The sequence below is a fragment of the Rheinheimera sp. SA_1 genome (assembly GCF_001669775.1).
GTDB lineage: Bacteria > Pseudomonadota > Gammaproteobacteria > Enterobacterales > Alteromonadaceae > Pararheinheimera.
Genome location: NZ_LXWK01000016.1, coordinates 230,686 through 346,028, shown reverse-complemented (window position 1 = coordinate 346,028; position 115,343 = coordinate 230,686). Strand labels below are relative to the sequence as shown.

The following is a 115,343-nucleotide window of genomic DNA, read 5'->3' as shown; positions in this document are numbered from 1 at the left end:
TTACTTCGGTGTTGCCGATGACAAACGAAGTAAGTAATCCACTGTTGTTTTGAAAGTTCGGGTTAAACGTAGCGACCACCGTATTGGCACTTTGCCATGTCACAAACCTACTGAGATCCATCATGCTACCGTTGCTAAAAATACCTGATGCAGAGAATTGTTGTGAATTGCCCGCAGCAAGACCTGGCAGTAACGGTGTCACGGAAATGTTGGTTAAGGTGGCATCTACTACACTTACCTGGGCGCTTGCAGAGGTCATCGCATTCAAAGTCGCAGTGATCAGTGCAGTACCAACCATGACTGGCGTGGCAAGACCGCTGTTTGAAACACCACTTGGATTCATTGTAACGACTGTTGTGTCGCTTGAACTCCAACTCACTGTCGTAGTGACATCCACCGTTGTTTGGTTGCTGTAATTCGCGGTGGCTTTTAGTTGCTGAGTAAAACCATTAATCAATTGAGGAGTTGTTGGGGAAATGGTAACTGTGGTGATGATGGCATCAGTCACTGTAAGAGGTGCGCTGTTGCTGATGGTACCCATGGTGCTATCAATCGTTGCGCTGATCATCACATTACCCGGGATCAAAGTCGTGGCTAAACCACTGTCAATAGCCATATTAGGATTGACATAAGCAATGCTGATATCACTCGAAGACCAGGTGACGATAGAGGTGATATTTTCTGATGTCCCGTTATTGTAAATGCCGGTTGCGATAAACTGCTGACTATTCCCGGCAGCAATAGTCGCAGTGATCGGGGTAATACTTAAAGCCGTAAGCTCAGCACTATTTACCAACACATTGCTGGTGGCTGTCATCCCGCCAAAACTGGCGGTGATGGCTGCTGTTCCGGGAGCAATCGCGGTCGCCAGACCGCTATTCGCTGCTCCATTCGTGTTAAATGTCAGCAATGATGTATCGACAGAGGCCCATACGGCCTGTGAGGTTAAATCAACGCTGTTACCACCACTGAAAGTACCGGTCACCACCATTTGCTGGTTCAGACCGACAATGACGCTGGGGTTGGCTGGCGTAATGACCAGGCTGGTTAAACTGGCAGCGGTCACCGTAAAGGTGGTATTGGCGCTGATACCGGCCAGATTGGCTGTCACGGTCGTGGTTCCGGCAGCTAAAGCTCTGGCCAGGCCACTGTTCGGTAACCGATCGGGATTAAAGCTGGCAATGGTAAGATCAGAAGATGTCCATATAACCGCGCTGGTCAGATTTTGACTGCTGCCGTTGGAATACACGCCGGTTGCACCGAACTGTACATCGACACCCGCATTGGCGGTACTAGCTAGGGGGGTCAGTGTGATGGAAACCAGGGCCGCATCAGTGACTGTCAGCGTGGTTTGCCCGGTTTTACCGGCAACGGCTGCTGAAATAACAGATGTACCATTGGTGAGTGCGCTAACCATGCCTGTCGCATTGACAGTGGCTACCATAGTGGTTGCGGAATTCCAGGTCACCCGGTTACTGATATTAACTGAAGTACCATCCGCATACACACCAAGAGCTTCAAACTGACGGCTCAGGCCAGCAGGAATGTTCGGATTAGCCGGGTTTACCACAATCTGGGTCAGGCCGGTCAGACTATCCGGCGTCAGAATGGGGTCTTTATCATCGCTGTTACAACCTGCCAGCAGCAGGGTCATCACAACGCCGAGGCACCAACTTAGCTTGTTGGCATAAGTTTTTGGTCGCAGATGGTTCATGTTTTATATCCTTAGATGATTTGCCGCGCTGGCAAACCTTAATGTTCAGGTGGGTTATCCCACAACAACAACGGCCTGTCGGTGTGACAGCGTACCGATAGCGTTTAAATAGTACTGACTCGTAGCAATCGAAGTGTTATGTCCGGCAGCGCACCGAGATAAATACAAGTTGGGTGCAGATTGATGATCTCTGCCGATTAGGGATCGGTGTTATTGCAGCAGGGTCTTCATTTGCATATTCCACACTTGTTTCAACAATTGTTCGCTGCGGGCACACAAAGGTTCGCTCGTTGGTTTTCCTTAAAAACCGCTGCGGGTTCGATATGGCTGGATCGCAGTCCGGTGCGCGCTGAGTTATTTAGCGTAGAGCGGTTGGAGACCCATGCGCAGACCCTTGCACATAGCCAGCCTGTTACCCGAAACCCTATTCGTGTGCCCTTGCTGGCGCAACGGCTGACTGACAATGCTGCAGTTTTGCTGCAGGCGTTTCGAACCAGCACTGCCGAAGTAGAAGCGGGTCGGGCTGTGGTACCTGCAGCAGAATGGTTATTGGATAATTATCATGTGGTCGAGCAGCATATCCGGGAAATCCGTGACCATCTGCCTGCGCATTTTTACCGGCAGTTGCCGAAGCTGGCCACCGGGCCTTTTGCCGGTTATCCGCGGGTATTTGGTGTGGCCTGGGCTTATGTGGCTCATACCGACAGTCATTTTGACCCGGTGATACTGCAGCGATTTTTAAAGGCTTATCAGCAGGAGCAACCGCTGACCATTGGTGAGTTGTGGGCGTTGTCGCTGACGTTGCGGATTGTATTGGTTGAGAATTTGCGGCGCCTTGCCGATCAAATCAGTGTTGGGTTGGCTGAGCGCCGCAGCGCAGACAAGCTCGCACTTCTGTTACAGCAGAATGTAACGCCGTTGGCGCAGCATCAGGCACTGGCAACCATCAAACTGCCGTTGTCGGATGTTTTCGCCGCCCAAATGGCCAAGCGGTTACGTGATGCAGATCCCGGACAAAGTCTGGCGTTGGATTGGCTCAGCGCTCAGCTTGGAGCTCAAGGGAGTGATGTGGATCAGGTGGTGCAACATTCGCAACAACGCCTTGGCGCATCAAATCTGTCGGTACGAAACGTGATGACCAGTATGCAGCGTATTTCTGCCATTGACTGGGCGTTGTTATTTGAGCAGGTCAGTCTGGTCGAGCTACGGCTTTGTCAGCAAAAAACCTACCCGCTGATGGATTTCGCCAGCCGCAATATGTATCGCAGCGCGATTGAAGTACTGGCGCGCGGTAGTGATTTTTCGGAACAGCAGATAGCCCAAATGGCCTGTGAGGCGGCGACTGCCGCTGAAACTGCCGGCTCGGACATGGCTAATACCCCCATGCAAGATGTTGGCTATTATTTGTTGGGCGCTGGGCGGAGTCAGTTTGAGCAGCAACTGAAGTTTCAGCCGAACTGGCGGTTGCGACTGAATAACCTGGTTCGCCGTGCTGGTGTGACAGGTTATCTGGCGGCTATTGCCGCTGTGACGCTGATATTACTGCTGGCAGCTGGCACTTTGTTGTTTCAGGTGCAACTGCAATTTCTGGCGCAGGGTTCAGCGGAGCTGCTCGATCCAGCTGCAGCCCTAAAAGCAGTACCACCAGATCTGGTTTGGTGGGTGATGTTAGCGTTGCTGGCGGTAATTCCGTTCAGTGAATTGGCCACCGCTTTATGTCAGCGGTTATTTAGCTATGCGGTCGGGCCAGTGATTTTACCAGGGTTGGCTTTTGCAGACGGTGTACCAGCTGAATATCGTACTTTGGTGGTGGTGCCGATGCTACTCACTCACGAAGCCGATATTCTGGCGCAGGCCGAACGATTGGAAGTTCATCATTTATCGGGTTGCAGTGGCGATCTGACCTTCGCCTTGCTGACTGACTATTTGGATGCCAATGAGCAGCATGGCGCTGCTGATTTGCCATTACTGGATCTGGCGATTGGTGCGATCGCGCACTTAAATCAACGGTATCCGGCTGGACCTGCCGGTCCAAGGTTTTTATTGCTGCACCGGCAACGGCTGTATAATCCGGGTGAAAAAAAGTGGATGGGCTGGGAGCGCAAACGCGGCAAACTGACCGAGCTCAATGCGTTATTACGTGGAGCCTCCGATACCAGCTTTATTGGTCAGCCGCAGTTGCCAGTCGTCGCAACCAGCCACATGGCAGAAGCTGCGTCGACTTCGCTAAGCAAGGTTCTAAGCTGCTGGGTACCAAAAGCGGTACGTTATGTGATTACGCTTGATGCCGATACTCAGCTGCCCAGAAACGCGGCCTTCCGGCTGATTGGCAAAATGGCGCATCCGCTGAACCGGCCGCAATTTGACCCGGTATCACAACGGATCAGCAGTGGTTACGGTATTTTGCAACCTCGCGTCACACCAGCACTCGCGCTCGATCACGTTGCTTCACGCTATCAACGGTTGTACACAGGCCCAGCGGGTATCGACCCTTATGCGGCGGCCGCTTCTGATTTATATCAGGATTTATTCGGTGAAGGCTCTTTTACCGGCAAAGGTATTTATGACGTTGATGCTTTTTCAGCGGCATTATCGGATCGGATCGGCGAAAACGCCATGCTCAGCCATGATTTGTTTGAAGGGGTGTTTGCCCGTTCGGGCCTCGCTTCAGATGTCGATGTGGTTGAAGATTTTCCGGCCCGTTATGAAGTAGCGGCCAAGCGTCAGCATCGCTGGGTACGCGGCGACTGGCAATTATTGCCCTGGTTATTACGGTCCTTGTTGCTGCCTTCTTTGGAATTACCGCAAAAATTACCGGCGCTCGGTCGCTGGAAAATGCTGGATAATTTACGCCGTTCGTTAGTGTCACCAACTTTACTGGCGGCGTTGTTTTTGCTCTGGTGTGCGCCGTTCTCATTAGCACTGAGTGGCACACTGTTGTTGCTGCTAACCTTATTCATCCCAAATTTGTTGCCACTTTGGGGCAGTCTCTGGCCGCAACACAGCGGCATTCAGTGGCGGTCGCATCTGCAGCAATTTACTCAGGATCTGCACCTGGCGCTGTGTCGTTTTGGGATGAGTTCGTGCTTGCTGGTCGATGAAAGCTGGCGGATGGTGTCGGCGATTAGCCTTACATTATGGCGACTAGCGATCAGCCGTAGCCATTTATTGCAATGGACTACCAGTGCGCAAACCGATCGCGCGGCCCGGTTGACGATGTTGGGTTACTACCAAAGCATGTGGTTCAGTGCCTGTTTGTCGCTGTTGGCTGCATTGGCGCTATGCTCACAGCAGAGCCTGCTGTGGCTGCTGCTATTACCGCTGGTGTTGAGCTGGCTGGCAGCGCCAATGTTAGTGTGGTGGCTGAGTCAACCACAACCGCAGTTTGTTCACGCGCCTCTGAGCTTACAGCAACAACAACAGTTCCGGCTGATCGCACGTCGTACCTGGCGCTATTTTGAAACCTTTGTCACGGCGCATGACCATTTTTTACCACCGGATAATTTTCAGCAACAACCTAAAGCGCAACTGGCACACCGCACATCGCCGACCAATATTGGTTTGTATTTACTGGCCATTTTGAGTGCCCGCGACTTTGGTTGGATCAGTGTTGCGCAGGCGTTGGAACGGTTGCAGCAGACTTTTGCGACCCTGACGTTACTTACGCGTTACCGCGGTCATTTTCTAAACTGGTACGACAGCAGCGATTTACGGGTCTTGCCACCGGCTTATGTGTCGGCAGTCGATAGTGGCAATCTGGCCGGGCATTTAATCACCCTCGCCAATGGCTGTGAGCTGTGGGCGCAGGCGCGCACTTATTGTCAGAACGACCTCGAGAGGCAATTGCAGATCCAAAGCTGGTGTGATCAGCTGTTATTGGCGCAGCAGGCACTGGTAAAACTCAATAACAATCAGGCTTATTGTTGTCGAAATGGTGCCGGCGAACGGGTGTTGCCGTTATTGCAGCAGTTGCAAACCGGTTTAAGTCAGTTGTTGTCACAACTGCAGGCTATTGATCAGTCTGCTGTGCTTAGCAACGAAATACTGGCATCGGTGCAACAGGCGGTCACAATCGCACTGGACGGGGCGAACAGGCTGCACAATTTAGTGTCGTTTGAATCACCGCTGGCCGCGAATGACGACATGACGCCATTAACAACGGATGTGCCGGGAAACATGTCGGGGAGCGGTCCCGAAACTGCAGCTGAAACACATTCCCAAACACCACATAATGATCCTGAATTAGCTCATCAAAGCGCAACTTTGTGGTTTTACCTGACGGCACTTCACGACAGCCTGTTACAAACTTCACTGGATCAAGACCAACTACCGGCAGCGCGGCAGGAGCAAAACCAGCAGTTGTTTGCGCTAGCCAAGCAGGCGCGGCAACTGGCGCTGGAGATGGATTTTGCGTTTTTGCTGGCACCGGACCGCGATTTACTGTCGATTGGCTATGCGCTTGAGACTAATCAACTGGATGAAAGTTGTTACGATTTATTGGCTTCAGAAGCAAGGCTAGCCAGTTTGTTTGCCATTGCCAAAGGTGATGCCAGCAGTAAACACTGGTTCCGTTTAGGCCGCTCGGCCACGCCTTTGTATCGCGCTTCGGCGTTGTTGTCCTGGTCAGGTTCGATGTTTGAATACCTGATGCCATCGTTGGTGATGCGCGCACCGGCCGGAAGTTTACTGGAGCAAACCAACAGGTTAGTGGTAGCGCGACAAATTGAGTACGCCAGCACTTTGCAGATACCCTGGGGCATTTCTGAATCGTCGTACAATGCACGTGATTTAGAGCTGACCTATCAATATTCAAATTTTGGTGTACCGGGTCTTGGTCTGAAACGGGGGCTGGCTGAAAATCTGGTGATTGCACCTTACGCCACAGCATTGGGTGCTATGGTGCAGCCGGTGGCGGCGATTGAAAATTTCGACAAGCTGGCCGAACTGGGTGCCTGCGGTCGTTATGGTTTTGTCGAAGCCATCGACTTTACCAAAAGCCGTTTACGCCAGGGCCAGCGTTTCGCGCTGGTGTACAGTTTTATGGCGCACCATCAGGGCATGACTCTGGTCGCCATCGCCAATCTGTTGCAGCAAGGGCAGATGCGCCGGCGTTTCCACCGGGAGCCAATGATCCAGGCTTGCGAGCTGTTATTGCAGGAACGGTTGCCGCGACATATTGCTGTGAACCATCCCAGAGCGGAAGAAGCCAAAGTTTCCGGCGTGCGCGATGGCATTGAAGTGCTAACCGAACGGCGGTTAACGGCGCAAGAGCATGGCGCGCCGGTTTGTCATTTGTTATCCAATGGTCATTATGCGCTGATGTTAACCGCCGCCGGTACTGGTTATAGCAGGTGGCGGCATATCGCCATTACCCGCTGGCAGGAAGACAGCACTATGGATGCGCAAGGTAGCTTTATTTTGCTGCGCGACGTCAAAAGTGGCAGCCTATATTCGCCCAGTTTGCAGCCACTGCCAGAGCAAGTCTTTGAGATGGCCACGCCGCATGATCATCAACAAAAGCATCAACTGACCTTCGGTGAGGATCGCGCTGAGTTTTTTGTACAATCGCCCGACTTGATGCTCAATCTGGATGTGTTGGTGTGCGCCGAAGATGACGGTGAAGTGCGCCGGCTCACCCTGGTAAATCGGGGCAACCAAAGTCGCCAGTTCGATGTGATGTCTTATGCCGAACTGGTGTTAACCACGGTTGCCAATGATCTAGCCCATCCGGCTTTTGCCAAAATGTTTGTGCAAACTGAGTTTGATGCGGCCACAGGTGCGTTACTGGCCACCCGCCGCTTACGTTCGGACCGCGAAACCACCATTTGGGTGGCACATTTTGTGGTGGTCGAAGCCAGTACAATTTTACCGCTGCAATATCAAACCAGTAGAGCGATGTTTTTTGGTGAGGCGGCAAACCTTGCTGAAGCACAGGCGCTTAGGAGCGGCAAGGCCTGGTCAGATGCCACAGGGACAGTGTTGGATCCGGTATTTGCCATCAAACAACGGATTGAACTGGCACCCGGTAAAACCGCCAGACTGGCATTCTGGACGCTGGTTGCCGAGAGCAGAGCAGAATTGTTGCTGCTGGTTGATCGCCATAACGAACGTAGTGCGTTTGAGCGGGCGGCAATGCTGGCCTGGACTCAAGCTCAAGTGCAGCTGCGATATCTGGCGGTGAATGTGGCTGAAGCCGCCGATTTTCAGCGGCTGGCGGCACCGGTGCTGTATGCCGATGGCCGGTTCCGGGCGCCTATGGCAGCAATTATGCGCGGCGCTGGTGCGCAGTCAGGGCTCTGGCAACACAGTATTTCCGGTGATTTGCCGATCGTCCTTTGTCATATTGATGATATCGAAGATTTGGCCTGCCTGAAGCAGTTATTGCAGGCGCATGAATATTGGGGACTGAAACGGCTGGCCGTCGATTTTGTGATTATCAATGAGCATGCCGCTTCTTATGTGCAGGATTTACAAGGTGCGATTGAAAACCTGGTGCGCAATAGTCAGTCACGCCGCGCGGCACTGGTGGCACAGCGCAATGGCAAAGCAGCGTTTAATCCGGTTGCGGGCGGACAGATATACCCATTAAGAGCCGATTTAATGTCCGTCGACAGCCGGGCACTGATCCAGTCAGTCGCGCGGGTGGTGCTGTATGCCCGTCGCGGGTTGATTGGTCGCCAGCTTGGACGCTTACCGCAAGTGCCGATGCAGCAACAGTTGCCACAACTTCGGCCATTAGCAATGAAGCGAGCCGCTGCGACACCGGTATTGCTGCCGGTCATTTTGGCCAGACCGCAACAGCTGGAATTTGACAATGGCCTGGCCGGGTTTGGCCTGGACGGCCGTGAATATCAAATTCAGCAAACGGGCAGTAACCGCACCCCAATGCCGTGGCTGAATGTGATTGCCAATCAAAAGTTTGGCTTTCAGGTGTCGGCCGATGGCAGTGGCTATAGCTGGGCTATCAATAGCCGGGAATTTCAGCTGACTCCCTGGTCGAATGACCCGATCAGCGATCCAATTGGCGAAGTGTTGTATGTGCGGGACGAGCAAAGCCTACACTGGAGCTGCGCGACCGCTAAACCAAAGCGCGATGGCGGCAGTTATCATTGCAGTCATGGTGTGGGTTACAGCAGGTTTGAGCATCAGCAGCAAGAGCTGGCGCTGACGCTGACCCAATTTGTGGTGATGGACGAAGCACTGAAAATCTCCCGCCTGACGATTAAAAACTTAGCCAACCGCGAGCGCAATTTATCGATCACCGGCTATGTCGATTGGGTGCTTGGGCGCAATCGTTCATTAACAGCGGCGACGCTGATCACCGAGTTTGATAGCAACGCTGGATTTGTATTGGTGCGAAACCCCTGGTCCGGCGCCTTTGGTGAGAATTTTGCTTTTGTAGCGTTTTCAGTGCCGGCGAGCAGCTGGACTTGCGATCGCACGGAATTTATCGGTCGTCATGGCTCACTGGCCGCACCGCAGGCTTTACGTCGTCGAAACAAATTGTCGGCAAGCTGTGGCGCTGGGTTAGACCCCTGTGCGGCGTTGCAGCTTTTACAAACACTGGCGGCCGGTGGCGAAACTGACGTTATTTTTATGTTGGGGCAAGCCAGCTCGGTCGCAGAAGCGCAAGCGCTGGTGCAGCGTTTTTCCAAAGCGGGCGCAGCAGAACAAGCACTGGCGGCAGTTGCCGCACATTGGCAACCGTTATTGGGCGCAGTACAGGTGAAAACGCCGGATCGGGCGCTCGATATTATGCTTAACGGCTGGTTGTTATATCAGACGCTGGCATGTCGGATCTATGCCCGCTCGGCGTTTTACCAGTCCAGCGGCGCTTATGGCTTTCGTGATCAACTGCAGGACGGCATGGCGCTGAGCCTTTGTGCACCCGCTATCACCAGACAACATTTATTACGGGCCGCAGGCCGGCAATTTACCGCGGGAGATGTGCAACACTGGTGGTTACCACATACCGGCGAAGGGGTACGCAGCCGCATTTCCGATGACAGGATTTGGCTGGTTTTTGCTTGCACGACTTACGTGAACAGCAGTGGTGATAGTTCGGTATGGCAGGAACGCGTCGGTTTCTTGGTTGGGCCACCGTTAAATCATGATCAACACGATGCGTTTTTCCAGCCGATGCATAGTGATGAAACGGCAACTTTGTTTGAACATTGTGGTCGTGCTTTGGATCAAAGTCTGAGTTTATTGGGTGAACACGGTCTGCCGCTGATGGGCGGTGGCGACTGGAACGACGGTATGGATCAGGTTGGCATTGAAGGGCGTGGCGAAAGCGTCTGGCTCGGCTGGTTTGTGGTGAAAACCTTAAAACTGTTTTTGCCGCTGGCGCTCAAAATATTGGCAGATGATACTTTTGCCGTGAATGGCTACCGCGATAAATTAGCAGTACGCATCGACCGCTGGCAAAGTGCGCTTACGGCAATGATCGAAGCGCTGGAGCAGCATAGCTGGGATGGCGAGTGGTACCGGCGTGCCACCTATGACAATGGCAGCTGGTTGGGTTCAACCCAAAGTGACGAGTGTCAGCTGGATAGCATTGCGCAGTCTTTTGCGCAGTTATCGGGGGCGGCGGATCCAACCCGGGCGGCACAAGCGATGGATTCAGTACTGCAAAAATTATGGTTAAAGCCACAGCAGATGTTGCTGTTGTTTAAACCACCTTTTGATCAAACGTCAAATAACCCTGGTTACATCAAAGGTTATCCGCCTGGTTTACGTGAAAACGGCGGCCAGTATAGCCATGCTGCGATGTGGGTAGTGTTAGCTCTGACCTCGATGCGTCGCGGCTTTGAGGCGCATCAGTTATTGGCGCAACTCAATCCGATTGCCCATGCGCTGGATAAAACTGCCTTGCAAACTTATCAGGTGGAGCCTTATGTGGTGGCGGCGGACGTTTATTCGGTGGCGCCACATCAGGGGCGCGGCGGCTGGACCTGGTATACCGGTGCCGCGGGCTGGATGTATCGTTCGGCAATTGAAGGTTTATTGGGTATTCGACGGCAGGGTGATAGTTTGTGGGTCAAACCTTGTTTGCCGCCACAGTGGCCGGGCTATAGCGCTGAGATTGTGATTGAGCAAAGTCGTTATCAGCTAAATTTAGTGCAGTTAACTGCTGCAGAACAAGTGGCAAGTTTGCAGTTGGATGGGCTTGATGTCAGCACCCAACCGCAATATTTTCAAGGTATGGATACCTTGGTATTGCCGCTGGATGGCAAATCGCATCAGCTGCGTTGGGAATTCCGCTCTGAGATTGTCAGTGCCGCGGATGGCGCCACCACAACTACACCTTAGCTTTTGGCCGGCGAGTAGCGCCGGCTTTTTTGCGCTTAAAACGATGGGCGGGTGCTGCTTGCTGGGCTAAACCACTGGGCAGACTTTGCTGCGCATTGACAATCAGCTGCTGTAAGTTTGCCGTCAGCGGCTGCATAAACTGCTGATAACTTTGCTGGCGTTGGCTGATTTGATTCAGCATCGCTTCCCACTGCGCCGTCATATCGGGTTTAGTGGCGATATCTGGCAGGGCGGCGATTAAACTATGGCCAGTGGCGGTGGCCAGAATATGTTTGCCATCGCGGCGCAAAAAGCCGCGTTTAAACAGCAGTTCAATAATTCCGGCGCGGGTCGCTTCAGTACCAAGGCCATCGGTGTCGCGCAGGATTTTTTTGATTTCTGGATCGTCAACATAACGACTAATGCCAGTCATCGCCGCCAATAAAGTAGCGTCGGTAAAATGCTCCGGCGGTTGGGTGTGTTTTTCCAGCACTTCACCGCGCTGACAATACAGCTGTTGGCCCAGCGTTAGTGGCGGTAACAATGCCGCTGTATCTTCGTCGTCGCGATCATTATCGCTTTTAGCACTGGAATGGGCATTGGAGTTGGCATGGCTTTTCTGCCGTGCACCTAGCCATTGTTTCCAGCCTTTGGCTTGCTCGGTTCTGGCGATGGTGCGAAACAAACCGCCGCTGATCCGCACTTCCAACAGCGTTTCGGCGTAGCAATATGGCGGGTAAAACTGCAACAGATATTGCCTGGCAATCAACTGGTAAATCTGTTGCTCACCAAGGCTTAATCGATTCGCTGCCTGCGCTTTTTCGGTCGGTATAATCGCATGGTGCGCCTGCACCTGGCTATCGTCCCAGGCTTTGCTTTTCCGGCTAAAATCGGCGCCAGCCACCATAGCTGCAAGTTCTTCATTGTGCACAGCGACCGCTTTGCTGACTGTCGGTACAGCCTGCAATTGCTCTTTTGGTAAATGACGGCTGTCGGAGCGTGGATAGGTGATCAGCTGATGCCGTTCATACAGTTGCTGCGCGATATCAAGCACCTGCTGTGCCGATAAACCAAAACGTTTAGCGGCATCAATCTGCAAACTTGATAGGTTGTAGGGCAAAGGTGCAAATTGTTGTTTGTTTTTTTGCTCCAGTTTCACCACTTCAGCACTTTGGCCGGTGATGCTGTGCGCCACTTTATGCGCCAGCGCCTGATTCAGCACCCGGCCTTCTTCATCCTGATAAGGCTCGCAGGCGGGACTTGGTTGCCATTTGGCGCTAAAACTGCTGGCTGGATCAGCGTTTTCAGTCAGCAGTAAATGCGCGAGCACCTGATAAAACGGCTTGCTGACAAAGTTCTGAATGGTTAAATCCCTTCGGGCAACTAAGCCTAACAGCGGTGTTTGCACCCGACCAACCGATAACACACCCTGATAACCGGCTTTCTGGCCTTGCAGGGTATAAGCGCGGGTCATATTCAGCCCATAGAGCCAATCGGCGCGGCTGCGGGCCAATGCCGAAGTAGACAAGGGTACAAAGTCTTGATTTGATTTAAGTTGCTGTAAAGCGCGTCTGACAGCTGAAGGGTTTAAATCGCTGATCAATAAGCGTTGTGTCGCCGCGAGTTTGGCACCTTTCACGCCACACCAATGGATCACTTCGTCCACCAGTAATTGGCCTTCACGATCAGGGTCGCCAGCATGCACCAACTGATCGGCTTGTTGAATGAGTTTTTTCAAAATGCCCAGCTGCGCCTTGCTGCTGGCGCGCGCCTGTAGTTTCCAGGTCGCTGGAATGATGGGTAAATGTTGCAACTGCCAGCGTTTAAAGACCGGATCGTAACTTTCTGGCTCAGCCTGTTCCAGCAAATGGCCAATACACCAGCTGACCACATCGCCATTGGCCAGATAAATACAACCATCGGCTTTACGCTGCGGCTGTGGCAGCACTGCAGCAATGGCGCGGCCTAAACGGGGTTTTTCGGCGATATAGAGGATCATCGGTTATCGATCATGGTTTATAAGACTTAGTTTATGAGTACTGGATAAATAGACAGTTAATTTAAATGCAGTGGCGGAGAAAAGTAAAGCTTTTTGGTGGGAGATCGGGATTATCAATACAGATTGGATGTGGGATGGTGGCAGATGGCGCTGCGCTCATCTGCCCTACAAAAGCCGTTTTGTATCAAAAGTCATCATTATTTAACGAGCACTCACGCCGCTTTTGGCTGCTCCGGCACAGGCTGCAAGCTGAGGCTGGCGATTTGCGCCGCTTGTTCGGTCCATTGGAAAAGCGCCAAAGTGCCATCCATTTGTTCGGTGAGGGCGGTGCAGTTGTCTATCCAGTCGCCGTCATTACAGTAGATGATACCGTCTTGCAACCGGATCTCCGGGTGGTGGATATGGCCACAGACCACGCCATCAAAACCGGCACGTTTTGCCTTAGCGACCACTGCATCGCGGTAACGGCCGATGGCTTGTTGGGCGCCTGGTACTTTGCTTTTGATGTAACCGGCCAGGCTAAAATAATGGCCACCGGTGATACGGCGTGCGCGGTTGTACCAGCGGTTAAGAAAGAGTAAAAAATCGTACAGGGTATCACCAAGCCAGGCGTGCAAAGCGCCAAAATTAACGTCTTTATCAAATTCATCACCATGCACCAGCAGTAATCTTTTTCCGAGCAAGGTGGTGTGGGTGGCCCGTAGTTGCACCTGAATATGCCCGAAATTTTTGCCGGCATAATGGCGAAAGGCTTCGTCATGGTTGCCCGGCACATAAATCACTTCAACGCCTTGTTCGGCTTTTTCCAGTAATAATTTCAGCAACTGATTGGCAGGTTCACCCCAATGCACCTGTTTTTTCATCGCCCAGAAATCGACGATATCGCCCAGCAGATAAATTTTAGGGCTCGGACATTGCTGCAAAAAGCTCAGCAGATAACCGGCCTGACAATCTTTGGATCCCAGATGCACATCTGAAATAAACACCGCGCGAAAGTTTTGCATAGCAGAGCATCCTGACTTGGGTGAGTTAGCCAAGTGTTGTGGTTTTGCGTGACCAACGGATGACTGACATTTGAAGTTTTGATGACGTGGTGCTCCCGTTTGCGGCAAGAAAATCAGTTTCACGCCTTTGTCATATTGGTGCCTTATGGTTTTAGCAGTAACGGCTGGCACGTATACCAACATGACGGGGGACTTATGAACTTCCAACACCTGGCAAGACTGGACTTAGCATTTTCGCTATTGTGTTTACAGCATAAATTTAATCAGCCGGTGGCGAAAATCAGCCGCTGTATTTCGCGCACCGGCGATGGACATTTGTATGCATTATTACTGGCATTAGGTTGGTGGTTTGGTCAGACGGCTAATCCTGACGCAACCGATGCGCAGTTCAGCAAAAGCGGCTTGCTGGCTTTTGCGATTGAATTGCCGCTGTATTGGCTGGCGAAAAACTGCTTTAAAAGACGCCGTCCGCATGAGCTGAGCCAGTTGATAAGACTCACGTTCACCCCTTCAGATAAATACAGTTTACCGTCCGGCCATACCACGGCCGCATTTTTGATGGCGACATTAATCGGCCAGTTTTACCCACCGTTTTATCTGCTGGCGCTGTGCTGGGCCTGCCTGATTGGGCTGTCGAGAATTTTATTGGGTGTGCATTTTATCACTGATGTGCTGCTGGGTGCCGTGCTGGGGATTGCCTGTGCCAAAGTGGCGATGTCGTTGATTTAAAGATAATTGGCAGGACAGGAGTCGTAATTTGAAAATTTTGTACGGGGTGCAAGGCACTGGTAATGGCCATATTGCCCGTTCCAGAGCCATGGCACTGGCGTTTTCGAAAGTGGGGGCCAAGGTCGATTTTTTGTTCTCAGGCCGTGAGCCAACAGGTTACTTTTCAATGGAGGCTTTTGGTGATTATCAAACACGGCGTGGCCTGACGTTTATCAGCCATCACGGCAAAATTGATCCCTTACAAACCGCAATACAAGCGCGGCCACTACAGTTTTTGCGGGAAATCCGCGAGCTCGATTTAACCGGTTACGATTTAGTGATCAATGATTTTGAACCGGTATCAGCCTGGGCGGCGCGCCGGCAGCAAGTGCCGTGTATCGGTATCAGTCATCAGAATAGTTTTCGCTATCCAATACCTGCAGCAGAGCGTGGTATGTTGGATCGTTTGCTGGTGCGATATTTCGCACCTTGTGATCAGCATATTGGTTTGCACTGGCACCACTTTGACCAGCCGTTATTACCGCCGGTGGTGCACTTGCAACAAGAACACCTGCAACAAGAACACCTGCAACAAGAGCTGTTGCAACCTAAAGAGACTATCCAGCCGCAAGTGCTAGTGTATCTGCCATTTGAAGATTTGCCGGAAATCATCACACTGCTGCAAGCACTACAACCACAGTCCTTTGTTTGTTACCATCCACAGCAGCAGGTACAGAAAATTCAGGAAAATATCCTGCTAAAACCGTTGTCACATCAATGTTTTATGCAGGATTTGCATCAATGTACTGCGGTTATCAGTAACGCCGGTTTTGAGTTACCTTCTGAAGCCTTAACCTTGGGTAAGAAGTTGCTGGTGAAGCCCTTAGCCGGGCAATTTGAGCAACTCAGTAATGCCAATACGCTGGTGAGACTGGGCTTAGCCAACAGGTTGAACAAGCTGGAACTTGCAGAAATTCGTCCTTGGCTCGCCGCAGCGCCGGCGAAACCAGTGATATTCCCATGCGTTGCGACAGCATTGGTGGATTGGGTGATGGCGGGGAAATGGCAACAGCAGGACAGTCTGGCAGATTTGTCCAAGACTTTATGGTCGCAAGTGGCCTATCCTCCTTACGCGACTATTCGCTGAAAAAACGGCTAAAAAAAAAGCTGAAGCAGCGGGAAACCTGCTTCAGCTTTAAGCAGCACAGCTTAATTATTGAAAGCTATAGCGCATCCCTATGGTATATCTTGGGCCATATTGGCGGGCAAATAAGAACTGCTCCTCGTAGCGACCATAACCTTGTTCGGTTTCGTTGTTCAGGTTGACCCCTTCAATGAACACGGTCAGTTGTTCATTCCAGGCATAGTTGACACTGACATCCCACTGACCATAGGTTCTGGCGAACTGTGGTGGGGCATCCGATGATCCTTGTGACTGACCCACACCCAGCAAGTATGAATCACGCCAGGCGTAAGCGATTTTCGCCGACCAGCCATCACGCTCATAAAATGCCTGGAAGTTGGCAGAATCACTTAAGCCGGTTAACGGTGCTTGTTGCAACAAACTTTCGGTATCAAATTCAACGTCACCTTGCACCATCGTAGCGTTGACACCTAAACCAAAACCACTATCGCCAAACAAATGCTGCACGGCAAATTCAAAACCATCCACAGTTTTGCTGTCGGTGTTTTGCGGTTGACTGATATTCCACACCATCAATGGATCTTGGGCAGTTGGCTCAATTTTGCCGCTAGCGTTGCCGTTACCATTGGCCAGCATTTGCGCAAAAATCGCGGTGCTGGTGGCTTGTTCACCTCGGGCGGTAATATCGGCCACTGCTTTGAGGTAACGTGGACCATTCAGAATATCGTGCAAGCCCTCAATGGTCGTTTCAGTGATAGTGGTCTGAATAAAATTATCCACATCTTTTCTGAAATAACCCAAGGCGGCGTAACTACCTTCGGCATAATAATATTCGAAGGTCAAATCGAGGTTGGTAGATTCAAACGGCAGCAGATTGGTATTGCCCTGACTGCCGGTGCGCGAACCCGGTTTTGGACTACCGCTTAAACCACGGCCACCCGCTAACAAACCCAGCGGCGCGCGGGTAATGGTTTTACCCCAGGAGAATCGGCTGACCAGATCATCCGTCAGTTCAACTTTGAAGTCGAGCATTGGCAACAACAGATCGTTTTTGCCGGTTTGTTCAAGGAAAGTATCAGCACCTGGCAGGTATTGAGTGATCCACTCGGACGGGCTATCCCAATTGACCTGGGTCTCAACTTTTTGCCGCACCCGGCTTGACACTTCAGTTTCTTCATAGCGTACGCCGACATTCAGTTGCGCCGGAAAACGTCCAACCTGAAATTCCCACTGTGATTGCGCGTAGACGCTGTTGGTTTGTTCGCGCACCGAGCCGCTGCTGTCAATGCCGTCAATATAAGCATCCGGCAGATAAACATCGGCGCCCATTACACTAGCGGTTAAGTAGGCCATCTGCCGCGCGACCGCTTCGTCAAAGTCGTAGGTGTAGTAATAATGCGGACGTAACGCGCTGCCGCCACCGTTAAACTCGGTCAGGAAGTCTGACGTGCTGTGGCGGGTGAACATGCTGTCCGGAAAAATAAAGGTAAAGCTTGGATTAAAGCCAGGGCCGCCACGCAAGCCGCTCCAGCCGGAATAACCGCCCATGGTTTGATCGGTCATCGCCAGACCAAATTTAATATTGACCAGTGGAATTTTAAACGCTGAATTGTTCCAGCTGCCGTCCAGTTGCAACTGTTCAATTTCCGACTCACCCGGTGAGTGGGTAAACTGGCTGAAGTTAGAATCAATTTCGGCCGGAGTGAGTTCATCGGTGCCATTCTCCCAAAGCACCATCGCATGTGGAATGTCGCCGGTGCGGTAGTCGTAAATTTTGCTCAGCAGTTTGTCAGATCCTAAAATCACCTGACCTGAGTTACGGCTGCCTTTGTCGGCGCCATTGTCGATGTCGTTGGTCGAATTGTGATAATCCAGCCCAAAACTCCAGTCGTCATTCAGTTGCCAATCCAGATTCAAGCCAATGGACTCAGCATCAACCTGCGTAGTCCCCTTATTGGCGGTGAACGAACCGTCGTTACCGCTGATATCGGCGTACAGCGCGGTACCACGTTCATCCAGTTCATAAGCATTGATATTGCCGCCAAATTCGTTCCAGATCCCCCAGCCGATACTTTCACTGCCGGTAATGGCGCGCGAAGCAGTGTAATCAGCGGTGATGGTCAGGCTGTCAATCGGCCGGTATTGCAGCGTCAACTGACCGTTGCTGCGTTCACGCTCCAGGTTTTCGATGCTGTAGTTCATATCTTTTGGGAAATAATAATTGCCGACTTTTTTGCCCAGTGCATCTGTTGGGCGCGCATCGACCACTTTATCGGCGGCTAACACGGGCAGGGCGACATTGGCTTGCCAACCCTGAATATTGGCCGACTGTTTCTGGAAATCGCGTTCCTGATGTGACACCGAAAAAGCCACCCCCAGTTTGTCGTCGGCAAAAGTATTGCTGTAGACCGCCGCCAGTTCCGGTGTTATGTCATCACCGGTTTCGTTGGAGGTATCGACGATGCCTTTGGCGCTGACTGAATAACGTTCACCCGGTTGATTGAGTGGTTTGGTGGTGACGATATTCACCGTTGCACCGAGACCACCACTTGGGTTTTCAGCGCGGGCAGTTTTAAATACTTCTAACGCACTGACGCCTTCAGAGGATAAGTTTTCCAGGTTGTAAGAGCGGCTAAAACCAGTGCCCGGCATTTGCCGGCCATTCAGCGTCACCAGGTTAAAATCCGGGCCAAAACCGCGGACGGTAATTTGGCTGCCTTCGCCGTTCGAACGGCTGACCGACACACCGGTGATCCGCTGTAGTGATTCAGCAAGGTTAGTGTCCGGGAATTTTCCCATTTCTTCTGCAGAAATGGCATCGACCACGCCATTGGCTTCACGTTTTAAATCCATCGAACGGATTAAACTGCCGCGAATACCCTTAATTTCAATGACTTCAATTTTTTCTGCGCCAGCTGCTGTTGCAGTTTGCCCGGCTGCATTCTGGTCAGCAACCGTTTGGTTTTCAATGGCTTGTTCAGCCGCATTCGGGGTCACTGCGGTTGGCGCAGCAAAAGCAGCCGGGATCATCCCCGCGGCTAAAGTCATCGAGATACGAACCGCCAGGCGGTTTTTCGAGCTGGTTATTTTTTTCATGTCGAACCTGTCTGTGCAATTTTGTTATCGTTATCTGGGAATCCTGTTGGCCGATTTTGATCGACGCCGGATCCCCGTTGCGAATAGTCGAACTGAGTGGCGGCGCCACCGGCCTATGGGTTGGCAATCACCACGTTATCCAGTCGGTACACCGCGCCATTGCCAGAACCCCAGGCCGGAAAAACCATCAACACATCAATAGCGCTGATATCGAGGCCGGCATCAAACAGGGTTTTTAACGGGAAGGTGTAGGTTTGCCATTGGCCGGTGACAGGCGCTTTGCCTTCAATACTGGCCGACAGGTCAAGTTCTACTGCTGAGCTGGCGTTATCAGACTCAATTTTGAATTTCCAGGCAGCACCAGCGGTTGAGGGCGCTGAAATCACTTTCATTTCAAAACGTACCACACCATTTTGCAGCAGCGCACTGGCGTCAAACGACACATCTGCAGCGGCCTGAATACCCATCACCGTTGGCGCAGCGCCAATGATGTATTGGGCTGTGGCGCCATGCGCTGCGTCATCTTGTTCGACCGTTGGTGTACTGCCACCACAACAATCCCAGATTGACCATTTGTCGGCGGCTTTATCGGCAAACAACAGCAGGCCATCGACTACCGGAATATCGCTTGAAGGGTGGTAGATGCGAGCATTATCAACCCGATACACTGCGCCATTGCCGCTGCCCCAGGCCGGGAAAATCATCACCACGTCGATGGCGCTGACATCAAGACCGGCTGCAGCTAAATCGGCCAGTTTATAGGTGTAGGTTTGCCATTTGCCGGTTTCCGGTGCCTTGGCTTCTAAGCTCGCGGTGAAATCAAGTTCAACTGCGCTGGAACCACCATCGGCTTCAACTTTAAACTTCCAGGCGGCGTTTGGTGTACTAGGAGCGCTGACCATTTTCATTTGGAATTGCACCACACCACCGTCCAGAATGGCAGTCGCGTCAAAAGGTTTATCGCTGCCACCATTGGCGGCGCGGGTGATAAAGCCCATGACAGTTGGGGTGGCGCCGATGCTGAATTCTGCAACTGCACCATGTTCGGCGTCATCGACTTGTTCGGTTGGGGTGGAACCGCCACAACAATCCCACATAGGCCAGTCGAGGTTTTTGCCGTCTTTGAATAACACCAGCTGTGGTTTGGCAACTGGCGCCTGACCAATTTTCAGGTTATCAATGCGATACACTGCACCTTCACCGCTGCCCCAGGCCGGGAAAATCATCACCACATCAATAGCGGCTAAATCTAAACCAGCGGCTGCCAGGGTGCTTAATGGAAAGGAATAACTCTGCCATTTGCCGACTGCCGGAGCCGGGCCACCAACGGTTAAATCAAGCTCGGCGGCGGTAGAGCCTTCAGAGCTTTCCACTTTAAATTTCCAGACTGCCGCCGGGTTATTGGGCGCAGAAATCAGCTGCATATCAAAAGTAACATTGCCAGTGGCGGCCATGGGCGAACCGTCAAACGGCGTTGCCACCCCAGCAGGATCTTTGATAAAGGCGGTACGGGTGACAAAACCATTGACTGTTGGTGCGGCGCCGACCAGAAATTCGTAGACGTTACCGCGATCCGCATCGGCGACTAACGCCGGGTTGGAACCGCCACAACAATCCCAGGCTGGCCAGTTTGGGTTTGGCGTGCCGTCAAAGATGGTCAGGTTTTGTGGAATACCAGTGGATGGCGGGGCTGGAATTGGCGCTTTGCCTTCGACCAGACCATCGGTGAGTTTATCGTAACCAGGACGGACGGTTTCACAACCTTTACCAGTGGTTGGGTTGACTTTACATTCATACACCCGAACATAATCAACAATTAAACTTTGACCTTTTGCAAAAGCGGCAGCGTCGATACCACCGTTATTGACGTTCTCCGGCCAGTTACCGCCGACGGCCAGGTTTAAAATCATAAAGAACTTTTGGTCAAAGGGGGCTTTGTCCCAGTGCAGCTCTTTCTCGCCGGTACCCTGGTTAAAATATTCGGTGTACCAGCCACGATGTTTCAGACCGACCGCCTGATCTTTGGCGTTATAACGCACTTCAGATTGACGTTGTGTGGCAAACAAATAACCATCGACATACCAGCGAATTTCGCCTTCCTGCCACTCTATGGCATAAGTGTGGAAATCATCGGCCGGGTTTTTACCTTCTGGTAAAGCATACCCTTTGCCGCTACTGAGATTGTTCGGCCACTCACGACCATAGTGCAGGGTACCGTGGACATTGGCTTCGGCTACACCAGCTGCATTGGTGACCTTTAAATTAACCGCTTCCATAATGTCAATTTCGCCGGATTTGGGCCAGCTACCATAAAACGAATCGGTGGGCATCATCCAGAACGCCGGCCAGCTGCCTTGACCTGAAGGTAATTTAGCCTTCATTTCAAAACGACCGTATTTAAAATCAGCTTTTTTCTGGGTGGTTAAGCGGGCTGAGGTATAAGGTTTGTCAGCACCGGTTGCGGCCGGTAGTGCCACGATATTCAGCATGCCGCTGCTGATAAAGGCGTTTTTCTTATCGTTGGTGTAACACTGCTTTTCGTTATTACCGCCGCCGGTACAGTTGATTTCAAAGTTCCATTTGCGGCTGTCGATTTCAGCGCTGTCGAATTCATCGTTCCAGACCATCACCCAGTCGGATACCGGCTTGCTGACATCCACTTTGGTAAAATCGGAATTGGTTTCAGATCCACCGCCGCAGCCTTGTAAGCCTGCAGTGGCGATGCCTGCAAAAAGCATGGCGTGTCGCATCGTTGTTTTCATTGTTGCTACCCTGTCGTTGAGTTTTTTTATAATAAGTTGCGCTTGCTCATGTAAGCGGTTTCAGAAAGCGCTTTCATAAAGTATTGCGTGATCGACAAAAGGTCAATTAGTAAGCGGTATTTTTTTCGCAGTTAACCAATTTAGCAGGGCATGTTTATTTCGAGCTGATGGTCTTTTTTGAGCTTTAGTGCAATTAACTGGCGGCTTTTTTTCAAAGTAAATGTCAGCTATGAATTGATATTCAATGCCTTTTAAGGACTATTGGTGTGGTAAAAGTCTCGCTGCTATTCCACAACGTTGCACCAATCACTCTTCATAACATTCAGCATCGTCGTTATTGTTATCGTTACAGCCGCAATATTCCACTTGACTGTGTATATCTGTATATATACTGTGTATATCGGATATGCACAGACATCATCATTTTAGGATATGTTATGAGTTTTGGCTTGTTTCTGTCGGCGACGGACAAGAAACCGATGTATTTACAAATTGTCGAGCAAATCAGCAGCAAGGTATTGCTGGGTGATTGGCCGGCGGATATGGCGTTGCCGTCCATTCGGGAGTTGGCAGCATCGACTCAGGTCAGTGTGATTACCGTCAAACGCGCTTATGCCGAGCTGGAACTGGCGGGGGTGATTGTGACTCAGGCCGGCCGCGGATCTTTTGTGTCGGCACACCCGGATTTGCAGCAGCAACTAAAGGAACAAGAATTTAAACAGCAGTTGGGGCTCACCATGGATTTGGCCAGGCAACTACAACTGACCGATGCGCAAATTCTGGACTTAGTACAACAGCAACTGAATCAACAGCGCTAATCGCGTCGCGAAAGAAGGATGAACCTAATGCAACAATTTGCTTTTGAAATGCGTGATATCAGTATCCGCTATCCGCATTTCTCGATGGAAAACCTCAACTTAGCACTACCAAAGGGGCAAGTGATGGGGTTGGTTGGGGTCAATGGCGCTGGTAAATCCACCACCATCCGGATGTTGATGGGGTTGGTGAAAGCGGATGCCGGCGAGGTGAAAGTTTTGGGTTACGATCTGCCAGCACAGCAGGTGCATGCGAAATACGACATCGGCTTTGCTTCGGATGATATGCGGTTGTACAAAAGTCAGACTTTACAATGGCATATGGACTTTATTCACAGTGTCTTTCCGCAATTTGATCAAGCCTACGCCAAGGAGTTACTGAAACGTTTTGAGCTGATTGGCGATCAGAAAATCAAAGGCTTGTCGCATGGCCAGCGGGTCAAAGCCTGTTTGCTGCTGGTACTTGCCAGGCGTCCCAAACTATTGGTACTAGACGAACCCACTACCGGGCTGGATCCGGTGGCGCGGGATGAAGTGATCAGTGAATTGGCTGACATCTTGCGCGACGATGAACGTAGTGTGTTGTTCTCGTCGCACAATACCCACGATATCGAAAAATTGTCCGATCAGATTGCCTTTTTAGACCGGGGTAAGTTGTTGGCGCTGGAAGATAAAGAAAGTTATTTGGAAAGGTGGGGACGCTTCAGATGCAAGCTCCAGCCGCATGCTAAAGAGACGTTCGCGGGCGCGGTCAGCATCAAACGTAACGGCCAATTGGCGGAAGTGATTACCGATCAATGTACTGCCGAGTACGGAGCAGAGTTGCAACAAGCCGGTTTTATGGTTTTGGAGCAGCACCGGATGTCGCTGGAAGAAATTTTCGTCGCCAATGTCAAACGCAGCAGATAGGAGTGGAGCTTATGGGAACTATTCAGAACAACACACTGACCAGCGCGCCCGCTAAGCAGCGAAATGGCGCCTTGAGTAATACCCACATGATTAAATTGCTGATCATTAAAGACTGGCAACTGATGAAAAAGTCGCTGGCAGCTTATATGGCGGGCGGCGTGCTGGTGATTGGCATGATGGGGATGGCGACACCGCTGATGTTTAATATTGGCGCTGTACTAATGATTACCTTGATGATTGTGATCGGCGCGCGCTCCGCGGTCGAACTGGTGGTCAACGAGAAAAAAGATCAAACCTTAGCTTTTATGATGAGCTTGCCGATTACCGCCCAAGATTATGCGCTGGCGAAGTTATGCTCCAATCTGGCGTTGTATCTGGTGCCCTGGTTGTTACTGGTCGGCGGCATGTTGCTGGTGATTGTCAGTACGCCGATTTACCACGGCGTGATCCCGATTGTGGTATTGGTCAGTGTGTTTATTCTGCTGTCCTATTGCAGTTACCTCGCGACCGCGCTGCTGACTTATTCCGAAGGGTACACCGTGACGGTGATGATTATCACCAATTTACTGCTGAACGGATTTATTCTGTGGATCTTAAGAATGCCGGCGATTTACCAGACATTGGAAGCGCCAACAGCCAGTTGGAACAGCACATCTATCAGCATGTTATTGACTGGAATTGCCATGATCATCAGCATTTTATTGCTGACAGCCTATCTTCAGAAACGAAAAACCAGTTTTTTATAACCCGCTGATTTTTGCCTTTCATTTGAGGAGTCGCGACTATGCAGCATGGTCTTGTGCCAGCACGTCTGTTTTATCTGGATAACCTGCGTGCGCTAGCCATGCTGGCCGGGCTGTTTTTTCATGCCGCACTGGCGTACAGCCCGATGTTACATTCATTTTGGCCCAGTGCCGATCCGAAAAATCACCCGCTATTTGACATCTTTGCCTGGGCCAGTCACCTGTTTCGGATGCCGGTATTTTTTCTGTTAGCCGGTGTTTTTTGTGCGTTGATGCTGCAAAAGTCGGGCGGTTGGGCTTTTGCTAAAAACCGGCTGCTGCGCATTGTTTTACCACTGCTGATATTTTTGCCGCTGCTATGGCTGGTCATGGCCTGGGTGATCCAATTTGCCCTTGCACATGTCACGCAAAAACCACCCTTTTTAACCTTTGTGCAGACGATGATGGCGCTGCCAGAACCACCCAAGCTGCCGCTGAGTACCATGCATCTGTGGTTTTTATATCATTTGCTGTTTTTATACCTGCTCACCTGGTGTGGCCGGGTGTTACTCAGCGATAGCTTGATCAATACATTGTGCTCAATCAAGCCTAACCTACTGTTACTGGTGATGATTGTTGCAGCTGTGCCAGCACTTTATGCGGTATCAGTACCTTTCCCGGCGCCAGAATGGATTTTCCCGGCGCTGTGGGCGCTGTGGTTTTACGGACTATTTTTTGCTTTAGGTTATGGCTTTTATCGCGACCCACAATGGCTTGAACAATTTGACCCAGATCGCCATGTTTACTTGCTTGTTGGTGGAGTAAGTTACGCTTTTTATTACTATTTATTGCCACAAAACTTAATACCACCGGCTTTAAATGCCGACACTCAACCGCAAGGTCTGCTGAAACTGAGCATCACGGCGTTTGAAGCTATCAGCGCGGTGTTATGGACCTTAACGGCGGTGCTGTACGCCAGACGCAGTTTAAATATCAGCAGCTCGTTGTTGCGCTATCTGTCGAAGGTCAGTTATTGGGTCTATATCGTACATTTGCCGCTGCTGTTTTTTATCCAGTTTGCGCTGACCGACCTGGCCTGGCCTATCGGCATTAAATTTTTGCTGTCGAGCCTGGGCACGCTGGCCATTAGCCTGCTGAGTTTTCATTTGTTGGTGTCATGGAGCTGGCTAGCCAGAATGCTGACTAGCGATAGAAAAACGTAAGCGTCAATAAATTTGGTAGAATGCGGCGTACTGCCTTCGGCGAGTACGCCCTACGCAAAACTTACTTAACTTGTTGTTTTAAATAAGAACCGTAGGGCGCTACTCGCCGCGTCAGCGGTAGTACGCCGGGCTAACGCGGTACATATTTTACCTTTATGTGCACACTGCGTTACATATAATCAACAGCTAACCCTAAATTCTGATATTACTTACCGACTTTTATATGGCAAACTCGGATTGATGATTATTTGAAATTATTTTCCGAACTCTGTTACAAATACCCACTGTTATTACCAATATACCCAAAATCATTGAAGATTCGGGTAGACGAGGGAGAGCGATCCCAGGAGCATAGTTGTCCTATGTGACTGGGGCGATCGAGCGAAGACAACAACCCCGAATCTTCAAGGATGAAGGGTATAAATTCAGGGACAAGACGGATGATTGAAGCGCGCCAGCTGAGGAAGGTGTTTGGACAGGGCGAAAATGAAGTCATTGCCTTGCACGATATCAATCTGACCATTGCTGAAAATGAATTTGTTGCCATCATGGGCACGTCAGGCTCGGGTAAATCGACCTTGATGAACTTACTCGGTTGCCTCGACCGTCCGAGTGAAGGCAGTTATCAACTCAATGGCAAGCTGATCAGTGAGATGAATGACGAAGAGTTATCCGCCATCCGTAATCAGCATATCGGTTTTATTTTCCAGTCTTTTCATTTACTTCCAAGATTAACTGCCGCCGAAAATGTCGCATTGCCGCTGCGTTATACCGAAATTCCGACTGAACTAGGGTTGGCGCGCGCCAGAGCGCTGCTGGAGCAAGTAGGGCTTGGTCATCGGATGCAGCACAAACCGCATGAAATGTCGGGAGGTCAGCGTCAACGCGTGGCTATTGCCCGGGCCTTGGTCAACAAACCGAAAGTAATTTTTGCGGACGAGCCTACCGGTAATCTTGACAGCAAAACCTCTGACGAAATTATGCAGATCCTGACGGACTTGCATCAGCAGGGGAATACCATAGTGATGGTCACGCATGAAGATGAAATTGCAGCTTATGCCAAACGGGTGATCCGGATGCGCGATGGCAAAATTATTGAGGACAAATCATGCTGATCGCACTGACTTACCTGATGTTGCTAAGCCCGGTGATTGCAAGCCCGGTGGCTGCAAGTTCGATGACTACAAATGCGATATCTGCAAGCGAGCTGCCACTGATGCTGACAGGCACTTTGCAATCTGAACACCGTCAGTCGATTGTGGCGCCACTCAGTGATAGCTGGCAAATCCAGGTGCAATGGTTAAAACCGGAACAGGAAATTGTGCAGGAAGGTGATTTAGTTGCAGTGTTTAATGCCGGCAATAGCAAAGCAAATATCGAACAGCTTAAAAATCAATTGATCTCAGTAAACGAGCAATATAAACAGATGGACTCTGAGAATGCGTTATTGGTAATGGAGGCCGAGTTTGAGTTAAAACGGAATCAGTTACTGCTGGAAAAAGCCGGTATTGATGCCGCCGTGCCGCTTGAAAACCTCAGTCGCTATGATTATGAAAAGTATCAACTGGAATTAAGTCGTGCCAGAACGCTGGCAGAGAAAGCCGCAGAAACACTCGCCATTGCCCGTATCACGCAATCGACGGTTCTAAAAAAACAACAATTGCAGCAACAGGCAACAACGGCGGAACTGGCCGAAGCCGAGTTACAACTGGGCAAAATGAGTATTTATGCCAAGCGTACCGGCTCAATCAATTACAGTTTACATCCCTGGTTTCGAACCAAACTTTTTGCCGGTGTGACTGCGCAGCCTGGCTGGTTGATCGCAGAAGTGGTTGAACAGCAAGGTTTATTTATTGAGTCTTGGGTCCACGAAATGGATATCAGCCGGTTAAAAGCTGCCAAAACTCTGACGGCACGCTTTGATGTTGCGCCAAATCAGCCCTTTACTGTGCAACTGACGGAACTGGCGCCGCAGGGTGAAAAACGGCAGAGTTGGGGCACCGGCATGTATTTTAAAGCCAGATTTAAGACGCAGCAGTTACCAGTGAACGATGCATTGCTTGGCATGGGTCTGCTGATAGAGGCGGCATTATGAGTGAATTATGTTTGCGCCATCTGGTCGTTGCCGTTGTGGCCGCTTGTTTGCTAAACGGCTGTGAACAACCGCAGGCCCAGGCGAAAGTCGTTATCCAGACACAACCTGTCAAAGCCACCGGCGAGCTGGTCGCTGCGACGTCGTTTAAAGCATCACCGCCCAGTGTCAGTCAGTTGTGGCAATACAATATTAAAGAGTTGGCGCCAGAAAGCAGTTTGCTTAAAGCCGGTGATGTGGTGGTTGGTTTTGACAGCCAAACCATCGCTGAGCAATTGGAAACCAAAACGGTGGAACTGCAAAGTGCCCGTCAGGAACTGACCAACCGGCAGCAACAGGATGAGCAGCGGTTTGAAGAGTTGAAACTGGAACTGGCGGAACGGAAAATGGAGTTTGAACGGGATCAACGCAAAGCCGAAATTACCGATCATTCCCGCTCGGCCAATGATCGGCGTAAAGCCCGCATCGACTTTACCATCGCTAGTAATCAATATGATTTGGCCAAAAGCCGGTTGGATTTTCATCAGCAGCAACGTCAAGCACAGGCCGAAATGCTGCAATCTAAAATCGCCAGGCTTCACAGTGAAGTCGAGCAGTTCAGCGACGAAATCAGCCGGATGCGGGTCACAGCGCCGTTTGCCGGGATGGTGATTTATGTCACCGATTATCAGGGCGAGAAATCTTCGGTCGGTGATACGGTGCAGTTCGGTCAGCCGATTGCCGAGATATCGCAGATGGATACACTGTATGTCAAAGCGGAAATTGATGAAATTGATGTCAAACGGCTGCAACTGGGGCAAAAAGTGCAAATCCAGATTGATGCGCTGCCGGAGCGCAGTTTTAGTGGCACCCTGACCAGCCTGGGCGTCGCGGTGCGCGATAAATCGGTGGAAAACTTAAGCCGGGTGGTTGATGCGCAGGTGAAATTTGATGCACTTGATACCGGATTATTGCGACCTGGCATGAGCGCCAGATTGAATATTCAGCCACTTGCGGCAGCGGCTCAGCCTGCGACAACTCAACTGCAGGACTCAGCCCCATGAAACATTTGAAAAAACCAGCTCTGGTGATGCTGAGCTTGCTGCTTGCCAGCTGCGACGAAAGCACAACTTCAGTGCCGACCTTTGAATTAAACCAGCAACGGTTACAGCATCAGGTCAGTGCTGAAGGTGAATTATTCGCGGTGAATGCAGTAAGTATCCATGCGCCAGCCAGTCGAGGCCCACGATTTATTTTTGAAATTTCACCGGAATTCAGTGAAGTAACGCCGGGTCAACGGGTGGTCACTTTCGACGCCACCCAACTGCGGCGGGAAAAACGAGAAGCCAGTACCGCTTTGGCCGGGGTTGCTGCAGACAAATCGAAAAAACAGACTGACCAACAAGGCGATTTACTGAAACTTGGCCTGGATCAGCAACTGGTGAAACGCGAATTTACCTTTGCCGACACCTTTAACATTGATGATGTGCAAATCCGCTCCAGGCTTGAAATTCTCGACTCAATGCAAAACAAAGAATTTCTGGCGGATAAACAACATTATCTGGGCTGGCAGCAACAAAGTTTTGAGCAAAAAAGTCAGGGCGAACTGGAGTTATTGCAGTTACAGCAGGATCAGCAACAGAGTTTACTTAGTCAGGCAGAAAGTGGCTTAAATGCGCTTGAAATCAAAGCTCCGCATAAAGGTATTTTACTTTTTGAAACCAACTGGCGTGGTGAAAAACCGGAAGTGGGCCGAATGGTGTTCCCTGGCGACAAAATTGGCAGTATTCCGGATTTGAGTTTGCAACACATTAAGTTGCAAGTGATTGAACAAGAAGCCAAAGGTCTGGCGGCCGGGCAGCAAGTACGGTTTGTGATGGCTGCTGATCCGGGTGAGCAATTGACCGGCAAGGTGCTAAAAGTCAGTCAGGTTGGACGTTCACGTGAACGCCGTGATCCACGTAAATATATTGATGTGGTGGTTGAACCTGCAGCACAACATCCGGCTTTTATGCCTGGTAAAAAAATCCGCGCCACCATCGAAGTCAACAGCCGTGAAAACGTATTACAAGTTCCATTGCAGGCCATTTTTACTGCTGAGCAGCAATCTTATGTCTGGAAACAGCACGGCAACAGCTTTGAAAAACAGCCGGTAAGCCTCGGTGAAAAAAGCCTGACCCACGCTGAAGTACTGACCGGGCTTGCGGCTGAAGATCGCATCGCCCTTATTGATATAGGAAGCTGAGCATGAAGTATCAGGCACTACTTAAAGATACTGCCGCTGAACTGGCGCAGCACAAATTACGAACTTTTCTGACTTTACTCGGGATGATTTTTGGCGTTGGCGCGGTGATCGCGATGCTGAATATCGGCGAGGGTGCCGAACGGGAAGCGTTAAAAACTATTGAAACCATGGGTTTACGAAACTTAATTGTGGAAGGTAAAACCTTTGATGAAAAAACATTATTAGAGCAGCGCAAACATTCGCTTGGTCTGACGCAAAGCGATATGCAAACCGCAGTGAGTACCTTGCCCGGTATTACCGGTTTTAGTGCCGAACGTTCGTTGGATACTTATGCCTTGTTAAGCCATCACGCCAAAAGTGATGCCAAAGCGATTGGCGTCAGTGCCAGTTATATGGAGTTAAGTAATTTAGCCTTTGCAGCGGGGCGGAATTTTACCGAACAAGAAGATTTGTATGCGGCGCAAGTGGCGGTATTGGGTTCACAACTGGCGCAGACCTTATTTCCGGAAGGGAATGCGCTGGGACAACCGGTGAAGGTAAATCATGTCTGGTTAAAAGTGATCGGCGTTTTGGCATCGCGTGACCAGGATCAGCAGGAATTTCAGGGCATTAAACTAGGTGGTGAACAAAATCAGCTGTTTTTACCGCTAAACACCGCGACCAGCCGGTTCCGCTCACTGCCGCTTGGCGCTGAACTCAGCGGTTTCAGATTGCAACTGGAAGACAGCGAACAAACTGCGATGACCGCCCGGGCGCTGGATTTTTTACTCAAACAGCGGCATAAAGACATCGACGACTATCAGCTGGTGGTGCCTGCGGCCTTGCTGGCGCAACAAAAACAAACCCAACAGATTTTTAATATCGTGATGTCCTGTGTCGCTGGGATTTCGTTACTGGTCGGCGGTATCGGCATTATGAATATCATGCTTGCCACAGTGCTGGAACGAACCAAAGAAATTGGTTTATTACGCGCCGTTGGTGCCACCAAACGCGATATCCGGCTGCAATTTGTGGCTGAGAGTTTTGCCATCGCTATCGCCGGTGGCATCCTGGGGATTTTGTTTGGGATTATTCTGTCGGAACTGATCGCCTTTTATTCCGAATGGGCGGTGTCCTGGTCAATTCCGGCAATAGTGCTGTCGTTTAGTATCTGCGCGCTGATTGGCATTGCTTTTGGTGTTTATCCTGCGATCAAGGCTTCCGAGTTGGATCCAATTACTGCGTTGCAGACCGATTAGGCGAAAGTTTATTGCACAGCTAAAACGTGGATTGTTTGGCAAAGTTGTTCATAAAAATCCTATTGTGCTTATAAATAACAGGTCTGAAACATGCCGACTTTGAACGTGTCGTTACCCGATCTAATGAAAACCTGGGTGGAGCAACAAACAACAACAGGACGAATCAGCAATGCCAGCGTCTATGTGCGGGATCTAATCAGACGCGATCAGGCACAGTCTGCCAAAATAGCCCAGCTGCAACATTTGGTGACTGAAGGCATTTCCAGCGGCCCTGGAACTCGTACGATGCAACAGATTGAACAGGTGGCGTTAGCAAAGTTGGCTCGTTAGGACATGGCGTACTGGCTCAGCCAACAAGCGGAACAAGACCTGTTCAACCCCCAATCATCGCAAAATGCCGGGTAGCGCCGGTTTGTTGGCCAGCTGTAGTTCGCGGCATTGCACTCATTCACGCAGAGCGGTAAAAAACAGAATTTTAATCATTGTTACGACCTCCGCGGATGCCGTCGCGTTGCCAGAGACTGAATTTGCCAACGGTTTTCTGCTGCAATTGAATTTGGTTAATCGTCAGCGCCGGGTCCAATGCTTTGCACACCTGAACGGGCTTTGAGAAAGAACACCGGCATGGGCCTGTTGCCGATCCGGTTTTTAAAAAGGGTGAATGATCAGTGCAGAGTTAATTGAGTTCAGAGCGCATTTTCAGCAGCTTCTTTAGCTTCCCGCACGATCGCGACACCGTTGCTGAACTTCGCCAGTGCATTGGTTTTATCCAGATCATCAAACGCCGTGACATAGGCGGCAAACAAGCCGTCAAACAACTTGCCAACATTGTTTTGATACGCCTTGTTAATTGCATCCTGAGTTAAATCGTCCATCGGTAGCTCCTGCTGTTAAGTGTTAAGTGAAACTAACAGTAGTTAACCAGTTGCCGCCGCTGAATTCAAGCCCGTTCAGGTGCTCTCAGATTTGATCTGCCCTTTGTTGCGGTTCTGCATAATCGTCTGTGGCACAGAGCCGCAACCGCTGTGCAACGGGGTGCGGTTGCGCACAGACAACGGCGTCATGTTTAGCCTAGATTCAGACTCCGCTTCATTTTTTGGATGCCCGACATGAACACATTCAGCAAAAGTGCTGCACATAGCATAGTGATCTCGTCACCAATTTCTGCAAATACCAGGTCACCTAAGACCACAGCAGCGCCGATTTTTACGGCGTTATGTTGTGTCATATTGCTGGCTGGGTGTAGCAATTCTGGTGGCAGAAATGTGCAGCAATCCGTACAGCAACAAGAACAAACCGGCACCGTCAGCAGTATTCAAATCATCGATACCGAATCCCGAGGCATCAGTGGTGGTGCCATTTTAGGCGCGGTATTGGGTGGTGTGGTCGGTAATCAGATTGGCAGCGGCTCAGGCCGTAAAATTGCCACTGGCGCCGGTGTCATTGGTGGCGCGATGGCCGGGAATGAAATGAGTAAACGGGCTAATGGCGACAATCAGTTGTATCGCGTAACCGTGCGTCAAGCTAACGGCCGTACGCAACAGTTTGATTATCAACAAATTGGTGACTTACAAATAGGTGACAGAGTGAGAATAGAAGGATCGCAAATTTATCAAATGTAAGGGCCATAGCCAGCAGTCGTGATACTTCGCACTGGTATGGCTGTTAACGCACAGACAGGAACGTACAGCAAGATTAGACTGAGGATCAACACCACAGCATGACAGGAATACATGATGATCCATACCTTCGAACAACTGCAAGATTGCGTCATTGAGGCGCAGGACGGTAGCATCGGACAGGTAACCGATTTGCTGTTTGACGACAAATCCTGGGTGGTGCGTTACCTGGTGGTGGAGACCGGCACTTGGTTACAAAGCCGTAAAGTGCTGATTTCACCCATTTCAGTCATTGCCTGTCACTGGAACGCCGCCAGTATTGAAGTGGCGCTGACCCGGCAACAAGTGCAGGATAGCCCGGATATTGATGTGCACCAATCGGTCTCCCGCCAGCAAGAACTTAGCTATTTGAGCCATTTTGGTTACCCAATGTATTGGGGAGGCGAAGGGATCTGGGGCGCTGGTATATACCCGGGTGGGCTAATGGCCGGTTTTGATTTGGTGCCGGAAATTTCCAACCCGGCTGCAATCAACAAAGTCGCTGCGCAAGTCGAGCATCTGCATGAGGAAGACGATCCTCATTTACGCAGTGTGCACTCGGTGGTTGGTTACCAGATTAAAGCCAAAGATGGTGATATCGGGCACGTGGCGGGTATGTTGTTTGATGACAAACAGTGGACTATTCGTTATCTGGCATTGGATACCAGCAACTGGTGGGTGGGGCACGCTTTGTTAATTCCGCCACAATGGGCGATTGATATTGATTGGGCGAGTGCCAAAGTGACGGTGCCACTGATGCGTCAGACGATCCAGGATGCTCCTCATTACAACGCTGATCTGCAAGTGAACCGAGAGCTGGAACATGACATCTACCGTCATTACGGTCAGCCGGCCTACTGGAGTGGTCCGGCGTCTTCCAGACCAGCGTCAAACCGACCCAACTAGTCTCAGATGAAATAAGCAACTGAACCACCAAAGCCAAGGGGGATCATTAAAACTCACCTTGGCTGGAGTTCATCGCATTGCCAGTATTAACTGTTGCTAACGCTCGATGTCTGCCTATGATTGTTATCGAAACAATTACTTAACTCATTAGTTAGCGCATCAGTTCGTCGATACGTTAACCAAGCTGGCAGGTATCGATCCGATGACTCATAAAACCGCAAAAGATTTTGATCCACAAACGCTGCAACTGTTTGACCAATATGTGCATGGTGACATCAGTCGCCGTGAGTTCTTAATCCGTGCCGCCAAATACACTGTCGCCGGTGTGACCGCGCTCAGCGTGTTGCAGGCGCTAACGCCACAGTTTGCACAAGCGCAGCAAATTAAAGCCGATGATGGCCGGTTAAAGGCCGAATATATCGAAATTCCATCCCCAACCGGCAACGGTAAAATTCGTGGTTATCTGGTGCAACCGGTCAACGCCGGTACTGATGCGACAGCTAAATTGCCGACCGTGCTGGTGGTGCATGAAAACCGCGGTTTAAACCCACATATTGAAGATATAACCCGGCGGGTCGCACTGGATAACTTTATTGCTTTTGCGCCGGACGCACTGTTTACGCTGGGTGGATATCCGGGGGATGAAGACAAGGCCCGTGAGTTATTCCGTGGCTTGGATCCGCAGAAAACCGAAAACGATTTTGTTGAAGCCGCTGCCTTTTTGAAAACGCTGAACAAAGGTAATGGCAAAGTAGGGGTAGTGGGTTTTTGCTACGGCGGCGGCATTGCCAATGCACTCGCGACCCGCGTGTCAGACTTAGGCGCTGCAGTACCGTTTTATGGCCGGCAGGGCGATGTCGCGAAAGTGGCTGCGATTCAGGCTCCGCTGCTTATTCATTATGCCAGCAATGACGAACGGGTGAATGCCGGTGCCAAAGCTTATGATGATGCGTTAAAAGCCGCCGGAAAAAATGCGACGTCTTTTGTCTATGCTGATACCGAACATGGTTTTAACAACGACACCACACCACGTTATGACAAAGCTGCGGCAGAACTGGCGTGGCAGCGGACAATTGCCTTTTTTAACCAGCATTTGCGCAGTTAACCCGCAGATTGCAAACGTAGATCTGAAGAATAAACAACCAGTACAAATACCCACAGCAAAGCTAAATAGAATTGGCTTTGCTGTGGTTGTAAAAATGACTAATGAATTTTCGCTCGAAACGAGGGCCGCCGTTGTAGCCAGTTAAACAGCGGCGTAGCCATCATGGTGGTGATCACCGTCATCAGCACTAACACCGAAAATAAATCTGCGGTAATGACGCCATTTTGCAGCGCGATATTCAGTAAAATAAGCTCCATCATGCCACGGGCGTTCATCAGAATACCCACCGCCAGCGACATCGGATGGTTTTCACCGCAGAGCCTTGCTGCCAGATAACAGGCCACCGCTTTGGCAAAAATTGAAGCTGCAATCACCGCCAATGCTACCTGCCACAAAGTGCCCTGGCTTAACACGGACAAATCGGTTTTCAGCCCGGACACTGCGAAAAACAGCGGCACCAGACCAATTAACACTACCGGTTGTAAACGTTTGACTAAATGCCCGGCAAGTTTACCGCGGGGCATCGCCACTCCCAGCAAAAAGCCGCCAAACACCGCATGTAAACCAATCCACTCGGTAGTACTGACACTCGCCACCCACAACAGCAGGATCACCAACAACAATCTTGGGGTTAACCGGCCCTCAGCCTGGTACCATTGTTCCAGTTTTTGCGCATGCTGCCGCACCAGGGTCAGCATCAAGGCGCTGAAAATTACAGCGCCAATTACTGCTTTGTAGAATAAGCTGTCGTCGCCGCCAAAGCTGGCCAGCAGCAAAGCCATCAGACACCAGGCAGCCACATCGTCAATAGCGCCAGCTGCCAGCACTAAGGTGCCAAGTTTGGTATTGGCCAGTCCTTGTTCCTGGATCACCCGCGCCAGCATTGGAAAGGCTGTGATAGAGATAGATGCGCCAAGGAACAAAGTTGCCTGTGCCCAGCTGATATTGCTGGCAAACAATCCACCATAACTCAACAACCAGCTTGCCATCAGACACGCCATAATAAAGGGCACGATGATGCCAGATGCTGAAATGGCCAATGCACTGTGGGCACGGCTTTTGAACATCTGGTTATCGAATTCGAGGCCAACCAAAAACATGTACAGGCCAATGCCGATTTGGGCGCCAAGTGACAAAAACGGCCGGTATTCGGCGGAAAATAGCTGTTGTTGGATGTCCGGCGCGAAAGCGCCAAATAAGGTTGGGCCAAGTAAAATACCAGCGATCATTTCGCCGACGACACGCGGTTGACCAATTTGTACGGCCAGCCAGCCGACTACCCGAGCAGCCAGTAAAATCACTAAAATTTGAATAAAAAAGGCACTGACGCCTACCGGCATTGCTTCCACAACCATCTCCAGCATGAATAAAAACGAGCGCATTGTAGAGTGATGATTGTGACAATCACAAGTTTAAAACCAGCAAACTGGGTTGCTGGTGGTTGCATTGCAGGAATTATTAGCGCTGATAAATCTGGTCGAAAGAACCACCTTCGGCAAAGTGTTCGGCCATAGCTTTGTCCCAGCCGCCAAAATCCTGGATGGTGACGAGGTTCAGCGTTGGGAATTTGGTAGCGTATTTGGCAGCGACGGCTTGATCACGCGGGCGATAATAATGTTTGGCAGCGATTTCCTGACCTTCAACGCTGTACAAGTATTCCAAATAGGCGGTAGCGGCAGCCAATTGGTCTTTGCGGCTGGCGTTTTTATCCACCACTGCCACTGAAGGTTCGGCCAGTACCGAGAGACTTGGCACCACAATTTCTACCCGGTCAGCGCCAAGTTCATTCACCGCTAAAAAGGCTTCGTTTTCCCAGCTTAGCAGCACATCACCAATTTCACGCTGCACAAAGGTACTGGTCGAGCCGCGCGCGCCAGAATCCAGTACCGGCACGTTGCGGAATAACTTGCCAACAAAGTCTTTGGCCGCCGCATCAGTGCCGTATTGTTTTTTGGCATAAGCCCAGGCCGCTAAGTAGTTCCAGCGAGCGCCGCCAGAGGTTTTTGGGTTTGGGGTGATTACTTCAATATCGTTTTTGACCAGGTCGTCCCAGTCTTTGATATTTTTCGGATTGCCTTTGCGTACCAGAAACACAATGGTGGAGGTGTAAGGTGCGCTGTTTTCCGGTAAACGGCTTTGCCAGTTTTCCGGTAATAATTTGCCAATTCGGGCCAGCGGGTCAATATCACCGGCCAGCGCCAGCGTGACGACATCGGCGCGCAGGCCATCAATTACCGAACGCGACTGACTGCCAGAACCACCATGCGACTGGTCAATTTTCACTATATCGCCGGTTTTGTTCTGGTAGTACTTGGTAAAGGCGGCGTTGTAGTCACGGTAGAGCTCACGGGTTGGATCGTACGATACGTTTAGAAGCGTGATGTCTTTGGCAAAACTGCTGGCACTAAACAACAGCGCTGATGCTGAAATGAATGCCGCCGCTTTGAGTAATATGCGGGTGACACCACTGATTTTATTTAACTTTAAGCTCATCTGATTCTTCCTGTTATCTGTGGCAGCTGCAGCGGATTGCGGCCGTTGTGCCGCAATGCTTGTAATATGGCCGTCTAAACATCTGATTAAGATAATAACCAAGCGAACAAGAACTAGAAAGAATTGAAATATACTTGAATATATCAAAAGGAAATAAGAGGAGCAGATTAAGGACAGGCAGCAAGATGCATGTTGCTTGCTGCCAAAGGTGCTGAAGGTGGCTGCCGATTATTTTAAATGTGTATTCACCTGCACCGTTGTTGCGGTCATCAGTTTATGGATAGGGCACTTATCGGCGATGGCTAATAATTGCTGTTGTTCACTTTCTGATAAATCGCCGACCAGCTTCATACTTACATTTAACTGATAAAGCCCCTTTGCTTCCTGACTGTTATCGCGGTTAATTTCGACATCGACCCAATCCAGCTTTAGTTGCTTACGTTTGGCGTACATCAAAAGCGTAATGGCTTTGCAGGCCGCTAATGCAGCGTCAAAAATATCATGTGGATCCGGCGCCGAATCGTCACCGCCGAGGGCTGCAGCAACGTCCGCGAATAAGGTATGCTGCGTACTGTCTTGCTGCACGCGGATGGTTTGGCGAAAGGCGCCGCTTTCACTTTTTTGCAGATATATCGTCATGGGACACCTGTTTGCTGCATGCTTGAGTTGGTTAAATGCCTACCGGAACATTTCAATCGGTTTAAATTTTTGGCAGTGGAATAAATTCCAGTTCATCACCCACCACTTTTGGAAACTTGCCGTCCTGCCAATCTTGTTTCGCCTGCGCTATTCGGTCCTTACGACTGGAGACAAAATTCCAGTCAATAAACCGCTGGCCAATGGCGGATCCGCCAATCAGCGCAATACGGCAATGGCTTACTGCTTGAATAGTGACACCTTTGGCTGCGGCAAAAATGACCATATTAAATTCTTCAATCAGCTGATCTTTAATTTGCAGCGTACCTTTGGCCAGATATAAGGCTCGTTCTTCGGTATCAGGTAGCTGCAGTGTCTGGCCGGGTTGTAATTCGGCTTCCAGATACAAAGTTTCGCTGTAGGTTTTCACCGGCGAAGTCATGCCATAGGCACTGCCAATCAGCACCCGCACCGGCACTTCGTTCACTGTGGTCGCCGGAATCATCGCTGAAGGGTAATGATAAAAAGCCGGTGCGATTTCTTCAAATTCAACCGGTAGCGCCAGCCACAATTGCAAACCATGTAAACGATGCGGCTGTTGTTTTAGTTCTGGCCGTTCGCGCTCGGAGTGCACGATGCCGCTGCCAGCGACCATCAGATTAATGTCTCCTGGTGTAATGGTTTGCAGGCTACCCAATGAATCGCGGTGCAGAATTTCGCCTTCAAATAAATAAGTCACGGTTGCCAGATTAATATGCGGATGCGGCCGCACATTGATGCCGGAGCCAGCAGCAAATTCAGCCGGGCCCATATGATCAAAGAAAATCCAGGGACCCACCGTTTTGCATTGCCGGTTGGGCAGGGTACGGCGTACTGAAAACTCACCTAAATCGGTGGCGCGTGGTGTGATGATGAGCTTAATCGCGTCGCAGCCGTTGGAAAATTCGCATTCATGTTCCAAATCGTCGTTTTGTTGATCAGGGTTAGACAGGTCGGTGCTGGTCATTGGTTTTCCTTTCGCAAGAGAGAAGCAAGATCGAAGCTAGCAAGATGTAAGCGCTTTGCGTATTGATGCAGCATCGCTGTAAAGAGGGGGTATTTCAAGCAATTTTAACCGGAAATTAATCGCAATATAAATGCGAATCATTGCTAATGGCGTTTCTTTGTTGGGTTCCCTTCGGTATGATATGCGCAAATATGAGGAGACACTGATATGCCAAACCAAAACCACTTTATCAAATTGCCGTTAGTGATTGCGACCCAGCTGGCATTGTTCAGTTTAAGTGTGAGTGCGCAGGACAATGCCGCTGCGGAAAAAGACCTGGAACGAATTGAAGTTGTAGGGAAATACACCGTCAACGAAAATATCGATACCGCCACCGGTCTTGGTTTAAGTTTGCTGGAAACGCCACAGTCGGTCAGTATTATTACGGCCCAGCGTATTACCGATCAGGCTTTTAGTTCGATTAACGAAGTGGTTGGTCAGACCGTTGGTTTGTCGGCCAAACAAGTAGACTCTACCCGCAATACCTTTAGCGCCCGTGGCTTTGATATTGATAAATATCAGATTGATGGCGTGCCAATGGCCTGGTCTTTGGCAGGTGATTCCGGTGAAACTATTACTGATGTTTCTATTTACGAGCGGATTGAAGTAGTGCGGGGTGCGACTGGTCTGTTAACGGGGGCCGGTGATCCGTCAGCATCGATTAATCTGGTGCGCAAACATGCAAATGCGACCGACCTCACCGGTTATATCAATGCCGGTATCGGCAGCTGGAACAATAAATTTGTCACGGCCGATGTATCTTCAGCAATCACCGCTGACGACAAAGTGCGGGCAAGGTTAGTCGCAAAAAAAGAAGCCGGTGATAGTTTTATGAGCATCACTTCGGAAGATAAAACCGTGCTTTACGGCGTGATTGATGCCGATCTCACCGACAGTACGCTGCTGAGTTTTGGTAGCAGCTATCAGGATAACCAGCCGGAAGGTTCAACCTGGGGCGGTTTAGCAGCCTGGTTTACCGATGGTACTCAAACCAATTGGGATCCATCAGTCACTTCTTCCGCCGACTGGACCTACTGGCAATCGACCAATGCCAATACCTTTGCTAACCTGGAACATACTTTCAGCAACGGCTGGGCTGGAAAAATCAGCTTTAACCACAACAAGAATACCGCCGACACTAAATTACTTTATGTCTACGGCATGTTGGATAAACAAACCGGCATTGGTTTAGAACCATGGCCCTATAAAAGCAGCGGCTTTAGTAAACAAAGTAGCCTTGATCTGCAGTTAAAAGGTGATTTTGAGCTGATTGGCCGTAGCCATGAGTTTGTGGTCGGCGCGCTCAAAAGCAAACAGGAAGCACAAACCGACACATATAAACAGACTTCTGCTTATATCGGGATCGGTAATTTTTACCAGTGGGATGGCAGTTATCCCGAGCATACTTTTGCTACAACCGGCGATCGGCAGGAGGATGTTGAAACCGAACAGGATGGTTTTTACGCTGCAACCCGGCTGACGCTAACCGACGATTTAAAGCTGATTGCCGGTGGCCGCTTGTCGAGTTGGCAGCGCGAAGGCTTCAGCTGGGGTGTTGATGCAAACTTCGGTGATGATACCGTATTTGTGCCTTACGCTGGTTTGATGTATCAGGTTGCCGCAGACCATAATTTGTATATCAGCCAAACTGAAATTTTTAAACCGCAAAACGCCCGTGATGTGACAGGTAAATATATCGATCCGGTCACCGGCACTAACCGTGAACTGGGGTTAAAAAGTGCGTTGTTGAATGGTGCACTGCAGACATCATTTGCGGTGTTTCAGGTACAACAAGACAATCTGGCACAAAATACCAATATGCCATTCCCGGACAGACCGATTGAGATGATTTACGCCGCTGCTGATGGTGTCGAAAGTACCGGTTTTGAACTGGAAGTGATTGGCCAGATCTCTGAAATCTGGAAACTTTCGGCCGGTTATTCGCAGTTTAAAGCCGAAGATGCTGCCGGTACTGAAGTGAATACTGATCATCCACGTAAAAAGCTGAATCTGTTTACGACACTGGACATCGCACAGTGGGTGCCAGGTCTGGAAATTGGTGGTGGTGTGAGCTGGGAAGGATCCCAATACAGCGGCGTCGGTGCGAAAAAATTAACCCAGGATGCTTTTAGTCTGGTGAATTTAATGGCGCGTTACAGCGTATCTGAACAATTCTCGGTGCAGCTGAATATCGACAACCTGTTTGATGAAACCTACTTCAGCCAGATTGGTTTCTTTGAGCAATACGGTTATGGCAGCCCACGGAATGTCAGTTTAGGTATGACTTATAACTTTTGATGATTGGGGCAAGGATGCGCTTTAGTTGTCGCGGCATGTGGCGTATTGCCGCCGCCTCGGCGAGTAGCGCCCGATGGAGAATTACGTTTAACGTGATGATTTAAGACAAAGTAGGGCGTCACTCACCGCGTCAGCGGTAGTGCGCCGAATTTGTGGCTATTCGTAGGTTTGGGTTTATCCTGATGAGCGGCGGACTAGCCTTCGGCCGAGTCCGCCCTACACTTTATAATTAAATCAGAGCCTTGTCGCAAAGCATCATCGAACATGTGCCATGCCCTAATTACTTCAACAACGTCTCAGGCAATTCCCAACTCGCCGTCAATTGCTGACCTTGCCAGGTTTCTATGGTCACCCACATTTTATCGGTTGCTGCAAAGGTATGCGGGGCAATAGCATGCACATGTTGGCCATGACGATTGCCATGCAGAATGCCATCTTCAGCTTGTTGTAAAATACCCAGTGGCACTGGCTGCGGGCCGATATTGACATAACCCTGACGAATGTCGCTGATTTTCCCTTTGTTAAACATCAACATAAAATCTTTTACATAAGCCTCGTGATGGACATAAGGTTGTTCTAAATCAAGCGGCATTGGGGTGATTTCAAAGTCACCCACTTGTTGCGCTGGCCAGGCGGGCGGAAACACCGGAGTCATCGACTGGTATAAAAACCAGAAGGGTAATACCAATACGGCGCCGCTGAGTTGATACCGATATTTGCGCCAAAATGAAAGTTTGCTGGTCATAAAATTCCTAAATTCGAAAAACGCCTAAAGCCTGCTAAAACCACTCAACAATGAGTGAGTCTTTTGATGATCAATTATGCAAAAGCTGCTTCGGCATCATCACGCATTGATTTTTTCAACCGCGTTGCCCACATCATAAAGCCGGTGATCGACATGCCGGTTAAAATCACACCAAAGAAAAACCACAAAAACTTGGTCCACAAACCGCCCAAAGTACCGTAGTGCAGCGGGTCAGCGATATGCATCACGGTTTGCACCGCAGTCATAGTTTCAGGTGATTTTTCGCTGACAATAGCGCCGGTCCATGGGTTGATATTCAATGCATAAGCGTATTGGTCGTAAAAGATATGGTCGCCACCGCCGGAAATCTGATACATACCACGCTGATGTTCAGGCAACATAATGTAGGAGGGCTGCAACTGTGGAAACCGTTGTTTGGCAATTTGTAATGCCGCTTCGAGCGATAGTTTTGACTGACTGTTGGTCGTTGCTGTTGTCGGCAGGTCCGAAACCGCAACCACCGGTGCATGCGGTTCTATGTCAATTTCAGCGTGCCACATAATCGCCTGCGCTAGATACCAGAAGCCCGTAGCGGACATCAGCATTAAAAACCAAATCGACCACACGCCGGCTAAGCGGTGTAAATCGGCCAGAACTGTAGCTTTGTTGGCAGTTAACCGCACTTTAGGCTGCGTGAAAGAGCGCCAGAATTTTTTGTAGATAACCAGCCCGGTAATCAGCGCACCCAACATCACAAATGCCATCGCACTCACCAGGTAATATCCGATGCTATAAACCTGTTGCCACGGAAACAATAACCAGCCATGCAAACTGCGCATAAAGCCAATAAAGGTTAAACCTTCATTAATTTCCTGAATTTCACCGCTGTACTGGTTCACATAAGCGATGGCGTAGGGCTTGTCGTGATCAGTAAAAGTGATGGCATGCACCAGATAAGGCTCAAACGTCATCACATTGCCAACATCGGCGGTGGGGAATTTCTGCTGCACTGTCGCGACGAGCTGGCTGATTGGCAACGCGGGTTTATCCTGTGGATTGCTGGCCCGCGCAGCAGGGTTCGTCAACCAGGTGAGCTCATGACTCAACACCGCAATAGTACCGGTCAAACAGACAAAACAAAAAATCAGCCACACCGGCAACGAACACCAGCCATGCAGCTTAAACCACGATTTATTACTCAACATTGCCATCGACATCATTAAAAACGGAACAAAGTGCTCGCAGTTTAATGGTAAGAGGAATCATTATCAATAACTTTGGGCCGCTGCTGCGAAACGATCACAAGGTAACAAGTTCAGCGACACACTTTGTAAACGCGGCAGCAACGGATCTACAAGTTCCGGTACCTGACACACCAGCTGCGATACCAGCAACTGCACTTTACGTTGTAAAATTTTGTCTCTCGCTACCATCGGCTGAACCGCTGCCCAAGCGTGGGTGGTCCAAAGCACAGCCCAAAGTTCAGCTTTATCTTCTTCCAGGCCAGACATCGCATAATGATTAATAAAGCCCGGGGCCGGATGAGAGAATTTGGCGACTTTCGGATCACGGACGGTGGCGCCGCCGTTGCCATATTGAAAACCAATCGGGTTCAGTTGCTGCCAGAGTGGATCCCGATAATAAGCACTTCCATAAAATTGCTGCTCCAGCATATGGTAAAACTCATGATGCACCACATGTCGCTGATGCGGCATATACGGCATACCTCTGGTGTCCGATGTGTCGTAATACAGCACTTCATGCACATAGTCCGGCACTGCCAATCTCGGTTGTTCGGCAACCGTGAGTTGCTGTAATAGCACGATATGTTTCAGATTAACTTTTTGAATCAGCGCCGGGGGCAACTTGTGAAATTCTTCATGAAAAAGCCGAAGATAAAGTTGTAACTGCGGCGAATCATGTTGATGCAGGCTAAAGCGCAAATCCCACGGCGAAACGCTGATGTTGTCGAGATTAAACTGTACCGCCAGCTGATATTTTGCCGCCAGTTGCTGAATTTTTTGATCGTCTTTTGGCACCGGTGGTAGTGGAGCACTGGCACAACCTGCCAGGATCCACAGGCTCAGTGCGGTGATAAAACTACGATAGACACTTATGTAAGACATCGGATTTTACTCGCTGGCGGGTATTTTAAATAAATGCTGAGAACTGCGGCTGACCGGTAGCGGTTTGCTGATATGTTTCATCATGGCAGACAGCTGATCCGGGTCGTCGGCTTTGACATGATCTAGAAAATTAATATTAATTACGATGCTGCGATGAATACGCCAGAACATTTCTGGATCAAGCTGTTGCAACAAGTTTTTTAGTGCCATGCGCACAACAAATTGCCGGGCTGTGGTGACCACTTCGACATAACGGCCACTGGCTTGAAAATAAATAACTTCATCAACACTCTGTAACCAGATACGGTTGCCAATTTGTAGTTTCAGTCGTTTCAGATAAAAGTTCGCCGGTAGTTGTGGCTGACTGAATAACTGCTCAATTCCAATTGGCGGCCTATGCAGTTTCTCCTGTAACTTACTGATACATTGCAATAATCTGCTGTCTGAATAAGGTTTAAGTAAATAATCAATGGCGCCGGCATCAAAGGCTTTGACGGCATACTGATCATAAGCGGTGACAAAGACAAAATGGCACGGCTGGCCGGTGCAAAAAGCTACGTCAATGCCGGTGAGTTTACCCATCTGAATGTCGAGAAAAGCCACCTGCGGCTTCAGTTCATCAAGCGCAGCTAACGCTTCTTCGCCGCTGCGGCATAACCGGATAATCTGTGCATCCGGCCAGAATTTCTGCAGTTTGTGCGCCAGACTGTGCAGCAGAATTTCTTCGTCTTCGGCAATAATAATGTTAACCATGAAAAGGGATCTCCAGCCTGGCAAGGGTCTGAACTTCTGGCTCAGTGTGAATGCTAATACTGGCGGCATGACCATAAGCAGTTTGTAAGCGGGCACTTAAGTTATTCAGGCCAGTACCGCGGCAAGTTTGAGCTTGTTGCGCTGCAGTATCGCACACCACGATCAGCAGATTTTTCGTGTTGTGACTGACGCTAATGGTAATGTGACCAACCCCCTGAATTTTTTCGATGCCATGTTTAATCGCATTTTCCACCAATGTCAGCACCGACATCGGCAGCACGTTGTGATGCAGACAGCCATCGTCTACATCAATCTGATAGGTTAAGCGCTGGCCAAATCTGATTTGTTGAATATTCAGGTAACGCTGAATGATATTCAGCTCATCCTGCAAACTGATGTAACGCTGACGAAATTGCGGAATACTGGACCGCAAATATTGCGTCAATTCTTCCAGCAATAATTTGGCTTTTTCGGTATCGATATCAATCAGACTGTGCAAATTCGCCAGCGTGTTGAAGAAAAAATGCGGCTCCAGCTGCGCCTGTAATAAATGCAGCTCCATTTCTGCGCGGTTTCGCTGATCTTCACTATCGCTGACTTGTTGTTTTAATTGCTGAAATTCCGGTCTAGTCAGCCGGTTTTTCAGGTACAGCAATACGAACATTGCCCAAAATGACGATAACAACAGCCGCAATAAATAGGTCACCGCTTCCCAGAATCTGGGCAAACGGGTTTTTTCCCATTCAATCACACCAAAACTGAGCAATAGAGTCAGGGTAAATGTGACCAGCGTGATCATGCAAATCTGGCTGATCGTGATTTTTTCGGCCGGTGGTGGTGCAATGACCACATAAGAAAACAGCAGACTAAAACCAAGCAAGTTGTATATTTTGGCGTATTCCAACGTGCTTCGTAGCATAAATGCGAAATCGGCGTCACTTAAATACATATGATGCAGAGCGCTTAATACCGCACAGCTGCAATTAAGAAGCAGCACGACCGCATAATCTGACAGCGTCAGAGTTTTGAGCCGCAGATTGCCACGGGCCAGATAGTTCACAAAAATACTCAACAGTTGATACCGCCTTGTTGTTCAGCACGGGTCGACGATATGACGACCCGCGTTAAATTATTGCTGATCGTCAGCATCGCCAACTTTCAGCATGGCTTTCCTTTAAATCTGACAATTTTCAGAACGGCCAATTTTTAAAAATCATAGTTAAGGCCCACCGTGTAATAACGACCAATCGTGCTATACAAACCTGCGGTATAACCCATTTCCCAGCTAGCACCACCGGTACTGGCGCCCGGTACTTGTGGTGTTTGCCGATCGGTTAAATTCGACAGATATACATTCAAGTTAAGATGTGGTGTCAGCTGATAATTCAGACCTACATCCAGATACCACAATCTACCGGTTGAAGTAACCGAATAATCGGCGGATTTACGCGCCAAATCCGGTCGTTGGGAGCCAATATATCGCGCCGAAACACTGCTGCTGAATTTGTTGTATGCCAGGCTCAGGCTATTGCTGCCACGCCATTTGGGAAACGCCATTTGCCCGGCGGTTAGCAGGGGTTTGGACGCCGGATCGGATTGTAATGTCCGTTCAATCAACCGGCTCCAGTCCGAGCGAAACGCCATCGATAGCCGATTTCCCGGCATTACCCAATGATAATCCAGCGCATAGTCAATGCCACGGGTTTTATGTTTGGCCAGATTCAGATATGACAGATTCAGCTGCATGCCATCGGGTTTTTCTTCAATTAAGCTACAGAACACGTTGTCAAGGGTCGGGCTGTCCATACAATTCGGATACACCTGATCCCATTGCAGGGTGCCGATTTTATCATTCAGATCAACGTCCCAATAATCAACGGTGATATTCAGATCGTCGATAAATTCCGGCGAAAACACCAGCCCGCCAGTAAAGGTATAAGCCCGCTCTGCTTTGAGTTCTTTGTTGCCACTTTGTACGATCTGCGCGTTGTGGTAATAGTTCGCCGGATTGGTTTTACCAATAGCGTTACAGTTAGCTTCGCGATACTCCGAGCCGCGGTTGCGGTAGGCGGAATAACAAACTTCATAGATGTAATTAAAAGACTCGCTGGCCGACTGATAAACTTCGGTGATATTCGGCGCCCGCACGGCTTTGGCGTTCGAAGCCCGCAGTTTCAGCGATTTAATTGGCGTCCAGTCAATGCCGACCGTCCAGCTATGGTTAGTGCCCGCCAGATTGTATTTCGCGGCGCGCCAGGCGCTATTCAGGCTCAGTTGTTCGGCCAAAAAGACATCGGCCAGCAGCGGTACCCGCAGCTCTACAAAGGCTTCGCTGACATGATAATCGCCAATCAGCGGTGTCGCGCGATAATTGTTGGCGCCAAGACCGGCGAGCTCAACTTCTGATGGCAGTTCTTCGCTTTTTTCGCGCCGATGCTCCAGGCCCGTGGCGATACTGAGTGCACCTGCCGGCAGTTCAAATAAATCGCCATCCAACCCGGCCGCCAGCACCGATTGGGTCAGCCGGGCGTGGCTGGTATGTGGCCCGAGTTTTAGATAGTTGATAGCTTCTGCGGTCAGTGGCTGAAAGACGTTGATGGGTACACAAGTCTGGTCGCAGTCGCGGCTTTCATAACTAACCGGATCGGTGTAACTGCCCCAGACCGCTTTGGTCCAGTTTTCTTGTGAGTAATCATTCAGCGTGGTGGTTTTGACTTTAGTAGATCCGTGCTGGGCACTGGTTTGCCAACGAAAATCATTGGCAAAATCGCCTTCTAAACCAAGTACCGCCTGATATAAATCATATTGGTAATCAACGCCCATCCGGCCCATTTCCGGGAAATAACCGCCGAATAACAAGCCCTGACCGGTGCGTGATACTTCGGCTTGTTGCTCGGGTGTGTAAAAGGCGTAGTCACCAGGTAGCCGCGTCACACCATATTCCACCAGCGGCGACGTGCGACTTTCAGAATCAGTGCGGACATATTTCAGCTCAGCATCCAGCCGTATATTGTTGTTGAGCTCTCGGTCCAGATTTAAATTCAGATTTAATTTATCGGAAGGTACCGCCAGTCGCGCCCATTCGTAACGTGAATAATACTGGCCATAAGTGTCGGTCACCGACAACGCTGCCAGCTGCGACGTGCTGGAGCCGTTGATCCGGGCATCAGCTGGCACCATGGCAAACAGACTGTTATCCGGGCGTACCGCATAAGGCCGGCCGTTTATCAGGAAATTACGCTGACTGGTCGAATACAGCGGTGTTTGTCGGCCGGTGATATAACGTGGCTCGGCGCTGGAACCTGCTACATACAGTGGGTTTTCGATATAAGTCAGATCATTGGCGATGTAACTGCGCTCCCGGCCTTCAATCACGTCGGAGCTTTGAGCACTGACGTGATAACTAATACCGCCATTGCCATCGGCAAAAGGTTCGCCATGGGTAAGGGTGCCGTACCAGCGCTGGCCATCACCCACAGTGGCACCGCTCTTGGACAGGCTCATACTGGTGCCGCTGAAATTCTTTTTCAGGATCACGTTAATGACCCCGGCCACCGCATCAGCGCCATACACCGATGAGGCTCCTCCGGTCAGTACATCCACCCGCTCAATCAACGCCACCGGAATCGACGACATATCCACTACGCTGGTGCCGGGAATGGACGGCACATGGCGGCGACCATTGACCAGCACTAGCGTGCGATTGGCGCCAAGACCACGTAAATCCTGAGTCGAAGTGCCGGCATAACCGCGGGCGTTGCTGGTTTCACTGCTGCTGGCTGGCACCATGCTCGGTAGTTGGTTTAATAATTGGTTGATATCCACTGCGCCGGTTTTGGCAATGTCGGCCGCCGTAATGCTGACCACCGGCGTATGGGTTTCCAAATCAGTGCGGCGAATGCGGCTGCCGGTCACCGTAATTACTTCGGTTTTTTCTTCGGCCTGCGATTTGTTGCTGGCCTGTTCCTGGGCTACCAGCGGCGCTGCCAGCAACAGCGTGATAAGACTGCTGAGATGACATAAACGATGAGGGTAAAGACGTTCTGGAAGTAGTGAAACCTGCTGCATAACTGTGATCCTGTTTTTATAGTTATATGCACTGACGCAAGACAGTGGGCTGGTTGATTTTCAACCGCCGGATTGAGCCTGCAAAAAAGTACTTAAGAATAACAGAGGCATGGACATGAACAGCGGCAGTCAGGGTGTTAAGCTGCGGTTTGTTGGTATAAACGGTTTGTTAATGCTAAACAGGATAATGGCTACTCAATATGAAGGTTAATTCAGGATCTGATTTACTGACGTCGTCTACCCGACATTTAACCTTCATCAATGCCAAATTTAGCTGCATGTTGGTAAAGAACTGATATTTATTGGGATCGGCGATATCTCTATTCTGGATGCTAGCTGCAGTGTTGCAGTGCCATTTCGTACCATTTGATAAACAATAAATAAAACAATGATAAATATCAGCTGCGATTGCAGACGGCAATCTTCCTTCATTAGCATTGTTTTGCCCCAAATTGAGGTTGAGCAAAAAGGAAAGGAAGTAATGAATATTCAACAACGGATTTTACCGGTATTGGCTTTATTTGGCACAGGCTTATGCGGTTCAGTGGCAGCAGACCCGGTAAGTCATCTGGACTTCTACGTTTATACACATGTACAGCAACAGGGTCAGATGACCTTTGCGCCGGATGAATGGGCAGGCACCCGAGGCCAGCAGTTACGGCTTGAATCGTTGGCAGTAACACCTTTGCACCCAAATCTTGGTAATTGGCCATCATGCCTGCAATTGAGTTACATGGCGCATTTGCAAGGTACCGGCGACACCGGTTGGACCAATGCTCCAAACAAAGTAGGTACTGAAGGGCAAAGTCGTCGGATAGAAGGTGTCGCTTTTCGCTTAGCTGGTAGTTGCGCTCAGGACTACACTGTCGAATATCGTTGTCATTTACAAAACATCGGCGACAGCGCCTTGTTGCGTGATGGTCAGTTCTGTGGCTCACGTGGCCAGTCGCGGCAACTTGAGGCAATTAAACTGACAGTTCGCCATAAGTAATTGTCGAAAAGCCGTTACAAAGTTCGGCAAGGGTTTGGATCGGTGAGGTCCAAACCCTGTTTTCATATTCCAACAGCACCTGTGCCGGTAGATATATACATCGGTGTTTAAGACGAAAATTCTGACTAAGTCCGCCACATCTGCAGATATGTATGCTCCGGATCATAAATTTGCAGCTGTTTTTCCAGATTAAAGCGCCGGTTTGAGCGTGGGTCAGTGCCAAATCCAGCCAGATACAACCAGTTGCCCTGATTGCTATACACGTCATAGTCAATGAGCTGTGCTTCAAACCAGGCGGCACCGGCACGCCAGTCACACTGCAGGTCGTTCACCAGATAACTTGCGACAATTTGCCGCATCCGGTTAGACAGATAGCCGGTCGCGGCAAGTTCGCGCATGCCAGCATCAATCAAAGGCTGTCCGGTCTTTCCCTGACACCAGCGCTGGAAAAGCACTGGATGATGTGGGCGTTTTTGCGGGTGTTGTTGCTGTGATTTTAGACCATTCGCCAGGTACAGTTGCCGCCCAAAGCGTAAATGCAGAAAACGGAAATAGTCGCGCCATAGCAGTTCAAACCAAATCCAATAGGTACTGTCATTTTGGCCATGTTCGGCTTCGTGAGCAGCTAACTGCGCAAAGATTTGCAGCGCAGAGACCGCGCCACTGGCCAACCACGGCGAAAACTTGGTTGAATAATCAAAGCCAATCAAGCCATTACGGGTTTCTTTATAGTTACGGGCCAAACCTGACTGAAAATAACGCTGCAGATGTTGTTGTGCAGCAGCTTCTCCGGCCCGCGCGAACAATAGTTGATAGGGAAACGAACTGCGCACATCTGTTTCTGCGACACCTGCCCAGCGAAAGAGGTCAATACTTTCTATTGCAGCGGCTTGTTCCGGCATCGCCGGCAATTGTGAAATCATTGGTAATGGTGGTCTCGGGCGGCAATCGGCTTTTTCAACCAGATTGCGAAAAACAGTAAAAACCAGAGGTAGTTCAGCAATCTGAAAAGGCAACTGTGTTGATTCCAGCAAGCTTGATTGCCAGGTCGTTAACACTTCAAAGCTGTTCGCCATCAAACCTTGTTGTCGCAGAGCCGAAATTTCAGCAATTTCTTCAGGCGCTGCAATTTCTTCGCAGTAAAGTGTGGTCGCATTAAGCTTACGCATCAATGCTGCCAGTTGCGTGGCAGGATCGCCAGCTACCACCAGCAGCCGGTTGCCTAGCAGTTCACACTGCGCCGCCAGTTCGCGGACTGTATCAGCCAGATACATTTTCCGATGTTGGCCAACACGCGCAAATCCCCAGCGGGTCTGTTGGTCTTTTGGCAGACAAACCACAAACGCCAAGTTACTGCCTTGCTGCAAGCATTGCTGACAGGCGAAGCTGAGGCCCGGGTTGTCGGATAACCTTAAGTCTTGGCGAAACCAGTACACCGCAGTGGTTTGCTGGCTTGACGGAGTCTGTGGTACGTTCTGCTGTTGTGGTATCTGCTGCATGGCCGGGTCCAAAAACGCCCGGCAATCAGCCGGGCTGTCTTTCTACGGCGTTTGGATCAGATGTAGTTCAGTCTGGCGGCCATTAAAATACTGAAATTTGTCTCCATCAAAATATCCATCTTCTTCCAGCATCACCCGAATACTGTTGCCCCATTGCGGGATTTCGACAGCTACGTTCAGCTCAATCGAATAAGCGGTATTGGCTGTTATTGGATAGTCGCCACTACCAGCAACACCTTGTTGTGCATCCCACATGCCAATAGTAGGGCCGGCGCCGTGGCCATGATGGCCGAGTGGATGGCTGTAAATCGTCGCCTGCAGCTGCTGTGTTTTAGCTTGCTGCAGGCTTATTTTCAGTAGTTCATTGCCAGTGCGACCGGTTTTAAAGTTGGAAGTTAAGATATCCTGTAGCTGATTGCCTTTTGCCAACGCACGGAGCAAATAATCCGGAGCTTTTGTTTCGCCGGGGCGCAGCACATAAGCATGTTGCTGCTGATCGGAGTTTAGTCTTAGGTAAGTCAGACCAAAATCGACATGTAGTAAGTCGCCGGGCAGAATGACATTGTCAGATTTTGCAGCGCTGAACGCTTTAATCTGATCAAATTTACCGGAACTGGCACGCTGCAACGACACGGTCGGGTGAAACCAAACCGGCAAGCCAAGTTCGGTACTTTGCTGGCGTAACCACCACACCACATCCTCGGTGGTGGTTTTACCCGGTGTCACGACTTCATTAGAAAAAGCCCGTTTGATTAACTGATGGCCGATGTTGGTCAGGTTAGGATACTGCTGCAATTCGAGTTTGGAGCGGGTTTCCAGCCAGCCAACCGCCAGTTTTTCTGCGCTGACTATTTTAGCGCTTAAATCTGCGCCAAGATGTTGTTTTAACGTGCTAAGTTCTGTGGCCACCATACCGTCGGCATGACCAAAAAATTCCGATTGATTAATGCCAATTCTTTGCGGATTTTTACTTTGGATAAGCGTACGTAAAGCCTGCCATTGATCAGGTTGTTGCTCAACATCCCAGGCTTTTTTAAACAGTTCACCTACGTCGTACCGTGCGACCGCGTGCAGTTGCAACGGCTTACCATGACCCGGGTTAAAAATCACCAGCATAGTGCGGCGCCTGGCGGATAACCAGGTGGCGGGTAACATGGTTGTTAACACCGGATCTTCGTTATATTCGCGGGATACCAGCAGCCATAAGTCGATATTCTCGCGTTGCATCAAGGGTTGTAGCAGCTGACTAAAACGCTGGCTGAGAATTTGATCCTGTAACTGCGCCTGATTCCGTTCGCTGAGAACAGCAGTGGCGCCAACGGCCAATGCCGGCAAACATAACAAGGTGGCTAATAAAACAGCTTTCATCCGGTGATCTCTTCAGAGGGTGTAATGGGTTCCGGAAACACCAGTCGCCAATCATTTTTCATATCAATCATTGGCCAGCCATATTCAGTGACCGCATCCAGCACTTTACTGCCGGGGCTGTATTGATACTCGCGCTCTGCATCGGTGTGATGCACCATCATGCACAACGCGCCCGGTGTACTGCTGGCCCAGCGTAACATTTTGATATCACCGCTGCTGTTACCAAAAGCGGCAATTGGATGACGGTCGATGCGGCTTTCAATGGCCAGCACTTTGCCGGCGCCATTATCAAAAAACCACGGAATAGGGCGCAGTTCCACCTGTAGCTGGCCACCATGATCGGTCAACCGGGTTAATAACTGGCTACCAATGGCTTGCTCTGGCGGGATGTGATAACAAGGCTCGCACATAGCGCGCACGAAATAATTACTGCCACCCGATACGATGTAATTTTTAAAGCCATGCTCGGCAAACAGCTTCAGAACTTCGAGCATTGGCTGATACACCAATTCGGTATATGGACGCTGGAAACGAGGATGTTGTGCCTGCGCCAGCCACGATTGTGCCCAAAGTTTATATTCATCGGTACTGATGCCATCAATAAATTCGCGGATCAACCAGCGACCATCTGACAGCATTTCTTTAATTTTTACCGCTAAAAAATGTCGGGCTTTACTAAGTACTCCGCCCAGTGCCGCCCCAAACAAACCGCCAAAAAAACTGTTGCCGTCGGTCACGGCTTGCTGTGGATTGTGCTTTAGCAGATCAGTGATAAACACAATTTCAGTCACTTTGGGTTTTTCCAGCCACAAAGTCCCGTCGTTATCAAATACCGCAATACGGGCGGCATGTGGCACAAAATAAGGCGAAGTATGATCGGTCGTGCGATGAATAAAGTCGAGGATGGCCTTTTTATTGGCTCCCTCGTGCCAGGATGGTAAAGGATCAATACTATGCATCTGTGCCTTCCTTTGCTTTGACGATGGTAGAAAGTATTCGCCAGCGGCCTGTTCAATTCAACCAGGCGCCGCTTGGTTTAAACTCTAACAAACCCTTAATATTTCTGCCGTTTTAAACCGGTTTCAGCCATGATTTTGGCTGAAATTTCCTCAATCGACAAGGTGGTCGAATTTAGGAACGGGATCCGCTCTTTTTTGTACAGATTTTCCACTTCATCCAGTTCCAGTTTGCATTGGCGCAATGAAGCATAACGGCTATTTGGACGGCGTTGTTCTCGGATCTGCGACAAACGTTGCGGCGTAATGGTCAGGCCAAATAATTTAGTTTTATTGGCTTTGAGCACTTCCGGCAGCTTCAGGCTGTCCATATCTTCTTCGACAAAAGGGTAATTCGCAGCTTTAATACCATACTGCAGCGCTAAATAAAGGCTGGTTGGCGTTTTACCGGAGCGACTGACGCCAACCAGAATAATATCGGCTTTGGCGTAGTCTTTTAAGTTAGAACCATCGTCATTGGCCAAAGCGTAGTTCACCGCATCTATCCGAAAATCATAGGTTTTTTCGTGAATGCTATGGGTGCGGTGGGTTTTTGGCATCGCCTGAATACCGAGTTCTTTTTGCATCGGTTCGACAAAAGCGTTTAAAAAGTCGTAACAGACACCATCTGAGCTATTGATGATGGCTCTAAGACCTTCATCCACAAAGGTTAAAAATACCAAAGGCCGCACTCCGGTAGTTTTATAACGATCGTTTATCCGTTGTTTGGTATGTAAGGCTTTATCAGAAGTTTCAACAAACGGGATGGTGACATGGTCAAATTCTGCTTCAAATAGAGAGAGTAAGGCGTGTCCGAACACTTCTGACGTAATGCCGGTGCCATCAGAGATATAAAAGGCTGTGCGCATCATTGATCCTTAGTTGTCGTTATAAAATTACATTATAAATTAAGGTTTTATTTAAGCCGTCTGGCAGTGTAAAATCTTTGTGCTTATGTCGCACGCTTCGTAAGCTTACCTAACCTGCAACAAAAATTGGAGACATACTGTGCAAGAATTCGTTGTTTGGTATCAGGACTTGGGCATGCACGATGTTCCTCGGGTCGGCGGCAAGAATGCCTCATTGGGTGAGATGATCAGTAATCTGGCAAATGCCGGAGTACAAGTACCAGGCGGATTCGCCACCACAGCCGAAGCTTTTAATCAGTTTCTGGAGCAGAGTGGCGTCAACGAGCGGATTTATCAACTGCTCGACAAAACTGATGTAGACAATGTAACCGAACTTGCCAAAGCCGGCGCACAAATCCGGCAATGGGTGATTGAAACGCCATTCCAACCTGAATTTGAACAAGCCATTCGTACTGCCTATGCCGAGCTTTGCGCCGGCTTTGAAAACGACGCGTCTTTCGCAGTCCGTTCCTCTGCCACCGCTGAAGATATGCCAGACGCTTCTTTTGCCGGTCAACAGGAAACCTTCTTAAACGTCCGTGGTTATGATGCGGTGATTGAAGCCATCAAACACGTATTTGCCTCGTTATTTAATGACCGCGCCATTTCTTACCGGGTCCACCAGGGTTATGACCATCGTGGTGTGGCATTATCAGCCGGTATCCAGCGCATGGTGCGCTCTGATTGCGCCTCTTCTGGCGTGATGTTCTCTATCGACACTGAATCAGGTTTTGAAGACGTGGTGTTTGTCACATCATCATACGGTTTAGGTGAAATGGTGGTGCAGGGCGCAGTCAACCCTGACGAATTTTATGTGCACAAACCAACAGTCACTGCCGGTCGTCCGGCCGTGGTGCGGCGCACCTTAGGCTCAAAATTAGTACAGATGGTGTATTCGACCGAACAAGGTCACGGCAAACAAGTCAAAATTGAAGATATTCCCCAGGCAAAAAGCCGTCAGTTCTCGTTAACGGATGCCGAAGTGGAAGAACTGGCGCGTCAAGCCATCACCATCGAAAAACACTATGGCCGCGCCATGGATATCGAATGGGCGAAAGATGGTATCGACGGCAAGCTGTATATCGTCCAAGCCCGTCCGGAAACTGTGCGCTCACGCGAAGACAGTAATCTGATGGAACGCTACCAGCTTGAAGGTACAGCGCCAATCGTGGTTGAAGGTCGCGCCATTGGTCATAAAATTGGTTCAGGCACCGCCAAAGTGCTGTCAAGCATCGCTGATATGGACCAGATTTTACCAGGTGATGTGCTCATTACCGACATGACCGATCCGGACTGGGAACCGATCATGAAACGCGCGTCAGCCATTGTCACTAACCGTGGTGGCCGTACTTGTCACGCGGCTATTATTGCACGTGAACTGGGTATTCCGGCGGTGGTTGGTTGTGGTAACGCCACAAGTACCGTGAAAACCGGTCAACAAGTGACAGTTTCTTGCGCAGAAGGCGACACTGGTTTTGTTTATGATGGTATTTTGCCATTTAACGTGGCGACTTCCCGTGTTGACCAAATGCCACCGCTGAAAATGAAAATCATGATGAACGTCGGTAATCCGGAGCGGGCGTTTAGCTTCGCCAAGTTGCCACATGCCGGTATTGGTCTGGCGCGTCTGGAATTTATCATCAACCGCGGTATTGGCGTGCACCCGAAAGCTTTGCTGAATTACGACGTGCAACCTTCGGATATTAAAGCCGTGATCGATGAGATGATGGCCGGTTATGCTTCGCCGCGGGAATATTATGTCGGCAAACTGACCGAAGGTATTTCAACCTTAGCGGCAGCGTTTTCGCCAGAGCGGGTGATTGTGCGGATGTCCGATTTTAAATCGAACGAATACGCTAACTTAATTGGTGGTCAGCAATACGAGCCACACGAAGAAAACCCGATGATCGGTTTCCGGGGTGCGTCGCGTTATATTTCCGAAGATTTCCGCGATTGTTTCGCCATGGAATGTGAAGCGTTAAAACGGGTGCGTAACGACATGGGCTTTACTAATGTCGAAATTATGATCCCGTTTGTGCGGACCTTAGAAGAAGCAGCATCGGTTATTGAGTTGCTGGCAGAACAAGGTTTAAAACGCGGCGAAAATGGCCTGAAAGTCATTATGATGTGCGAACTGCCAAGTAACTGTTTATTGGCCGAAGAATTCCTCGAATATTTCGATGGTTTCTCGATTGGTTCCAACGACTTAACGCAGCTAACGCTGGGCTTGGATCGTGACTCTGGCTTAATCGCGCATTTATTTGATGAGCGTAATCCGGCAATCAAAAAGCTGTTGTCGATGGCGATTTCCACCGCCAAAGCCAAAGGCAAATATGTCGGGATCTGTGGCCAGGGCCCTTCAGATCACGAAGATTTTGCCGCTTGGTTGATGGAGCAAGGCATTGATTCAGTGTCATTAAACCCGGATACCGTGCTGGAAACCTGGTTATATCTGGCGAAAAAATACGGCGGCTGATAAGTCACCATCAATAACGCCTGATCGTAAAAAGCCAACTCCAAAAGGGTTGGCTTTTTGGTATCTGAAAGGCACACTCAACTGTTAACGGTTTTGGTTACGGCCATTTAAAATATCCAACAACTTTCCCTACAAGGCCTTTATCGTGATTATCGGATTATTCGGGGGCAGCGGTCAGTTAGGCCGGGCGTTACAGCGTGATCTGGCGCCACTTGGCGAAGTTTTAGCACCAACGAGGCTGCAACTTGATCTATCCGATGTGGCAGCAGTGCAGCAATGGTTACAGCAAAATCGTTGTGATTTGTTGGTCAACGCAGCAGCCATGACCCAGGTTGATGTCGCTGAAACTTCAGTTGAACTTGCCATGCAGCTAAATCAGTATTTTGTGCAACAACTGGCTGAATATGCAGCGGCACATAACATTTGGCTGGTGCATTTCTCCACCGATTATGTGTTTGATGGTTCAGGTGAAATACCTTGGTGTGAAACCGATGAATGCCGGCCTTTGCAAATTTATGGCCGCAGTAAAAGAGCGGGCGAGCTGGCAATTCAGGCATCAGGTTGTCAGCATTTATTGATCCGCACCAGTTGGTTATACGACAGCCAGGGGCAGAATTTCCTACTGACGATGCTGCGGTTAGCGAGGCAATCAACCGCGCCGTTAAAAATCGTCTCGGACCAGATTGGCGCGCCGACCTATGCGCCGCAATTATCGGCGGTGGTGCAACAAATGTTGCAGCAGTTGCTGCAAATGCCTCCGCACCAAGCCACAACGCTCAGTGGCATTTATCACCTGTGCGCCACCGGCTACTGCAGTTGGCTGGAATTCGCCACCGCAATATTTGCCCAAGCCAAGGCCAAAGGTTTGTTGCATGAATGCCAGGTGATTGCTGCAATTAGCAGTAGTGAACTAGCGCGGCCTGCAGCAAGACCAAAAAATTCAAGGCTCAATACTGACAAAGTACAGACAACTTTTAACCTGCAGCTGACCGGCTGGCAACAACAGCTGGCACAATGCCTGGATCTGCTAAAAAATTCAGCTAAAACTGGTAAATAATCAATCTCTTAAGTAAGCTGAGTGCATCTGTCTGTCGCACCTGCCGGTCACAAAAAATGGAGAACCTGATGGAGATTGTCAACACTGCACCTGATCAGGCGGCAATTGCTGCGAAAGTCGCACGGGCTCAAGCTGCACTATTAAGTTTTCTGGCGGCGGATGCGCTGGGTGTGCAGGTGGAATTTTTACCGCTGGCGGAGCTTTCACATCGAGACCCACAGGCACTGTTAACGATGCAGGACAGCGGCCCCTGGCATTCGCTAGCAGGTCAGCCGACCGAAGATGGCGAGCTGGTCATATTACAGAGCAGGATGCTGCTGTTTTATGGTTGTTACCGCGAAGATACGGCCTGGCAGGCTTATCAATACTGGTTACAAACCGATCCTTTCGCCATTGCGCCTGCGCTGCATCGAGCCTTGACCCATCAACCCAGTGAACACGATTGCAGCTTGGCGGCCCTTTCCCGCTTACTGCCGATTTCCATTCTTGGTGTGCATTTCTCCTTACCGCAAATTGCCGCCTGGGCGATGCAGGATACAGCGTTAACGCAGCCTGCGCTGCTATGTCAGCAAGCCAGTGGCTTGTATGCGATGTTGCTGGCAAAGGCGATTGATGAAGGCTCGACAGCCGACGAGTTGTATCAGGATTTGCAGCAATGGGCGCGAGACCTCAAAGTTGATTCAGTGTTAAAACAACTGATTGACCAGGCGTTATTTATGCCGCCCGCCAACTACCATGACCCGGCGCAACCGGTGTTATGTGCTTTTCACAATGCCATCTGGCAAATGCTGTACGCAAAATCGGTCAGCGACGCCATCACTGAAAGTATCAAACAAGGTGGCGACACCGGCAGTTACGCTGCCATTGCCGCTGCAGTCGTAGGCGCTGTTCACGGCCTATCATCGGTACGTTCCGACTGGCTTGATGCAATGCAAAACTGTAAACCGCAAGAAGGCGTGACCGGCGTCGACCAACCAAGACCAGAGGCAGTGTGGCCAACTGATGCCGCAGACCTCGCGAAAAAGTTAGTGGAAATGACCCCGGCGGAATTGGTTTAGTTAGGAATGCTGTGGTGATTTAGTTTTGAGTATGTGGTTGATTTGGCGCTGCTTGTCCACGAGCTAGCTGCCTTGCTTAATTTATCGTGTTTTGTGATCTTAATTATTCAAGATATTTCTTGTTGTTTCAGTTGTTTAATCCCGAATCTGCTGTTGAATTCGCTCGTATAACGCCACTTTACAATTTCCGAAAATATCCCATTTTTTGCCGGCTAAAGGATTGCTCCCCCTACAAATAGGGTACAAATTTCGAGTGCAATAATTCCAAATCAGACCAATTAACGCTGATCGTCAATACAGTGGTTTTACCGAGTTTTTTCACCACCGTCTCGCGGACATACCGTAGTTGTTGAGCAAGTATCGGTTCCTGGATTTACCCTGAAATAGTTGATTTAATGTGGGTTAAAGGTTAACTTCTTATGAGTGAAATTCATGAAAAAAGGCAACAGAAGTTGCGTCTTGCGGGTTCTGTCCATTTTATTAAGTTGTTAGGCAATTTCAACGATTCTAGTTAGGTTGAAAAATGAAATTTTATTTTGATACAAACTGTATACGGAAAATCACTCGATTAAATGAATGCTCAGACTGTACTGTCCTCGCTTCACAATTGTCAGTTTTTGAAACAATATCAGGGATCAATTCAGAATTAGAATATTTAAAACGGAAGAATGTATTGTCGAAAATTCAGGAATCTGGAATTAAGATAATATGGGAGTCCCCAAAAACGATTATGACCAGAGTGTTTGGGTTCGACTTAGAAGATACGGATGTCGAAGCTACAAGAAAAATGATGGATGAGATTGTTTTGTCAAAAAATTATCAAGATTTAAAAGATGTTAGATTTAATCTAGGTGGTGAGGACTATACTTTAGAAACATTCATTGAATATGATTATAATTTTAGTCTAAGCACTAAGTCTGTAATAAATTCTGCAATCTCCGTGATGACAAAGGAACAGAGAAAAGAGGAACGTGATTTAGATTTGACGCCTTGTCTTGTTCAGCTTCGAACTGAAATTATGCTTAGGGATTTTATTCTAAATCAACTGGGTGCAGGATCAACCATTGATGATCCAAGGTATTCTAGGGCTTTAGCAAAATATTCAAATGACGATCAAATAAATATCTACCTGAAAGCAATAGTTTTAGGTATCTCAAAGGCTTTGTCTGAAAGCCAACTAGCGGGGGCCAACGATGGATTTGATTATGGGCATTTAATTTATGCTTCACGCGCAGATTACTTTGTTTCAGATGATAAGTTTTATAAAAGAATTAAACCTGGTTTTTTTGATATTTCATTTATAACAGGCGAAGAGTATATCAATATGTGCGGTAGAGGTATTGCCTAACAAGGCCAAGCACGGGGGACAGTTTTTCCGCTGCGGCTTCGCCTTCGCTACAAAGCTGCCCGTGTTGGCGGCGTTATCTTTCTGGTCAGAGCGTGAAAATTTAGTGAGGAATCCTTGAAGGAAATTAGGTTCAGTGAGCTTTACATGCAGGCTACGAAAGACGGGGAGACATATAACTTAGAGTTTCTTGTTGCTAGTGGGCATATGGAGTACGAAGTTTCAGTTGAATTGGAAATGCGTGATTTTCTGGTTCTCGAAAATGATAGCGAAAGAGCGGCATTTTTACAGGCGACACTACATTATCCATTTCAAGCCGGTAGGTCAGCGCTCACCAAAGAGAAACTACGTGAATATTTGGATGTAATTCTTCATGCTAGCCAATCTGAGGTTGAAAGGTTTCTAACAGATATGGATCACGGAATCGCTAATGGTGCGATTTCAAATATGGTTAGGATCACAAAGCAACGAGACCAATATCTAATGCGACAAGGGAAGTGGTTCATTTAAATTTGAAGATAACAAGCGGCAGCAGTCGGACTCGGCAAAAGCTGTCAACAATTTTGCTGGAGCAAAATTAGCGCCAGTTTTACATCGCCCCTGCTTGAAGCGCTAGCGCTAAAACGCGTTTCGCGTCCTAGTTACGAGTAACGTCATAAAATTAAGGAAAAATAATGAAAAAAATAATTTATGGATTACTGCTGCTCATACTTGGAAGCCACTGGAGTAGCTGGGCTGCTGCGCGCCTCCCTGTATTACAAGAACTGGTGATTGATAGTGCTGTGCTTGGCGAAAAGCGTGACCTGGTGATCTACCTACCATGGGGTTATCAAAATAGTCAGCATCGTTATCCGGTGTTATACCTGACCGATGGTGACATTCAGGGTCCACATACGGCCGGTACGGTAGATTATTTATCAAAATTTGAGCAGATGCCGCCAATGATTGTGGTCGGTATTGTTAACCCACCAGAAACACGTGTCAGAGACCTGACTTTAACTCCATCAGACAAGCAAAACCCCAATCAATTGGAAAATGCAGACAGATTTTTAGCCTTTGTCGAAAACGAAGTGATTCCTTTTGTGAAACAACAGTACCGCACTCTGGACTATCAAGTACTCTCCGGTACGTCGCATGGTGGTCAGTTTGCAATCAATGCGTTGGTGAAACGACCAGGCTTGTTTCATGGCGTTATCGCCATCAGCCCGTCTTTATATTGGAATAAAGACCAGCTGCTTGGGTTATCTGAACCAGCTTTAAAAAACCATCGCTTGCAAGGGCGCTTGTATGTATCTATAGCCAATGAAGAACCGACCATGACAGAGCCGTATCAACGATTTGTTGATTTGTTTGCACGTTATCCATCTGACGAGTTGGTTGTGGCGTCCAAGATATTTAGCAACGAAACTCACAATTCGACCGTGTTGCAAGGGCAGTATGCCGGATTAAAGTACTTGTTTTCCGAATGGCCTATTCCAGAAGGTGAGCCTAAAGCTTTGGCTGATTTGCAGGCAAAGTTTGCCAGTCGCTCGAAACTTCTCAAAACAGACCTCATGATCCCGGAAGATAAAGCCAACGGTTACGCTGGGTGGTTGCAATATTTAAATCGGCAAGATGATGCATTGGCATTGCTGAAGTGGAATCGTGAAAATTATCCTCAATCGTTGAATGCTCACACAGCCTTAATTAAGGCTTACTTACATTTCAAAATGGCAGAAGACGCCAAAGCAGCACTTAAAGATGCATTGAAGACGATAAATGCGCTTAGCACTGAACAAAAAGCACAGCTTGAGGCTTTGTTTACTTAGTATGTATTCGTGTTCAGATGCGTTAACAAACGCCATTAAAAACGCGCCCTTTGGGCGCTCGACTCGCAACAAATTGCTTGCGTTTGTGGCGGGAGTTAGGTCGAATCATTACATACCGGCTTCAGTAGGTATTTTTCGAGCCACGAACAAATTTTCCAATAAGGCACTTGTATGCACAGCAACCCAAATTCGACTTGGCGAATCTTTTTGCGCTTGTATTTACCTTTTGCTATTGCGATAACCCTCCTCACCCTAGCAATTACGACAACTGAAATCGCTGCAACTGGTAGAATTGGATTATTTCTACAGAACTCAAAGATTGGAGCTTTCGGACTTGATCTTCCAATTGGAAGGCTTTTTACTGAAATTCAACTTTTTAGGGCTACCGCTATTGTAGGCGCTATAATCGCGATTATCTTTGCTTTAAGCCTAAACATTGCTTCACTTTTCCCTTCTGAACTAACCTTTGATGTTTACTACGACATTCAAGGAATTAAGAGAAAAATTAGTGAACTAGGACTCACACGTGACGAAAGCATTAAGATACTTCCTGATTGGGAGGATCATCTTCTGGTTTATGAGGAAATGATCCTTACCAGTCTTAGGGCGCTATGGCATAAAGACACTGAACGACTTGCGTTAGTCCCAACCCTCGCACAATTTAGAGGAAGTATGAGCGGTATAGGCAAAAGCACCGTGCAGCTTCGAAGAATTGGCCTTCTACATTATCGATTTATATCCAGCGGCGGAAGGGTTGAATTCTCTGTAAATCAACAAAAGAAGGCTCGGCTCGCGTTTACAATGGAATTCCACTTAAGAGAATCCCCTCACAATCATGTCCGCATTCCATTTACCGAACTGATACCCTTTCCAAGAGTTAAGATTTATCCGGAGTACAGACAGGCGTTCAGTATAGATAGCTTCAATCAATCAAATGTATATGATCACGCACTCATTGTGCACTCGGTATTGAAGGTGCTTCCGGTGCCTGCATACTCTGATAGCATCTATTTATATGAGATACCAGGCAAAGGTTACATTCCAATCGGATACTGCGTGTATCACGGAAAGTTCGGATTTTAGTCGGCGTATTGCAAATGCGGCCTAACCATTCGCTCAAGTTAACATTTTGCGGCATGCTCAAACGTTAGCTTGAAAAGCAAAGTCGGTTTAATAGCGATTTTTAGTAACGTGCGGTAGGTTTGCACGTTCGTTTCGGCAGCGCCGGTGTTCATCGTGCAACATGCTCGAAAGGTAGTTAAAAGGAATTAAATCCGTTGGCCTCTTGCGCCAACGACCCGGAGGCGGCAGCGTGGTTTTGCTGTCGTTAGTTTTTAAATTGCCTGGCTGGCGCTGTTTGTTGTGCATGCGCGGGTCGTCGAGACTGTAGAAAAACCTCTTTTCACCCGATATGGTTTGTGATCAAATAGTGTTGTCTGATTTTCGCCAGACTATTTAGCAAGCCATGAGCTAAATACCCAATAAAGTCAGCAAATGGATGATTTTTATTGCCTTTAACATACTAGAGCGGTTGATTTTATGTAGGTTAAAGGTTAATTTCCGATGCGTTAAATTCAGCAAAGAATGTAGCAGGAACCGATATTTGCGGGTTCTGTTCAATCGAGGCAACGGCTTAATCGCAGCATCACATTCATCTCACACAGGTATATAAAATGGATTTTAATTCTAGTCATTTCAATTCTGATCAGATCATGACCTTTGGTCTTACCTGGGCTGTTCTGCCAATGATTGGTATGTTTTTGGTACATATTGGTTTTGGCGTGGCAGTATTGCACGACGCGAACCGACTGCAAAAAGAGCATGGTTCCTTGGCATTTGTCAGCGCTTGGCTGTGGTCGTTAGCCGTTTTATTGGGTGGCGTATTTGTCGCATTAGCTTATTGGGTCATTCATCACTCAGCACTCGCTAAACGTTAGATTTTATATAACAAAGCAAGGAGCAAAGGTTAATCAATGAATCAGATTTTTATCATACTGGCGCTGCTACTGTTCACATTCGCGGTGCATGCCCATCCAGTTACGCCAGAGCAGGAAAGTATCGCCCGAATTGAATATCCCACCGATACGCTTTATAAAATTTGGCTGACGCAATTAACAGATCATCAGGCGGCACTAAATTTTTACAATAAGCTGGTTGAAAAACATCTGGTTGAACTGAAGAAAAATGATGAAAAAATGGTCACTGTAACTTACTTTGCTCAAGGCAGTGCCGATACGGATTATATGTTGCAGTCCGGTGGTCCCGATTTTTATGGATTAAGATTCAAGCGATTAGGTAATAGCCATATCTATTTTTGTGTTCAGGATATCCCAAGTGATGCATGGTTCAGTTATGGCGTGAATGAATTTACACGTAAAAAAGCGACAGCTTTAGCCGGTATTGAACAAACAGCAATGACACATCTCTATGATGGCGCGGTGATTGGCCCAACGGCGCCATTATCTTCATTTATCCAGGCAACACAGTCCACGCCCAAAGGAGCATTGCGCGACTTTCAAATTAACAGCAAGTTTATGGCAGAGCAGCGCAATATTCAGGTTTATGTACCAGCTTCGTATGATCCAAAAGTTGCGCATAATCTGGTACTGCAATTTGACGGGCAAAATTTCACGGCCAGTCCAGAGCACGATTCAGTTTGGCAAGGATGGACGCCAATGCCCACAATTCTGGATAACCTAATACATCAAAAGAAAATAGCGCCAACCATCGCTATTTTTATCCACAATCAGGGCAATCGTTCAGCTGATCTGATTAGTGACAAAATGGCCGACTTTGTTGCCCTGGAGTTAGTTGCATGGGCCAGAAAAAACTACCATATAGCGCCAGAGCCAAAAAATGTGCTGGTCTCAGGGCCGAGTCGGGGTGGCTTCGCCGCAGCAAATACTGCGCTACGTCATTCAAATATCATTGGTGGCGTGTTATCCCAGTCGGGCTCTTTTTACTACACCCTGCAAGAACAAGAAAACTGGCCTGTTTATCCTGAATTTGAAGGCAAGCTTATTCTGGACTACAAGCGTTCAGCCAAACGGGATGTACATTTCTACCTTGATGTTGGCTTGTATGATCTCGGTTTGGGGGCTGTTGGTACCAATCGCCAGCTGCGGGATGTTTTGGAGCTTAAAGGTTATCGAGTTGATTATTATCAATATAAAGGTGGTCATTCACATCTTGGCTGGCGGCATACTTTAGCTAACGGTTTAATTTCACTATTAGGTAAACAAGAAACTTACAATTCATTGCAGCGGTCTGGCCGCTGAATTTGGAATTGGAAGGATTTATAATTTCAATTTTGCTTTAATCGCCAAGTGTAGTTCGCCGCTGTGGCGAGAATTTCTGGTTAGGTTAAGCAATGGACATAAGTTTGGTTACAAAAAATGATGCGGGCCGTTTGGCTGACTATTACAGTGCCAATGCGCAACATTTTTATCGGTGGGAACCTGTCCGTGAACCTGGATATTACAGCGAATCGTCAATTCAGGTTAGGTTGTTTGAATACGAAGAACAACATCGAACTGGTAGTGCCGCCCATTTCATCGGGCTTGAGCATGGTCGCGTGATTGCACATTGTTCACTGACCAACATTGTCTACGGCGCTTTCAGAGCATGTTTTATCGGTTATGGCGTATCAAAAGCATTTGAAGGCACAGGGAGCATGAGCACTTTATGCCTGGCGGCCACAAAATATGCTTTTGACGAGCTCGAATTAAACAGAGTCATGGCGAATTATATGCCTTGTAATGTACGGTCCGGCAATTTGCTTAAGAAGCTTGGCTTTGCCAACGAGGGACTGGCAAAGAAGTATCTGAAAATTAATGGGCGCTGGGAAGATCATGTACTCATGTCTTTGGTCAATCCTGCAAACTTGTAACCAGGCGTTGTGGTCGGATAAATTTACCACTGCGCTGCAAACTTACCTTAAAAATTGGCATTAAAAATTGGCATAAGGTTTCCTAAAATGACTGAAAACAGCCCATTTCTCAACGCTCTGGCAGCCTATGCAGAGGCCGTTCGAAGTAAGGATGTTGATGCTTTTACCGCACTTTATGATCAAGACATTCATGTGTTTGACATGTGGGGACGCTGGTCGCTGCAGGGTCTGATGGCATGGCGGGAAATGGCAATGGGTTGGTTTTCTTCATTAGGGGATGAGCGGGTTGTTGTTACTTTCGACAGTGCTCATTCGACTGTCACCGAAGATCTGGCGATAGGTTATGTCATTTTTACCTACACAGCTATTGCGCCTGACGGTACTAAACTTCGATCTCTGAGTAACAGAGCCACTCTGGCTTTGCGCAACACCAGCGATGGCTGGAAAATATTCCATGAGCACACCTCAGCACCAATTGATCACAAATCACTTCTGGCAATCCTGAGTCGTAGTGACAGCTGAGCATTCTTTTAACGATGTGGTTTGACTTTAAATTAGGTAACCATGAAAAATCTGCTCTTAATCATCGCCGCCATTTTGCTATCGTCCTGCGCGGATCCTTGTATCGACGAAGTCATGAGTCAGGCTGCTGACGCGCAGCAGAAAACGGAATTTGTCCATGTGCGCACGAATTGTGGTGCGACAACCGGATTTTTTCATCAAATTTTTATTGTCGCTGCTGGTGCGAATTACCAGGATGAGAGTCCCATTTTCGCAGCTGACAAGGTTGAACATATCGCGGTGAAATGGCTGGATGCCCAAACTTTAGAAATCAGCTCCGATTCGGCCAGAATTTTTAACTTCAAAAATTTTTGGCAGTCTAAGAACGTCGATAATTTTCAATATGTTATTCAAGTTAAGCTGCATGAAGAGCTTTGAGGTCCAATACAAATTAGATAAGCCCGCCGCAGAACCTGGCGCCAATTTTAAACTCATCGCAGAACGCGCCGAGCAGCATCTGACACCTGCCTGGCGCGGGCAAGAATTTCCGTATTTTCACTTCATTCGGATTGAATGATGCGGTGGCAAAAAGCCCGGTATTATCCGGGCTGTGTTTGCTTAATGATCGACGTTTAATCATCAACGTTAAATCATCCACCAACCCATCAGCAGATAGGCGATAAAACTTAGCACCGCACAAAACAGGGCATAAGGTAGTTGGGTTTTCACGTGGTCCAATAAGTCGCAACCAGCAGCGACCGCGCTCACCGCAGTGGTGTCGGAGATTGGCGAGCAGTGGTCACCAAATACACCTCCACCTAAAATGGCCGCTAGGATCAGCGCTGGCGGCAGATTTAAATCAATCACCAACGGCATGCCGATAGGGATCAAAATCGCAAAGGTGCCCCAGGACGTGCCGGTGGTAAAGGAAATTAGCGCACCGGCCAGAAAGATGGCGGCGGGGATCAGGAACAACGGCATCGAGTTTGCAACCAAACCTGAGATGTAGGTGCCGGTGCCGAGCGTTTTGAGGCTGGCACCAAGCGCCATCGCCAGCAGTAAGATAGTGACCAGTCCTAATAGCTCACTCATGCCTTTGTAACCAATGTCGACCAGTTGCTGATGGTTAAAATGTTTGTCCCAGGCCAGTAATAAATAAGCGACTAAACAAGCCAGCGTAGTGGAATACAGCACAGATTTCGAACCCGATCCTGCAGACAAATCGCCATTGCCGGTCCAATACATAAAACCGACCATCGACACAATCATCGTCAATAGCGGTAACAGCATGTATCGGGTTTTGCTGGCTGGAATATCAATTTCCGGCGTGAAATTGCTGTTACTGCCTAACTGCAATTGCTGATTGGCGAGCAACATCGGACCAAAATGGCGACCAGTGACAATAGTAAATAGTACCAACGCCAGGGTGAATAACGGATAGAAATTCAGTGGAATGGTTTGCACTAAAATCGAAATTGGATTTTCAGCGAGCTGATAAGTACCCAGTAAACCCAGAATATAAGCACCCCAGCCATTGAGTAAAATCAAAATACAAATCGGCGCGCTGGTACTGTCGATGATGTAAGCGAGTTCGGCCCGGCTGAGTTTAAATTTATCAAACAAACCACGGGACAAGATACCAGCGGTCAGCACCGATAAATTAGACTCGATAAAAATGGCGACACCGGTAAAAAACGTCAGTAACCGGGTTTGACGGGCGTTTTTGGCGATACCTTTGCGGATCAGCAGGTTAACCAGCGCACTGACGCCACCGGAATAACGCATAAAGGCCATTAATGCGCCCACTAACAAGGCGAATAACAACAAGCGTGCGTTGCCGGCGTCGGTCATCACCAGCACGATCGATTCCAGCACATTGAGTCCGCCTAAGGTACTGGCTTCAACCACGTTGTGGCCAGATTTGAGCAACAGCAACAACTCAGCGCTGAATAATGACAACAGCAGGGCGACAATCACTTCCTTTTTCCAAAGCACTACCACCAATGCCACCAGGGCCGGGATAAGGGTCATCCAATCCGCCAACATACACCTCAGATTTTTTATGATTATTGTTACGGATCAGACGATAACACAAAATTAAGCGCCTTCGCTATGCGGCGGAGCCTTGCCTGGCAGTGGTTGGCAATAAATGAAATAGCGGTTTCTGGCAACGCAAATCAACATCAATGTAGCACTATTAACTTGTTGCTTATGTCCTTGCCAGCTCAGCTTTAGCGGCTTCTGATATATTGCTGCGTTATCCTTGCACCGGCTGCGAACACTGTTTATGTTGAATACTGCAGGTAGTAAGTTAACGGATGAATGCGTGATGGTAAAAGGCTGCGGTCTGATTTTAAGCATGCTGGTGGCAATTGCTTTGCTCAGTGCTGGCTCGCAGGCGCAGCAGCCGGATGCGTTACTTTTTACCGCCGAAGAAATTGCCTATTTAAAACAAAAACAACAACTTCGTTATTGTATCGACCCCAATTGGTTGCCGTTTGAAGCCCTGGATGCGCAGCAAAAGCACATCGGTATGTCGGCTGATTATGTAACCTTGCTCAGTCGTTTGTTACCGATCAAACTGCAGTTGGTGCCAAGTAAAGACTGGAGTGATTCGTTGTCTTTGGTTGCGACGCAAAAATGTGATTTTTTACCGCTCGCCATGCGCACACCATCCCGTGATACGTTCTTACTATTTACAAAACCTTATCTGAGCATTCCCAGCGTGATCGCGACGACCCTTGATAAACCCTATCTTGAAGACTTGCATCAGGTCGTCACAATGCCAATTGGGATCCGCCGCGGATTTGGTTTTATTGAACTTTATCACGCGCAATATCCAGATTTGCAGATCATTCCTTACGACAGTTATGAAGAAGGGCTGTTACAGGTACAAAGTGGTTTGTTGTATGGATTTTTGGGCAATATGGGTAGCATCAGTTTTAGTTTGCAGCAAAACAAAATGACCAATTTGAAAATCAGCGGCCGCCTGACCGGTGACAGTGAAATGAGCATCGGCAGCCGGATTGACGAGCCGCTGTTGTCGTCCATTTTACAAAAAGCCATACTGCGGATTGATGCCAACGCCCGACAACAGATCAACAATCAATGGTTGAAAGTGCAGTTTGAGCACAAGGTCGATTATCGGCTGTGGTGGTTGCTGGTGACCGTGGTGTTGGTGTTATCGATGCTTGGTTGCTGGTTTTATCTGAAAACCAGCACGCTGAACCGTGCACTGCGACTGGCAAATTCTGAGCTGGAACAACTGAGTCAACACGATCCACTGACTGGTTTATATAACCGCCAGTATTTCGATAGCAAACTGCAACAGGCACTGGCGTTGTGTCAGCGGCAGCAGTTGCCATTAACCCTGGCGATGATGGATTTGGACAATTTTAAACAAGTGAATGACGAGTGCGGCCATTTGTTTGGCGATCAGTGTTTAAGGCATTTTGCCGCTTTATGCCTGCAGAACTTTCAGCGGCCACAAGATATGCTGGTGCGTTATGGTGGTGAAGAATTTATTCTAATCAGTGTCGGTACACCGGCGCCCGATATGAAAAAACTGCTGGAAGCTTTTGTCGGAAAATTTGCCGCTGATGCGGTGGAATGGTCCGGGCAACAGCGGTTTTGTACTATCAGTATTGGCGCTTATTGCCAGGTACCGCCGCTGACACTGGACGTTAAACAGTTGCTGCAACTGGCCGACGAAGCTTTGTATGTAGCAAAAAACCGTGGTCGTGATCAGTTGCATCTGGTAGCGCCTGCGTCGCCTGAAACCAACGCCGAACAGCCTTGAGCTACTTCAAGCCTTGAGCTTCAGTTAAATCAGCGATGCCGCTTCAATTAAAAACGGCGTTGCAGATTGCTGTAAATCGACAAAATCCTGTTTTGAACGCAGGCCACGCCAGCCGATTTCAATCAGACTTTGCGCCACAGCGCCGCCTAGATTCTGGCCGGGTCCCAGCAGAATAATGTGGTCGGGCGAAAACTCTTTTACAGCGAGTTGCACTGCCTGGGTAAAGTTGTAACAACTGCTGACCTGGGTGCCGAAAGTATACTGCTGCAATTCGCGCAAATTATTATGACCTGCCGGCCAAATGCGACCGGCACCATCTATCAGCGGCAAGTTCGGCTGTTGCCAAAGCTCTGGCTGAAATCTAGCGAGCGCGGCTTGCGATGCCTGTTGCATTAACGGGCTATGAAATGCGGCATGCCCTTGTAATAACAACGGAAAACGCTCATCAAGTGGCGGCAGGGCGGCCATAGCATTTGTTACGGCCTGATCAGTACCGGCCAGTACCGCGTAACCGCCATATTGAATTGAACGGTATAAATCCGGAGCCTGTTGCTGTAATTGTGCGGCCACCTGGGCTTGTTTGTCCGGATCCAGGCGCCATTCCGCATCTAATAGTGGATAGATAAACTGCTTACCGGCAGCGCCTGCGGTCAGTTGCGCCATGGTCGAAACCACTTCGGTGCCCAAGACAGCGTCCCAAACGCCGGCACAGCTCATCGCCGTATACCAGCCCATTGAATTTCCGCTGACCGCTACGACTTGATAATCATCAGGCGAAATGGCACCAAATTGACTTAAACCGGCGGCATAAATTAATGCGGCATTATTAGCCGGCTGTTGATGCAGCGCTGGTAAATACTTGTCAGCACCATCTAGCTCGCTGACCGTTGGCAAATTTAATTCCCGCCGTTTTTTATCAATCAGTGATAACGTTTCACTGTGATAAAAAGGGCGTAAACAACCAAATTCAGCTTTTTGATAGGTGCCACGACCGGGACATAACACCAGGGCAGTTGGTTTCATGGCAGTTCCTTGCTGAGCTCAGTGTTAGTGGAGGATGTTGCAAGCGCAGCCTGCGGTAACAAAAGTTTGGCGTGCGCGATGATTTGCGCCACCGAAGGCAGCACGGTGTAAGCCGCAGCACCGAGCGGAATAAAACTGTCTTCAGCGCATAACCGTTGCAGTTGAAAAAAGCCGGGTTTGGTTTCATGCAGGGCGGTAAACAATTCTTCGCTTAACGAGCCACGACGGCGGCACTCGTCGACAATCAGTACTTTGTGTTGTGCGCCCAGGGCCTGGATGATTTTTTCGATATCCAGTGGGATCAGATAACGTAAATCCAATACCGTGACCGCAATTCCTTGCACGGCCAGCTGTTGTTGCGCCTGCAAGCTCAAGTGCAAACCGTTGGCATAACTGATAATGGTCAGTTGCGGATCGCCGGTCGCCGGATAAACCGCCGGAGCGCCAAGTTCTGGTAGCGGCGTATCCAAAGTTGGTAACTCGCGCGCCCATAAATTATCGCCTGGTTGATGTAAATCACGGGTCATATAAAGTGCTATCGGCTCTAAAAATATCACCAACCGCTGTTGCTGTTTGGCCAGTTGGATCGCCTGGCGCAGCAATAATGCCGCGTCATGGCCGTTCGAAGGGCAAAACAACAAAATGCCTGGAATATCGCGAAACACTGCAAACGAATTGTCGTTATGAAAATGACCGCCAAAACCGCGTTGATAACCCAAACCGGCAATCCGGATCACCATCGGATTCTGATACTGGCCGTTGGAGAAAAACGGCAAAGTGGCTGCTTCACCGCGAATTTGATCTTCGGCATTATGGACATAAGCTAAGAACTGAATTTCCGGAATGGGCAAAAAACCTTGTTGCGCTAAACCAATAGCCAGGCCGAGAATACTTTGCTCGTCGAGCAGGGTATTCAGCACCCGGTTGATGCCAAATTGCTGCACCAACTGTGTTGTCACGTTGTACACACCGCCTTTTTTACCCACGTCTTCACCCAGCACCACCGCATTCGGGTATTGCGCCATGGCTTCGTGTAAGGTCCAATTAATCAATTTGGCCATATGCTGGGCTTTGCCCAGATTATGTTTATCAAAATTCAGCACTTCTTCGCGTGGCGCGTTTGCTGGTAATGGCGCCAGGTGTTTTGGTTTTGGGATAATACTGTGCATCACTGCAGCAGCTGACGTCAGCTTCGGTCGGCTGCAGGCAGCATCAGCGACCCGGGCAATTTGTTGATCCAAGGTTTCGGCACACTGCGCCAGACTGGTTGGGGTATGAAGATTACGCGCCAGCAGCAAGGCACTGGCGTATAGCAAGGGGTCTTGTTCCAGTTCGCCTTCAATTTGTTGTTTACGCCGGTATGCCACTTCGGCATCGGCACCAGCATGGCCAAATAAACGGAAGGTTTTCAAGTGTAGTAAAGCAGGTTTACGCTGTGTGCGCACAAAAGTAGCAGCGGCTTGGGCGGCTAGCTTGACCTGATTTAAATCGCGCGAATCGGCACTGAAAGTCTGCATATGCGGGCTTAAACTATGCTGGATCCAGCCGCAAGGCGTTGGCGTGGAAATACCGAGGCCGTTGTCTTCGCATAAAAATAATATCGGTACTGGTAGATGCTGATAATCCGCCCAGCTGGCCGCGTTAATCGCGCCTTGCGCAGTCGAATGATTGGCCGAAGCATCACCAAAACTACAAAGGGCAATAGCGTCATTCGGCCATTGTCCTGGTAACTGCAGCCGTTTGGCTAAATCGATGGCAAAAGCAGTACCAACCGCTTTGGGCAAATGTGAAGCGATGGTGCTGGTTTGTGGCGGAATGGCTAGTGCCAGACTCCCTAATACCTTATGGCGGCCACCAGAAATCGGGTCGTCGCTGGACGCAGTAAACGACAATAACAAATCATAAATCGGTGTGCTGCCAGGTAATTGTTTGCTGCGTTCAATAAAAAAGGCACCGCTGCGATAATGCAAAAATGCCGGATCGGTGACGCGTAACTGCGCTGCAACTGCCGCGTTTGCTTCATGGCCACTGGAGCCAATGGTGTAAAAGCTCTGGCCTTTGGCTTGTAATAACCTTGAGCGTAAATCTAATAAGCGGCTACTGAGCATCGACAAAAACAGCTGATTGAGTTCTGAGTCACTGAGATCCGGCGCTAAATTCAAAGGTGTTGGCAACAGCGCATTGCGGCATTTTTCAAAATATGACAGTGCCCAAGCGTGGGGTTCGTAGTTACTCATACAGGTCCTTTATTATTGTTATTGGACATGCCGCGACGTATTTTAAAGCCGCGGCTGGTTATCTGTGATTTACGGGTTTTCACAGCGACTGGCTGTCGTTAACAAAATGCCTGCAAGCCAGTCATGGCACGCCCTAAAATCAGCGCATGCACATCGTGAGTACCTTCGTAGGTATTCACCGCTTCGAGGTTCATCACATGGCGGATCACATGGTATTCGTCGGCAATCCCGTTGCCGCCATGCATATCGCGGGCGATGCGTGCAATGTCCAACGCTTTGCCACAGGAATTACGTTTAATCAACGAGATGGTTTCCACCGGCAAAGTACCGGCATCCATTAAACGGCCAGCCTGCAGACAACCTAATAACCCCAGGCTGATGTCGGTTTGCATATCGGCGAGCTTTTTCTGAATGAGCTGGGTTGCTGCGAGTGGCCGACCAAACTGATGACGATCGAGGGTATATTGGCGGGCGGCGTGCCAGCAGAATTCAGCGGCGCCCAAAGCACCCCAGGCAATGCCGTAACGGGCTTTGTTTAAACAGCCAAAAGGTCCACCTAAACCCTGGGCATTGGGTAGTAACTGCGATTCCGGCACTTCCACTTCGTCCATTACAATTTCACCGGTAATCGAGGCACGCAGCGAAAATTTGCCTTCAATTTTTGGTGCAGTTAACCCTTTCATGCCTTTTTCCAGAATAAAACCACGAATAACACCATCTAGCTTGGCCCAAACCACAAACACATCGGCAATCGGTGAGTTGGTGATCCACATTTTGGCGCCCGATAGCAAAAATCCGCCGTCAATTTTTTTCGCTACTGTGCGCATACTGGCTGGATCTGAGCCTGAATCCGGTTCGGTCAGACCAAAACAACCAATCCATTCGCCGGTGGCCAGTTTTGGCAGATATTTTTGACGCTGCGCTTCACTGCCGTAGGTATAAATAGGGTGCATCACTAACGATGACTGCACACTCATGGCGCTGCGATACCCGCTGTCGACCCGTTCCACTTCCCGCGCAATCAGACCGTAGCTGACATAATTGATGCCAGCACAACCGTATTGCTCGGGCAAAGTCGCACCTAAAAAGCCCAATGCACCCAGCTCTTGCATAATGGCCGCATCAAAATGTTCGTGGCGATTGGCTTCCAGAATGCGCGGCATCAGCTGGTCCTGGCAATAATCCTGCGCCGCTTGTTGGATCATCCGTTCTTCTTCGGTCAGTAAAGTATTGAATGCAAATGGGTCTTGCCAGTTAAATGCGGTTTTGCTCATGGTGGTGGTTCGCCTCTGTGATTCTGATTGCCATCTTATGAAGGCTGCGTATAAAGTTAAATCATATACAACCTGTTGCTGGTATAGATAATAGCTATGGATACACGTCAGTTGGGGTATTTTGTCGCGGTTTTTGAACAAGGCAGCATCAGTGCAGCTGCCCGGCATTGCTTAGTGGCGCAGCCATCAGTGTCGGCGGCGTTGTTGCAGCTCGAGACCGAACTTAATTGCAGTTTGTTTATTCGCTTGCCCAAAGGCGTCAAACCAACCGAAGAGGGCGAACGCCTGTACAGCCAGGCGAGTCAAATTATCAGCCAGTTGCAGGCGGTCAAAGCTTCATTCAGCAAACCGCCAAAACGACTGCAGTTTCGACTGGGTTTAGTGCGGGCATTAGGTGTTGAGCGGATGAGTCAGATTTTAAAGGAATTTCATAGCCAACTGCCGGGTCTGGAGCTGCACTTAGTCGAACCGGACGAACCTTGTGATGCTCGGATCATTAATATTCGGCAGCTCAAAGCCGGGGAACAGTATCAACATTTGTGGAGCGACGCTTATTTGCTGGCTATTCCGGCGTTGCATCCGCTGTGCGCCAAAGCTGAAATTTCGCTGGAAGATTTTAAAAAGTTACCGCTGATTAAACGCACACCATGTGATGCTTGGGACCAGCTGCAAACCGCGCTGAACCGGCAGAATATTAAAGCCGATATTCGCGCCAATATTCATACTATCGAATATGCTATTGGTTTAGTTGGTGCCGGCATTGGCTGCGCTTTACTACCGGCCTTTGAAAGCCATCGTAACCGGGCAGAGATGCAGATCCGGCCATTGCAACTGCCACTGGCAGAGCGGGAATTGGTGCTGGCGTTTAGTAAAGATTTGCAACACCAAACCGCAGTGAAAACCTTGTGTGAGGTGGCGAAAAAACAGTCGTTGGCGAGCCGCGATTAGCAAGTTTATCGTCAGTTGAGATTTATCAAAGCCAAGGGCTGATCAGCAAACATAAAATCACCAACCGCCAGGCTGGTTGCCGCCCTGCCATCAGAAATACCGTGGCGAATACCGCCACGACTGCAGTTTGCCAGTTATCAATGGCGGAAGTTAACACCGGGTCATACCATGCCGCGAGCAAAATACCAACCACTGCCGCATTGATACCGGACACGGCGCGCTGTACTGCAGGGTATAGTCTTAGTTGCTGCCACCATGGCAATACGGCCAAAAGCAATAAAAATCCCGGCAAAAATATCGCGATGGTGGCCAGTACACCATTCAATAACGGCGCCTGATCCACACTGGCGGCAACTCCTAAATAACTGGCGATGGTAAACAGCGGGCCTGGTACGGCCTGCGCTGCGCCATAGGCTGCGACAAACTCGTTTTTACTGACCAGTCCTTGCGTCAACATTTCCGCTTCCAATAGCGGCAACACCACATGACCACCGCCAAATACCAAAGCGCCGGCGCGGTAAAAACTGTCGACGATCATGAGTTCAGTGGAGAAAGCAGCCAGCAACGGGAGCGCGACCAGCAAACCAGTGAACAACAGGGCACAGCTGATACTCAACCGTTGTTGTGCTGGTGTGAAAGTGCGTGTTATTTCCTGGCTGGAGGTAGATGTTGTGATCTTAAAAGCAGGACGTGGATACCACCAGCCAATGAAAGCCGCACCGGCAATGATGGCAATCTGAGTAAATACCCCAGGGCTGAATAAGCTAATTAAGGCAGCAAGGGTCACCAGCATCAACTGTGGCAAGCTATTCACTAAAGTGCGGCTCATACCCCAAAGTGCCTGCGCCACTACGGCCACTGCCACAATTTTTAATCCGGCCAACCAAGGCGATATATTAAAACCATCAGCCACCGCATAAGCCAATACGCCTAATAACAAAGCCGATGGCAGCGTAAAACCCAACCATGCTGCAATGGCGCCAGCAACTCTTGATTGCATAAAGCCCAGCGCCATACCCAGCTGACTACTGGCCGGTCCCGGTAAAAACTGACATAACGCCACCAGCTCAGCATAAGCTGCGTCATCCAGCCAACGGCGTTTTTGCACAAATTCCTGCCGGAAAAACCCAAGATGGGCAATAGGGCCACCAAAGCTGGTACAGCCAAGTTTTAAAAAAATAAAAAAGATTTGCAGTAAAGAGAGTTGAGGCATCAGGCAACACAGGTTCTTTGGAAAACCAAATGATGCCAGATTTTGGTGACAAGATTAAAACCTATTTTCATAGATTTATGTAGGGCGTCACTCACCGCGGCAGCGGTAGTGCGCCGGATGAACACAGGCAATTTGGGTACCTAACGGCGGACTAACTTCGTTGAGTCCGCCCTACGTTTTTATATTTTTCCATTGAAAACAAAAAGTTAATTTAAACGTAGGTGCGATAAGCATAGCGCCATCGCACTTACATATAGGCCTTACTAAAGCCTTCTTTCGACTGCTGAATATAAGTCCGGGCTTTTTTCGCATGCTGCTCCCAGGCGGCTTTATCTTTGGGATCAGTAAAGGGGTTTTGCTCTGGCGAAATCGAGCGTTCAAAACGGTCGTAGAAGGTAATGGCAGACGCGGTGATCTGGTTAAAACGTTCTTTAAATTCCTGCATGCCATCCAGTTGCTCAGAGGTTTTCAGCATATATTGCACCAGCTCGGTGGTGTTTTCGCTGGCGAGGTAGCCTTGCGCTTTATTGGTGACATGATTGCTGACCAGTTCGGCGATTTGCTGACGATTACTTTCTTCTTTGCTCATCACCTTGCTGTAATTTTCCTGAGTGCGCGCCATACCACCGTGTTGCAGGTAATCACGCAGGTGTTTGTCGAGATCTTTTCGAAACACTTCGACGTTACGCAACATCAGTTGTAGCTCAGCATCAAGTGTGCTGACTTGCAGCAGTTCTTTTTCCAGCTCAGATAAAAAAGTTTCCGCTTTTTCATACACTTTCAGCCCGTTTTCTTCGGCAAACTTGCGGTCTTTGCGGTTTAAATCGGCATTTTCATAGTTGGAGCGGTCAAAGGTACTGGCCAAAAAGGACTTAAATGGTTCAGCAAAAGCGGCATAAGTACCGGCGCTGACCACGGTTAAAGTGGCAGTCACTAAATCACCAAAAGGTTTAACCATTGAATTGAGCCGCGCTTGCTGCAGCGGCGACGCCACACGTTTAGCATCAGCTAAGATGGTTCGAAACGAAGCATAAGCCATTGGATTGGACATTTTATTGCGCTCGGAACTCGCCAGCACAAAGGTGATACTGGAATAAATGGCGTTGGCGTATTCGAGATACTGGCGCTGACTGTCCAGCTGAGCGGCGTAATTTTTGCCCAGTGCTCTGAAAGATTCAGCCTGCACATCGTAGTTTTTGTTGGTTTTTAGCTGATCAAGAATGCCACTGATAATCTTCTGCTCATTTTTTTGCAAAGCGGTATCGAGCAAAATCCGATCCAGCACAAAATCATCCAGCGCCAGCTGACCGTTCACCGATTCAATATCTATGCGGATAAATTTGCGGCCTGGGTCGTCAATGGAGATGCGATGCGCCAGATAATCGGTGGCGCCGGCCGCGTTTTCAATCAGACCCACTTGCTGCCACTGACTATCGACGCGCACCGAGGGTGACGTCAGGATATTAATCCGGTAACTGGTCTGATTGCTTAATGGTTTGACCCATAATTCTAATAACCCAAGCTCCGACACCGGATAACGGCTGATCAGTGAAGCATTACCACGCTCACACAACAAACCACCTTGGCCAAGACGGGCTACTTCACGGCTGATTTGGCAGCCGGACAAAATATTAAAATGCTGATTATTGCTTTCAAAATCGCTGCTAAATACCGCCGATTGCGGATTGGCGACACTGGACTGACTTACTAAACCGAACACAGTGACCAGACTTGCCACAAACAGACGCATATAAACCTCAGAATTTGTATATTCAAAACTTCCAACTGCAAGCATGAAGTAGCACAGTGCTGCATATTGAATTTACCGCAGCTGAATCGCTACTTTAAGTGCTTGTTACGATAGCTGAAATCATTTCTGGCATAAAGTCTGTTCTGCGCATTACCGTGGTGGAGTAAGACCGTTGCAGATGCACTGTAGTTATCTGTTTCCTGTTGGTGATTAAACTGTTAAGTTTATGGTATGTAGCTTATTGAATCAGGGACAAGCAGATGTTAATTCTTCCTCGTTATCGCAGTCGCAATTGTCGTTTTTTGGGCAGTGATGGTCGTTTTGTTTATGGATCGATGTTGCTGCTTGCCATGCTGCTGACGGTAGGCAAGGCACAAGGGCGCACTGCCACTTTAACCACGGCAGAGATCAGAACCTTAAAAAATGCCGTCACAGTGCTCAAATATCAGCCGCAAATTGAGGCGCTTGCCAAGAATTGTGCGGCTGATGTTTTGCAATATTTACCAACTGTAATTGCTGATGCAGATACCGGGTCGTTGCAGTCATTGTTGCAAAAAAAATTAAATATGACGTCGGTGCAGTTGTTTAATTTACTGCAGGAAAACGAAAAATTCGCCAATCTGACCCAAGCTGCTGCTGTGAGCACGCCGGACTGCAACGACCGCGATGCTATTGTCGATTTGGCCGAACAATATAGCAATAACTACACGGCACTGGAGTTAAGCGATGCTTTAGGGTCATGGCATCAGCATTTTGTGACGCCAGAAGCTACACCAGCGATGGATCCGGACCAACTCTCTGGTTTAATCAGCAACAGTCACAGCATCGTGTTGGTAAACATTCAGCCAAAATCAGTCCTGACGTCACTGCAACAAGCCAATTTTTTGCATATTGACGATAAAAGCAGTTATGTGTTTGAAGTACAACAAGGCTGGAAGGCGGTAGGACCGCGCTATCAGGGATTGCATATCCATCTCAGCCCGAAAAATTACCCGCAGCAACCTAAACGCTGGTTATTGCTGCTCGACACCAGTTTTCACCCGAAAACTGCACTGCACGGGGCAGAGCTACAGCAAGCGTTACAACTACTTGGTTCTCCGGCCTGGATCTTTAACCGGCAGGGCGATTTGGTAAGGGCGGGGAAGTCTTAGATGTAGGTTGGTATCGAGCCAAATTCCTGCCCTAACCAGATTACATCACTCCAATCCAAAAACCATTTTCAAACCTTAAGTTTTCTTTAAGCTTTATCACCGAAACTAACCCTGTCCGCAATTGGCAGGGGAATAGTATGACCGTCTTTAGTTCGACACATGAGCATTGTGGCACTGGTGTCCTAAGCACCGTTGCAACGCCGGTATCCGCAGCGAGCCCAGCCAGGGCGCCAGTCGGGCAAGTTCTTCCAACCGTGCAAAACGAGCCAACAGTTTGTTTGGTGCAACGTACCGATGCACGTCGCCAACAAGTCGAGCAGTTTATTGCTGCAGGTTTTGCGGCGGCCTATCACGCAGATATTCAACAGTTTATGCCGCAATTATTAACAGTCAGTGCCCGCGATTCATTACAGGCGGTGCTGGGTGTGCGCGGTGGTCAGTCAGAAAAATTGTTTGTTGAACAATATCTGGACGCGGATATCAGTTTTGTATTGCGCGATATCGGCGTGGTGACGTCACGCTCGCAGATTGTCGAAATTGGCAATTTGTATTCAGCCAATCGCCATTACACCTTGTTGTTGTTCGTGGTCACTGCTTATGCGCTGTATCAGGCTGGTTTTCGCCATTTGGTCTGCTGCGCGACACCACAAGTTCAAAGCTTATTAAGCCGTCACGGCTTGCAATTAAAGACTCTGGCCGAAGGCGATCCGGCGCGTCTGAGCAGTGACGCCAGCGCCTGGGGGACCTATTACCAAAGCCATCCGATGGTTTGTCATCTGGATTTGTCGCAGGCGCTAGCGCTGATTAACGCTGACGCCAAACTTAGCCAGTTGACCCAGCAATTTTGGCCAGCCAGCCAACCTTTGGTTGATGGCCAGGCGCAGGAGAATTGAGATGAATGTGGTGGATAATAAACAGTTATCGAACAGGAACCAGTTGCAATTCCCTGACACGGCCCGTTTAACCGATGCGATGACTGGCGAGAGTTTTTGCTGGGCGGAAATCCGTCATCAGCTAGATGCCTGGCAGCACTTGTTGCAATCTCTGAATGCGCAAAGGATGGTGTTTCGCGCCCAAAGTTCGGTGCAGTGGGCGTTACTCGATCTGGCTTGCTTAGAGGCGGACATAACTTTAGTACCAGTGCCGGGATATCTGAGCGATAGTCAGTGGCAGCATGTGTTACAGCAAGTAGCACCAGATTTAATAATTAGCGATGTGCCTTTTGGCGTCGCACCTGAGTTTTTAGCGGCGAACGATATGCGTTGGGTCGCTGAGTTCAGCGGTTTCCAGTTGTATCAATGTTGCGCGACTACTGCGGTATCAATCCCGGCAGGTACCCAAAAAATTACCTTTACCTCAGGTTCAACCGGACAACCCAAAGGGGTCTGTCTGTCAGCAGCAGCACAGTTGCAAGTCGCAACCAGTCTGGTTAGCCGAATCAATCTCGACGCACCAAGGCATTTATGTTTGTTACCGTTGCCCACTTTACTGGAAAACATCGCTGGTATTTATGCGCCGTTGCTGGCTGGTGGTGAAGTATTCATCGCAGCGGAAGCCGCCAGGGGGTTTAACGGCAGCCGGTTGGAAAACCCAACGTTGTTACTTGGTTTAATCAGCAAAGTGCAGCCACAAACGCTGATCCTGGTGCCGGAATTGTTGCAGTTGCTGATCCATGCTTGCCGCCAGGGCTGGACTGCGCCTTTGAGTTTAAAATTTATTGCCGTCGGCGGTGCTAAAGTCGCGGTCGATTTACTGAAACAAGCAGCCCAATGCGGTTTACCGGTCTATCAGGGATATGGCCTCAGTGAATGCTGCTCGGTGGTGGCGTTGTCAGAACACAGCGCTTTGCACGTCAGTCAGTTACAGTTACAACAAGTTGGCAAGGCGCTACCTCATCTTGAAGTGAAAATTGTTGCTGATGAAATCTGGGTAAAAACGCCATTTTTAGGTTATCTCGGTGCTGAACCTACGACTGAGATGAATGAATGGGTTGCTACCGGTGATCTGGGATCGATCACTGCTGACGGTAGTTTAGTGATCTGGGGTCGGCAAAAAAATCTGCTGATCTTAAGTTCAGGCCGTAATGTCAATCCGGAATGGGTCGAGGCCGAACTAACCAAAACCGGTTTAGTGCAACAAGCGGTATTGTTTGGTGATGCTCAACCTTACTGTGTCGCGCTGCTGTATTGCGCCAACCCGGCCGTTACAGACGAACAACTGGCAGCCTTTGTCAGTAACATCAATCAACAGTTACCCGATTATGCCAGAGCTGAACAGTTTATCCGGTTACAAACGCCGTTATCTGAAGCGCAAGGCAGCTTAACCGGCAATGGCCGGCCAAAACGAGACGAGATTGCCAGGCTTTATGCCAGTGAACTCGCGGCTTTGTATCCGGCTGATACAAAACTGCCGCCACAACAGCAAATGCCAACACCCAATTCAACCATCACTTGTTGTTGCCACTAGCACGCAGCATTCGATAATTCAGGAGTACCTAATATGAGTTTTCATCAGCAATTAGTCGCAGCAACCAGTCAGGCTAGAGATTATTTATTGGCAGCACCGGTGATTAGCCGTTGTTTCCACGGCGAAATCACCCTGGATGACTATGTCGCTTTTCTCAAAGAGGCGTATCACCACGTCAAACATACTACGCCGTTACTGATGTCGGTCGGAGCTTTGTTACCAGAATCGAAAGAATGGCTGCGTAACGCAGTCGCCGAGTATATCGAAGAGGAACTGGGCCATCAGGAATGGATCCTTAATGACATCAAAAACTGTGGTTATGACAAAGAGCAGGCCCGCGCCAGTCAACCCGGTTTTTCCACTGAACTGATGGTGGCTTTCGCCTACGACTCGGTGCGGCGAATTAGCCCGTTAAGTTTTTTTGGCATGGTGTTGGTGCTGGAAGGGACGTCAACCGCACTGGCCGACCATGCCGCTGCAACTATTGCCAGCAAACTGCAACTACCGAAAAAAGCTTTTTCGTATTTGACCTCACATGGTGCGCTGGATCAGGAACATATTAAATTTTATGCAGGGCTAATGGACAAAATTACTGACCCGGCTGATCAGCAGCAGATTATTCATAGTGCCAACTGCTTTTACCGCTTATACGGCGATATTTTCCGCAATTTAACGCCAGCGCACGGTATCGCAAAAATTCAGCAGGTTGATGAAACTGTTGTTGCTAAGAGCGTTATTGCTGAGGCCATCGTATGAACAGTGCAATTGCAGCGAATCATCAGCTAGCCGGCAAAAGAGTATTACTGACCGGCGCCACCGGCGGCATTGGCCGTGCTGTGGCCAGACGTTTGGCGGCAGCGGGCGCCAGTGTACTGTTCGTTGCGCGTCAGCCAGCTGAATTATTATTGCTAAGTCAGCAACTGCCGGGAACCCATAGCTGTTTTAGTGCAGATCTGACCGCCACCGAAGAGTTAAAGGCTTTAGCCGATTTTGTCAAAGCAACCGGCGGCATCGATGTGCTGATTAACAACGCCGGCACCAGCCAGTTTGCGCTGACTGCCGAGCAAGATTATGCCGCACAAATGTCGCTGAATTTGTTAGCGCCAATGCAGCTTTGTCAGTTGCTGTTACCTGAACTTTCGCAGCGTACCGCCGCCACTATCGTCAATATTGGTTCAGCCTTTGGCAGTATTGGCTACCCGGGTTTTAGTGGTTATTGCGCCAGTAAATTTGGGTTGCGTGGTTTTACCGAAGCACTCAAACGGGAGGTTTCATCTAAAGCGCTACGGGTGCTGTATTTTGCACCTCGCGCCACCCAAACCGCGATAAATAGCGCCGCTGTTGTGGCGATGAATCAAGAACTTGGCAATGCCATGGATAAACCGGATGACGTTGCCGCAGAGCTGATGCAACAACTGCAAACGGGGCAGAGCCGCTGGTATATAGGCTGGCCGGAAAAGTTTTTTGTAAGACTAAATGCGCTGCTGCCAGAGCTGGTCGACCGAGCTATTGGCGGCAAACGGGCGGTGATCCGCACCTATGCAGCTGGCTCCACCGACAGTGTGCAAATTCAAAACAATCTCAGCAATTCTGCTGAAAAAATTACCGCGACGAGGTCATGATGAAATCAATTCACTCTTTAATCAGCAGCAAAGTGTTACTGCCATCGATGTTTTGGTCAGGTATTTTGCTAAGTCCGTTATTATGGGCAGATACACTGACCGATATTGCGCCACTACAACACGGCTGGGCCCAAGCCAATTATAGTGTGGCCGAGGATCAGCGCGAAAAAGCCTTTGCGGCATTAGTAGCACAGGCCGATGCAGTGGTCGCAGCGCATGCCGGCGAAGCTGAACCCTTAATTTGGCGCGGCATCATTAAATCAAGTTACGCCGGTGCTAAAGGTGGTCTGGGCGCATTATCAGTCGCGGAATCGTCTAAAGCTGATTTTGAGGCAGCAATGGCGATTAATGCACAAGCGTTACAAGGTTCGGCCTACACCAGTCTTGGTGTGTTGTATTCCAAAGTACCAGGCTGGCCAATTGGTTTTGGCAGCAGCAAAAAAGCCAAAGAATTGTTGGAAAAGGCACTGAGCATGAATCCGCAAGGTATTGATCCAAATTATTTTTATGCCGAGTTTCTGTATGAGAAACGCGACTATCAGGACGCAATGCGCTATCTTGAATTAGCGAAACAGGCGCCGGCTCGGGTCGGCCGTGAAGACGCCGATGCCGGTCGGCAGCAGGATATCGCTGTGTTGGAAGCCAGATTACAGAAAAAATTGGGTAAATAAGCCGGTAGCAACAAAAATGCAGTCTGACATGGAAGATGTGTATGCGGATTTTATTGGTTGAAGACGACGAAGCCTTAGCACAAGGGGTGATTTTAGCCCTGCGTGGCCAGGGTTTTGTCGTCAATCATGTCACCCAGGGCGAGCAAGCGCTCAGCAGTATCCGCAGTCAGGATTGTGATGCGGTGGTGCTGGATTTAGGCCTGCCGGATATCGATGGGCTCGATGTGCTGAAAACCACCCGGCAGAAGTTTCCGCGTTTGCCGGTATTGGTGCTGACCGCACGGGATGGCGTGGATGATCGCATTCGTGGCCTCGATTTAGGTGCCGACGATTATCTGGTGAAACCCTTTGCCCTGGCGGAGTTGTTCGCCAGATTAAGGGTGATTGAACGTCGGCTTGGCACCGCTTCGCATCATTTGATTAAGCTCAAAGACGTGGAACTTGATAGTAGCGCCCATCAGGTGCGGCTGGCTGGGGAGGCGTTAGCGCTGTCGAGGCGCGAATATATGTTGCTCAAGGTGCTGATGGAATCGGCCGGGCGGATCAAAACCCGCGAACAGCTGGAAGCCAGCCTTTATGCCTGGGGTGAAGAAGTCGCCAGTAACGCGTTGGAAGTACATATTTCCAATTTGCGTAAAAAGCTGCCGAAAGACTTTATCAAAACGCTGCGCGGCGTCGGTTACAGCGTGGATCCGGCATGACCTCTATTCGACGCTATCTGGTGACTATTTTGATTGCAGTGCTGACGCTGACCAGTTTTCTGGCGGCGCTGCAAAGCTATCGGCACAGCATCAGTCGTTCGGATTTGTTGTTTGATCAGGACTTAGTGTTACTTGCCAGTAGTTTATTACCGCAGTTTCAAGCCGACACTTCAACGACGGGCGAATTACTGGTCGTGCAGGTGTGGCAGGGCGAAACGCTTAAATATAAAAGCCAACAGGCGCCCGCTACCCGAATTGATGCGCCTTCAGGGTTTAGCGAACAAAACTTTGCTGGTCAGCGCTGGCGGACTTATGTCAGCCAGACGGAGCAGCTCAGCATTATCGTGGCACAACCGCTGAAGCAACGGCAGGAGCTCGCCGACGAAGTGGTGCTGGCGTCAATCTATCCGGTGGTGCTGAGTTTACCACTGCAGGCACTGCTGATTTGGCTGGTGGTCAGTAAAGGCTTACAACCGCTTAGGCGGTTAACGCAACAACTCTCCTCAAAAAAAGCCGACGATCTAACGCCGGTGCAATTACCAGAAGTGCCACAAGAAATGAAGCAGATGCTGAGCACCACCAACCAGCTATTACAGCGGTTGGACAGTGCTTTTATCCGTGAAAAACGTTTTGCATCCGATGTCGCGCACGAGCTGCGTACGCCCTTGACCATATTGCAGGTAACTTTACACAACGCGCAGCAACAATGGTTGCAACAGGGGGTTGCTGATCCGGACGGCATGATGAATGCGCTACAACACGGTGTGGCGCGGATGAGCCAGCTGATTGAACAAATTATGCTCCTCAACCGCACCAACCCGGAACACTTCAAAGCAAAACTACAAGCTATTGATTTAACATCATTATGCCGTGAAGTTATCGCCGAACTGTACCCACAAATTCTGGCAAAACAGCAACAGATTTCGCTGGATGCTGAAGATGGCCTGCTGCTGGCGGCCGATCCCTTTGCGATGCGGGTGTTGTTATTGAATATTGTGGGTAATGCCAGCAAATATACGCCTGCGCAAGGGTTAATCCGGCTGCAGTTGCAATCTGTTATTGCTGATGAAAAAAACCAGCACAAAAAACCAAACCAAAATAAAATCAATAGCTACCTGCAAATCGTGGTCGAAGATTCAGGCCCAGGCATAGCCCCAGAAGAATATAACCGTGTGTTTGACCGGTTTTACCGCGTCGGCGGCGATCGGCACAATTCAGGCACACCCGGTAGCGGTCTTGGCCTGGCAATCGTTAAAGAAATTGTTGGCCTGCATCATGGACAATTATCACTTGGCCCTTCAACATTGGGCACTGGTTTAAAAGTGACGGTGGAAATACCGGCTTGAACAGTCAATATTCGCGTCAATTCTGGCAATTTTTAAGCAGCTGTTCGCTGCTGTTGGCGTTGCCGCTGCAGGCGGAAATCCGGGTGTTTGAAATTTTATTAAAAGATCACTTATTTACGCCTACCACTTTGTACCTGCCTGCCGGTGAAAAAGTAAAACTGGTGATCCACAACCAGGATCCAACACCGGAAGAATTTGAAAGTTTTAGCCTGAACCGCGAAAAAGTCATCCTCGGCCATGGCAAAGGCGTGGTATTCGTCGGGCCGTTAGCGCCTGGTGAACATCAGTTTATCGGCGAATATAACCCCGATAGCGCGCGTGGCCAGATTGTGGTGTTGCCACAAGCGCAATGGTTGCAGCTAACGGCGCCATCCATCACTAAAGATGGCAACAAAGAAAAGCCAGCCGGGGTGCCTGATGCTCATTAACGCCGTGGTGATGTTCTTGCGTGAATTATTGCCGCTGTTGCTGCTGCTGAGCATGCTGCTGTTGTGGCAACGCGAGCATTGGCGCGGGTTGTTAGCTATTTTCATTGCCAGTGCGGTTGGCGGAATTTTGTTGTTAACCAGTCAGTTCAGTCGGATTTCGAACTGGCTGGACGGGCAAGGCCTGGAACTGTTGTATGCCGCGTTATATTTGCTGACGGCGCTGTTGCTGGCGCTTGCGATCTACCACAGTCAGCGGCAACGGTTACCGATGTGGCTGGCGGCACTCGCCAGTAGTGGCCTGTGTATTATCCACGGCGCCAATCTGGTGTTGTACTTATGGTTTTACCAACGCAGTCCGGCCGAAAGTCAAAGTTTGTGGCTCGGCGCTGCTATGGGCGTTGGCATTGGCCTGAGTGTGGCGGTGTTGCTGTATTATTTTACGTTGGAATGCCAGCGCTACTGGCGCTGGTCGTTGCCGCTGATACTTGCGCTGCTGGGCGCACGACAAATCAGTATGGCGGTGGCGATTTTTATTCAAACCGACTGGTTAACGCCAGGCGCAGTGCTTTGGGACAGTCAGCAATGGATTAGCGAACAGTCTGAATATGGTTATTTTCTGAATGCGTTGATGGGATACGAGGCAACGCCTGGCGTCAGTTTGTTGCTGGCGATGCTGATCAGTGTGCTGGGGCTACTGTGGTTAGGCCGCCGGTTGGAGGTTAAAAATGCCCAAAATGATTAATCCGATGCGTTATGGTTATATATTGCCAGCGTTATGCGGACTGCTATTGCTATCCACCGGCGCCGTGCGCGCCGACGGTCGGGTGGTCGACAAGGTATATCATCCTTATGTGCAGCCGTTGGAGCGTGAATTCGAGTACCGGTTTGCTTTTCAAAAACAAGCTGATCATCCGGACAACAACAATATCGCGCAAAAAATCGGTTATGGCTTTTCGATTGCCGAACGGATGGCGCTGGAAATGTACGTGATGGCCGAGCGCGTTAGCCCAGAAGATTATAAACTAAGCGGTTACGAGTTGGAATTGCGCTGGATGTTAACAGAACAAGGTGAGTACAGCGCCGACTGGGGCTTGTTATTTGAATTAGAGCGGCAAAACAACGACGACAATTATGAATTCACCACCGGTGTGCTGATGGAAAAAGAGTTCGGCCCAACCAGTCTGACGCTCAATGCACTGGCAGTATATGAATGGGGCAATACGTTAGAGTCTGAGCTGGAAAGCGAATTCCGGCTGCAATATCGCTATCGTTGGTTGCCGCAAGTCCAACCCGCCATTGAATTTTACGCCGGTGAAAACTTCAAGGGCGCTGGCCCCAGCATGATGGGCCTGCACCGCTTTGATAAACAGGAATTGATTAAATGGGAGTTTGCGGTGATCTTCGCGATCAACGATTCTACTGTAAACAACACACTGCGTTTTGCAGTGGAGTATGAGTTTTAACTGCTGCCGTGTTTATGCTTTTAAGCACGGTAGTAAAATGAATAATGTTTTATTCGCCACTGTTGTAGAACGTTGTGGGCATACCATACCCATACCAAAATTAACTTTTAAAACCGTTGTTCTACCTTCAACTGAATTTCCCAGGCATTCATATACTCAGCAGATCCAACCGGTTTTGATAAATCAATATGGATCACATGGTTATTACTGGAACGTGAAGAAAATAAACGTGCACCAATGCCCACACTGCCAAGCCATTTTCCATTAAGAAGCTCAGTATTTGATACCTGTGTTAAAGAGGTAGCATCGGTTAAGGTTGGGACATGCATACCCACTTTTAACAAATTCGGTACGGTGTAACCTGCTCCTGCCTTGGCGAAGTTTTGTTGGTTTACCCAATATTGTTGGTTAGTTGCCGCTGAGCCTGAAACACGGCCGGCATCAATAAAAGCAACAAATCCAACGTCAATTAATTGATATAAGGTTAAATGTGGGTACCAACGCAGTTCAGCGGTGCCAAGCCAACTTTGGTTGCCATGCTGATATTGCACCGGGTATCCACGTAAACCGCTGTCGCCCCCTAACGTCAGTGGATCGTCCAGCCATACTTTATTGCGATGTGCATAAGCAAGTTTGTGGTAGAGCGTAAAGGACGATGACAGACGATAGAAGTTTTCTGCTTGCAATTTTAACTTCAACTGGTCACCGCTACTAACACCAAACATACCGTTTGCGGCAGCACTAACCAGCCAGCGATTGTCATTATTACCAAAACCTTTGTCGGATTGGAGTTGTAGGTGATAACCCAAAGACTGTGCAGGAGCTAAATCACTGGTTTGCAGCCCAATTTTAAATTGATGATGCCAGCCAAGATTTATATCTTCCGGATGATTAATTAAATATAAGTCAGACAGTACCTGATATTGCTGCTGTTGATACTCAAGTCCAAGCCACGGATATTGATATCGACGGTCAAAAGGCAATTGCCAGGTAGGGTGTAGCGGATCCACTGCAAACTGCCATTGTTGTGAGCGATATCCTGCCAGCAGCCTTAATTGCGCTTTGTCGGCTGATGACATTAACCAACCAGCCGATAGTTCAAACAATTTCTCCTCGGTTAAAAACTGTCGTGTCAGTTGATCTTGCTGATAAATCTGGTCAAGTCGTTGATCATTGAGCCACTCTGCCCGCAACATCAATGGGGTTTTTGCCTGGTAAAAAGGCTTATCAAACAATAGATAACTGCGGCTGCCGTCATTGTTATCAGTCCATTCGGTGGTTAGATAACTATGCTGTAAGCTGTCTATACCGGTTAAACTCAGGGGCATTTCAATTTTTGTTTCGTAGCCGTGACGTAAATAGTCCGACTGATATTTCACCGATGCCCGCACCCCATAGCCAAGTAAATTATCTTCTTTAAACCCAAGAGAAAATTTGTTTTGCCCACTGCTGCGCCCGAAGCCAATGCTCGGCAATAAGCTCCAGTTATCCCAAGTTTCTACTTGAACATTGTGCCGGCCATCGGCATTACACTGTTCGGCAACGGTGATTTTGGCATCCCGTAAATATGATTTTGCTCGGAGCAGTCGTTGTGCTTCAGCGAGGTCAGCGCTTTGGATACTATCGCCGGTTTGGAAACTAAGCTCGCGATACAGGGCCGTGGGCTGGCTATTGATATGGATCCAGTTTGCGAATTCATGTAACCAGAAAAAATCAGCGCTGTTGCTATCGAAAATGGGATGGATTAAAAAACGAATATCGCCAACCTGCAATGTGTTAATGACCGCTGCAAATTCGTCATCTGTGGTTTCGGTCGCTGGTTTTTTAATAAGATCGCACAAGTGTTGCAATGTTACTGGAGTGGCGCCAGCCGGAGCTGAGGCCTCAGCAGGTACCACCGTCAACAAGATTGTTCCCAGCAATGCGATGCGGTGGGTTGCTGGTAGGGCTAAAAACGTTGTCATGTTGCGACTCCTCACTGCATTAACCTGATTGGTTCGATCTGGACTTATTGAGGCGTTACACATTCAAGCTATGAATTCATGCAAGGTCGCAGGAAATCAAGCTCAGGGCGATAAAGCGTGGTGCGGACTTTAAACAGACCGAGCAAGCTATGGAATAAATGGTCGTGGCTCAGCTCTTTATTGGCTTGTAGCGGCAGACAGGTTTTTGAAAGCTGCTGCGACATTGAAAATTGATCGGACATCCACCAAATCATCGGCACCTTAGTTTGGGTGGCCGGCGCCATCCAATAAGGCATGCCATGCAGATAAACGCCGTTTTCGCCCAGTGATTCGCCGTGATCTGACAGATACAACATGGCCGGAACGCTGTCGGTTTGTTGAGCTAAACGCCTGATTACTGCAGCAAGTAATTGGTCGGTGGCGAGGATACTATTGTCATAGGCATTAACCACATTGCTCTGGGAGCAGTTTTGTAGTTGTTTATCCGTGCACTCAGGCTTGAATTGCTTTTGCGCTGGCAAGCTACGTTTAAAGTACTCAGGTCCGTGACTGCCGAGCTGATGCAATACAATGAGGCGGTCGCCGCTGATGGGTTTTGCCAGTTCCTGTTCCAGAGCCTGCAACAATACTTCGTCGTGGCATTGACCCTCTTTGCATAATGGATTTTGTTGGTGTTCGAATAACAGCTGAGTATCAACTCTCGCACAGACCCCTTTACAGCCTGAATTATTATCCAGCCAGCTCACATTGATGGCAGCGTATTGCAGAATATCGAGTACATTGCTGCTATTTTTGGCGACTTTTTCCTCATAAAGCTCGCGACCCATATTTGAAAACATACAAGGCACTGAGTGTGCTGTTGCCGTTCCGCACGAACTAACGTTGTGGAAACTCACCACAGGTAACTTACTTAGCTCTGGATTGGTTTGTCGTGAATAACCATTCAGTGAAAACTGCGCAGCGCGAGCAGTTTCGCCCAGCACCAGTACTATAAGCCGTGGTTTTTCAGTGCGAACAGCAAAAGGCTGGGTGGCGTCCTGGCCCTGCATTAAAAACGCTGTTGGAAATTGTTCGGCAGCAAAGGCTTTTGACCAGGAAATACCGGCGACCAACGGGCTCAATGGCAGAGCATACTGTTTTACTTCTTTGAAATTTCGAAAAAAGGTGGTGAATTCGGCACGATTGACGGCCGCTAAACTAACAATGGCACTGATCACAGCAACCGTCAGCAGCAGCCATTGGCCGGTATAACGCCACAGCTTGGGATAGGGTGTGCTGATCCAGCGACAAGCCAATAGCGGTAATGCCATTAACAAAGTAACCGACCACAGCAAGCCACTGGTCAACATGGCGCTGGCTTCGGCAACGTCCGTTTCAACGGCATTTTGGAGCATGTCCCGGTCAATCACAATGCCAAAACGGGTGATAAAATAATGGCTGACCGCTCCCAGAAAACAGAGCAGCAACAGCGCAGGCTTTTGACTGACTTTAAAGCTAAACAAAAGCAACAACAGCCAGTTGAGTAAAAACAGCAAGGCCAGCACACTGACTTGTAAGCTAATTTGGCCGGGGATTTTTTGCTGTAATTGCTGCAAAAACGGCAGATTAACACTGACACTCAACCACAGTGCCGCTACAAGCGAAAACAGCAGCGGGTGTAATGACAGCCGCGGCCTTCGTACATCACGCAAAGTTTGAATGGAAAAAAATGGCTGTGCAATGATTTCAGACATCTGCGGACTCCTGTGGAAACGGTTTTTTGCTGACGGCACTGAGCGCCGGAAGGTGAGAATATGATGTTGGCGATAATGAAGGTGCGTCACAATCCGCATGAAAATGTTGCGGATCTTGCCGGTAAAACCAGCGCACATTCAAACTTACAATCAACCAGCAAATAGCTGCTGTTGCTATATCGTGCGAAATAAAATGAGCACCACGTAATTGTTGGGTGAAGCCCAGCAGTAGCCCAAGGCCGACACTACACCACAAGCCAAGTTTTGCTATAGAAGGGCGAGCGACCAGCAAAAAGTAATAAATGGCCAGCCAGCTGTAACCAATACTGGCATGGCCGGCCGGAAAACACTGGTTAGGTACCATCGACGCCGGGCGTTCACTGAATAAACCAATAAAAGGTAGATTGCCGCCAAATTGCTGCAAATCCCATGGGCATTCCATCGGGATCAATTTCTTCAGCACGGTGATGCTGGTGAAACTTAGCGCCAGATTAAGCAACAACAGTCCCAAAGCATATTGGGTTCCTGAGCGTTTGCCCGCGATGACCTGACTTAACCAATACAGCAGCAAGATCAGCACAACCAGCTGATTGAGCTGTCGTACCGCCTGATGCAATAATCTTTCTGTGAGCCAGTGCTGTTTGAACTGCCATTGCCCGCCTTGCAACTGGTACAACCAACTGGCCAAAACCTGATCAAAGCCAGCACCGTAAGCGAGCACAAACGCCAGACTTAATAGGGCAAGTGGCGCTAACACTGTTGTTTGCCAATGCTGTTGCTGGTCAAAATTGGGGGGCATCATCGGTTCCCGCAGCGATTTTCCTGAATAGAAACAGCGTACCTCTGAAGGCTTAAGGTAAACTTAAGTAACGGTTTTTGAAGGGAAAATGAGCATGTTTTTAGCGGAAAAACCTGCTCATTCAAGTCTATTTGGCGGGCGTTGGTACTTTTGTTGTGGCTGTAGCTGCGACAACATCGCATTGCGCATTGGCGGGGTATTTACGTTCGCGATACAAATAAGAAGGTAATTGCACTTGGGCCAGGGCTTTTTGATATTGTGCTGCGCTGACCGGTTGATCGCTTAACGACAGCTTTTTAAGTTTTTGGTCATAATGCGCCAACACTGCAGTGTGATCCGGCTTCAGAATCGTTAGCTTGTCTTGCTCCATCAGCGCAAAGTAATTATCAAACTGTAAGAACGCCCGACCCAGACTGGTGTGGTCTAACGTCAGATCACGTCCCAACAGTGGGTGACAGGCTGACACGCCAAGCATCGACAGTAAGGTCGGCGCCAAATCAATTTGACTGCTGAGGGTACTGATCACGCCAGGTTTGACTGAGCCCCCCAAAATTAAGCCAGGAATTTGGAATTTTTCGACTGGGATCAGATTGCTGCCGTACACCCGATTGTCATGATCGGCGACAATCAAAAACAAAGTATCCTGCCAATACGCGCTTTGCTGGGCCTGGCGGATAAATTTCGCCATCGCCCAATCGGCGTATTTCACTGCATTATTAACGGTATTTTTCGGTTGTTCATGCAAGCTGATCTTGCCGTCCGGAAATTCAAAAGGTTCGTGGTTGCTAGAGGTGAATATCAGGCTGAAAAATGGTTGCTGTTGTTGATGCAGTTGCAGTAGTTGCTGATGAGCATTATCAAACACATCTTCGTCACTGGCACCCCAACTACCAACAAATTGCGCATTTGACATGTCGTTTTGGTCAACCATCTGCGAAAAGCCATTGGCCGAAAAAAAGCCTCGCATATTGTCAAAATGCGCTTCGCCGCCATAGACAAACTGGGTGTGATAGCCCTGTTGCTGCAAAATACTGGCGATGGTGGCGAAGTTCTGTTGGCTGTTTGACAGCTTGACCACACTTTGTGCCGGTGTTGGCATAAAGCCAGCGACAACAGCTTCAATCCCCCGTACCGAACGTGTACCGGTGGCGTACAACTGTTCAAACCAAATACCTTGTGCTTTTAATCGCTCCAATTCTGGCGTAACGCCAACACCACCTAAAGACTCAACAAAAGTAGCACCCATGCTTTCTTGCAGAATAATCACCAGATTCAGCGGTTTAGTCCGCGGCGCCGTCGCTGTTTGCTGATGTAAGGTCGGATAAGCCGCATTCTTAAACTGATAACCTTGCAGCCAGGGCCAATCGAGCGCAGCTTTGAGCATCACGGACGGCTCCAGCTTGCCGTAGATATCGCTGGAGCGGGCTTCATGGCGCATGCTGTAAGCCGCATATAACACCGAATATGGGGAGTTAATCACCAGCGAATTAACCAGTGCGTCGGCAGTGATGGCAAAAGTAGACGGATTGGCCGGGCGATGATCGGTGGTCGATCGAATGGCCATCAAAACCAGCAGCAGCGCCAATGGCCAGCTTAACCACAGCAGTTCAGGGCGCTGTGGCTGCTGTGCGGGTTTTCTCAGCAGTCGTGTCGCCCCCCAAATCAGCACGGCGGTTAACGTGACACCTGTCAACAATGACACACGGAAGCCATGCCATAAGGTAGCAAAAACTTCTTTTGGGTATTTCAGATATTCCAGATACAAGCGGTTTGGGCGAATATCGTATTGCGCGATAAAAGCGGGTGTCGATAGCTCAATAAAAATAATCAGGCTTAACATTGCCAGACACCAGAGATAACTAAACCGCAACCAGCGCTGATAACATCTCGGCAAAGCTGCCAGCGGTAACAACAATAACGGGATGATCAGTAGCAAGCCCAGCAACATTAAATCAGCACGAACCCCTTGCAGCAATAACCAGCCAAACTGGCCAGTCAGCTGCACCCGATCAGCTTGCCACAGCATTAATCCCAGTCGACTAACAGTCAACAGCAGCAGCGCAAATGCCAAAAACTGCCCAAAAATCTGGTATGGCGCCAGCAAGCGTCGGAAATTTGCCGCGACAGGCAACAGCATGGGCAAGAATGCCGGTAGCGAAACAGGAACAGCCATTGCAGATCTTCAGCTCTTATAAAACATCGGAGCTAGCAGACTAAAGGGCAATCCTTAAGAAAGACTTAAGTTTAAATTGTTATGTCGATCCGCGTTGTTTCAACCAACAAAAAACCGTCTGTTAGCGTTGAACTGACAGACGGTTCTTTTAAAAATCAGCGGGTATGTAAGCTAGACCTGACGACGACGTTGTAAGCCAAGTAACAACAGCACAAGGCATTGTTAATGCCAACCACTGGTGGTAGACCCAGAGCTGCAATATAGAAGTTACACAGTGCAAACATGTTGCCTAACTTAAATACTACTTTTATCGCCGCAAATGATGTTAAAACGATTGACTTCACTGCGCCAAATTTTGACAAATTGTTGATGCCAAGTTTGGTTGTTCATTGCCAAATTTACGTCGTTCACTGACTCTCATTCAATAAATTCAGATAAAAATAAATAAGCTTTTCAATGATCGGGAATTTCTGTAACGTCATCATACAACGTCTGTACAGACGAATTTTTGTCGACGGGGAAAGCGTGAGATGACTTGGTCACTGAAGTCTGGTAGCTCGATTATAGCCAATATGGCTACGGCGTGGTGCTTTGGGGGGTGTCTGTTGGCCATGGCTAGTACCGCGGCGGCTAACACGGGTGCAGCGCAATTACTGAGGTTGAATTATCAAAGTCAGATTGATCAAAGCAAGCGCCAATTTCTGGTTTATCTGCCAAAAGGCTACGCCGAAAAGCCACAGCAACAGTGGCCGCTACTGCTGTTTTTACATGGCAATGGTGAGCGCGGTAATGGCCTGGATGAGCTGGATTACACTTTAATCCACGGGCCTTTGTATGAAGCCTGGATCCAAAAACGCGATTTGCCGTTTATTATTTTGGTGCCGCAACTGCATATGTTTCAGATGGGGAGTGTGCCTTATATCGCCGCAAGACAAAAATCAGCAATCCCGCAACGATTAAGTCAAGGCGTGCCGCCGCGGCCGCAGATGTCAGAGTCAGTACAACCAATCCGACCGGCCAGTCCTGTTGTCGATATGAGTAAAGTACCAGCCTTGTTACCCGATGGTTGGGAGCGGGCGGAGCAGGATTTACTGGCCATGCTCAGCACAGTCCAACAGCAATATCGGGTAGACAAGAGCAGGTTGTATCTATCGGGGATTAGTTATGGTGGTTTTGGAAGTTGGTATCTGGCCAGCAAACACCCGGATTTATTTGCCGCAGTGGCGCCGGTGGTGGGTTGGGGGCATCCGGACCTGATGCCACCGATTGCCAAAGCAAAAACGCCGTTATGGGTCTTTGCCGCCGGACGCGATTCCGCGATCAACAAAGACTATTTTTATCCGGGTATCGAAACCCTGCGCCAACTTGGCCATACCAATGTGCGTTTTAGCGTATTGGAGCAGGCAGAGCACGACGCCTGGCGGCAAATTTACGCCGGATCTGATTTATTTGACTGGTTGTTGCAACAAAAAAGGCGCTAACCGAAGATATTCGCGGCTATCTTGGGCGTAAATCTGTAGAATGCGCTTTTAAAAGCTCAACCAGCTTTCCCCATGAATAGATATCTGTTGGAATTTTGATGAAAAAGACAATCGCTTTAACTCACCCGAAACTGAAACCTGCGCGTTTGGCGGACGCCATTAAGTACGATATTAAAAAGTACTTAAATAGAGAGCGTCGCAAGCCGCTACCAGCAGGTGCGGATTACTGGACATTCGATTGTCGCTTTGGCGCCTCAGAAGAATTAGCGGTAAAAATCTTTACTTCTGAAATCAATAAACATCTTGATGCCGCCATCGAGCAAGAACAACCACAGTGTTATGTCGAAATTCTGGCCAGAGCCTGCCAGCATCAGCCAAAACCATATGCAGCAGACGGTGACGACGCTTAAGCAATAAAAGTCAGGATGCTTATCCTTAGGGGTAAGCATTTCATTGCAGAAACCGCCTTTTGATGTAAATTTTGATGTAAAAGCTGCCTGAAATTCACACAATCACAAGCATTTCTCCCTTCTGCTGCCAAAATACTGTATATTCCGCCCCTTATTTTTTGACTGTAGCAAATCTACAGAGGAACTCTTATGCAATTTTCGTCTTTAGATTTAGCACCAGACTTATTACGAGCGCTGGTCGCTTGTGGCTACAGCACTATGACTCCGGTTCAGGAACAGGCAATCGTGCCGGCCCGACGCGGTAAAGATTTACAAGTAACTGCCCAAACCGGTACCGGTAAAACTGCGGCTTTTACCATTCCTTTGTTACAACGGATGCTGGATAAACCAGCGCCAAGGGTCGAGCGCCGCCCACGCACTTTAATCCTGACCCCAACCCGTGAGTTAGCCGAGCAAATTTCCGAAGCCGTTGCCGGTTATGCGCAATTTGTGGACATCAAGGCCACTGCTTTATATGGCGGTGTGAAAATGGGTGGCCAGGCCAACAAATTAACCGCTGGTGTTGATATTGTGATCAGCACGCCAGGCCGGTTGCTGGAGCATATGGCGCTTGGCAATGTCATTTTAAGTGATGTTGAATATGTGGTACTGGACGAAGCGGACCGGATGCTCGATATGGGCTTTAGCGCCGACGTGTTGAAGTTACTGCAAATGACCTCGAACTCACGGCAGACCTTGTTGTTTTCGGCAACGACGTCGCCAGCAGTGAACGAACTGTCACATAAAATTCTGAAAAACCACCAGCAAATCCGAGTCGCCAAGGTCAATAGCACCGCAGATACCGTGAACCATGTGGTTTATCCGGTCGAAGAAACCCGCAAAATCGAATTATTTGAAAAGTTACTGGCAGAGAAAAACTGGTTTCAGGTGCTGGTCTTTACCAGTACCAAAGAGCAAGCCGATCAGTTATTGGCAGGATTGCAACAGCGTAAAATTAATGCCGCTGTCTGTCATGGTGATAAAAGCCAGGGCGCTCGTCGCCGCGCTATTGCTGAATTTAAGTCCGCCAAACTGCAAGTGTTAATCGCCACCGAAGTCGCAGCCCGTGGTTTGGATATTCAGGGACTGGATTACGTGGTGAACTTTAATTTGCCATATTTACCTGAAGATTACGTGCACCGTATCGGCCGTACCGGTCGCGCTGGTGCCACCGGTAACGCCATTTCTTTTGTCAGCCGTGAAGAAGAGCAGACATTAGAACGTATTCAAAAGTTAATTGGTGGCAAAATCGAACGCATCATCACACCAGGTTTTGAAGTCAGTAACCGGGTGTCGTTGCTGAAAAGTATTTCCCGTAAGGTATTGTCGGGTCGTTCGAACAAAGCCAGTGAAACCTTTATTGATTTGGACAGTTCAGGTCAGCCACAGCCAAAGGGTAAGCCACGTCGCGCAAAACCAGCAGATACAGGTACTGCCGCTAACGCTGCCCCAAAAAATGTGCATCTGAAAAAAACCAATGCGATGAAAAATGCCGGATCGAGCAACAGTGGCGGTCGTGGTAAACGTTAATAAGTCATTTGTGTGATTTAGACAGTTGTCACCTTGTTCCCGGCCAAACCTGGTTTTTGGTTGAGCCTGGAACAGGGGGTTGATCTATACCCAGAATCATTGAAGATTCGGGTAGGCGGCAACTGAACGAATCTCCAGGAGCATAGCTGTTCTATGTGACTGGGGTGAGTGAAGGCGGCCAACAACCCCGAATCTTCAATGATGCAGGGGATAGGTGACGCTCAAAGATTTCAACGCTATACTTGGCAAGCTTGTGCGGAGGAAACAAATGACAACATCTGCGATGAAATCACCGAACAAATCACTGGACCATGAAGCCCGGTTTACGCCGAATCTGGACAATTACCGGACCAGCCTGGCCTATGAAGGTCTGGAGCTGAAAAAAAATACCGAACACAAAAGTATTGCCGATTTAAAACGCCAGTATGCCCGATAAATATGGCGTCGCTCAGGACAAATATTGTTACCCGGGCACAGATATATTAGTCAATCTGCTGAATATTCACGACGCAGTCCTGTTGGCAGAAGCCGAAGCTGAATTCACTGCTGTACGTTATCAAACCTATCTTTCATCCGTTCGACCTCTGACAGATTTTACCTTTGAACACCTGCAGTTCCTGCATATTCATTTATTTCAAGACCTTTACAGTTGGGCTGGCCAAGTACGTGATGTCGACCTGGCAAAAGGTACCACCAGATTTTGTACCAGCAGCCGGGTTGAAGCTGAGGCCATTAAATGGTTCAAACAACTACCGTCGTTAGCTGATATCGGATCGCAGGAAAAATTGGTCGAAAAAGTTGCGGACATGTTCTGTGAATTAAATCTGATCCACCCATTTCGTGACGGTAATGGCAGAACCCAACGCTTTTTCTTTGAAGAACTACTGTTCGCCTTGGGATACGATTTGATCTGGCCTGAAATATCACAAGAAGAATGGGTTGATGCCAACATCGCCGGAGTGGACCTTGATTTAGCGCCACTGATAGCTATTTTTCAACAGGCGATAGCGCCGAGTCGCAACAACTGAAGTTGCTGCTCACGACCAAAAGCTTATTTCGATTCTTACTGAATTGCAGACACAAAAAAACCGACATCAGTCGGCTTTTAAGTAAGTTGGTTGCGGCAGCCGCCCGGTTTTTGTGAAGGGTGAACCGACGACCTTTATAACCATGAATTTCACATACAAAAAAACCGACATCAGTCGGCTTTTAAGTAAGTTGGTTGCGGCAGCCGCCCGGTTTTTGTGAAGGGTGAACCGACGACCTTTATAACCATGAATTTAAGACACAAAAAAACCGACATCAAGTCGGCTTTTAAGTAAGTTGGTTGCGGGAGCCGGATTTGAACCGACGACCTTCGGGTTATGAGCCCGACGAGCTACCAGGCTGCTCCATCCCGCGTCCGAAAATTACACTTGAGCAGAGAGTGTAACTTGTTATTTTGCAATGGTTTTTATCGTGACCTTCTAACTAAGTCAGTCACAATTTGGTTGCGGGAGCCGGATTTGAACCGACGACCTTCGGGTTATGAGCCCGACGAGCTACCAGGCTGCTCCATCCCGCGTCCGTCATTGCGGGGCGCATCTTATGGTTTTTAAGCGAGGGATGCAAGCAACAAATCACAACTAATTGCGATTTCGCAACTGACTGCTGCTTTAATCTACGATCTGCTTAAATAAGCGCTGATTTAGCAAAATCAGGGCGTTAAATCTGGCTAAGCAAGGCAAATTCGCGCGGCGTACGTGCTTTAGGTTCTGCTATAATGCCGGCCAATTTGCGAAAAGGGTGCGACTATGCAGGAATTCTGGGCCTTAACCTCGAAAGGGGTTGAAGAAGTGTTAGCCATTGAGATTAAGCAACATGGCGGCGAAGTAGTGAAGTTGGGTTTAGGGATGGTGCGTTTTACCGCCACACTCGACACTGCTTATCGGTTATGTTTGTGGTCCAGGCTGGCCACCCGGATTATGCGTCAGATCCATGCTGTTGCCGTAGACGCAACCACCGATGTGTATGAAGCTGCCAACGAAATTGACTGGCTGCAACATATGCAGTTGCATCAGAGCCTGGCAGTGGAATGTGTCGGTAAACATCCAACCATCGATAATACTCAGTTTGGCGCCATGCGGATTAAAGACGCCATCGTCGACCAGTTCCGCGACAAAACCGGCGAACGGCCAAATGTCGACCGGCTGGATCCGGATGTGCGGTTTCAACTGCGGATGGAACGCAGCCACTTCTATTTTGTACAAGACTTTTCTGGCCCATCTTTGCATCAACGCGGTTATCGCAAAGAGCAGGGCGAAGCGCCGCTGAAAGAACATCTGGCGGCAGCGCTGCTGATTCGTTCTGGCTGGCAGTACACCCAAAGTCTGTTTGACCCATTTTGTGGTAGCGGCACCTTATTAATTGAAGCGGTGCTGATGGCCCGCAATATTGCCCCTGGGTTAAAACGTCCGCAATTTGCCTTTGAAAAAATGGCTGATTTTGATAATTCGTTATTACAGCAATTACGCGCTGAAGCCTTAGGTGCCAGAAAGCCGCTGGCCGCCGGTGTAAGGTTTATCGGTTCTGATTTGGATGCACGGTCGCTGGATAAAGCCAAGCAAAATGCCAATCGTGCTGGTTTAAGTGACGTGATTGAATTCAGGCAGGGTGATGCCACCGAGCTTACGGCCATCGAAGGCATCAGCAATGGTGTGATCGTCACTAACCCACCTTATGGCGAGCGGTTAGGCGATTTACCGGCGCTTATTCCGCTGTATGCCGATTTCTCTTTGTGCTTAAAGCAACATTTTCAGGGTTGGCGTCTGGCGGTGATCACGTCGAACGGCGATTTACTGCGGGCACTGAAGCTCTCTAAACTGAAAAACTACAAATTTGCTAACGGTCCGCTGGATTGTGAATTCAGCATTTTTGATTTGACCGAACAACAAGTACAAGTCAGCGTGACCTCGGCGCCGGCGTTATTTTTTACCGAAAGTGACTCTTTTGCCAACCGCTTGAAGAAAAACGTAAAGCAACTGGAGAAGTGGGCCAAACGCGAACAGCTTAGTTGCTATCGGTTATACGATGCGGATATTCCTGAATATAACGTGGCAATAGACTGGTATGACGGTGAAGTGGTAGTGCATGAATATGCGGCGCCTTCCAATGTCGACGAAGCCATCGCACAAAAACGCTTATTTGATATCGTCAATCTGGTGCCGAAAGTGCTGGGTATTCACACCGATAAAATGGTGCTGAAAGTTCGCGAAAAGCAAAAAGGCAAAGATCAGTATCAGGCGCTGGCCAAAGCCGCTCAGTACAAAGAAGTGACTGAATACGGCGCGAAATTTTTGGTGAATCTGCGCGATTATCTGGATACCGGTTTGTTTTTGGATCATCGCATTACTCGTCATTCAATCCAACAGCAAAGCAAAGGCAAAGCGGTGCTGAACCTGTTTGCTTACACTGGCACAGCGTCTGTGCATGCGGCTATTGGTGGTGCGCGTTCGGTAACTACGGTCGATATGTCGAATACTTACCTTGATTGGGCTCGCCGTAACTTTGATTTAAACGCTCTGGCTGGCAAGCAATATCAGTTCGTGCAGGAAAACGTGCTCGACTGGCTGCATGGTTGTAAAAATCAGTTTGATTTGATTTTTGTCGACCCACCGACCTTTTCCAATTCAAAACGGATGGAAGACACCTGGGATGTGCAGCGCGACCACGTCAAGTTGTTGAATATGTTGTCAAAACTGGTAAGTGCCGGCGGCAAAGTAATTTTTTCCAACAACAAACGACGCTTTAAGCTTGATTATGAAGCGCTGCAACAAGCTGGCTGGCAGGTCAAAGATATTTCGGCAGCCAGTTTGCCGGAAGACTTTAAACGCAATCCGCATATTCACGTTTGTTTTGAGCTGACGCGAGTCTGACCGAATGAGTGCAACACCACTGGTTTTGTATAGCACCTGGGGCTGCCATTTGTGTGAAGAAGCGCAAAGTTTACTGACGCAGCAGCAGTTGTCTTTTACCGTACTGGATATCGTTGATGATCCGGTGGCGTTTGCCAAGTTTCGCACCAGCATTCCGGTGCTGGGTGCAGGTTTTCAATATTTATACTGGCCATTTGATCAAGAGTCGCTTCGCGACTTTATCAACGAGCACAGTTTGCAAGGAAAGTAAGGCGTGGAATTATTACGTTTTCAACAGGCTAGCTTAGCCTTTGGTACCAATCCGGTGCTGGATAAAGTCGATTTCAGTTTGTTTGTCGGCGAGCGGGTTTGTCTGGTCGGCCGTAATGGCGCCGGTAAATCAACGATGCTGAAATTGCTGACCGGTCAGCAAAATTTAGATGATGGTCAGATTGTTAAACAAAACAACGTGTTATTAAGCCGGCTGGAGCAAGATCCACCAGCGCGGGTTGACGTAAAAATTGCCGATTTTATCCGGGAAGGTGCCGGCGATTTAGCTGAAAAGCTACAGCACTTTTATGAGCTGTCTGATCACCTGCATGATGCGACCGATGCGCAGATGAACGAGTTTGGTGATTTACAAACTGAACTGGATGCCCGTGACGGTTGGCAATTAGAAGCTCGTATTCTTCAGCTGTGTGAACAGTTCGAAATGAACCCGGAAGCAACACTTGCTTCGTTGTCGGGCGGTTGGTTACGTAAAGCAGCGTTAGCGCGGGCTTTGGTTGGCAAACCAAACATTCTGTTATTGGATGAGCCAACCAACCACTTAGATGTAGCTGCCATTCAATGGCTGGAACAGTTTTTAATCAGTTTTCCCGGCGCCATTATATTTGTGTCGCATGACCGGGCCTTTATCCGTGCTGTGGCGACCCGCATTATCGATTTAGACCGAGGTATTCTTACTTCGCATCCGGGCAATTACGCCGAGTATCTCGAGCGTAAACAAAAAGCCATTGAAGTTGAGCAGCAGCATAATCATCTGTTTGATAAACGCTTGGCCGAAGAAGAAGTCTGGATCCGCCAGGGCATTAAAGCCCGCCGTACCCGTAACGAAGGACGGGTCAGGGCACTGAAAGAGCTGCGTAAAGAGCGCGCGGCCCGGGTCGAGCAACTGGGTAAAGTCGATTTTGCCATCGAGCAAGCGGCGAAATCCGGCAAATTGGTGTTTGAAGGTAAACACTTAAACTTGGCTTTTGATGGCAAGCCGGTACTGATTGATTTTGATTTGCTGTTGATGCGCGGCGACCGCGTGGCGCTGATTGGGCCAAACGGTGTTGGAAAATCCAGTTTAATCAAAATTTTGCTGGATGAGTATCAGGCGCAAAGCGGCGAGATCAAACGCGGCACCAACCTTGAAGTTGCTTATTTTGACCAACACCGGATGGCGCTCGATTTAGATAAAACAGTTCAGGATAACGTGGCCGAAGGTCGGCAGGAAATTATGCAAAATGGCCAGAGCCGCCATGTGCTGAGTTATCTGCAAGACTTCCTGTTTCCACCAGCACGTGCCCGAACGCCGGTCCGGGCTCTATCAGGCGGCGAGAAAAATCGGTTGTTGCTGGCACGTTTATTCGCAAAACCAAGCAACTTGCTGATCCTCGATGAGCCGACCAACGATTTAGACGTCGAAACGCTGGAGCTGCTGGAAGACATTTTGGAGCAATACCAGGGCACGGTCATTCTGGTCAGCCACGACCGGGAATTTGTGAACAATACCGTGACCAGTTCGTTATGGTTTGCCGGTGAAGGTAAAGTGATTGAGGTTGCCGGTGGCTATGAAGATGTCATTGCCTATCAGCAACGTTACCTTGCTTCGCAGCAACAAAGGGCGCAAAAGCCGTCGGTTACCGCTGTTGCTGCCGAAAAACCAGTAGAAAACGCACAATTAATTACAAAACCAACGACAGAAACGCCTGTGCAGACTTTAGCTCAGAGCGGTAAGAAGTTATCATACAAAGAAAAACGTGAACTGGAATTATTGCCCGCGTTAATTGAAACCCTGGACGGCGAACTGACGGCGTTGCAGGCAAAGGTTAATAATCCAGATTTTTTCCGGCAGAACGCCGATGCCACCGAAGCTACATTGAACCAATTACAGCAGACTGAGTCGAAGCTGGCGCACGCATATGAGCGATGGGAACAATTAGAAGCATTAAACCAGCAGTCGTAGGGGATTTGAATGAAATTAACGCCTATTTTTTTCGCAATGTTACCAGCATTAGCGGTATTTGCGAGCCAGGCTGAAGTCTATCAGGTAGCAGAACTTGGCCTTGTTGAAGGTTACAAATCAAGTTTTTCTGCCGGTATTAACAATAGTAATCAAACAGTTGGCACGGTGAGCGGTCAGTTTAACTACCCGGTTGATCTGGCCGCAGTAAATTATGCTCATGCGAGCATTACCGGTAGTTTAAGCGCTGCTGAGATTGAGGAAGTTAAAAAAGGCAACGTCAATGCCAAAGCTCTAGTGGCACTGCTGTTGTATCTGAATAGCAATATTTCGGACTATTCAGTCCAGCGTTTTGCCGGTACTTTTCCAATCCGTTATGACATTCGCCAACAAATCAAACTGCGTGAAACCAAAACACCGCAGACCAACTATGAATACCTGCTTGATATTACCGATAATGGAACCATGCTTGGTTACGGTAGTGCACCTTTTGTAAAGCAGGCATTTACGCCAGCAGCCACTGAGGCTATACCTAATCCGGTAACAAAACAATTGTGGGTGCCGGAAAGCGGTTCAGTGCTGGGGATGGTGCTGAACAACGGTAGCCGTTATCCATTGTTGCCAATTTACACCCAATATGGTGGTGGTATTTCAGTTCCTAAGGCGATTAGCAATAGCGGTATTGTTGTTGGAACTGGTAGTGTTAGTCTGGCGGAAGCAACAGCTACATCAATCAACACCGCCTGTAATGGCGCGACTGAACCAAAAGCGATTTGCTACTATCAATTTATATCAAATGTAAACTCGGCGCCTTACGACATGGCTGGTTTAGTCTGGACACTGGATGCGAACGGCAAGCCGGGTCCAGCGACTAAGTACGGATATTTAGGCGACAAAAAAACCGGTTTACCTCATACCAGAACCGACTATGCACCAGTGCTTTATACCAGTGTTCCCAATGATGTAAACGACGCTGGTGTTGTGGTGGGGATGTCAGTTTATACCGACAGTACCGATATTCGTTATAACCCAAGAACTTTCCGTGATGAAGTTTTCACCGCATATCAGGCCACGATCTTTCAAGGTACTGAACTGACAACCTTTTTCGATGTGAAAGAGTGGGAAGGCTCTCGTGCGACCTCGATTAACAACAAAAACATTATTGTTGGTTCAGCGGTCAAACGAGTCAATTATGATCAGGAACGGTTTTTTGTGTACGATATGAATACGCAAAAAATCACCTTCCCGAAAGATTTATTTGCCTCGGCTTCGGTTGTACCGGCTGCCATTAACAATAACAATCAGGTTGTAGGGATCTCCAGCTCATATACCGATGGCTCTTCGACAATTCGGCAGGTGGGCTTTTGGTACGATCTGACAACTGACAGCTTCCATGACCTCAATAAATTATTACCCTGCAACTCAGGTTATACCGTGATTGCGGCGCAAGATATCAATGATAAAAATGTCATTGTCGCGACCGCAACCAAAAAGACAGAAGCCCGTGATGTAAAAGGCGACATTATTAAAGACGCCGCTGGTAACGCTATCATGGAAGAGGTGGCTGTCGCGGTGCAATTAACCCCGGTCGCAAATGGTACTCCTGACAACTGCTCCAGCGTTGTCGAAGAAGGATACGAACGTCAGGGTGGCAGTCTTGGCTTTGGCTGGTTGCTGTTAACGATGCTTCCGCTACTACGTCGTCGTTCGCGCTAAGCCCTGCAAGCTCAGGAGCAGATGAATATTGGCCACCTTCGGGTGGCTTTTTGTTTGTTATTGTTTTGCTTAGTTTGATGTAGTGAATGCCTTAAGACTGCAAAGCAGCAATAGAGGCGCAATTTGGTACTTTTTGAAATATTTTCGAAAAATTACAAAAAATATTTCATTATTTTTTCTTTAAATTGTAATCAAGTTCAGGTTGTTAGCTGTTGTCAAGTTTTATCGCTACAGATTTGGGTTGAACCTTTACGCGACAGCAGCTATCTATTAATCACAGTGTTCAGACGCAACGTTTGAGGCACTGTTGGTTAAATTATACAGTTGAGGAAGACTGCCGTATGAAAAGACAAAAACGTGATCGTCTGGAACGTGCTCATGCTCAAGGTTACCGTGCAGGTGTCACAGGCCGTTCTAAAGAAATTTGTCCGTACCAGAATTTAGATGCGCGCTCGCAGTGGTTAGGGGGATATCGCGAGGCGATGGAAGACCGCGGTGGCGGTTTGTTCAGTAAAGGTCAATAACTACAATCCCGACGTTTATATAACGTCCATCAACAGAAACCCCACCAATGGTGGGGTTTGTCGTTTTATACCCGTCATCCTTAAAGATTCGGGGGTGTTGCCTTCGTTTGTTCGCTGAAGCGTCAGTCCGACCCAGTCACATAGGACAACTATGCTCCGGGCCGGGCTGGCGCTCCAGTCTCACTCACTCGTCGCCTACCCGAATCTACAATGATTTTGGGTATAGCTGCAGCGTCACTCAATCAGCATGCAGGATGGAGCTTCTTATCAGAAGTTCGAAGTATCCTGAAACAGGCCCACTTTTAATTCTTCAGCGGCGTAAATGTCGCGACCATCGACACTGACTACACCATCACCAATGCCCATATACAATTTGCGTTTGATCACACGTTTCATATCAATGGTATAAGTCACTTTTTTGGCTGTAGGCAGGATTTGTCCAGTGAACTTTACTTCACCAACTCCCAGCGCCCGGCCTTTACCCGGGCCGCCGGTCCAGCCTAGGAAAAAGCCAACCAGTTGCCACATCGCATCCAAACCTAAACAACCTGGCATGACCGGATCACCTTCGAAGTGACAGGCAAAAAACCACAGGTCTGGGTTAATATCGAATTCGGCAATGATCTGGCCTTTGCCGTACTTACCGCCTTCTTCTGAAATATGCACAATACGATCAATCATCAGCATGTTCGCGACTGGCAACTGACTGTTACCTGGTCCAAACAATTTGCCCTGGCCACATGCGATTAATTCTTCTTTTGTAAAGCTATTCTGAGTCATGTATGTTTGATCCGAAAAAAATTGCTTGTCACTTTAGCGAACAGCTGTACGCTAAACAAGTCCGATTAGTCATAAAAACAATCACTGCAGCAAAAAATATACCTAAATTCCTTGAAGATGGGGGAGTCAACAGCCTCGCATCTGCAAGGAAAACAGGAATTTGCTGCAACTCTCTGAGCTTAACCTGACGATGAGATCAATTGCATGACAGAACAAGGTAAAAAGAGCCTGAGTAACGCTGAAAAGCAACAACGCTATCGGGATCGGCAAAAACAATCGGGTCGCAAAGAATTGCGAGGTTACCTGACGCCAGAGGCCCTGATCTGTTACGAGGAAATTCAGGCCAAAACGCAGTGGAATGACAGTTTACTACTCAGCAATGCGATCCGTCTGATGTATGCGGCCCACAAATTAGGACAAATTGGTTTACTCAATGGCTGGCTGAATGACCACAAAAAGTAATTTTATAAGTGCTAAATCACGAGTGACTTAATATACCGCGCCAGTTGCCGTATAATGCCGCCATCTTTTTGACCAGCCGAGTCCACCATGATTTTATTTGTCCGCGATTTAACCGTCATCGATTTTTCCTATTTATGTCAGCAACGAGGGTTACTTGGTGAAAGCTATATCGTTGATGTTGAGTTGCAGGGCGATTTAGACGCGACTTCGATGGTGTTTGATTTTGGCAGTGTCAAAAAAGTGATTAAAAAAGCCATCGATCAGCTGGTTGATCATAAACTGGCTTACCCAGCCCAAGCGTCTTGTCTGACGCACCGTAGCGAGCAGCACACCGATATTTTGCATTGGCATAGTGAGCGGGGGACGATTCAAATTGCATCGCCCTCAGAGGCGCACGTTGCTATCGATACTCTTGCCATCAATGAACAAAGTGTCGCGGCATTTCTGGTTGAGCAGATTAAACCTTTGCTGCCAACCAACGTTCAGAAGTTAACTTTTACGCTGCGTGCTGAAAAAAGTGCCAGTTTTTACTACCACTACAGTCATGGACTGAAAAAGCATGACGGTAATTGTCAGCGTATCGCCCATGGTCACCGCTCAACCATTGAGATTTATCAAAACGGCATGTTGTCACCCCGGCTGAACAAATACTGGACCGAGCGTTGGCAGGATATTTATCTGGCCACTGCTGAAGATCAAATAGCAGCTGGCGAATGTCGTTATTTGCAACCAAAGGATGGCGATTACTGTTTCCAGTATCAGGCGCCACAAGGGCAGTTTGAAATCACCATTCCGGCGACGCACTGTGAAATCGTACCTTGTGATACCACAGTGGAATGTCTGGCCGATTATATTGCTTCGCAGTTGCAACATCTGGAAGCCGGCAGCTACAAAGTGGTTGCTTATGAAGGTGTTGGGAAAGGCGCTATTGCGATTATCTAACGATCCGACATGACGTTGCTGCTGAGAAGCTCAGCAGCAACGTACATCAAGCTGTTTTATCTAAAAATATTGCAAGATCGCAGGATAAAATTAAAACGGACATTTCCCCACACCAGCATTCGCCAGCACAAAGTTTTTCACGTCATTGGTCGGCACAATTTTGTAGTCATAAGGCAGGTTAAGTACACCAGTTGGCAACATATCCGCACCGGCAATGACGCCATCGGCCGGGCTTTCTACCCAATTTGCATTCACCAGTTGATTGTCCCTGGTATCCCAATAGCCAAGCGCCGCTGAATAAAACGACACCACCGGATTGGTCACTTGTTCAAACAAGTTGTTTTCAATGCGGATAATCGCCCCCATCCGCGGGTTGATGCCGGTTTCCAGCATATTGCGGTAATAGTTGTTGTAGATATGGCTTTGGCCAAACCGGAACAACGGCAGCCGTGAATTCACATTTTCAAAATAGTTGTGATGGAAAGTCACCCGGCGTTGATAATCGTCAGTATCACTGGAGCCCCACAGTGAAGTTTTCCAGCTGGTATGCAAGTAGTTAAATGACAAAGTCACGTTATCAATATCTTTTTTGCCGCTGACCAGTTCATCAAAATGGTCTTTATCGACATCCAATCGGTTGGAAATTTCGTTGTGATCAATCCAGATATTGCGGGCCGGACCTTCGATAGTGATGCCGTCTTTGTCACCGGTGTCGACATTGCGGATTTTTAAGTTACGGATAATTACGTTGTCGGCGCGGAAGATTTTAATACCAATCCCATCTAACAAGGCGGTATTGCCAACACCAATAATGCTGACGTCCCGCATATCTTTCACTTCAAACTTGCTGGCGCCGCCGGAATTGGCGATGGTTAAAGTGCCATTGACGCGTACAGTTAACGGCCGGTTTGGATCTTTGTTTTTAAGTGCTGCGACCAGCTGTGAGCCGGTGGTGACAGTGACGCGTGTTGAACGTAAACCCAGGCCACCGGTGGTGCCACCTTGTAAACTGGCAAAACCTTGCGGGCTGCTGGCACAGGCATTAAAGGCTCCCCAAACTGGTTTACCGGTCGCGTCCGGATTGCCAACGGGTGGTGTGATAGGACCCGGTTCTGGATCCGGATCAATAGGTGGTTCAGGATCTATGGGATCAGGCTCTTCGGTGTCGGTACTTTGATACACTTCAAATTCTGCAATTTTTGGCGCGTTATTGGCGGTGATGATCAATAAATTCAGCTTTTTCATACTGACTTCGCCCAGATTTACTTTCAACGCAGCGCCAATGCTGCTGCCTGCAGCCAATACGGTGCCAGTATCGTGATTGACCAAACGCCAACTGGTGACTTCATTGCCTTCTTCACGCAGTATCACCTGATTAAAGGCGATAGCGCTGCTCCATTTCACGGATACCCGCTCATTGCTGGAGCCGGCCGGTTGCCAGAAAGTGGCGAGGTTGCCATCTTTGACAAAACCATAACTACTGCCGGTACCTTTACTGGTGCCGTCTGAACCGGCGCCGGGTCCGGTGATTGCGAGATTATCTGCGGCAAGGGTAGCAAAACTTAGCGCACACAGGGTGCTGGTAATTAAGTGAGTCGATTTCATCGTCTTTTATCCTGTTGATTTATAGTTATTTATTTTTAAGTATCAACTTGTCACGCAATACACCGAAAACTGCTTTTGACGGCGAACCATCGCGGACAGTTAACGTGGTGAACGCTGTAGGCGCCTGACCTGGATACGCCAAACAATCAACAGCATTGCAAACAATGCAGCCGGGGTAGGGCTTGGGATCTCGTCAACAGCAGCCACCCCCAAAGTCAGATTGTCAAAAGCCGCCCAATTGTTGGCAGCCGAAAAATCGATGGAGCGCACTGTACCGTCAAACCGCACGCTGGCGAGGCTCCAGCTGCAAAACAACGAATCGCCGGCACAATCACGGTCAAATTGATTGCCGATATTTAAGCTTGCTATCAGATTGCCACTGCCGTTTTCACCGTCATAAAGGTTAATCACGGCCTCCAGCGCTGAGCTGTAATAGAGCGAAAAGCCACCGCTAAAACCGGCGGCGATATTGAGCCAGGCTGCTGAGTCTGCAAAAAACAGCACCGTCGAACCTGACGGCACATTGCTAAAACCGCTACTGCCATCTTCTGCGGCGATCAGGGACAAGGCACTGCCGCTAAATCCGACACCATAATTGCTACCACTGTTACCCGCGCTATCCGTCCCCATATTGTAAAAATCCAATAGTTGGCTTTCATTACCGGCACCTTCAAAATTCAGTTCAATCGGTGCTGCGACAGCAGTAAAACTGCTGAGACTCAGCAGCAAACCCAAGGCCGCAACTTTCAGTCGCTGGCCAATATTCCTTTGTTGGTTGTTCATAACTAACTCCATCGGTTGTTGTTGAAAAAAGCGCCAATTTTGCGCTTGCCAATAGAATCTGAACCAACAAGCTGCAGCTTGCTACTTCATATGTGGAACAAAATGCAGATAGCGGTTTTGCGATAGTTTGCAAAATATATCTATTTGATAAATATACAAATGAAAGAATGCTACCGAGAGACATTTTTAAACTTAACTCAGACTTTTCCAAAGAATTACATATTTGAAGTCGGTGAGCAGTGTCAGGAAATCTATGGTTATTTATGTCAAACAAGTTGGGTATCAACCAGCCGTTAACTAAGGGTTAGCTAAGGGCTGGCTGATTTTCAGAGAAATCTGCGGCGCAGTAAACTACCGCGCCGCCAACCAAAGCTGTTGCAGTGGTGTTTCTTCAGAAGGTTGTAACCAGGCAATCAACTCAGGCGCTGCCTGTAACTGCAGTTCTGTACTCAGCAACCGTTGTTGGCGGAAATAATGCAGCTGGACACTTTCTCCAAGCGGCAGACGTTGCAACTGTTGCTGAAAGTTTTGTTCAGTTGCTTTAAAACCAGCGATTGCAATCAGCAAATCGCCCACCATCAAACCGGCCTGATAAGCGGCGGAGCCAATAGGGACGGCGCTGATTTGCAGACCTTCGCTATTGGCTTGATATAAAGCACCAAAATCGCGCACCGACTGTAGCGCTTGCGCCGGGCCGGATAAATCTTTATTCGATTCAGCCGCGCGCCATTGTAACGTGATACCCAGTATCGAAAGTGATGCAGACAGTGGCAGCGGCTCGGTGGTCAATACCCAGGCTCTGCAACTTTGGACTAAGTCCGGACTGTTGCAGTAACTCAGTAGCTGCAAAAAGAAGCCTTCTTCGTCGCTGCCGGCGCCGCTGACACCAAATTGTTGCCAACATTGCTGCATCAAGCCATCAAGCGACAATCCCTTTGACCGCAACTGCGCATCCAGGCACAACGCCACCAGACTGCCTTTGCCGTAATAACTGACCACTGAATTGATGGCGTTTTCGTCTTGCTGGTAAAACTTAGTCCAGGCGGTGAAGCTGCTATCCGCCAGGCTTTGCCTTAAATTACTCGGTGCCCGGTTGACCCGGCTGATGGTTTTACTCAGGGTCGTCAGGTATTGCGGCAGCTGAATTAATCCTGCGCGCAGCAGCGCCAGATCGTCGTAGTAGGAAGTAAACCCTTCATACAACCACAATTGGCTGGTGTATTGCTCGTTGTTTAATTGGTAGTTCAAAAAAGTGCTGGGCTTGGCACGTTTTACCCACCAGGTGTGAAAGTACTCGTGGCTGCAAAGTGCCAGATAATTTTGATAATCGTCACTCAGTTCTTCCGGCAGTTGCGGGTTCGGCAGGTCATAACGATTACATAGCAATAAAGTGGAATTATGATGCTCGAGACCACCATAACCTTGATCAACGATCCAGTTTAAAAACCAGTATTCGTGCAGATCAGCAGGCAATCCGCCAAATACGGCCGCCTGTTGCTGACAAATCAGCGTTAAATCCTGTTCAATCCGCGCTAAATCAGCCAGTACAGCTCCGACGAATACCAAATGATGGCAGACGCCGGCTATCTCAAAAAAGCGATAATTGAGCTCGCCCAGCAGCAGCGGGCTGTCGATGAGTTGTTGATAATTACCAGCCGTATAATCGCCAAATCCAAGCAAAGTAGTATTGTCCATCCGTGTTAACCCGGTAGCCACTTGCCATTGCGGTTTGCCACTCACCGGAAGCACTGTCACCTGCTGGGGACAATGCTCCATTCCCTGCACACTCAGACAACAAGCAGCCGGATTGATAACAGCCACCTGGTCGTTGACGTAGCAGGCCCGGACGGACAAATCAAAGGCATATAGCTGATAACGAACGGTGATCGGCAAACCACGGTTTTGTAGTTGCCAGCTGTGTTTATCAATGGCCGTGACGGTTAACCCGCCATCCTGATCACTGGCGGTCAGTGCAGCGAGATGTCTGGCAAAGTTACGGATCAGATAACTGCCTGGGATCCACGCAGGCAGTTGCAATATGATAGGCTCGTGGCTAGCAGATGAAGCAGTACCGTTTGAAGTCGTACCGGGTGGCTGAAAATCCAGCTGAACCCCAATCAAGTGGGCGGTTAAATCTTCAATCCAAAGCTGGAAAGCAACTAGTTGCATCACTTATACTCGGCGTTATCTAAAAAACGTCAGTATATACTCAAAGTACTTGATTAAAAGGACCTTACTATGTTCGAAGAAACCATTTTTTCAAAAATTATCCGTCAAGAAATTCCAACTGAATTGTTGTATCAGGACGAACTGGTCACCGCATTTCGTGATATTCACCCACGCACACCAACTCATATTCTGATTGTCCCTAATGTGTTGATCCCAACCGTCAACGACGTTGAACCGCAACATGAAATGGCGCTTGGCCGAATGTTTACGGTGGCGCGCAAACTGGCGGCGAAAGAGGGCATTAGCGACGACGGCTACCGGTTGATCGTCAACTGTAATGACCACGGCGGGCAGGAGGTGTATCACATTCATATGCATTTGGTCGGTGGCAAGCCGCTTGGGGCGATGCTGGCGCGTTAACAACGACCGCGTCATCGATTTTTAGCAGCGAAAAATATTACCAATCAACGCAGCTGATTTGATTGGCTTTTTTGATGAAGCCCACTAGAATCCGCGCTTTTTGCGCCAAAGGAGTCTGCAATGTCCAATGAAGCTTTAGTTGCCATCCGCACTGAATATGCGGTGACCAGGGTCACCAAAACTGTGTTTCCTGGTCGCACCAATCATCACAATACTTTGTTTGGTGGCGAAGCGCTGGCCTGGATGGATGAAGCGGCGTTTATTGCAGCCACCCGCTTTTGTCGCAAACCGTTGGTGACAGTGTCATCGGACAGAGTTGATTTTAAAGAATCGATCCCAGCCGGCAGCATCATTGAACTAGTCGCGCGGATTGAGCATGTTGGCCGCACCAGTATCAGGGTGTTGGTCGATATTTTTGTCGAGAACATGTACAACGACGACCAGCACAAAGCAATTTCCGGCACTTTCACTTTTGTCGCACTAGGGCCAGACCGCAAACCAACACCGGTGCTGGGATAAAAACCACCAACAACAACCCTGTAGCTTCAAGGATGCAGTGGTTTACCCAAAATCATTGAAGTTGCAGAATGGCCACGGTGGAACCGCGGCAACTGAACGAATCTGGAACGCCAGCCCGACCCAGGAGCATAGCTGTTCTATGTGACGGGCCGGGCTGGCGTTCCAGTGAGTGAAGGCGGCCAACAACCCTGCAGCTTTAATGATGAAGGGTAAAGTTGTAGTTTTTGTGGCGGGGAGTTACAGTGGTCTAACCATTAAAAGCCTAGTAGAGCTGTCCCCATGAAAACAATTGAACAATGGTTTACCGAGTACGCGGTCAGCCACCAAAATCCCACCAACAAAAAAATCCACTTTTTGGCCGTACCGTTAATTTACTTAACGGTGTTTGGCTTGTTGTGGCAAATTCCGAT

General features: G+C 48.9%; 92 protein-coding genes and 2 tRNA genes (2 of these 94 only partly in view). 58 read left to right on the top strand and 36 right to left on the bottom strand.

The annotated features are described in order from the left end of the window. Positions 1–1,714, bottom strand: the 5' portion of a protein-coding gene (locus A5320_RS13545; RefSeq protein ID WP_068065675.1) for an ice-binding family protein. Its footprint begins 1,064 nt before the window's first position; only the first 1,714 of its 2,778 coding nucleotides appear in the window; the start codon lies at positions 1,712–1,714; its stop codon lies beyond the left edge, outside the window. Between the two features lie 231 nt (positions 1,715–1,945). Between A5320_RS13545 and A5320_RS13540 the strand changes: the two genes are divergently transcribed. Further along, positions 1,946–11,026: a GH36-type glycosyl hydrolase domain-containing protein gene (locus A5320_RS13540; protein ID WP_197490117.1), complete on the top strand. Its 9,081-nt coding sequence runs from the start codon at positions 1,946–1,948 to the stop codon at positions 11,024–11,026. On the opposite strand, the gene A5320_RS13535 is transcribed toward A5320_RS13540, so the two are convergent. Continuing rightward, positions 11,016–13,004, bottom strand: coding sequence for a DNA topoisomerase III (locus tag A5320_RS13535; RefSeq protein WP_068065669.1), 1,989 nt, complete (start codon positions 13,002–13,004; stop codon positions 11,016–11,018). The two genes, A5320_RS13540 and A5320_RS13535, sit on opposite strands and share 11 nt — an antisense overlap. Before the next feature lie 212 nt (positions 13,005–13,216). Further along, positions 13,217–14,008, bottom strand: a complete 792-nt coding sequence (locus A5320_RS13530; RefSeq protein ID WP_068065666.1) for a UDP-2,3-diacylglucosamine diphosphatase — start codon at positions 14,006–14,008, stop codon at positions 13,217–13,219. Positions 14,009–14,203: 195 nt separating this feature from the next. Here A5320_RS13530 and A5320_RS13525 point away from each other — a divergent pair, with 195 nt between their 5' ends. Both A5320_RS13525 and A5320_RS13520 read left to right on the top strand, forming a co-directional pair. Beyond that, positions 14,204–14,737, top strand: coding sequence for a phosphatase PAP2 family protein (locus tag A5320_RS13525; protein ID WP_068065663.1), 534 nt, complete (start codon positions 14,204–14,206; stop codon positions 14,735–14,737). 28 nt (positions 14,738–14,765) lie between these two features. Beyond that, on the top strand, positions 14,766–15,863 hold the full coding sequence (locus tag A5320_RS13520; protein ID WP_068065660.1) for an MJ1255/VC2487 family glycosyltransferase: 1,098 nt from the start codon (positions 14,766–14,768) through the stop codon (positions 15,861–15,863). A gap of 66 nt (positions 15,864–15,929) precedes the next feature. On the opposite strand, the gene A5320_RS13515 is transcribed toward A5320_RS13520, so the two are convergent. Continuing rightward, the gene (locus tag A5320_RS13515; RefSeq protein WP_068065657.1) at positions 15,930–18,956 is read right to left on the bottom strand and encodes a TonB-dependent receptor; all 3,027 of its coding nucleotides are present in this window, start codon (positions 18,954–18,956) and stop codon (positions 15,930–15,932) included. Between the two features lie 113 nt (positions 18,957–19,069). Beyond that, complete coding sequence (locus A5320_RS13510; protein WP_068065654.1) at positions 19,070–21,718, bottom strand: glycoside hydrolase family 16 protein; 2,649 nt, start codon at positions 21,716–21,718, stop codon at positions 19,070–19,072. A 437-nt stretch (positions 21,719–22,155) separates the two neighbouring features. Between A5320_RS13510 and A5320_RS13505 the strand changes: the two genes are divergently transcribed. The 10 genes from A5320_RS13505 to A5320_RS13460 all read left to right on the top strand — a co-directional run bounded on the left by A5320_RS13505 (position 22,156) and on the right by A5320_RS13460 (position 31,271). After that, positions 22,156–22,536, top strand: coding sequence for a GntR family transcriptional regulator (locus A5320_RS13505; protein WP_197490116.1), 381 nt, complete (start codon positions 22,156–22,158; stop codon positions 22,534–22,536). Positions 22,537–22,563: 27 nt separating this feature from the next. Next, entirely contained in the window at positions 22,564–23,442 is an 879-nt protein-coding gene (locus A5320_RS13500) for an ABC transporter ATP-binding protein (RefSeq protein WP_068065653.1), read from the top strand. Between the two features lie 11 nt (positions 23,443–23,453). Further along, complete coding sequence (locus tag A5320_RS13495) at positions 23,454–24,188, top strand: ABC-2 transporter permease (RefSeq protein WP_068065652.1); 735 nt, start codon at positions 23,454–23,456, stop codon at positions 24,186–24,188. 38 nt (positions 24,189–24,226) lie between these two features. Next, positions 24,227–25,387 carry an acyltransferase family protein gene (locus A5320_RS13490; RefSeq protein ID WP_068065651.1) on the top strand — a complete coding sequence of 387 codons (1,161 nt, stop codon included), beginning with the start codon at positions 24,227–24,229 and terminating at the stop codon, positions 25,385–25,387. Positions 25,388–25,827: 440 nt separating this feature from the next. After that, the gene (locus A5320_RS13485) at positions 25,828–26,502 is read left to right on the top strand and encodes an ABC transporter ATP-binding protein (protein WP_068065650.1); all 675 of its coding nucleotides are present in this window, start codon (positions 25,828–25,830) and stop codon (positions 26,500–26,502) included. After that, complete coding sequence (locus A5320_RS13480; RefSeq protein WP_231916732.1) at positions 26,496–27,482, top strand: multidrug transporter; 987 nt, start codon at positions 26,496–26,498, stop codon at positions 27,480–27,482. Before A5320_RS13485 ends, A5320_RS13480 begins: the two co-directional genes overlap by 7 nt. After that, positions 27,479–28,522 (top strand): HlyD family secretion protein, encoded by a 1,044-nt coding sequence (locus tag A5320_RS13475; RefSeq protein WP_068065649.1) that lies wholly within the window; start codon positions 27,479–27,481, stop codon positions 28,520–28,522. The genes A5320_RS13480 and A5320_RS13475 overlap by 4 nt, the downstream gene beginning before the upstream one ends. Further along, on the top strand, positions 28,519–29,703 hold the full coding sequence (locus tag A5320_RS13470) for an efflux RND transporter periplasmic adaptor subunit (RefSeq protein ID WP_068065648.1): 1,185 nt from the start codon (positions 28,519–28,521) through the stop codon (positions 29,701–29,703). The genes A5320_RS13475 and A5320_RS13470 overlap by 4 nt, the downstream gene beginning before the upstream one ends. Positions 29,704–29,705: 2 nt before the next feature. Then, the gene (locus tag A5320_RS13465) at positions 29,706–30,941 is read left to right on the top strand and encodes an ABC transporter permease (protein ID WP_068065647.1); all 1,236 of its coding nucleotides are present in this window, start codon (positions 29,706–29,708) and stop codon (positions 30,939–30,941) included. A 90-nt stretch (positions 30,942–31,031) separates the two neighbouring features. Further along, a complete protein-coding gene (locus A5320_RS13460; RefSeq protein ID WP_068065644.1) occupies positions 31,032–31,271 on the top strand; it encodes a type II toxin-antitoxin system ParD family antitoxin in 240 nt (79 codons plus the stop codon). Between the two features lie 356 nt (positions 31,272–31,627). Here A5320_RS13460 and A5320_RS13450 read toward each other — a convergent pair whose 3' ends face one another. After that, positions 31,628–31,816 (bottom strand): hypothetical protein, encoded by a 189-nt coding sequence (locus A5320_RS13450; RefSeq protein WP_068065641.1) that lies wholly within the window; start codon positions 31,814–31,816, stop codon positions 31,628–31,630. A 390-nt stretch (positions 31,817–32,206) separates the two neighbouring features. Between A5320_RS13450 and A5320_RS22365 the strand changes: the two genes are divergently transcribed. The 3 genes from A5320_RS22365 (at position 32,207) to A5320_RS13435 (ending at position 34,610) form a co-directional block, all read left to right on the top strand. Then, the gene (locus tag A5320_RS22365; protein ID WP_269454644.1) at positions 32,207–32,563 is read left to right on the top strand and encodes a glycine zipper 2TM domain-containing protein; all 357 of its coding nucleotides are present in this window, start codon (positions 32,207–32,209) and stop codon (positions 32,561–32,563) included. 114 nt (positions 32,564–32,677) lie between these two features. Further along, positions 32,678–33,505 (top strand): PRC-barrel domain-containing protein, encoded by an 828-nt coding sequence (locus A5320_RS13440; protein ID WP_068065636.1) that lies wholly within the window; start codon positions 32,678–32,680, stop codon positions 33,503–33,505. A gap of 202 nt (positions 33,506–33,707) precedes the next feature. Then, positions 33,708–34,610: a dienelactone hydrolase family protein gene (locus A5320_RS13435; protein ID WP_068065633.1), complete on the top strand. Its 903-nt coding sequence runs from the start codon at positions 33,708–33,710 to the stop codon at positions 34,608–34,610. A gap of 98 nt (positions 34,611–34,708) precedes the next feature. Here A5320_RS13435 and A5320_RS13430 read toward each other — a convergent pair whose 3' ends face one another. From A5320_RS13430 to A5320_RS13415, 4 genes are all read right to left on the bottom strand, one after another. Next, the gene (locus tag A5320_RS13430) at positions 34,709–35,950 is read right to left on the bottom strand and encodes a cation:proton antiporter (RefSeq protein WP_068066748.1); all 1,242 of its coding nucleotides are present in this window, start codon (positions 35,948–35,950) and stop codon (positions 34,709–34,711) included. 118 nt (positions 35,951–36,068) lie between these two features. After that, positions 36,069–37,103: a sulfate ABC transporter substrate-binding protein gene (locus A5320_RS13425; protein WP_068065629.1), complete on the bottom strand. Its 1,035-nt coding sequence runs from the start codon at positions 37,101–37,103 to the stop codon at positions 36,069–36,071. Positions 37,104–37,331: 228 nt separating this feature from the next. Then, entirely contained in the window at positions 37,332–37,742 is a 411-nt protein-coding gene (locus A5320_RS13420) for an OsmC family protein (protein ID WP_068065628.1), read from the bottom strand. Positions 37,743–37,803: 61 nt separating this feature from the next. Further along, a complete protein-coding gene (locus A5320_RS13415; protein WP_068065626.1) occupies positions 37,804–38,745 on the bottom strand; it encodes a pirin family protein in 942 nt (313 codons plus the stop codon). 207 nt (positions 38,746–38,952) lie between these two features. On the opposite strand from A5320_RS13415, the gene A5320_RS13410 reads away from it, so the two are divergent. Next, positions 38,953–41,082: a TonB-dependent siderophore receptor gene (locus tag A5320_RS13410; RefSeq protein WP_068065623.1), complete on the top strand. Its 2,130-nt coding sequence runs from the start codon at positions 38,953–38,955 to the stop codon at positions 41,080–41,082. A gap of 280 nt (positions 41,083–41,362) precedes the next feature. Here the strand turns inward: A5320_RS13410 and A5320_RS13405 are convergent, their stop codons facing one another. The 6 genes from A5320_RS13405 to A5320_RS13380 form a co-directional block, all read right to left on the bottom strand. Next, on the bottom strand, positions 41,363–41,827 hold the full coding sequence (locus A5320_RS13405; protein WP_068065621.1) for a hypothetical protein: 465 nt from the start codon (positions 41,825–41,827) through the stop codon (positions 41,363–41,365). A gap of 74 nt (positions 41,828–41,901) precedes the next feature. Next, positions 41,902–43,032 (bottom strand): PepSY-associated TM helix domain-containing protein, encoded by a 1,131-nt coding sequence (locus A5320_RS13400; RefSeq protein WP_231916731.1) that lies wholly within the window; start codon positions 43,030–43,032, stop codon positions 41,902–41,904. Between the two features lie 63 nt (positions 43,033–43,095). After that, positions 43,096–43,953 carry a putative zinc-binding metallopeptidase gene (locus A5320_RS13395; protein ID WP_068065615.1) on the bottom strand — a complete coding sequence of 286 codons (858 nt, stop codon included), beginning with the start codon at positions 43,951–43,953 and terminating at the stop codon, positions 43,096–43,098. Between the two features lie 6 nt (positions 43,954–43,959). Next, on the bottom strand, positions 43,960–44,706 hold the full coding sequence (locus A5320_RS13390) for a LytR/AlgR family response regulator transcription factor (protein ID WP_068065612.1): 747 nt from the start codon (positions 44,704–44,706) through the stop codon (positions 43,960–43,962). After that, complete coding sequence (locus A5320_RS13385) at positions 44,699–45,778, bottom strand: sensor histidine kinase (protein WP_068065610.1); 1,080 nt, start codon at positions 45,776–45,778, stop codon at positions 44,699–44,701. Before A5320_RS13385 ends, A5320_RS13390 begins: the two co-directional genes overlap by 8 nt. A gap of 134 nt (positions 45,779–45,912) precedes the next feature. Beyond that, on the bottom strand, positions 45,913–48,774 hold the full coding sequence (locus tag A5320_RS13380) for a TonB-dependent receptor plug domain-containing protein (RefSeq protein WP_068065608.1): 2,862 nt from the start codon (positions 48,772–48,774) through the stop codon (positions 45,913–45,915). 481 nt (positions 48,775–49,255) lie between these two features. Here A5320_RS13380 and A5320_RS13375 point away from each other — a divergent pair, with 481 nt between their 5' ends. Beyond that, a complete protein-coding gene (locus tag A5320_RS13375) occupies positions 49,256–49,765 on the top strand; it encodes a hypothetical protein (RefSeq protein WP_068065605.1) in 510 nt (169 codons plus the stop codon). A gap of 125 nt (positions 49,766–49,890) precedes the next feature. Here A5320_RS13375 and A5320_RS13370 read toward each other — a convergent pair whose 3' ends face one another. From A5320_RS13370 to ppsR, 4 genes are all read right to left on the bottom strand, one after another. After that, positions 49,891–51,264 carry a DASH family cryptochrome gene (locus A5320_RS13370; RefSeq protein WP_068065600.1) on the bottom strand — a complete coding sequence of 458 codons (1,374 nt, stop codon included), beginning with the start codon at positions 51,262–51,264 and terminating at the stop codon, positions 49,891–49,893. 42 nt (positions 51,265–51,306) lie between these two features. Continuing rightward, positions 51,307–52,632 carry a M24 family metallopeptidase gene (locus A5320_RS13365; protein ID WP_068065597.1) on the bottom strand — a complete coding sequence of 442 codons (1,326 nt, stop codon included), beginning with the start codon at positions 52,630–52,632 and terminating at the stop codon, positions 51,307–51,309. Beyond that, positions 52,629–53,591, bottom strand: a complete 963-nt coding sequence (locus tag A5320_RS13360; RefSeq protein ID WP_068065596.1) for an HAD family hydrolase — start codon at positions 53,589–53,591, stop codon at positions 52,629–52,631. The genes A5320_RS13365 and A5320_RS13360 overlap by 4 nt, the downstream gene beginning before the upstream one ends. 95 nt (positions 53,592–53,686) lie before the next feature. Then, positions 53,687–54,496 (bottom strand): posphoenolpyruvate synthetase regulatory kinase/phosphorylase PpsR, encoded by an 810-nt coding sequence (gene ppsR / locus A5320_RS13355; protein ID WP_068065595.1) that lies wholly within the window; start codon positions 54,494–54,496, stop codon positions 53,687–53,689. Between the two features lie 139 nt (positions 54,497–54,635). On the opposite strand from ppsR, the gene ppsA reads away from it, so the two are divergent. The 12 genes from ppsA (at position 54,636) to A5320_RS13295 (ending at position 67,107) form a co-directional block, all read left to right on the top strand. Then, positions 54,636–57,011 (top strand): phosphoenolpyruvate synthase, encoded by a 2,376-nt coding sequence (gene ppsA / locus A5320_RS13350; protein ID WP_068065592.1) that lies wholly within the window; start codon positions 54,636–54,638, stop codon positions 57,009–57,011. Positions 57,012–57,156: 145 nt separating this feature from the next. Next, the gene (gene rfbD, locus A5320_RS13345) at positions 57,157–58,068 is read left to right on the top strand and encodes a dTDP-4-dehydrorhamnose reductase (RefSeq protein WP_068065586.1); all 912 of its coding nucleotides are present in this window, start codon (positions 57,157–57,159) and stop codon (positions 58,066–58,068) included. A 68-nt stretch (positions 58,069–58,136) separates the two neighbouring features. Next, positions 58,137–59,126 (top strand): ADP-ribosylglycohydrolase family protein, encoded by a 990-nt coding sequence (locus A5320_RS13340; RefSeq protein ID WP_068065585.1) that lies wholly within the window; start codon positions 58,137–58,139, stop codon positions 59,124–59,126. A 523-nt stretch (positions 59,127–59,649) separates the two neighbouring features. After that, complete coding sequence (locus A5320_RS13335; RefSeq protein WP_157605842.1) at positions 59,650–60,474, top strand: hypothetical protein; 825 nt, start codon at positions 59,650–59,652, stop codon at positions 60,472–60,474. A gap of 114 nt (positions 60,475–60,588) precedes the next feature. Next, positions 60,589–60,981: a hypothetical protein gene (locus tag A5320_RS13330; protein WP_157605839.1), complete on the top strand. Its 393-nt coding sequence runs from the start codon at positions 60,589–60,591 to the stop codon at positions 60,979–60,981. A gap of 164 nt (positions 60,982–61,145) precedes the next feature. Continuing rightward, complete coding sequence (locus A5320_RS13325; RefSeq protein WP_068065578.1) at positions 61,146–62,279, top strand: alpha/beta hydrolase; 1,134 nt, start codon at positions 61,146–61,148, stop codon at positions 62,277–62,279. A 171-nt stretch (positions 62,280–62,450) separates the two neighbouring features. After that, positions 62,451–63,362, top strand: a complete 912-nt coding sequence (locus tag A5320_RS13320; RefSeq protein ID WP_068065573.1) for a hypothetical protein — start codon at positions 62,451–62,453, stop codon at positions 63,360–63,362. A 590-nt stretch (positions 63,363–63,952) separates the two neighbouring features. Further along, complete coding sequence (locus A5320_RS13315; RefSeq protein ID WP_068065570.1) at positions 63,953–64,216, top strand: hypothetical protein; 264 nt, start codon at positions 63,953–63,955, stop codon at positions 64,214–64,216. 36 nt (positions 64,217–64,252) lie between these two features. Further along, positions 64,253–65,557 (top strand): alpha/beta hydrolase, encoded by a 1,305-nt coding sequence (locus tag A5320_RS13310; protein WP_068065569.1) that lies wholly within the window; start codon positions 64,253–64,255, stop codon positions 65,555–65,557. A 92-nt stretch (positions 65,558–65,649) separates the two neighbouring features. Next, a complete protein-coding gene (locus A5320_RS13305) occupies positions 65,650–66,168 on the top strand; it encodes a GNAT family N-acetyltransferase (RefSeq protein WP_068065568.1) in 519 nt (172 codons plus the stop codon). A gap of 87 nt (positions 66,169–66,255) precedes the next feature. Then, the gene (locus A5320_RS13300; protein ID WP_068065563.1) at positions 66,256–66,690 is read left to right on the top strand and encodes a YybH family protein; all 435 of its coding nucleotides are present in this window, start codon (positions 66,256–66,258) and stop codon (positions 66,688–66,690) included. Between the two features lie 42 nt (positions 66,691–66,732). Beyond that, positions 66,733–67,107: a hypothetical protein gene (locus tag A5320_RS13295; RefSeq protein WP_068065560.1), complete on the top strand. Its 375-nt coding sequence runs from the start codon at positions 66,733–66,735 to the stop codon at positions 67,105–67,107. A 207-nt stretch (positions 67,108–67,314) separates the two neighbouring features. Here the strand turns inward: A5320_RS13295 and A5320_RS13290 are convergent, their stop codons facing one another. Next, on the bottom strand, positions 67,315–68,700 hold the full coding sequence (locus tag A5320_RS13290) for a Na+/H+ antiporter NhaC family protein (protein WP_231916730.1): 1,386 nt from the start codon (positions 68,698–68,700) through the stop codon (positions 67,315–67,317). Positions 68,701–68,998: 298 nt separating this feature from the next. On the opposite strand from A5320_RS13290, the gene A5320_RS13285 reads away from it, so the two are divergent. Next, on the top strand, positions 68,999–70,468 hold the full coding sequence (locus A5320_RS13285) for a diguanylate cyclase (RefSeq protein ID WP_068065555.1): 1,470 nt from the start codon (positions 68,999–69,001) through the stop codon (positions 70,466–70,468). 24 nt (positions 70,469–70,492) lie between these two features. Here A5320_RS13285 and A5320_RS13280 read toward each other — a convergent pair whose 3' ends face one another. From A5320_RS13280 to A5320_RS13270, 3 genes are all read right to left on the bottom strand, one after another. Further along, positions 70,493–71,491: a malonyl CoA-ACP transacylase gene (locus A5320_RS13280; protein ID WP_068065552.1), complete on the bottom strand. Its 999-nt coding sequence runs from the start codon at positions 71,489–71,491 to the stop codon at positions 70,493–70,495. Then, on the bottom strand, positions 71,488–73,728 hold the full coding sequence (locus tag A5320_RS13275) for a thiamine pyrophosphate-dependent enzyme (protein ID WP_082971760.1): 2,241 nt from the start codon (positions 73,726–73,728) through the stop codon (positions 71,488–71,490). Before A5320_RS13275 ends, A5320_RS13280 begins: the two co-directional genes overlap by 4 nt. A gap of 98 nt (positions 73,729–73,826) precedes the next feature. Next, a complete protein-coding gene (locus tag A5320_RS13270) occupies positions 73,827–75,002 on the bottom strand; it encodes an acyl-CoA dehydrogenase (RefSeq protein WP_068065551.1) in 1,176 nt (391 codons plus the stop codon). Between the two features lie 96 nt (positions 75,003–75,098). On the opposite strand from A5320_RS13270, the gene A5320_RS13265 reads away from it, so the two are divergent. Continuing rightward, a complete protein-coding gene (locus A5320_RS13265) occupies positions 75,099–75,950 on the top strand; it encodes a LysR family transcriptional regulator (protein ID WP_068065546.1) in 852 nt (283 codons plus the stop codon). Positions 75,951–75,975: 25 nt separating this feature from the next. On the opposite strand, the gene chrA is transcribed toward A5320_RS13265, so the two are convergent. Beyond that, positions 75,976–77,163 carry a chromate efflux transporter gene (gene chrA / locus A5320_RS13260; protein ID WP_068065544.1) on the bottom strand — a complete coding sequence of 396 codons (1,188 nt, stop codon included), beginning with the start codon at positions 77,161–77,163 and terminating at the stop codon, positions 75,976–75,978. 247 nt (positions 77,164–77,410) lie between these two features. Beyond that, a complete protein-coding gene (gene bdpA / locus A5320_RS13255) occupies positions 77,411–78,913 on the bottom strand; it encodes a BAR domain-like protein A BdpA (protein ID WP_068066737.1) in 1,503 nt (500 codons plus the stop codon). A 260-nt stretch (positions 78,914–79,173) separates the two neighbouring features. On the opposite strand from bdpA, the gene A5320_RS13250 reads away from it, so the two are divergent. The 11 genes from A5320_RS13250 to A5320_RS13200 all read left to right on the top strand — a co-directional run bounded on the left by A5320_RS13250 (position 79,174) and on the right by A5320_RS13200 (position 88,761). Then, positions 79,174–80,064 carry a hypothetical protein gene (locus A5320_RS13250; RefSeq protein WP_068065543.1) on the top strand — a complete coding sequence of 297 codons (891 nt, stop codon included), beginning with the start codon at positions 79,174–79,176 and terminating at the stop codon, positions 80,062–80,064. 137 nt (positions 80,065–80,201) lie between these two features. Continuing rightward, complete coding sequence (locus tag A5320_RS13245; protein ID WP_068065542.1) at positions 80,202–80,957, top strand: thermostable hemolysin; 756 nt, start codon at positions 80,202–80,204, stop codon at positions 80,955–80,957. Position 80,958: 1 nt separating this feature from the next. Further along, positions 80,959–82,530 (top strand): AMP-binding protein, encoded by a 1,572-nt coding sequence (locus A5320_RS13240; RefSeq protein ID WP_068065541.1) that lies wholly within the window; start codon positions 80,959–80,961, stop codon positions 82,528–82,530. A 33-nt stretch (positions 82,531–82,563) separates the two neighbouring features. Next, positions 82,564–83,286, top strand: coding sequence for a TenA family transcriptional regulator (locus tag A5320_RS13235; RefSeq protein ID WP_068065540.1), 723 nt, complete (start codon positions 82,564–82,566; stop codon positions 83,284–83,286). Continuing rightward, the gene (locus tag A5320_RS13230; RefSeq protein ID WP_068065538.1) at positions 83,283–84,152 is read left to right on the top strand and encodes an SDR family oxidoreductase; all 870 of its coding nucleotides are present in this window, start codon (positions 83,283–83,285) and stop codon (positions 84,150–84,152) included. Before A5320_RS13235 ends, A5320_RS13230 begins: the two co-directional genes overlap by 4 nt. Continuing rightward, complete coding sequence (locus A5320_RS13225) at positions 84,152–84,823, top strand: tetratricopeptide repeat protein (protein ID WP_231916729.1); 672 nt, start codon at positions 84,152–84,154, stop codon at positions 84,821–84,823. The genes A5320_RS13230 and A5320_RS13225 overlap by 1 nt, the downstream gene beginning before the upstream one ends. 41 nt (positions 84,824–84,864) lie before the next feature. After that, entirely contained in the window at positions 84,865–85,524 is a 660-nt protein-coding gene (locus tag A5320_RS13220) for a response regulator (protein WP_068065537.1), read from the top strand. After that, positions 85,521–86,870 (top strand): sensor histidine kinase, encoded by a 1,350-nt coding sequence (locus A5320_RS13215; protein ID WP_068065536.1) that lies wholly within the window; start codon positions 85,521–85,523, stop codon positions 86,868–86,870. The genes A5320_RS13220 and A5320_RS13215 overlap by 4 nt, the downstream gene beginning before the upstream one ends. Beyond that, the gene (locus A5320_RS13210; RefSeq protein WP_068065535.1) at positions 86,867–87,298 is read left to right on the top strand and encodes a cupredoxin domain-containing protein; all 432 of its coding nucleotides are present in this window, start codon (positions 86,867–86,869) and stop codon (positions 87,296–87,298) included. Before A5320_RS13215 ends, A5320_RS13210 begins: the two co-directional genes overlap by 4 nt. Further along, on the top strand, positions 87,288–88,040 hold the full coding sequence (locus tag A5320_RS13205) for a hypothetical protein (RefSeq protein WP_068065534.1): 753 nt from the start codon (positions 87,288–87,290) through the stop codon (positions 88,038–88,040). Before A5320_RS13210 ends, A5320_RS13205 begins: the two co-directional genes overlap by 11 nt. Then, positions 88,024–88,761: a hypothetical protein gene (locus A5320_RS13200; protein WP_231916728.1), complete on the top strand. Its 738-nt coding sequence runs from the start codon at positions 88,024–88,026 to the stop codon at positions 88,759–88,761. Before A5320_RS13205 ends, A5320_RS13200 begins: the two co-directional genes overlap by 17 nt. A 107-nt stretch (positions 88,762–88,868) precedes the next feature. On the opposite strand, the gene A5320_RS13195 is transcribed toward A5320_RS13200, so the two are convergent. The 4 genes from A5320_RS13195 to A5320_RS13180 form a co-directional block, all read right to left on the bottom strand. After that, entirely contained in the window at positions 88,869–90,725 is a 1,857-nt protein-coding gene (locus A5320_RS13195; RefSeq protein WP_068065533.1) for a hypothetical protein, read from the bottom strand. A gap of 68 nt (positions 90,726–90,793) precedes the next feature. After that, positions 90,794–92,458 carry a phosphoethanolamine transferase gene (locus A5320_RS13190; protein WP_068065532.1) on the bottom strand — a complete coding sequence of 555 codons (1,665 nt, stop codon included), beginning with the start codon at positions 92,456–92,458 and terminating at the stop codon, positions 90,794–90,796. After that, entirely contained in the window at positions 92,451–93,257 is an 807-nt protein-coding gene (locus A5320_RS13185) for a phosphatase PAP2 family protein (RefSeq protein WP_197490112.1), read from the bottom strand. Before A5320_RS13185 ends, A5320_RS13190 begins: the two co-directional genes overlap by 8 nt. Before the next feature lie 127 nt (positions 93,258–93,384). Continuing rightward, complete coding sequence (locus tag A5320_RS13180) at positions 93,385–95,430, bottom strand: LTA synthase family protein (RefSeq protein ID WP_231916727.1); 2,046 nt, start codon at positions 95,428–95,430, stop codon at positions 93,385–93,387. A gap of 611 nt (positions 95,431–96,041) precedes the next feature. On the opposite strand from A5320_RS13180, the gene A5320_RS13175 reads away from it, so the two are divergent. From A5320_RS13175 to A5320_RS13160, 5 genes are all read left to right on the top strand, one after another. Continuing rightward, positions 96,042–96,911, top strand: a complete 870-nt coding sequence (locus A5320_RS13175) for an alpha/beta hydrolase-fold protein (protein ID WP_197490111.1) — start codon at positions 96,042–96,044, stop codon at positions 96,909–96,911. A 98-nt stretch (positions 96,912–97,009) separates the two neighbouring features. Beyond that, complete coding sequence (locus tag A5320_RS13170) at positions 97,010–97,321, top strand: DUF6172 family protein (RefSeq protein ID WP_068065528.1); 312 nt, start codon at positions 97,010–97,012, stop codon at positions 97,319–97,321. A gap of 189 nt (positions 97,322–97,510) precedes the next feature. Continuing rightward, positions 97,511–98,890, top strand: a complete 1,380-nt coding sequence (locus A5320_RS13165) for a DEAD/DEAH box helicase (RefSeq protein WP_082971757.1) — start codon at positions 97,511–97,513, stop codon at positions 98,888–98,890. Between the two features lie 268 nt (positions 98,891–99,158). Next, positions 99,159–99,326, top strand: coding sequence for a hypothetical protein (locus A5320_RS22160; protein ID WP_197490151.1), 168 nt, complete (start codon positions 99,159–99,161; stop codon positions 99,324–99,326). After that, positions 99,316–99,918, top strand: a complete 603-nt coding sequence (locus A5320_RS13160; protein ID WP_068065526.1) for a Fic/DOC family protein — start codon at positions 99,316–99,318, stop codon at positions 99,916–99,918. The genes A5320_RS22160 and A5320_RS13160 overlap by 11 nt, the downstream gene beginning before the upstream one ends. 296 nt (positions 99,919–100,214) lie before the next feature. Here the strand turns inward: A5320_RS13160 and A5320_RS13155 are convergent. Together A5320_RS13155 and A5320_RS13150 are read right to left on the bottom strand one after the other, a co-directional pair. Further along, positions 100,215–100,291, bottom strand: a tRNA-Met gene (locus A5320_RS13155). Between the two features lie 86 nt (positions 100,292–100,377). Then, a tRNA-Met gene (locus A5320_RS13150) sits at positions 100,378–100,454 on the bottom strand. A 229-nt stretch (positions 100,455–100,683) separates the two neighbouring features. Between A5320_RS13150 and rlmKL the strand changes: the two genes are divergently transcribed. From rlmKL to rmf, 5 genes are all read left to right on the top strand, one after another. After that, positions 100,684–102,804 carry a bifunctional 23S rRNA (guanine(2069)-N(7))-methyltransferase RlmK/23S rRNA (guanine(2445)-N(2))-methyltransferase RlmL gene (rlmKL, locus tag A5320_RS13145; protein WP_068065525.1) on the top strand — a complete coding sequence of 707 codons (2,121 nt, stop codon included), beginning with the start codon at positions 100,684–100,686 and terminating at the stop codon, positions 102,802–102,804. 4 nt (positions 102,805–102,808) lie between these two features. Next, positions 102,809–103,054 carry a glutaredoxin family protein gene (locus A5320_RS13140; protein ID WP_068065524.1) on the top strand — a complete coding sequence of 82 codons (246 nt, stop codon included), beginning with the start codon at positions 102,809–102,811 and terminating at the stop codon, positions 103,052–103,054. Positions 103,055–103,057: 3 nt separating this feature from the next. Further along, entirely contained in the window at positions 103,058–105,016 is a 1,959-nt protein-coding gene (gene uup, locus A5320_RS13135) for an ATP-binding cassette ATPase Uup (protein WP_068065523.1), read from the top strand. Between the two features lie 9 nt (positions 105,017–105,025). Beyond that, positions 105,026–106,729 carry a DUF3466 family protein gene (locus A5320_RS13130; RefSeq protein WP_068065522.1) on the top strand — a complete coding sequence of 568 codons (1,704 nt, stop codon included), beginning with the start codon at positions 105,026–105,028 and terminating at the stop codon, positions 106,727–106,729. 341 nt (positions 106,730–107,070) lie between these two features. Beyond that, the gene (rmf, locus tag A5320_RS13125; RefSeq protein WP_068065521.1) at positions 107,071–107,253 is read left to right on the top strand and encodes a ribosome modulation factor; all 183 of its coding nucleotides are present in this window, start codon (positions 107,071–107,073) and stop codon (positions 107,251–107,253) included. A 267-nt stretch (positions 107,254–107,520) separates the two neighbouring features. On the opposite strand, the gene fabA is transcribed toward rmf, so the two are convergent. After that, positions 107,521–108,033, bottom strand: coding sequence for a 3-hydroxyacyl-[acyl-carrier-protein] dehydratase FabA (gene fabA / locus A5320_RS13120; protein ID WP_068065520.1), 513 nt, complete (start codon positions 108,031–108,033; stop codon positions 107,521–107,523). 204 nt (positions 108,034–108,237) lie between these two features. On the opposite strand from fabA, the gene A5320_RS13115 reads away from it, so the two are divergent. After that, positions 108,238–108,495 (top strand): hypothetical protein, encoded by a 258-nt coding sequence (locus tag A5320_RS13115; RefSeq protein WP_068065519.1) that lies wholly within the window; start codon positions 108,238–108,240, stop codon positions 108,493–108,495. A gap of 87 nt (positions 108,496–108,582) precedes the next feature. Beyond that, entirely contained in the window at positions 108,583–109,437 is an 855-nt protein-coding gene (locus tag A5320_RS13110; RefSeq protein ID WP_068065518.1) for a 6-pyruvoyl trahydropterin synthase family protein, read from the top strand. 90 nt (positions 109,438–109,527) lie between these two features. On the opposite strand, the gene A5320_RS13105 is transcribed toward A5320_RS13110, so the two are convergent. The 3 genes from A5320_RS13105 to A5320_RS13095 form a co-directional block, all read right to left on the bottom strand. Beyond that, a complete protein-coding gene (locus A5320_RS13105) occupies positions 109,528–111,042 on the bottom strand; it encodes a pectate lyase family protein (RefSeq protein WP_068065517.1) in 1,515 nt (504 codons plus the stop codon). Between the two features lie 99 nt (positions 111,043–111,141). Continuing rightward, entirely contained in the window at positions 111,142–111,825 is a 684-nt protein-coding gene (locus A5320_RS13100) for a hypothetical protein (RefSeq protein ID WP_068065516.1), read from the bottom strand. 351 nt (positions 111,826–112,176) lie between these two features. Then, positions 112,177–113,994, bottom strand: coding sequence for a M61 family metallopeptidase (locus tag A5320_RS13095; protein WP_068065515.1), 1,818 nt, complete (start codon positions 113,992–113,994; stop codon positions 112,177–112,179). A gap of 69 nt (positions 113,995–114,063) precedes the next feature. Here A5320_RS13095 and hinT point away from each other — a divergent pair, with 69 nt between their 5' ends. The 3 genes from hinT to A5320_RS13080 all read left to right on the top strand — a co-directional run. After that, entirely contained in the window at positions 114,064–114,414 is a 351-nt protein-coding gene (hinT, locus tag A5320_RS13090) for a purine nucleoside phosphoramidase (protein WP_068065513.1), read from the top strand. A 120-nt stretch (positions 114,415–114,534) separates the two neighbouring features. Continuing rightward, positions 114,535–114,933, top strand: coding sequence for an acyl-CoA thioesterase (locus A5320_RS13085; protein ID WP_068065503.1), 399 nt, complete (start codon positions 114,535–114,537; stop codon positions 114,931–114,933). 279 nt (positions 114,934–115,212) lie between these two features. After that, positions 115,213–115,343, top strand: the 5' portion of a protein-coding gene (locus A5320_RS13080; RefSeq protein ID WP_068065500.1) for an Mpo1 family 2-hydroxy fatty acid dioxygenase. 337 nt of this gene lie beyond the right edge of the window; the window shows 131 of its 468 coding nt (coding positions 1–131); its start codon is at positions 115,213–115,215; its stop codon lies off the right edge, out of view.

Excerpts from the sequence above, each read along its gene's own strand:
- A5320_RS13535 (WP_068065669.1), bottom strand. The coding sequence starts at position 13,004 with ATGATCCTCTATATCGCCGAAAAACCCCGTTTAGGCCGCGCCATTGCT.
- A5320_RS13530 (WP_068065666.1), bottom strand. The coding sequence starts at position 14,008 with ATGCAAAACTTTCGCGCGGTGTTTATTTCAGATGTGCATCTGGGATCC.
- A5320_RS13525 (WP_068065663.1), top strand. The coding sequence starts at position 14,204 with ATGAACTTCCAACACCTGGCAAGACTGGACTTAGCATTTTCGCTATTG.
- A5320_RS13515 (WP_068065657.1), bottom strand. The coding sequence starts at position 18,956 with ATGAAAAAAATAACCAGCTCGAAAAACCGCCTGGCGGTTCGTATCTCG.
- A5320_RS13510 (WP_068065654.1), bottom strand. The coding sequence starts at position 21,718 with ATGAAAACAACGATGCGACACGCCATGCTTTTTGCAGGCATCGCCACT.
- A5320_RS13505 (WP_197490116.1), top strand. The coding sequence starts at position 22,156 with ATGAGTTTTGGCTTGTTTCTGTCGGCGACGGACAAGAAACCGATGTAT.
- A5320_RS13500 (WP_068065653.1), top strand. The coding sequence starts at position 22,564 with ATGCAACAATTTGCTTTTGAAATGCGTGATATCAGTATCCGCTATCCG.
- A5320_RS13495 (WP_068065652.1), top strand. The coding sequence starts at position 23,454 with ATGGGAACTATTCAGAACAACACACTGACCAGCGCGCCCGCTAAGCAG.
- A5320_RS13490 (WP_068065651.1), top strand. The coding sequence starts at position 24,227 with ATGCAGCATGGTCTTGTGCCAGCACGTCTGTTTTATCTGGATAACCTG.
- A5320_RS13485 (WP_068065650.1), top strand. The coding sequence starts at position 25,828 with ATGATTGAAGCGCGCCAGCTGAGGAAGGTGTTTGGACAGGGCGAAAAT.
- A5320_RS13480 (WP_231916732.1), top strand. The coding sequence starts at position 26,496 with ATGCTGATCGCACTGACTTACCTGATGTTGCTAAGCCCGGTGATTGCA.
- A5320_RS13475 (WP_068065649.1), top strand. The coding sequence starts at position 27,479 with ATGAGTGAATTATGTTTGCGCCATCTGGTCGTTGCCGTTGTGGCCGCT.
- A5320_RS13470 (WP_068065648.1), top strand. The coding sequence starts at position 28,519 with ATGAAACATTTGAAAAAACCAGCTCTGGTGATGCTGAGCTTGCTGCTT.
- A5320_RS13465 (WP_068065647.1), top strand. The coding sequence starts at position 29,706 with ATGAAGTATCAGGCACTACTTAAAGATACTGCCGCTGAACTGGCGCAG.
- A5320_RS13460 (WP_068065644.1), top strand. The coding sequence starts at position 31,032 with ATGCCGACTTTGAACGTGTCGTTACCCGATCTAATGAAAACCTGGGTG.
- A5320_RS13450 (WP_068065641.1), bottom strand. The coding sequence starts at position 31,816 with ATGGACGATTTAACTCAGGATGCAATTAACAAGGCGTATCAAAACAAT.
- A5320_RS13440 (WP_068065636.1), top strand. The coding sequence starts at position 32,678 with ATGATCCATACCTTCGAACAACTGCAAGATTGCGTCATTGAGGCGCAG.
- A5320_RS13435 (WP_068065633.1), top strand. The coding sequence starts at position 33,708 with ATGACTCATAAAACCGCAAAAGATTTTGATCCACAAACGCTGCAACTG.
- A5320_RS13430 (WP_068066748.1), bottom strand. The coding sequence starts at position 35,950 with ATGCCGGTAGGCGTCAGTGCCTTTTTTATTCAAATTTTAGTGATTTTA.
- A5320_RS13425 (WP_068065629.1), bottom strand. The coding sequence starts at position 37,103 with ATGAGCTTAAAGTTAAATAAAATCAGTGGTGTCACCCGCATATTACTC.
- A5320_RS13420 (WP_068065628.1), bottom strand. The coding sequence starts at position 37,742 with ATGACGATATATCTGCAAAAAAGTGAAAGCGGCGCCTTTCGCCAAACC.
- A5320_RS13415 (WP_068065626.1), bottom strand. The coding sequence starts at position 38,745 with ATGACCAGCACCGACCTGTCTAACCCTGATCAACAAAACGACGATTTG.
- A5320_RS13410 (WP_068065623.1), top strand. The coding sequence starts at position 38,953 with ATGCCAAACCAAAACCACTTTATCAAATTGCCGTTAGTGATTGCGACC.
- A5320_RS13405 (WP_068065621.1), bottom strand. The coding sequence starts at position 41,827 with ATGACCAGCAAACTTTCATTTTGGCGCAAATATCGGTATCAACTCAGC.
- A5320_RS13400 (WP_231916731.1), bottom strand. The coding sequence starts at position 43,032 with ATGTTGAGTAATAAATCGTGGTTTAAGCTGCATGGCTGGTGTTCGTTG.
- A5320_RS13395 (WP_068065615.1), bottom strand. The coding sequence starts at position 43,953 with ATGTCTTACATAAGTGTCTATCGTAGTTTTATCACCGCACTGAGCCTG.
- A5320_RS13390 (WP_068065612.1), bottom strand. The coding sequence starts at position 44,706 with ATGGTTAACATTATTATTGCCGAAGACGAAGAAATTCTGCTGCACAGT.
- A5320_RS13380 (WP_068065608.1), bottom strand. The coding sequence starts at position 48,774 with ATGCAGCAGGTTTCACTACTTCCAGAACGTCTTTACCCTCATCGTTTA.
- A5320_RS13375 (WP_068065605.1), top strand. The coding sequence starts at position 49,256 with ATGAATATTCAACAACGGATTTTACCGGTATTGGCTTTATTTGGCACA.
- A5320_RS13370 (WP_068065600.1), bottom strand. The coding sequence starts at position 51,264 with ATGCAGCAGATACCACAACAGCAGAACGTACCACAGACTCCGTCAAGC.
- A5320_RS13365 (WP_068065597.1), bottom strand. The coding sequence starts at position 52,632 with ATGAAAGCTGTTTTATTAGCCACCTTGTTATGTTTGCCGGCATTGGCC.
- A5320_RS13360 (WP_068065596.1), bottom strand. The coding sequence starts at position 53,591 with ATGCATAGTATTGATCCTTTACCATCCTGGCACGAGGGAGCCAATAAA.
- ppsR (WP_068065595.1), bottom strand. The coding sequence starts at position 54,496 with ATGCGCACAGCCTTTTATATCTCTGATGGCACCGGCATTACGTCAGAA.
- A5320_RS13340 (WP_068065585.1), top strand. The coding sequence starts at position 58,137 with ATGGAGATTGTCAACACTGCACCTGATCAGGCGGCAATTGCTGCGAAA.
- A5320_RS13335 (WP_157605842.1), top strand. The coding sequence starts at position 59,650 with ATGAAATTTTATTTTGATACAAACTGTATACGGAAAATCACTCGATTA.
- A5320_RS13325 (WP_068065578.1), top strand. The coding sequence starts at position 61,146 with ATGAAAAAAATAATTTATGGATTACTGCTGCTCATACTTGGAAGCCAC.
- A5320_RS13320 (WP_068065573.1), top strand. The coding sequence starts at position 62,451 with ATGCACAGCAACCCAAATTCGACTTGGCGAATCTTTTTGCGCTTGTAT.
- A5320_RS13315 (WP_068065570.1), top strand. The coding sequence starts at position 63,953 with ATGGATTTTAATTCTAGTCATTTCAATTCTGATCAGATCATGACCTTT.
- A5320_RS13310 (WP_068065569.1), top strand. The coding sequence starts at position 64,253 with ATGAATCAGATTTTTATCATACTGGCGCTGCTACTGTTCACATTCGCG.
- A5320_RS13305 (WP_068065568.1), top strand. The coding sequence starts at position 65,650 with ATGGACATAAGTTTGGTTACAAAAAATGATGCGGGCCGTTTGGCTGAC.
- A5320_RS13300 (WP_068065563.1), top strand. The coding sequence starts at position 66,256 with ATGACTGAAAACAGCCCATTTCTCAACGCTCTGGCAGCCTATGCAGAG.
- A5320_RS13295 (WP_068065560.1), top strand. The coding sequence starts at position 66,733 with ATGAAAAATCTGCTCTTAATCATCGCCGCCATTTTGCTATCGTCCTGC.
- A5320_RS13290 (WP_231916730.1), bottom strand. The coding sequence starts at position 68,700 with ATGACCCTTATCCCGGCCCTGGTGGCATTGGTGGTAGTGCTTTGGAAA.
- A5320_RS13285 (WP_068065555.1), top strand. The coding sequence starts at position 68,999 with ATGGTAAAAGGCTGCGGTCTGATTTTAAGCATGCTGGTGGCAATTGCT.
- A5320_RS13280 (WP_068065552.1), bottom strand. The coding sequence starts at position 71,491 with ATGAAACCAACTGCCCTGGTGTTATGTCCCGGTCGTGGCACCTATCAA.
- A5320_RS13275 (WP_082971760.1), bottom strand. The coding sequence starts at position 73,728 with ATGAGTAACTACGAACCCCACGCTTGGGCACTGTCATATTTTGAAAAA.
- A5320_RS13270 (WP_068065551.1), bottom strand. The coding sequence starts at position 75,002 with ATGAGCAAAACCGCATTTAACTGGCAAGACCCATTTGCATTCAATACT.
- A5320_RS13265 (WP_068065546.1), top strand. The coding sequence starts at position 75,099 with ATGGATACACGTCAGTTGGGGTATTTTGTCGCGGTTTTTGAACAAGGC.
- chrA (WP_068065544.1), bottom strand. The coding sequence starts at position 77,163 with ATGCCTCAACTCTCTTTACTGCAAATCTTTTTTATTTTTTTAAAACTT.
- bdpA (WP_068066737.1), bottom strand. The coding sequence starts at position 78,913 with ATGCGTCTGTTTGTGGCAAGTCTGGTCACTGTGTTCGGTTTAGTAAGT.
- A5320_RS13250 (WP_068065543.1), top strand. The coding sequence starts at position 79,174 with ATGTTAATTCTTCCTCGTTATCGCAGTCGCAATTGTCGTTTTTTGGGC.
- A5320_RS13245 (WP_068065542.1), top strand. The coding sequence starts at position 80,202 with ATGACCGTCTTTAGTTCGACACATGAGCATTGTGGCACTGGTGTCCTA.
- A5320_RS13240 (WP_068065541.1), top strand. The coding sequence starts at position 80,959 with ATGAATGTGGTGGATAATAAACAGTTATCGAACAGGAACCAGTTGCAA.
- A5320_RS13235 (WP_068065540.1), top strand. The coding sequence starts at position 82,564 with ATGAGTTTTCATCAGCAATTAGTCGCAGCAACCAGTCAGGCTAGAGAT.
- A5320_RS13230 (WP_068065538.1), top strand. The coding sequence starts at position 83,283 with ATGAACAGTGCAATTGCAGCGAATCATCAGCTAGCCGGCAAAAGAGTA.
- A5320_RS13225 (WP_231916729.1), top strand. The coding sequence starts at position 84,152 with ATGAAATCAATTCACTCTTTAATCAGCAGCAAAGTGTTACTGCCATCG.
- A5320_RS13220 (WP_068065537.1), top strand. The coding sequence starts at position 84,865 with ATGCGGATTTTATTGGTTGAAGACGACGAAGCCTTAGCACAAGGGGTG.
- A5320_RS13215 (WP_068065536.1), top strand. The coding sequence starts at position 85,521 with ATGACCTCTATTCGACGCTATCTGGTGACTATTTTGATTGCAGTGCTG.
- A5320_RS13205 (WP_068065534.1), top strand. The coding sequence starts at position 87,288 with ATGCTCATTAACGCCGTGGTGATGTTCTTGCGTGAATTATTGCCGCTG.
- A5320_RS13200 (WP_231916728.1), top strand. The coding sequence starts at position 88,024 with ATGCCCAAAATGATTAATCCGATGCGTTATGGTTATATATTGCCAGCG.
- A5320_RS13195 (WP_068065533.1), bottom strand. The coding sequence starts at position 90,725 with ATGACAACGTTTTTAGCCCTACCAGCAACCCACCGCATCGCATTGCTG.
- A5320_RS13190 (WP_068065532.1), bottom strand. The coding sequence starts at position 92,458 with ATGTCTGAAATCATTGCACAGCCATTTTTTTCCATTCAAACTTTGCGT.
- A5320_RS13185 (WP_197490112.1), bottom strand. The coding sequence starts at position 93,257 with ATGCCCCCCAATTTTGACCAGCAACAGCATTGGCAAACAACAGTGTTA.
- A5320_RS13180 (WP_231916727.1), bottom strand. The coding sequence starts at position 95,430 with ATGGCTGTTCCTGTTTCGCTACCGGCATTCTTGCCCATGCTGTTGCCT.
- A5320_RS13175 (WP_197490111.1), top strand. The coding sequence starts at position 96,042 with ATGGCTAGTACCGCGGCGGCTAACACGGGTGCAGCGCAATTACTGAGG.
- A5320_RS13170 (WP_068065528.1), top strand. The coding sequence starts at position 97,010 with ATGAAAAAGACAATCGCTTTAACTCACCCGAAACTGAAACCTGCGCGT.
- A5320_RS13165 (WP_082971757.1), top strand. The coding sequence starts at position 97,511 with ATGCAATTTTCGTCTTTAGATTTAGCACCAGACTTATTACGAGCGCTG.
- A5320_RS22160 (WP_197490151.1), top strand. The coding sequence starts at position 99,159 with ATGACAACATCTGCGATGAAATCACCGAACAAATCACTGGACCATGAA.
- A5320_RS13160 (WP_068065526.1), top strand. The coding sequence starts at position 99,316 with ATGCCCGATAAATATGGCGTCGCTCAGGACAAATATTGTTACCCGGGC.
- rlmKL (WP_068065525.1), top strand. The coding sequence starts at position 100,684 with ATGCAGGAATTCTGGGCCTTAACCTCGAAAGGGGTTGAAGAAGTGTTA.
- A5320_RS13140 (WP_068065524.1), top strand. The coding sequence starts at position 102,809 with ATGAGTGCAACACCACTGGTTTTGTATAGCACCTGGGGCTGCCATTTG.
- A5320_RS13130 (WP_068065522.1), top strand. The coding sequence starts at position 105,026 with ATGAAATTAACGCCTATTTTTTTCGCAATGTTACCAGCATTAGCGGTA.
- rmf (WP_068065521.1), top strand. The coding sequence starts at position 107,071 with ATGAAAAGACAAAAACGTGATCGTCTGGAACGTGCTCATGCTCAAGGT.
- fabA (WP_068065520.1), bottom strand. The coding sequence starts at position 108,033 with ATGACTCAGAATAGCTTTACAAAAGAAGAATTAATCGCATGTGGCCAG.
- A5320_RS13115 (WP_068065519.1), top strand. The coding sequence starts at position 108,238 with ATGACAGAACAAGGTAAAAAGAGCCTGAGTAACGCTGAAAAGCAACAA.
- A5320_RS13110 (WP_068065518.1), top strand. The coding sequence starts at position 108,583 with ATGATTTTATTTGTCCGCGATTTAACCGTCATCGATTTTTCCTATTTA.
- A5320_RS13105 (WP_068065517.1), bottom strand. The coding sequence starts at position 111,042 with ATGAAATCGACTCACTTAATTACCAGCACCCTGTGTGCGCTAAGTTTT.
- A5320_RS13100 (WP_068065516.1), bottom strand. The coding sequence starts at position 111,825 with ATGAACAACCAACAAAGGAATATTGGCCAGCGACTGAAAGTTGCGGCC.
- A5320_RS13095 (WP_068065515.1), bottom strand. The coding sequence starts at position 113,994 with ATGCAACTAGTTGCTTTCCAGCTTTGGATTGAAGATTTAACCGCCCAC.
- hinT (WP_068065513.1), top strand. The coding sequence starts at position 114,064 with ATGTTCGAAGAAACCATTTTTTCAAAAATTATCCGTCAAGAAATTCCA.
- A5320_RS13085 (WP_068065503.1), top strand. The coding sequence starts at position 114,535 with ATGTCCAATGAAGCTTTAGTTGCCATCCGCACTGAATATGCGGTGACC.